This window comes from Algibacter pacificus, assembly GCF_008033385.1.
GTDB classification, from domain to species: Bacteria; Bacteroidota; Bacteroidia; order Flavobacteriales; family Flavobacteriaceae; genus Algibacter; species Algibacter pacificus.
On sequence record NZ_VOGY01000013.1, the window covers coordinates 1 to 115,343 of the forward strand.

Annotated in this window: 92 protein-coding genes and 1 tRNA gene (1 of these 93 running past the window's edge); 51 read left to right on the top strand and 42 right to left on the bottom strand. The window is 33.3% G+C overall.

Annotated elements, in window-relative coordinates:
* The 5 genes from FQU21_RS14950 to FQU21_RS14970 form a co-directional block, all read right to left on the bottom strand.
* On the bottom strand, window positions 1-1,463 hold a 1,463-nt coding region (locus FQU21_RS14950), incomplete at its 3' end, for an Ig-like domain-containing protein (RefSeq protein ID WP_147678818.1).
* A gap of 238 nt (window positions 1,464-1,701) precedes the next feature.
* Window positions 1,702-3,174 carry a DUF11 domain-containing protein gene (locus tag FQU21_RS14955; protein ID WP_147678819.1) on the bottom strand — a complete coding sequence of 491 codons (1,473 nt, stop codon included), beginning with the start codon at window positions 3,172-3,174 and terminating at the stop codon, window positions 1,702-1,704.
* 805 nt (window positions 3,175-3,979) lie between these two features.
* On the bottom strand, window positions 3,980-6,172 hold the full coding sequence (locus tag FQU21_RS14960; RefSeq protein ID WP_147678820.1) for a DUF7933 domain-containing protein: 2,193 nt from the start codon (window positions 6,170-6,172) through the stop codon (window positions 3,980-3,982).
* A gap of 899 nt (window positions 6,173-7,071) precedes the next feature.
* Entirely contained in the window at window positions 7,072-8,913 is a 1,842-nt protein-coding gene (locus FQU21_RS14965) for a DUF11 domain-containing protein (RefSeq protein WP_147678821.1), read from the bottom strand.
* Between the two features lie 811 nt (window positions 8,914-9,724).
* Window positions 9,725-12,235, bottom strand: coding sequence for an Ig-like domain-containing protein (locus FQU21_RS14970; protein WP_147678822.1), 2,511 nt, complete (start codon window positions 12,233-12,235; stop codon window positions 9,725-9,727).
* 497 nt (window positions 12,236-12,732) lie between these two features.
* Between FQU21_RS14970 and FQU21_RS14975 the strand changes: the two genes are divergently transcribed.
* The 3 genes from FQU21_RS14975 to FQU21_RS14985 all read left to right on the top strand — a co-directional run bounded on the left by FQU21_RS14975 (window position 12,733) and on the right by FQU21_RS14985 (window position 16,254).
* The gene (locus FQU21_RS14975) at window positions 12,733-13,296 is read left to right on the top strand and encodes a hypothetical protein (RefSeq protein WP_147678823.1); all 564 of its coding nucleotides are present in this window, start codon (window positions 12,733-12,735) and stop codon (window positions 13,294-13,296) included.
* Between the two features lie 215 nt (window positions 13,297-13,511).
* Window positions 13,512-13,781 (top strand): 30S ribosomal protein S15, encoded by a 270-nt coding sequence (gene rpsO / locus FQU21_RS14980; RefSeq protein ID WP_147678913.1) that lies wholly within the window; start codon window positions 13,512-13,514, stop codon window positions 13,779-13,781.
* 223 nt (window positions 13,782-14,004) lie between these two features.
* Complete coding sequence (locus tag FQU21_RS14985) at window positions 14,005-16,254, top strand: polyribonucleotide nucleotidyltransferase (protein ID WP_147678824.1); 2,250 nt, start codon at window positions 14,005-14,007, stop codon at window positions 16,252-16,254.
* 154 nt (window positions 16,255-16,408) lie between these two features.
* Here the strand turns inward: FQU21_RS14985 and FQU21_RS14990 are convergent, their stop codons facing one another.
* On the bottom strand, window positions 16,409-17,614 hold the full coding sequence (locus tag FQU21_RS14990) for a multidrug effflux MFS transporter (RefSeq protein WP_147678825.1): 1,206 nt from the start codon (window positions 17,612-17,614) through the stop codon (window positions 16,409-16,411).
* Between the two features lie 99 nt (window positions 17,615-17,713).
* Between FQU21_RS14990 and FQU21_RS14995 the strand changes: the two genes are divergently transcribed.
* The 3 genes from FQU21_RS14995 to FQU21_RS15005 all read left to right on the top strand — a co-directional run bounded on the left by FQU21_RS14995 (window position 17,714) and on the right by FQU21_RS15005 (window position 19,767).
* Entirely contained in the window at window positions 17,714-18,298 is a 585-nt protein-coding gene (locus FQU21_RS14995) for a Crp/Fnr family transcriptional regulator (RefSeq protein WP_147678826.1), read from the top strand.
* A gap of 155 nt (window positions 18,299-18,453) precedes the next feature.
* The gene (locus FQU21_RS15000) at window positions 18,454-19,032 is read left to right on the top strand and encodes a YceI family protein (protein WP_147678827.1); all 579 of its coding nucleotides are present in this window, start codon (window positions 18,454-18,456) and stop codon (window positions 19,030-19,032) included.
* A gap of 129 nt (window positions 19,033-19,161) precedes the next feature.
* Window positions 19,162-19,767, top strand: a complete 606-nt coding sequence (locus tag FQU21_RS15005) for a DEAD/DEAH box helicase (RefSeq protein ID WP_147678828.1) — start codon at window positions 19,162-19,164, stop codon at window positions 19,765-19,767.
* A 79-nt stretch (window positions 19,768-19,846) separates the two neighbouring features.
* On the opposite strand, the gene FQU21_RS15010 is transcribed toward FQU21_RS15005, so the two are convergent.
* The 3 genes from FQU21_RS15010 to FQU21_RS15020 form a co-directional block, all read right to left on the bottom strand.
* Window positions 19,847-20,527, bottom strand: coding sequence for a PrsW family intramembrane metalloprotease (locus FQU21_RS15010; protein ID WP_147678829.1), 681 nt, complete (start codon window positions 20,525-20,527; stop codon window positions 19,847-19,849).
* A 22-nt stretch (window positions 20,528-20,549) separates the two neighbouring features.
* Window positions 20,550-21,113, bottom strand: a complete 564-nt coding sequence (locus FQU21_RS15015; protein ID WP_147678830.1) for an NUDIX hydrolase — start codon at window positions 21,111-21,113, stop codon at window positions 20,550-20,552.
* A 63-nt stretch (window positions 21,114-21,176) separates the two neighbouring features.
* On the bottom strand, window positions 21,177-22,265 hold the full coding sequence (locus tag FQU21_RS15020; protein WP_147678831.1) for a M42 family metallopeptidase: 1,089 nt from the start codon (window positions 22,263-22,265) through the stop codon (window positions 21,177-21,179).
* A gap of 102 nt (window positions 22,266-22,367) precedes the next feature.
* Between FQU21_RS15020 and FQU21_RS15025 the strand changes: the two genes are divergently transcribed.
* Genes FQU21_RS15025 through FQU21_RS15035 form a run of 3 tightly spaced genes read left to right on the top strand, consistent with a single transcriptional unit; the run spans window position 22,368 to window position 24,163 of the window.
* Complete coding sequence (locus FQU21_RS15025; protein ID WP_147678832.1) at window positions 22,368-23,045, top strand: DUF4294 domain-containing protein; 678 nt, start codon at window positions 22,368-22,370, stop codon at window positions 23,043-23,045.
* 3 nt (window positions 23,046-23,048) lie between these two features.
* On the top strand, window positions 23,049-23,675 hold the full coding sequence (gene trhA / locus FQU21_RS15030; RefSeq protein ID WP_147678833.1) for a PAQR family membrane homeostasis protein TrhA: 627 nt from the start codon (window positions 23,049-23,051) through the stop codon (window positions 23,673-23,675).
* Complete coding sequence (locus FQU21_RS15035; RefSeq protein ID WP_147678834.1) at window positions 23,672-24,163, top strand: GNAT family N-acetyltransferase; 492 nt, start codon at window positions 23,672-23,674, stop codon at window positions 24,161-24,163. The genes trhA and FQU21_RS15035 overlap by 4 nt, the downstream gene beginning before the upstream one ends.
* A 30-nt stretch (window positions 24,164-24,193) precedes the next feature.
* Here the strand turns inward: FQU21_RS15035 and FQU21_RS15040 are convergent, their stop codons facing one another.
* The 6 genes from FQU21_RS15040 to kynU all read right to left on the bottom strand — a co-directional run bounded on the left by FQU21_RS15040 (window position 24,194) and on the right by kynU (window position 29,808).
* Window positions 24,194-24,622, bottom strand: coding sequence for a DUF4268 domain-containing protein (locus FQU21_RS15040; RefSeq protein ID WP_147678835.1), 429 nt, complete (start codon window positions 24,620-24,622; stop codon window positions 24,194-24,196).
* A 60-nt stretch (window positions 24,623-24,682) separates the two neighbouring features.
* Window positions 24,683-25,324, bottom strand: a complete 642-nt coding sequence (locus FQU21_RS15045) for an O-methyltransferase (protein WP_147678836.1) — start codon at window positions 25,322-25,324, stop codon at window positions 24,683-24,685.
* An 89-nt stretch (window positions 25,325-25,413) separates the two neighbouring features.
* Window positions 25,414-26,496 carry an amidohydrolase family protein gene (locus FQU21_RS15050; RefSeq protein WP_147678837.1) on the bottom strand — a complete coding sequence of 361 codons (1,083 nt, stop codon included), beginning with the start codon at window positions 26,494-26,496 and terminating at the stop codon, window positions 25,414-25,416.
* A 67-nt stretch (window positions 26,497-26,563) separates the two neighbouring features.
* Window positions 26,564-27,097 carry a 3-hydroxyanthranilate 3,4-dioxygenase gene (locus FQU21_RS15055; RefSeq protein WP_147678838.1) on the bottom strand — a complete coding sequence of 178 codons (534 nt, stop codon included), beginning with the start codon at window positions 27,095-27,097 and terminating at the stop codon, window positions 26,564-26,566.
* Between the two features lie 58 nt (window positions 27,098-27,155).
* On the bottom strand, window positions 27,156-28,544 hold the full coding sequence (locus FQU21_RS15060; protein WP_147678839.1) for an FAD-dependent oxidoreductase: 1,389 nt from the start codon (window positions 28,542-28,544) through the stop codon (window positions 27,156-27,158).
* Window positions 28,537-29,808 (bottom strand): kynureninase, encoded by a 1,272-nt coding sequence (gene kynU, locus FQU21_RS15065; protein WP_147678914.1) that lies wholly within the window; start codon window positions 29,806-29,808, stop codon window positions 28,537-28,539. Before kynU ends, FQU21_RS15060 begins: the two co-directional genes overlap by 8 nt.
* A 129-nt stretch (window positions 29,809-29,937) precedes the next feature.
* Here kynU and FQU21_RS15070 point away from each other — a divergent pair, with 129 nt between their 5' ends.
* The 4 genes from FQU21_RS15070 (at window position 29,938) to gatB/aspS (ending at window position 36,701) form a co-directional block, all read left to right on the top strand.
* Window positions 29,938-31,314: a sensor histidine kinase gene (locus tag FQU21_RS15070; RefSeq protein ID WP_147678840.1), complete on the top strand. Its 1,377-nt coding sequence runs from the start codon at window positions 29,938-29,940 to the stop codon at window positions 31,312-31,314.
* Between the two features lie 376 nt (window positions 31,315-31,690).
* A complete protein-coding gene (locus FQU21_RS15075; RefSeq protein ID WP_187269397.1) occupies window positions 31,691-31,960 on the top strand; it encodes an Asp-tRNA(Asn)/Glu-tRNA(Gln) amidotransferase subunit GatC in 270 nt (89 codons plus the stop codon).
* Between the two features lie 2 nt (window positions 31,961-31,962).
* Window positions 31,963-33,363, top strand: coding sequence for an amidase family protein (locus tag FQU21_RS15080; RefSeq protein ID WP_147678842.1), 1,401 nt, complete (start codon window positions 31,963-31,965; stop codon window positions 33,361-33,363).
* A complete protein-coding gene (gatB/aspS, locus tag FQU21_RS15085) occupies window positions 33,363-36,701 on the top strand; it encodes a bifunctional amidotransferase subunit GatB/aspartate--tRNA ligase AspS (RefSeq protein ID WP_147678843.1) in 3,339 nt (1,112 codons plus the stop codon). The genes FQU21_RS15080 and gatB/aspS overlap by 1 nt, the downstream gene beginning before the upstream one ends.
* Window positions 36,702-36,877: 176 nt before the next feature.
* Here gatB/aspS and FQU21_RS15090 read toward each other — a convergent pair whose 3' ends face one another.
* Entirely contained in the window at window positions 36,878-37,180 is a 303-nt protein-coding gene (locus FQU21_RS15090) for a DUF202 domain-containing protein (RefSeq protein ID WP_147678844.1), read from the bottom strand.
* Window positions 37,181-37,356: 176 nt separating this feature from the next.
* Here FQU21_RS15090 and FQU21_RS15095 point away from each other — a divergent pair, with 176 nt between their 5' ends.
* The 11 genes from FQU21_RS15095 (at window position 37,357) to FQU21_RS15145 (ending at window position 51,241) form a co-directional block, all read left to right on the top strand.
* The gene (locus FQU21_RS15095) at window positions 37,357-37,899 is read left to right on the top strand and encodes a DUF2911 domain-containing protein (protein ID WP_147678845.1); all 543 of its coding nucleotides are present in this window, start codon (window positions 37,357-37,359) and stop codon (window positions 37,897-37,899) included.
* A gap of 376 nt (window positions 37,900-38,275) precedes the next feature.
* On the top strand, window positions 38,276-39,577 hold the full coding sequence (locus FQU21_RS15100; RefSeq protein WP_147678846.1) for a tyrosine-type recombinase/integrase: 1,302 nt from the start codon (window positions 38,276-38,278) through the stop codon (window positions 39,575-39,577).
* Between the two features lie 22 nt (window positions 39,578-39,599).
* Window positions 39,600-40,880, top strand: a complete 1,281-nt coding sequence (locus FQU21_RS15105) for a hypothetical protein (RefSeq protein ID WP_147678847.1) — start codon at window positions 39,600-39,602, stop codon at window positions 40,878-40,880.
* An 81-nt stretch (window positions 40,881-40,961) separates the two neighbouring features.
* Window positions 40,962-41,258 carry a helix-turn-helix domain-containing protein gene (locus FQU21_RS15110; RefSeq protein ID WP_147678848.1) on the top strand — a complete coding sequence of 99 codons (297 nt, stop codon included), beginning with the start codon at window positions 40,962-40,964 and terminating at the stop codon, window positions 41,256-41,258.
* 2 nt (window positions 41,259-41,260) lie between these two features.
* Window positions 41,261-41,545 carry a MerR family transcriptional regulator gene (locus FQU21_RS15115; protein WP_147678849.1) on the top strand — a complete coding sequence of 95 codons (285 nt, stop codon included), beginning with the start codon at window positions 41,261-41,263 and terminating at the stop codon, window positions 41,543-41,545.
* Between the two features lie 32 nt (window positions 41,546-41,577).
* Window positions 41,578-42,300, top strand: a complete 723-nt coding sequence (locus tag FQU21_RS15120; protein WP_147678850.1) for a hypothetical protein — start codon at window positions 41,578-41,580, stop codon at window positions 42,298-42,300.
* 185 nt (window positions 42,301-42,485) lie between these two features.
* Window positions 42,486-45,554: a type I restriction endonuclease subunit R gene (locus tag FQU21_RS15125; RefSeq protein ID WP_147678851.1), complete on the top strand. Its 3,069-nt coding sequence runs from the start codon at window positions 42,486-42,488 to the stop codon at window positions 45,552-45,554.
* Between the two features lie 10 nt (window positions 45,555-45,564).
* Entirely contained in the window at window positions 45,565-47,193 is a 1,629-nt protein-coding gene (locus FQU21_RS15130) for an HsdM family class I SAM-dependent methyltransferase (protein ID WP_147678852.1), read from the top strand.
* Entirely contained in the window at window positions 47,186-48,532 is a 1,347-nt protein-coding gene (locus tag FQU21_RS15135; protein WP_147678853.1) for a restriction endonuclease subunit S, read from the top strand. Before FQU21_RS15130 ends, FQU21_RS15135 begins: the two co-directional genes overlap by 8 nt.
* A 14-nt stretch (window positions 48,533-48,546) precedes the next feature.
* Complete coding sequence (locus FQU21_RS15140; RefSeq protein ID WP_147678854.1) at window positions 48,547-49,452, top strand: DUF5655 domain-containing protein; 906 nt, start codon at window positions 48,547-48,549, stop codon at window positions 49,450-49,452.
* 193 nt (window positions 49,453-49,645) lie between these two features.
* Window positions 49,646-51,241, top strand: coding sequence for a hypothetical protein (locus tag FQU21_RS15145; protein ID WP_147678855.1), 1,596 nt, complete (start codon window positions 49,646-49,648; stop codon window positions 51,239-51,241).
* Window positions 51,242-51,507: 266 nt separating this feature from the next.
* Here the strand turns inward: FQU21_RS15145 and FQU21_RS15150 are convergent, their stop codons facing one another.
* Both FQU21_RS15150 and FQU21_RS15155 read right to left on the bottom strand, forming a co-directional pair.
* Complete coding sequence (locus FQU21_RS15150; RefSeq protein ID WP_147678856.1) at window positions 51,508-51,705, bottom strand: hypothetical protein; 198 nt, start codon at window positions 51,703-51,705, stop codon at window positions 51,508-51,510.
* 5 nt (window positions 51,706-51,710) lie between these two features.
* Window positions 51,711-53,174, bottom strand: a complete 1,464-nt coding sequence (locus FQU21_RS15155) for a hypothetical protein (protein WP_147678857.1) — start codon at window positions 53,172-53,174, stop codon at window positions 51,711-51,713.
* A gap of 1,021 nt (window positions 53,175-54,195) precedes the next feature.
* Here FQU21_RS15155 and FQU21_RS15160 point away from each other — a divergent pair.
* The 4 genes from FQU21_RS15160 to FQU21_RS15175 all read left to right on the top strand — a co-directional run bounded on the left by FQU21_RS15160 (window position 54,196) and on the right by FQU21_RS15175 (window position 56,752).
* Complete coding sequence (locus FQU21_RS15160) at window positions 54,196-54,627, top strand: hypothetical protein (protein WP_147678858.1); 432 nt, start codon at window positions 54,196-54,198, stop codon at window positions 54,625-54,627.
* Between the two features lie 3 nt (window positions 54,628-54,630).
* Window positions 54,631-55,254 (top strand): hypothetical protein, encoded by a 624-nt coding sequence (locus FQU21_RS15165; RefSeq protein WP_147678859.1) that lies wholly within the window; start codon window positions 54,631-54,633, stop codon window positions 55,252-55,254.
* A gap of 267 nt (window positions 55,255-55,521) precedes the next feature.
* A complete protein-coding gene (locus FQU21_RS15170; protein WP_147678860.1) occupies window positions 55,522-55,953 on the top strand; it encodes a DUF6943 family protein in 432 nt (143 codons plus the stop codon).
* A gap of 157 nt (window positions 55,954-56,110) precedes the next feature.
* Window positions 56,111-56,752 (top strand): DUF6266 family protein, encoded by a 642-nt coding sequence (locus FQU21_RS15175; protein ID WP_147678861.1) that lies wholly within the window; start codon window positions 56,111-56,113, stop codon window positions 56,750-56,752.
* 125 nt (window positions 56,753-56,877) lie between these two features.
* Here the strand turns inward: FQU21_RS15175 and FQU21_RS15180 are convergent.
* Window positions 56,878-56,953 (bottom strand) — tRNA-Phe (locus FQU21_RS15180).
* Window positions 56,954-57,135: 182 nt separating this feature from the next.
* On the opposite strand from FQU21_RS15180, the gene FQU21_RS15185 reads away from it, so the two are divergent.
* The 6 genes from FQU21_RS15185 to FQU21_RS15215 all read left to right on the top strand — a co-directional run bounded on the left by FQU21_RS15185 (window position 57,136) and on the right by FQU21_RS15215 (window position 65,119).
* Window positions 57,136-57,864 carry a type III pantothenate kinase gene (locus FQU21_RS15185; protein WP_147678862.1) on the top strand — a complete coding sequence of 243 codons (729 nt, stop codon included), beginning with the start codon at window positions 57,136-57,138 and terminating at the stop codon, window positions 57,862-57,864.
* Window positions 57,864-59,156, top strand: coding sequence for a BamG family beta-barrel-assembly machinery protein (locus FQU21_RS15190; RefSeq protein WP_147678863.1), 1,293 nt, complete (start codon window positions 57,864-57,866; stop codon window positions 59,154-59,156). Before FQU21_RS15185 ends, FQU21_RS15190 begins: the two co-directional genes overlap by 1 nt.
* A gap of 18 nt (window positions 59,157-59,174) precedes the next feature.
* Window positions 59,175-60,557 (top strand): tetratricopeptide repeat protein, encoded by a 1,383-nt coding sequence (locus FQU21_RS15195; RefSeq protein WP_147678864.1) that lies wholly within the window; start codon window positions 59,175-59,177, stop codon window positions 60,555-60,557.
* A complete protein-coding gene (gene lptC, locus FQU21_RS15200; protein WP_246124849.1) occupies window positions 60,557-61,114 on the top strand; it encodes an LPS export ABC transporter periplasmic protein LptC in 558 nt (185 codons plus the stop codon). The genes FQU21_RS15195 and lptC overlap by 1 nt, the downstream gene beginning before the upstream one ends.
* A gap of 323 nt (window positions 61,115-61,437) precedes the next feature.
* Entirely contained in the window at window positions 61,438-62,724 is a 1,287-nt protein-coding gene (locus FQU21_RS15210; RefSeq protein WP_147678866.1) for a hemolysin family protein, read from the top strand.
* Between the two features lie 265 nt (window positions 62,725-62,989).
* Window positions 62,990-65,119: a peptidylprolyl isomerase gene (locus tag FQU21_RS15215; protein WP_147678867.1), complete on the top strand. Its 2,130-nt coding sequence runs from the start codon at window positions 62,990-62,992 to the stop codon at window positions 65,117-65,119.
* Between the two features lie 115 nt (window positions 65,120-65,234).
* Here FQU21_RS15215 and FQU21_RS15220 read toward each other — a convergent pair whose 3' ends face one another.
* From FQU21_RS15220 to FQU21_RS15230, 3 genes are all read right to left on the bottom strand, one after another.
* Window positions 65,235-66,140 carry a GYDIA family GHMP kinase gene (locus tag FQU21_RS15220; protein WP_147678868.1) on the bottom strand — a complete coding sequence of 302 codons (906 nt, stop codon included), beginning with the start codon at window positions 66,138-66,140 and terminating at the stop codon, window positions 65,235-65,237.
* Between the two features lie 18 nt (window positions 66,141-66,158).
* Window positions 66,159-67,136: a YitT family protein gene (locus FQU21_RS15225; RefSeq protein WP_147678869.1), complete on the bottom strand. Its 978-nt coding sequence runs from the start codon at window positions 67,134-67,136 to the stop codon at window positions 66,159-66,161.
* A 98-nt stretch (window positions 67,137-67,234) separates the two neighbouring features.
* A complete protein-coding gene (locus FQU21_RS15230) occupies window positions 67,235-68,773 on the bottom strand; it encodes a helicase HerA-like domain-containing protein (protein WP_147678870.1) in 1,539 nt (512 codons plus the stop codon).
* A 173-nt stretch (window positions 68,774-68,946) separates the two neighbouring features.
* Here FQU21_RS15230 and FQU21_RS15235 point away from each other — a divergent pair, with 173 nt between their 5' ends.
* The 9 genes from FQU21_RS15235 (at window position 68,947) to FQU21_RS15275 (ending at window position 82,836) form a co-directional block, all read left to right on the top strand.
* Window positions 68,947-69,576 carry a 7-carboxy-7-deazaguanine synthase QueE gene (locus FQU21_RS15235; protein ID WP_147678871.1) on the top strand — a complete coding sequence of 210 codons (630 nt, stop codon included), beginning with the start codon at window positions 68,947-68,949 and terminating at the stop codon, window positions 69,574-69,576.
* A gap of 383 nt (window positions 69,577-69,959) precedes the next feature.
* Complete coding sequence (locus FQU21_RS15240; RefSeq protein WP_147678872.1) at window positions 69,960-70,532, top strand: dioxygenase family protein; 573 nt, start codon at window positions 69,960-69,962, stop codon at window positions 70,530-70,532.
* Window positions 70,533-70,536: 4 nt separating this feature from the next.
* Window positions 70,537-71,082 (top strand): phage tail protein, encoded by a 546-nt coding sequence (locus FQU21_RS15245; protein ID WP_147678873.1) that lies wholly within the window; start codon window positions 70,537-70,539, stop codon window positions 71,080-71,082.
* Between the two features lie 9 nt (window positions 71,083-71,091).
* Window positions 71,092-72,231, top strand: coding sequence for an ABC transporter substrate-binding protein (locus tag FQU21_RS15250; RefSeq protein WP_147678874.1), 1,140 nt, complete (start codon window positions 71,092-71,094; stop codon window positions 72,229-72,231).
* 100 nt (window positions 72,232-72,331) lie between these two features.
* Window positions 72,332-76,234, top strand: a complete 3,903-nt coding sequence (locus FQU21_RS15255; protein ID WP_147678875.1) for a T9SS type A sorting domain-containing protein — start codon at window positions 72,332-72,334, stop codon at window positions 76,232-76,234.
* Between the two features lie 219 nt (window positions 76,235-76,453).
* Complete coding sequence (locus tag FQU21_RS15260; protein ID WP_147678876.1) at window positions 76,454-76,882, top strand: hypothetical protein; 429 nt, start codon at window positions 76,454-76,456, stop codon at window positions 76,880-76,882.
* Window positions 76,883-77,033: 151 nt separating this feature from the next.
* On the top strand, window positions 77,034-78,116 hold the full coding sequence (locus tag FQU21_RS15265; RefSeq protein WP_147678877.1) for an efflux RND transporter periplasmic adaptor subunit: 1,083 nt from the start codon (window positions 77,034-77,036) through the stop codon (window positions 78,114-78,116).
* 27 nt (window positions 78,117-78,143) lie between these two features.
* Window positions 78,144-81,395 carry an efflux RND transporter permease subunit gene (locus FQU21_RS15270; RefSeq protein ID WP_147678878.1) on the top strand — a complete coding sequence of 1,084 codons (3,252 nt, stop codon included), beginning with the start codon at window positions 78,144-78,146 and terminating at the stop codon, window positions 81,393-81,395.
* Window positions 81,385-82,836, top strand: coding sequence for a TolC family protein (locus FQU21_RS15275; protein ID WP_147678879.1), 1,452 nt, complete (start codon window positions 81,385-81,387; stop codon window positions 82,834-82,836). The genes FQU21_RS15270 and FQU21_RS15275 overlap by 11 nt, the downstream gene beginning before the upstream one ends.
* Window positions 82,837-83,050: 214 nt before the next feature.
* On the opposite strand, the gene FQU21_RS15280 is transcribed toward FQU21_RS15275, so the two are convergent.
* The 4 genes from FQU21_RS15280 to FQU21_RS15295 form a co-directional block, all read right to left on the bottom strand.
* A complete protein-coding gene (locus FQU21_RS15280; protein WP_034041378.1) occupies window positions 83,051-83,914 on the bottom strand; it encodes a sigma-70 family RNA polymerase sigma factor in 864 nt (287 codons plus the stop codon).
* Window positions 83,915-84,191: 277 nt separating this feature from the next.
* Window positions 84,192-84,857, bottom strand: a complete 666-nt coding sequence (locus tag FQU21_RS15285) for a hypothetical protein (RefSeq protein WP_147678880.1) — start codon at window positions 84,855-84,857, stop codon at window positions 84,192-84,194.
* Between the two features lie 258 nt (window positions 84,858-85,115).
* A complete protein-coding gene (gene msrA, locus FQU21_RS15290) occupies window positions 85,116-85,772 on the bottom strand; it encodes a peptide-methionine (S)-S-oxide reductase MsrA (RefSeq protein WP_147678881.1) in 657 nt (218 codons plus the stop codon).
* Between the two features lie 320 nt (window positions 85,773-86,092).
* On the bottom strand, window positions 86,093-87,433 hold the full coding sequence (locus FQU21_RS15295; protein WP_147678882.1) for a deoxyguanosinetriphosphate triphosphohydrolase: 1,341 nt from the start codon (window positions 87,431-87,433) through the stop codon (window positions 86,093-86,095).
* Window positions 87,434-87,599: 166 nt separating this feature from the next.
* On the opposite strand from FQU21_RS15295, the gene FQU21_RS15300 reads away from it, so the two are divergent.
* The 3 genes from FQU21_RS15300 to FQU21_RS15310 all read left to right on the top strand — a co-directional run bounded on the left by FQU21_RS15300 (window position 87,600) and on the right by FQU21_RS15310 (window position 92,556).
* Window positions 87,600-87,992 (top strand): carboxypeptidase-like regulatory domain-containing protein, encoded by a 393-nt coding sequence (locus FQU21_RS15300; protein ID WP_187269398.1) that lies wholly within the window; start codon window positions 87,600-87,602, stop codon window positions 87,990-87,992.
* 300 nt (window positions 87,993-88,292) lie between these two features.
* Window positions 88,293-89,597, top strand: coding sequence for a hypothetical protein (locus tag FQU21_RS15305; protein WP_147678884.1), 1,305 nt, complete (start codon window positions 88,293-88,295; stop codon window positions 89,595-89,597).
* 70 nt (window positions 89,598-89,667) lie between these two features.
* Window positions 89,668-92,556: a TonB-dependent receptor gene (locus FQU21_RS15310; protein ID WP_147678885.1), complete on the top strand. Its 2,889-nt coding sequence runs from the start codon at window positions 89,668-89,670 to the stop codon at window positions 92,554-92,556.
* A gap of 83 nt (window positions 92,557-92,639) precedes the next feature.
* Here FQU21_RS15310 and FQU21_RS15315 read toward each other — a convergent pair whose 3' ends face one another.
* Entirely contained in the window at window positions 92,640-92,954 is a 315-nt protein-coding gene (locus FQU21_RS15315; RefSeq protein WP_147678886.1) for a toxin-antitoxin system YwqK family antitoxin, read from the bottom strand.
* 385 nt (window positions 92,955-93,339) lie between these two features.
* Here FQU21_RS15315 and FQU21_RS15320 point away from each other — a divergent pair, with 385 nt between their 5' ends.
* From FQU21_RS15320 to ppnP, 3 genes are all read left to right on the top strand, one after another.
* Entirely contained in the window at window positions 93,340-94,530 is a 1,191-nt protein-coding gene (locus tag FQU21_RS15320; protein WP_147678887.1) for a porin, read from the top strand.
* A 72-nt stretch (window positions 94,531-94,602) separates the two neighbouring features.
* Window positions 94,603-96,909, top strand: coding sequence for an inorganic phosphate transporter (locus FQU21_RS15325; RefSeq protein WP_147678916.1), 2,307 nt, complete (start codon window positions 94,603-94,605; stop codon window positions 96,907-96,909).
* Between the two features lie 84 nt (window positions 96,910-96,993).
* Window positions 96,994-97,275, top strand: a complete 282-nt coding sequence (ppnP, locus tag FQU21_RS15330) for a pyrimidine/purine nucleoside phosphorylase (RefSeq protein ID WP_147678888.1) — start codon at window positions 96,994-96,996, stop codon at window positions 97,273-97,275.
* Between the two features lie 118 nt (window positions 97,276-97,393).
* Here the strand turns inward: ppnP and FQU21_RS15335 are convergent, their stop codons facing one another.
* From FQU21_RS15335 to FQU21_RS15355, 5 genes are all read right to left on the bottom strand, one after another.
* Window positions 97,394-98,329: a hypothetical protein gene (locus FQU21_RS15335; protein ID WP_147678889.1), complete on the bottom strand. Its 936-nt coding sequence runs from the start codon at window positions 98,327-98,329 to the stop codon at window positions 97,394-97,396.
* 459 nt (window positions 98,330-98,788) lie between these two features.
* Window positions 98,789-100,585 carry a ribonucleoside-diphosphate reductase subunit alpha gene (locus FQU21_RS15340; protein ID WP_187269399.1) on the bottom strand — a complete coding sequence of 599 codons (1,797 nt, stop codon included), beginning with the start codon at window positions 100,583-100,585 and terminating at the stop codon, window positions 98,789-98,791.
* Between the two features lies 1 nt (window position 100,586).
* The gene (locus FQU21_RS15345) at window positions 100,587-101,861 is read right to left on the bottom strand and encodes a ribonucleotide-diphosphate reductase subunit beta (protein WP_147678890.1); all 1,275 of its coding nucleotides are present in this window, start codon (window positions 101,859-101,861) and stop codon (window positions 100,587-100,589) included.
* Window positions 101,862-102,507: 646 nt separating this feature from the next.
* Window positions 102,508-103,023 carry a gamma carbonic anhydrase family protein gene (locus tag FQU21_RS15350; RefSeq protein WP_147678891.1) on the bottom strand — a complete coding sequence of 172 codons (516 nt, stop codon included), beginning with the start codon at window positions 103,021-103,023 and terminating at the stop codon, window positions 102,508-102,510.
* Window positions 103,024-103,327: 304 nt separating this feature from the next.
* Window positions 103,328-104,332 carry a PorP/SprF family type IX secretion system membrane protein gene (locus FQU21_RS15355; protein WP_147678892.1) on the bottom strand — a complete coding sequence of 335 codons (1,005 nt, stop codon included), beginning with the start codon at window positions 104,330-104,332 and terminating at the stop codon, window positions 103,328-103,330.
* 171 nt (window positions 104,333-104,503) lie between these two features.
* Between FQU21_RS15355 and FQU21_RS15360 the strand changes: the two genes are divergently transcribed.
* Both FQU21_RS15360 and FQU21_RS15365 read left to right on the top strand, forming a co-directional pair.
* The gene (locus FQU21_RS15360; RefSeq protein WP_147678893.1) at window positions 104,504-105,406 is read left to right on the top strand and encodes a NifU family protein; all 903 of its coding nucleotides are present in this window, start codon (window positions 104,504-104,506) and stop codon (window positions 105,404-105,406) included.
* Between the two features lie 506 nt (window positions 105,407-105,912).
* Window positions 105,913-106,728, top strand: coding sequence for a mechanosensitive ion channel family protein (locus tag FQU21_RS15365; protein WP_147678894.1), 816 nt, complete (start codon window positions 105,913-105,915; stop codon window positions 106,726-106,728).
* A 91-nt stretch (window positions 106,729-106,819) separates the two neighbouring features.
* On the opposite strand, the gene tsaB is transcribed toward FQU21_RS15365, so the two are convergent.
* The 10 genes from tsaB to FQU21_RS15415 all read right to left on the bottom strand — a co-directional run.
* A complete protein-coding gene (tsaB, locus tag FQU21_RS15370) occupies window positions 106,820-107,503 on the bottom strand; it encodes a tRNA (adenosine(37)-N6)-threonylcarbamoyltransferase complex dimerization subunit type 1 TsaB (RefSeq protein ID WP_147678895.1) in 684 nt (227 codons plus the stop codon).
* 127 nt (window positions 107,504-107,630) lie between these two features.
* Window positions 107,631-108,986, bottom strand: coding sequence for a TolC family protein (locus FQU21_RS15375; protein WP_187269400.1), 1,356 nt, complete (start codon window positions 108,984-108,986; stop codon window positions 107,631-107,633).
* On the bottom strand, window positions 108,967-110,088 hold the full coding sequence (locus tag FQU21_RS15380; RefSeq protein WP_147678897.1) for an efflux RND transporter periplasmic adaptor subunit: 1,122 nt from the start codon (window positions 110,086-110,088) through the stop codon (window positions 108,967-108,969). The genes FQU21_RS15375 and FQU21_RS15380 overlap by 20 nt, the downstream gene beginning before the upstream one ends.
* Window positions 110,089-110,101: 13 nt before the next feature.
* A complete protein-coding gene (locus tag FQU21_RS15385) occupies window positions 110,102-111,346 on the bottom strand; it encodes an ABC transporter permease (protein ID WP_147678898.1) in 1,245 nt (414 codons plus the stop codon).
* Window positions 111,347-111,348: 2 nt separating this feature from the next.
* Window positions 111,349-112,578: an ABC transporter permease gene (locus FQU21_RS15390; protein ID WP_147678899.1), complete on the bottom strand. Its 1,230-nt coding sequence runs from the start codon at window positions 112,576-112,578 to the stop codon at window positions 111,349-111,351.
* The gene (locus FQU21_RS15395; RefSeq protein WP_147678918.1) at window positions 112,571-113,272 is read right to left on the bottom strand and encodes an ABC transporter ATP-binding protein; all 702 of its coding nucleotides are present in this window, start codon (window positions 113,270-113,272) and stop codon (window positions 112,571-112,573) included. Before FQU21_RS15395 ends, FQU21_RS15390 begins: the two co-directional genes overlap by 8 nt.
* Before the next feature lie 157 nt (window positions 113,273-113,429).
* Window positions 113,430-113,648: a hypothetical protein gene (locus FQU21_RS15400; RefSeq protein ID WP_147678900.1), complete on the bottom strand. Its 219-nt coding sequence runs from the start codon at window positions 113,646-113,648 to the stop codon at window positions 113,430-113,432.
* A 23-nt stretch (window positions 113,649-113,671) separates the two neighbouring features.
* A complete protein-coding gene (locus FQU21_RS15405; RefSeq protein ID WP_147678901.1) occupies window positions 113,672-114,202 on the bottom strand; it encodes a DUF420 domain-containing protein in 531 nt (176 codons plus the stop codon).
* Window positions 114,195-114,938 carry an SCO family protein gene (locus FQU21_RS15410; protein WP_147678902.1) on the bottom strand — a complete coding sequence of 248 codons (744 nt, stop codon included), beginning with the start codon at window positions 114,936-114,938 and terminating at the stop codon, window positions 114,195-114,197. Before FQU21_RS15410 ends, FQU21_RS15405 begins: the two co-directional genes overlap by 8 nt.
* 8 nt (window positions 114,939-114,946) lie before the next feature.
* On the bottom strand, window positions 114,947-115,343 hold the 3' portion of the coding sequence (locus FQU21_RS15415) for a hypothetical protein (RefSeq protein ID WP_147678903.1). Its footprint extends 320 nt past the window's final position; the window shows 397 of its 717 coding nt (coding positions 321-717); its start codon lies off the right edge, out of view; the stop codon is at window positions 114,947-114,949.

Below are 115,343 nucleotides of genomic sequence, written 5' to 3' on the forward strand. Positions count from 1 at the left end.
GTTCCTGCTGCATTCTCACAGGTTGCTGTGCCTGTTACAGTTACATAATACGTTGTTGTTGCTGTTAATGCTGGTGTTGTAAAGTTTGCTCCTGACCCTACTTCTGTAGTTAAAGCTGAATCGCTATACCATTTGAATGTTGCGCCTGCTACTGTACTACTTGCTGATAAATCTGCGGTTTCGTCTGTACAAATTGTTGTATCCGCGGCTGTAATATCTGATGCGCTATTCTTTGGATTTACTGTTACAATAACTTCTTTTCCTGTTCCTGCTGCATTCTCACAGGTTGCTGTGCCAGTTACGGTTACATAATACGTTGTTGTTGCTGTTAATGCTGGTGTTGTAAAGTTTGCTCCTGATCCTACTTCTGTAGTTAAAGCTGAATCGCTATACCATTTGAATGTTGCGCCTGCTACTGTACTACTTGCTGATAAATCTGCGGTTTCATCTGTACAAATTGTTGTATCCGCGGCTGTAATATCTGATGCGCTTGCGTTTGGATTTACCGTAATATCTACTTCTGTTGCTAAACTTTCACAACCATCTTCCGTTGTCGTTACATAGTATTTTCCTGAAGATAAAGCCGTTGTTCCATCTGTAATTTCTGTAGTCAATCCTGCATCACTATACCATTTAATTGCTGCATTGGATAATGCTGGCATTAAACTAGCTACCGTTGGATTATCTCCACTACAAAAAGATTGCGCACTAGCTGTTGGCTCATCTGGTGTAGTTTTTACAGTAACAGCCACTTCTGTTGCTAAACTTTCACAACCATCTACAGTTGTCGTTACGTAGTAACTCCCTGTTGCTAACGCAGCTGTTCCATCTGTAATTTCTGTAGTCAATCCTGCATCACTATACCATTTAATTGCTGCATCTGATAATGCTGGTAATAAATTAGCTGCTGTTGGATTATCTCCACTACAAAAAGATTGCGCACTAGCTACAGGTGCATCTGGCGTACAATCATAAGATTTTATATTTGCCGTAGCATAATCATCTTCATGGATAGATTCGGTATCTGTAAAGGTAACTCCTGTAGAAAGCTCTGTACCATTAAATTGAAAGGTATTATTAAAATTCTCATTAGAAACATCCGTACCTGTAATAGTATATGGAGTATTATAGGTCCATGTTTCAAAAGCATCTAAAACACCATTACCATTATCCCCTGTTGACAAAGTCAGCGTAGTGGTGCCATTTAAAGTCATAACTGGATTATTAATTGGCACTGCACTAATATTACGTACAGTCACCTCATAATTTATAACATTACCAGCTACATTTGTCCCACTATTGTTTACGAACGTAGGTGTTACAGATGTTTGATTTGCTACAACGATAACTTCTTGCGAAAAAGTTTTTTGTATTGTAAATAAAAAAGCGAAAACAATAAGCGCTACACTTATTATCTTATTTGCCTGTTTTGTTACGTTTTTGTTATTGTAAATCTTTCCCATGCTTTACTATAATAGGGTTAACCTTAATTATTATTATTCAAAATAGATTTTTTAAAATCTATTGTTATTCATTTTAATAGCGTTAAACTATTGATTTATCTATAAAACATTCTAAAAACATAAGAATATCCTATATTATGACTCCTAAAAATTAAAAAGTCACTTATATTACTATATTTAAGCGCTAAAAACACGCTTTTTTTTATTTAAAATCATAAACCACCTTATTCTCAACCTCTTAGTATCCACTATTAGGAGAAGAATCTACATCCTCCTGATCGGACTCTGTTATTTCTGCTGTATTTTTTATTAGTCCAGTATTATCAACTGTAGCTGTTAACTGCAATGTTTTAGTACTACCAACATTCAAATTATTAACTGTCCAAAGATTTGTTCCAGAACTATAAGTACCTGCCCCTGTTTCACTAACAAAAGACAAGCCTACTGGTAAAGCATCAACGACTTTAATCCCTGTTGCTTTTACAGGGCCGTTATTACTTAATTCTAGTGTGTAAACTATAGTTGCTCCTTTTTTAGGGACCGCTTCACTCACTATTTTAGTTAAACTTAAATCTGCTGAACAGGCTAAATGATTTGAGCTATCGGTTACCGCAGATGTTGTTGCTTGTCCTACCGTTTCTGCTCCACCTGTTGTTCCCAATGGTAATGGAATACCTTTAGTATTTGAAGCGGTACCCAAATTATTAGAGCTACCACCGTTACTACCATTTGCCAATTCTGTAAGATCGCTAGGCTGAATAGATCCAGTGGCTTCAACGGCATCTGGACATCCATCATTATCACTATCTGTATCTAAATAATCGTCTATACCATCACCATCAGTATCGGTATTGGTACAACTTTGTATTACCATTTCAACACCATCAGATCCTGTTCCTTCGACACCTATACCTGTAACACTAAAGGTTAATGAGGTAACCGCACCAACAAACTCTATACTACCCGAAGCCATTGCTTTATTACCATTCGAACCACTTTTTGCTTCTACCCCAGGATAACTAGATCCTAAATTGACAAAAGGCTCTCTATAAAACTTATTTCCACTCACCTTAAAGGCACTATTACCTGATAAACGCGATAAGGTTACACCTGGTGTAGTTAAAGTAAACTCTGCAGAACCAGAAATATAGTCATTGCCATAGACAGATGCCGTGTTTAAACCACTCCCCCCTAACCTATCAATATGAATAACAGGATTAATAAGTGTTTTAGAAAATGAAATAGTCACTGTAGCTGTACCAGCATCATTATCTGCCCTATCTGTTTCAATTTCAGGATTCCTATCCCATGCTATTTCAAATTGCAAAGAGGTATCACCAGCAACAGAAGCGTCTGACCAAAAATTTGTTGTATTTAAGTTTCCATCTGAATAATAAGTAACTTGAGTTCTACTATCATTAACAACAGAAAATGTAATATCGACCGTTCCGGCATTACCTGTAGCTGTAGTAGCGGACTTAGACCATGTTCCAGATTGCACATCGGTAGAACAAATACCTTCATCTATATCTAATATCCCGTCATTATCATCGTCTAAATCAGATAAATTTACAACACCATCCTGATCGCAATCTGCTTCGGCACCCGTACATTGAGAAAAAGCCGTATTATTAAAAGAAATAAACAAAAGCAATAAGAACACTACTTTTAAACCAAACCTGTGTCTAAACAAATTATTAAATACTTCCATTTTACATTGTTATCTTCGAAATGTTAATAAAATAATATACCACGCTTTTCATTCTAACTGTATGAAGTTATAAACTTTCACATCAGCAAATAATGGCAACATTTTATATAAAAACACCACTAAATTAGACGTACTAAAATCTTCATACTCGACACAAATCTACTATACTTTGCTATACAACGTATATATAATTAAACAATTCTTGGCATAATTCGATAAGAAGCAAAAATAGTCGTTTAATCCTCCTCACTGAACTCATTCTTATAAAATACAGCTACAGAATCGGTTACTTAGAAACAACACAACAAGCCTAAACACCTGTTAGAACGCACACAAACACTTCATATTATGATAACTAAAAAATGTAAATAATAACAATCAAAACCTATAGTTTTTTTTATAATCTTTATTAGTACTTGATTACAAACAAAACACTAGATGTTTTCAAAAACGAACTCTAAACAAAGAAACACCCTGTTATATTCATTTTTTTATAAAACTCAGGTTTTATTAAGACATATAAACACAAATGATGAAAAAAAAAAAAACGCTTTAAAATGTTTTAAATCATTTTAAAGCGTTTTAAGACCATTTCTATAAAAAAAAGATAACTAGTATAGCTTATTTATTTTTACCTGTAAAAAACACCTAGAATTCAATCGATTTCACATCAATAATAATAAAAAACTATTAAAAATACTATTTGCATAACAAAAATAAATACTACGCGTTTTTTCTATAAGTATGCCATATACGTTTACTCACTTGATTGAAAGTAAATCTTACTATTTTTAAAAACTATACTCTATTTATTATTAGCAGGTGTGGAATCTATATCTTCTTGATCGGTTGCTGTTACTTCTGCTTTATTGGTTAACAACCCTACTGCATTTACCGTTGCTTGTATTTGCAAGGTTTCTTCTTGATCTTTAGCCAATGCTCCAACAGTCCATACGCCTGTTCCTGAATTATACGTGCCTTGAGACGCATTTGCCGTACCTGAATAAGTTAAACCTGTAGGTAAAACATCAGTAACATTAACATTTGTAGCCTCTAGAGGTCCAGCGTTTTTAACAGTAAAGGTATACGTTACTACGCTTCCTAACTTTACAACTTTAGTATTTACCGTTTTTGTTAAACTTAAATCTACTGTACAGGCTACATTATCATTTTCATCTCTAACAGCAGCTGTGGTGTCTTGGGTATAACCACTTGAATCTGTAGGCAACAATTTAGGACTTCCATTATCATCTGAATCCATACCTAAATGCCCTAAACTACCACCATTACTACCTCCAGTTAAATCTGTTAATTGAGACGGAACAATAGCACCATTACCTTCTAAGGCATCTGGACAACCATCGTTATCGCTATCGGTATCTAAGTTATCTATTACTCCATCACCATCAGTATCACAATATAAAAATATACCGAAAGCTACACCTTGCCTTTGTGTATTTCCAGAACTTACAGAAACATCAATTGACGTTGCATCCTTAGAATAATAAAGACTGTTACCTTTGTCAGCCCCCTCAAATGTATCTACAACTGTTAATTGTTGATGATTTACAACAAATTCTCCAGGACCGGTTCCAGAACCATTAATCCCTTCCAAAAACGTCCATTCTCCTCCATTAGAAGTAAAACTTATAGATTCTGCAAGGCCTGATGATGTTCCATCCGTTGTACTTTCAGCATCTATGGCAATAATATCTAAAGGATAAGGACTTCCATTTTTTGTTGCAGTAAAACTAACAGTAAATAAAAAAGATTGAGTTGCAGCGTCACCATACAAGGCTTCTTGCCCACCAGAAGTATTGTATAAATCTCCAATTAGTGCGTCACTCCATGTTTTTAATTCTGAAGGGCTTACCGTACCTCCAGTTATAACAACGTTAGAAAAAGTAGCTGTTATTACTAAATCATTAACTGTAAATGTTTGTGTATCCCCGTTCTCTAATGATCCTCCAATATTAGACCAATTAAATATATATAATTGATCTTGAAAAGCACCAGATCCAGAATTAGAATTTGCATAACTGGGCTGATCGCACCTTTCCTCTACTACGTCTAAAAGGCCATCATTATCATCATCTTCATCACAAATATTATTTATACCGTCACCATCAGGGTCTTTTGCTGTAGACATGCCTTCTGTAGCACCATAAACACATGGATCTATAGGGGTTATTTCAGAGTCAGTAAAAGGTATGTTCGATTCCCAAATATACCCCGTTACAGCACTTCTTGTATTTAAACTAAATTGAAAGGAAGATACCAACCCGAGATTTGTTCCCACCCAAGAATCTTGTTCATCAAGCCCTATAAAATATTGGGTTCCCGAAAACACTATAAAATTACCAGCCGTAACACCATCAATAGACGTTGTTTGATCTTGATCAACAGCTACTGCCGTAGGTGGACTTGCTGATAACTCATAACTCACAATATCACTTTGGCGGTACTCCACTTTTTCAGTACCATTACCCGTACCAGGAAAAGCAGTAACATCATCGATATCACTAAACCCCCAGTTAACAAGTACTTCAATGGGCGTACCTCCTGTTTTTACTGGAGATTGCGACTCTAAAAATTCAATTTTAAAATCTACCACAGTATCTTCGTGGTTAGCGCTAGCTGTCCCATTTACCCAAGTTGGCGAAAGCGCATTAGGTTGATTAAGTAAAACTTGATATAGCCTACCCGTACTTAAACTCCCACCAACATCTATAGGAACAGTAGCGTTAAGGTTTCCGTTTAAAGTGGCGTTAAGAACAGTAATACGCATATCAAAAGACACACCTCCATAGGTCCCTACATTCTCATAATACCCAACGTCTCCAATATCAGAACCCGGATTAGTTCCATTAAGAACTGTAGGCGTATTAAAAGTCATTGGTGTACCCGTTTGCGCAGTAACATTATTAAATAAAAAAATAAAACAGACTACAACAAATAGACTGTTTTTTAAAAATAGAAATGGAGATGTTTTTTTCATATTGAATTTATTAAATATTACAACCTTTTCTCACAAGCTAATTTATTTATAGAATAAGACACTTAATAAAGGTTTAAAAAACACAAGTTAATTTTACCTAAACTTACTTTATATGCATATTATAATTCCCTAAAGATAGCTTAAAAAATTATTTTAACTTTTTTTTTAACACCTTAAAAAACCAAATATAAATCTAACTGCGTTTTAAAAAAATAATTTAATGCTTTTTTTAAACCTCATACTTTATTATTTATTTGAGCTATATTCCATTTGAATTAAACCCAAAAAATAAATAAACCGCCATATATTACGATTAAGTGTACGTTTATTGTTTTGAAACGAATTAGTATATATGTAATTTTACTTACAAATAATGACCTTAAACATCTTTTAGACCCATATTTTTTTAAGAGTCACATTAATTTTTGAAAAATATCATAATTCTTATTAAACATTTGATTACGAATTACTTTAAAATCAAAAATTCATTATAGCTGTTTACATTAAACACAGGCACACTAAACATCGACAAAAACCTTAATATTTAGATTTTCATTAGCAAATTACAAGAAAAAACTGATAAAACAAAAAAAACCACACCTGATTATTCTATTTTAAAAATGAAAACAAACTCATGATTTATTTATTACTCTTATTTAAACCACTTATGCAAATCAATAATAACACATAAAATTAAAGCTATTTAAGAGTGCTTTTTTATAGAACCACTACTTAAAAAAAGAATGTAATTACTATTAAGTATGAAGATTACTAGTTTTTAATCAAAAAAAGCAATTTTGTATTAACAAAATTGCTTTTTTTTAAATATTCTTCTAAAAATCTCTTTATAAGTATACCCAAGAGCTGTTAAAAACATTAACATCCCCCTTAAGGTTTATCTACTTACCGTTGTTAGGAATAGAGTCTATATCGGCTTGGCTTGTAGCCGTTACCTCGGCGGTGTTTTTTATAACCCCTTCTGCTGTTACTGTGGCTGTTATTTTCAAGCTTATGGAGGCGCCTACATTTAAATTTCCTATATTCCAAACATTACCCACGTATGATGTTCCAGTACTTCCAGAATCATCGGATACGAATGATAGCCCAGAGCTTGGCAACACATCTGTTACTTGCACGCCTGTAGCATCTAGCACACCATTATTAGCAACCGTTAAGGTATAAACAATAATATCTCCCACTTTTGGAGCAGCCACATCTACTGTTTTAATTAAATTTAAATCTGTGGTACATGCCACACTATTAGAGGCATCTAATGCTGCATTTGTATCATCTTGTGCATACCCTGTACCGTTCACTATAGCTCTACCTTGGGCATCGCTATTTGTTCCTAAATTATCTGAACTCCCACCATTACTTCCTCCTGACAAAGTGGTTAATTGAGATGGAATAATGTTACCAGAAGCCTCTACAGCATCTGGACACCCATCATTATCACTATCGGTATCCAAATGATTTGGGATTCCATCACCATCGGTATCCTCGGAAACTGGGGGGTAAAGATCATAATTATCAACAGGAACACAAGGATCTAAAGTTATTGAATGGTATGAAGGCTCATTTGGAAGCCCGCCTCCAAACCTAATACTTACCGAAGACACAAACGCATAATTAGCAAATACTTGATAATTTGATGTGGCATTATCAATGCCTATAACAAAATCACCATCACCAGAGTACCCATAAGTAAAACCATTCGAATTGGCCGGCTGGCCAATATAAGGCAACTCTCTTGTATTACTATCTACATAAAGGTCTCCGGTATACCCATCTTTAAAGGTTACAAACTCATAGTAATCGTTATCTATCACAGATAAAACATAATCTTTAGGAGGCGCTGGAGTAGTAGTGTTCGCAGTTACAAAATCTATTCTAAACTCCGTATAAGACCTCTCATCACGATGCTCAATATAAGGTTGAAAATTTTCCCCCACCCCTGTAGAGGTAGCATCAAGTTCTATAATACCATTATCGTTTGAGAACACAATGGTGATAATAGCATCCACACCAGAGTAAACATTTCTATATAAAAACTGATCACCAACACTTGGATTATTAACATTTGACCCGTTATAACTAAAAGGCCCTTTACTTGAATCAAATTTAGGTGCTGCTTTAATGTCGCACCCAACGGCTCCTAACTCATTGGCATCTAATATACCATCGTTATCATCGTCTAAATCTTCTGCGTTTCCTATACCATCATTATCGGTATCGGCATCACAAATTTCTTGAGAAGAAACCGCTCTAACAAGGCTAATATTTAAAAATTCAACACTTGCATTTTCAATACGCATATACTGCCAATTAATAGGGGAAGTAAATTCAAAATCTAGCTGTCCGTTGGTAGCTACTCGTGTCCATGTGGTAGCAGCAATAGAACCATTATAGTTAGCAGAAACCCAAAGATCCACGTCGTCACCATCATTACCAAATACAGTAACAGCATCACCGTTATTTATAGTTTGCGTCATTTTCACAACCATCTTGTCATTACTCTGAGCAAAATTTGCTGTAGCAATAGAACTTCCTAAAATATTATAATCATTATCCACACCGTTATTCAATACAACGTCACCAACATACACATTTAATGGGACGGTTATTTGTGCCTCCCCTGGAGGACATTGTGCATAAGCACGGTTATTATTTATAAAAAGCATAACACAAAGCAATACAGCAAGAAAACACCGATTACAAGTTATTTTAAATATGTTCTTCATTTTACTTATATCTCAAAAAAAATTAATAATTACTAAAAAAACACAATCCAAAACACCCTTTTCCTATAATGAAATAGGCTAATTAAACAAACAGAAAGTAGTAATTTATACGCAAAAATAATCCGTAAATCCAACAATAAAACTTTAGTCTATTTTTTTTCGTTAAAGCACAAAATATATCGCCAAAACACAACCATTAATCACTACTCTTTATTTTTTTATGAATACCCACTATAGATTATAACCCTGTGATATTAGCAATAACAAGCCTATCGAAAAATTAATCTCCAAAACATATACGATTTAGTTTATAGACCAATTCATTGAGGCCTCATTGAAGGTATTTCCCTTTAATTTTATGATAGTTACCCCATAAATTCTTTTAGTAATACTATTAGGATATACAAGCCTAGTTGAAAGTTTTTTATTTCATTTTTCCCTAACATACAACTCGACAAAGCTAGTAATACAAACATAAAACGTGTTTTTATCTACAAAAACTATCCAGCTTTCATCAATATTATCTCCATCAGTTTTATTGATTTCTTTAGCATTATAACTATTTAAAACCTTGCTTTAAATTTTGAGATTACCTTTCTGTTTCCCCTGTTTAAAATTGTGATGCCACACAGATATTCAAAAAACTTATACCTAAATATTCTTCTTTACAAAAAACCAAGAAACGCTACGCACAAACTAATGCTTAAAAAATATATTTCCATAATTAATATTAAACACATCTTACCACAAAAAAACACCTCTAAGCCAAATAGCTAAGAGGTGAATTAAAAAATAAATTTATAAAGTTTTTCTACTTTCCGTTATTAGGAACAGAATCTATATCGGCTTGGTTAGCAGCTGTTACCTCGGCAATATTTTTTATTGCTCTTTCATCTGTTATTGTAGCTGTTATTTCTAACACTATAGAGTCTCCTAGATTTAGATTACCTATTACCCAAACGTTACTAGAATACGTGGTCCCTGTAGTTGCAGCATTGCTTGACACATACAACAATCCTTCTGTTGGCAACACATCTGTTACTTGTACACCTGTAGCATCTTCCGGACCACTATTAGTAACTGTTAAGGTATAAATAATGTTGTCTCCTATTTTTGGAATAGCATTATTTACTGTTTTAGTTAAACTTAAATCTGCCGAGCAAGCTAGATTCATGGTCTCGTCTGTAACAGCTGCTGGTGATGTTTGTGGCGTATTAATAATACCCCCATTTGCATCTTGTATTGGCACACCATAATTTGAACTTGACGGATCTGTATTTACAGTTGTACCAAAATTTAAAGAGCTACCTGGCACTTTACTTCCGCCTTCTAAGGTGGTAAGTTGAGACATCATAAAACTACCACTACCTTCTATAGCATCTGGACAGCCATCGTTATCAGAATCGGTATCTAGATAATCTGGAATACCATCCTCGTCTGTATCACACACCTGCACAACTAAAATATCATCTATAGCAACATCATTACCATTATCTCCAGCCGTATTATTTCTAATAATAACTGTAACAGGATCTGCAGTTAGTGCTTTTAACGGTGCTAGTGTTGCATATTTTTTCCAAGCATTTTCATTACCAATCTTCTGTCTTTCAATATCCCCAGTATTTACTTCGGGCCCCAATATATTACCATTTTGCCAAAGTTCTATCTGAATATTTGGTTTATATCTTCCTAAAGTTGCGGTATCCGTTTTATAAACATCCATATTAAGTACCCAAAAAGATACATCTATCAACGCCCCTGCCGAAACACCTGGTATGTCTTTTTGATAAATAACATCTTGCGTTGTTCCGGCATTAACCATAAGCATTCTACCTTTTGTAGGCGCATCCCCTCCATTGGTATGATCTCCAATAGTTTGCCAAACATCAGGCGCCCAATATGCTGAATTTTGAATATTATTAAAAATAGTATAATGATTATCTTCCACATCCGTTCCATTATAAGGATTACCAACCTGCTTATACCCAAAAGCAGTAGATACCCCAGGAAATGCTGAAAAAGAAACACCTGTACTATTATTTAGATTATTAATCTCTCCAAAATTCTCAAAAAACAATTCTCTATTAGGAATCCCACAAGCCTCATTTTCTACAGTATCCAAAATACCATCATTATCATCATCTAAATCCTCAATATCTGGTATCCCATCTTGATCGGTATCGGCAACCACGGTAATAGTAACTGTTGCAATATCACAGATTCCATCGTTTGGCTCTGGTAAACAAACCTTATACTCAAAACTATCAATACCCGCAAAATTAAGGTTTGGTGTATACTGAAAGCTACCATCTGCATTAAAGTTTAATGTTCCATTTGAAGGTCCTGCCCCAAGAACACTAAAAGAAGACCCAACAGGAACCGCATCATTAACAGATGCATCACCATTTATTAAGGTTGAATTCCAAAACATTTCTATATCGTCGTTAGCAGCATAAGATTGAAGTATAAAAAACTTCCCATCACCATGATCTCGTGTAGATGCAGATATTTGAACCCTAGTAATACTTGAACCCACAGGCGCTATCTCACTTAAATAAAACAAAGCAATACCAATAGTTCCTCCAGTATCTACAACGCGATCTGACAACCAATAATCGGTACCTGAATTCGGCGGCCGAGTTGTACCGTCTGTAGAACTACTTCCTCCTGGTCCAAATTCCGCACTACTATTATTAATCACAAAAGTTTCACCTAAAGATTTTACCACAGTTCCACCAGGTTTAGTACCAAACACCTCTATATGAAAACAGTTATTCGCATTTCGCTCAGTAATCGCGACGATACCGCCTTCATTTGAAGGAATTGCAGGATCATACAACAAGCTTTGCCTCTGGATTGGAGTAGAATTTTCAGCATTAAAGTCATCACAAACAGGTCGTCCATTATCATTTGACTCAAAATAATGATTGAGATTTTTATCTTGAAAAGCCGATAAAGCTAAGACATTCCAAGCAGAACTTCCGTAAGGATCTCCTGTTTGCCAACCAACTGGAGTTGGACCACTTCCTGCAGATGTATGCAGAGGATTCCCATTTTCCCGAATATGATTTAAGTCATGACCATCTGGACCAAGCTCGGTTAACTCATAACCAGACGGAACTACAAATGAACTATAGACCTTACCATCAATTGAAATACTTTCTATAGTGGCCGGACTTTCATCTGTAGGTTGCGTAGTCTCTACCCATTTAAAACTTGCTCCGGTTTTAATACTTGTTGCATTCGATTGTGCACGAGCACCTAAATTGAAAGATAAAATAAATAAAACTAATAATACTTCGAGTGAAATTCTAAATTTCACAGCGTATACAAACTTTAGGTTTAAAAACATAATTATTATTAGGAGAGAAGCACCATTCTTTTATAACTCTTATAGAAAAAAGATACTGTAACCATGCGAAGATAAAAATTCGAACAACCACTCTAGCAATAAAACGCTAAACAACCATTATATTAGATAAGCACTACCTTTATATTTCAATTTGTAAAAAAAAAGTCATTAAACTATCGAACAAACACTATAATAAATAAAAAAATATAAATTTCGTTACTATTTACTCCTGCTATTTTTACTCGAATAATTAAGTTTGAAATCAACCTTAGTTATTAATAGTATTACCCCAAAATAATAAATAACCACATCACGTTTACGCCAACCTTAGTTCTCTATTTCATTTTTCAATAAGGAATGAGAAGACAGACAAGCTCAAAAACAAATTTAATTAGTATATTTAACCGCTATTAACATATTAATCAATTAATAAATAAAACGTTAACATTAACTAAAACTTATTTTTTATGAAACTGAGAACAAACCTAACACTATTACTACTTGTTGCTATAACTATTTTTAGCTGTGATGAAATTGACAAATTAACAGAATTTAAAGTTGAACAAGATTTTGATACCACACTAAATATTGATACTGCAGTAACAAAAGAAGCCAAACCACAAGCCAAATCTACAGCAGAAGGCTCTTGGAGTGAAGAAGTTACTATAGACCTAAAAGACAACGACGATGTTAGCGAAAATTTAGATCTAATAGAAGAAGTCGCTATTAATGGTTTAACATACGAAATTATAAACTATAATGGCCCAGACGACGTTGCTATTACTAATACACAAATAGATTTTGGAGGTACTGTAATTACTATTGAAGACACCAACCTTAAAACAGCAGATGATAATGGTACTCTATTTACTATTGATGATGCAGCAAAACTTGGAACTATTGCAAACAAATTAAAAACAGACAAAACCATGACTATTACTGCCAGTGGCGACGTAGCTGGAGAAACAACATCGGTAACATTTGGTATTAAATTACACATGGAAACCACAATCACTATAGATGTGATATAATCATTTACAACAATAAATTATAAAAAAAGCCTTTGGATTATAAATTCAAAGGCTTTTTATATTTATGAAATAATAACACTTCAAAAATACATTTTCACCCATTTACCCGTTAGAAATTAAACATAATAACGTTTCAGAATATAATTTTTATTATATTTGCAGCCTTGAAAGAAAAACTTTCAGGATACATAACAATCATTTACAACAATATTAGCATGTACTTATCAAAAGAAGCAAAACAAGAAATGTTTGCAAAACACGGTAAAGGAAAAAACGATACCGGTTCAGCTGAAGGGCAAATTGCCTTATTCACGCAGAGAATTAATCACTTAACAGAACACTTAAAAAATAATCGTAAAGATTACAATACAGAGCGTTCACTAGTAAAATTAGTAGGTAAAAGAAGAAGCTTACTTGATTATTTAGTCAAGAAAGACATCTTAAGATATCGTGCTATAGTACAAGAATTAGGATTAAGAAAATAATCTCAATACAAAAACCACGCTTTTTCAGCGTGGTTTTTCATTATAAATCAACGCGCTTTGAACGCGTATAACTTTCAAATTAAAAGAAGCTAAATCCCAAAACGAGTTTGGGATAAAAAGTTTTTCATTGGTCCAAACATACAACAACTACACACAACAACACAACGACCATTGTTTAACATAATTTGAGTATATTGTATGCTCGAATTACAAGAAAAAATTTATGATTCCAAAAGTTTTTAAAGAGGTTATAGACCTTGGAGACGGTAGAGAAATCTCTATTGAAACCGGAAAATTAGCAAAACAGGCTCATGGTTCTGTTGTTGTTAAATCAGGAAACTGTATGTTACTATGTACCGTAGTTTCTAATTACAAACAAGCCGATGTAGACTTTTTACCATTAACGGTAGATTACAGAGAAAAGTTTGCCGCTGCAGGACGTTACCCAGGTGGTTTCTTTAAAAGAGAAGCAAGACCAAGTGACGGTGAAGTATTAACGATGCGTTTAGTAGATCGTGTTTTACGTCCATTATTCCCAAAAGATTACCATTCTGAAACTCAGGTAATGATACAATTAATGTCTCACGACCCTGATGTTATGCCAGATGCTATGGCTGGTTTAGCCGCTTCGGCAGCTATTCAATTATCCGATTTTCCTTTTGAATGCCCAATCTCTGAAGCTAGAGTTGGTCGTGTAAATGGTGAATTCATTATTAACCCAACACGTGCACAATTAGAAGAATCTGACATCGATATGATGATTGGAGCCTCTGCTGATTCTGTAATGATGGTGGAAGGTGAAATGGATGAAATTTCTGAAGAAGAAATGACAGAAGCTATCAAATTTGCACACGAAGCCATTAAAGTACAATGTGCAGCACAAGTAGCATTAGCGGAAGCTTTTGGAAAAAAAGAAACTCGTGAATACGAACCAGAAAGAACGGATGACGAGTTAGCAAAGAAAATTCACGATATGGCATACGATAAAGTATATGCCGTAGCTAGAGCTGCTTCTTCTAAACATGAAAGAGGTGCTGCCTTTGCAGAAATTAAAGAAGACATTAAAGCCACTTTTTCTGAAGAAGAATTAGCAGACTTTGGTGGATTAATTTCTAAATACTACAGTAAAGCCGAAAAAACTGCGGTTAGAGATTTAACATTAAACGAAGGTTTACGTTTAGACGGACGTAAAACCAACGAAATTAGACCTATTTGGTGTGAGGTAGATTATTTACCTTCAACACATGGATCTTCAATATTTACACGTGGGGAAACTCAAGCTTTAGCTACCGTTACTTTAGGAACAAGTAGAGAAGCGAACCAAATAGATATGCCATCTTACGAAGGTGAAGAGCGTTTTTATTTACACTATAATTTCCCTCCATTTTCTACTGGTGAAGCGAGACCTATTCGTGGAACATCTCGTCGTGAGGTAGGACATGGTAACTTAGCACAACGCGCCTTAAAAGGCATGGTTCCAAATGATTGCCCATACACTGTACGTGTAGTTTCTGAGATTTTAGAATCAAACGGTTCTTCGTCTATGGCAACAGTTTGTGCAGGTACAATGGCCTTAATGGATGCTGGTGTGCAATTAAAGAAACCCGTTTCTGGAATTGCCATGGGACTTATTACAGATGTAGAATCTGGAAAATATGCTGTATTATCCGATATTTTAGGTGATGAAGATCACTTAGGAGATATGGATTTTAAAGTTACAGGGACTGCAGATGGTATTACCGCTTGCCAAATGGATATTAAAGTAAAAGGGTTGTCTTACGAAATTCTTGTAAAAGCTTTAAAACAAGCTCGTGAAGGTCGTTTACATATTTTAGGTAAAATTACCGAAACTATAGCCACTCCAAATGCCGATGTAAAAGAGCACTCTCCAAAAATGATTTCTCGCAGAATTCCTAACGAATTTATTGGTGCTTTAATTGGACCAGGAGGAAAAGTTATTCAAGAAATGCAAAAAGAAACTGGAACAACTATCGTTATTAACGAAGATCCAGTAACAGAAGAAGGTATTGTTGAAATATTAGGCGTTGGTAATGCAGGCATTGATGCTGTTATAGCAAAAATAGACTCTTTATTATTTAAACCAGAAGTTGGTAAAGTTTACCAAGTAAAAGTTATTAAAATGCTTGATTTTGGTGCCGTTGTAGAATATACAGACGCTCCAGGAAACGAAGTTTTATTGCACGTAAGTGAATTAGCTTGGGAACGTACCGAAAACGTATCGGATGTTGTTAATATGGGTGATGTTTTTGATGTGAAGTATTTTGGACAGGATCCAAGAACACGCAAAGAAAAAGTATCTCGTAAAGCTATTTTACCAAAACCAGAAGGTTATGTTGCAAGACCACCAAGAGATGATAAACGTTCTGGTGGACGTGATAACCGAGGTAGAGATAATCGTGGCCGTGATAATCGTCGTGATGACAGAAAACCAAGAGAAGATAAAAAAGATTAATTCTTTATAAATTCCAAGTAAAAACCCCAAATAGAGTACATCTATTTGGGTTTTTTTATATCTCTATTTTTATAAAAACCTTAACTTCTAGTTACCTAATACCAGTTATTAATTGAAATTACTGTAATTTCAAATGGTAAATAATATAAAAACATTAGGCGGTAAGCAACTTACCTCTTCGCTTTACAAGTAGAAAAACAGACAAGGATAATATTCCAAAAAATGAAAACCCCATAAAAAGCGGCAGCACCGATGTTTTTACAAACCCACCGATAAAATGCGCTATTGGCACAGCTAAAACTGTAGATAAAAACCCATTAATAGCGGCTCCAATTCCTGCAATATGCCCCAATGGCTGCATAGCTAAAGCCCGTAAATTGCCAAATAAAAATCCGACTGCAAAAAACTGCAACGCTAAAAAACTAACCAATGCATAGATACTCGGGTTTTCTCCATTATGAAACAAAATAACATACATAACAGAAACCACGGCATAAGCCATTGTAGAATAGAACGCCATATTCATCATTCCAAATTTTTCTACAAGCTGACTATTTAAAAAAGTAGCAAAACCTATAGAAATAGCCAGGCTAGCAAAAATGTAAGGAAACCATTCTCCTAAATGATATTGCTCTTGAAAAATTTGTTGAGCTGTACTTAAATACACCATAAAAGATCCCGTAATAAACCCAGAAACCAACGTAAACGCAACAGCTTCCTTTTGCTTAAAAAATTCCTTGGCGCCACTTATAAATAAAAATGAAGTAAACTTAATACGCTTGTGTTTAGGTAAGGTTTCGCGCTGTCTAAACAGAAACCAAATCATGATTAGTAATCCAAAAATAAGATTGAAATAAAAAATAGCCTTCCAATTAAATAAATGCATTAAAAACTGTCCGAGCAATGGCGCTATTACGGGTACCAAAATAAAAAACATCACCACGAAAGATAATATCTTAGCCATATAATCGCCACTAAATTCATCGCGAATCATAGAAGCCGTTAAACTCCTTGGTGAAGAAAGTCCAATCCCTTGCAGAATACGACCAAAAAGCATCATTTCATAATCTTGGGTTGTAACACAAATAATACTGGCTATAATAAAAACTACAAAACCAACATAAACAATAGGTTTTCTACCAAAACTATCCGAAAGCGGACCAAAAACAAGCTGCCCACAGCCAATTCCTAAAAATATCATGGTAATTAAAAGCTGATTTTCACTCAAAGTCGTTGTACCAATAGACGCTCCAATTTCTGGTAAAGCAGGTAAAAGCGCATCTATAGTAAGCGCTACAAGCGACATTAAAGATGCCATTAATGCCACGAATTCAAATTTTACTTTTTTTATGTGTTCCATCGGGCAAAGGTAAAATATTATCAACCGACAAATATTCTATTCAACAATTATTAACGTTATATTATTATCTTTAAATTTAATTTCAACAAACAACCAATAATGAACATACAACCTCTTTTTGATTATATAAAACCGCTCATGGATTTAACCGCAGAGGAAGAGGCGCTTTTAGCATCCAAGGTAACTTACCGAAAATACTTAAAAGGCCAATATGTCGTGCAACAAGGTGACATTTGTAAGTATGAATGTTTTGTTATTTCTGGCTGTACCAAAACATTTTACTTAGATACCGAAGGCCAAGAGCATGTTATTATGTTTGCCATAGAAAATTGGTGGACCGCAGACATGGGCAGTTTTATATCGCAAACTCCTGCCGATTACAATGTACAATGTTTAGAAAACACAGAACTTATTTTGTTTTCTTACGAAAATCTAGAACTTTTGTACAAAAAAATCCCGAAGTTAGAACGCTTATTTAGGCAAATTGTAGAACGCGCTTTTGTTGCTTCACAAAAACGTATTGTTAGAAACTTTAGCCTTTCAGCAAAAGATCGCTATTTATATTTTAAAAACCAATACCCACAAATAGAAGAACGCATTCCGCAGTATTTGGTTGCTTCTTTTCTTGGAATTACCAAAGAGTTTTTAAGTAAAATTAAAAGCCAGTTGGCTACAGAAAACTAAGCCTATTTTTATTTATAACACGGCAGGTCTTCACCATTAAAAACATCATGTTAAACTAGATTAACATCATTTAATAAACTACTTCAATTTTTAATAACTAAAAGCTTGGCATCTTTGTAGTATAACAATTAACATGATAAATAAATTATATTAAAATGAAAACATCGATTAAAAATTTAGCATTAATTGCATTCGTTGCGTTATTTACACTTGCTTTTACAGCGATTGAAAAAGAACAAAAAACCATTAAAACAGAAAGTAGCAAAGTGGTTTGGAAGGGCTATAAAGTAACCGGTTCTCACGAAGGAACCATAGATATTAAATCCGGTTCTTTAACATTTGAAGGCGATAAATTATCTGGTGGGACTATCACTATCGACATGACCTCTTTGGCATCAACCGATTTAGAAGGCGAGTACAAAGGAAAGCTTGAAGGCCATTTAAAATCTGATGATTTTTTTGCCGTAACAACACACAGCACCGCCACTTTAGAGTTTACAAACGTAGAAGCAATAAGTAAAAATGCGTATAACATTACAGGCGATTTAACCATAAAAGGAAACACAAACCCTGTAAATTTCACCCTTTCAATTTACGGAAATAAAGCAACAGCAAATTTAAAAGTTGACAGAACTCAATATGGTGTAAAATATGGTTCGGCAAGCTTTTTCGATAACTTAAAAGATAAAGCTATTTACGATGAATTCGATTTAATTGCCGATTTAGAATTTTAATAACCACTCATTTTTAAGTTTTAACGAGAGACGATCAGCAATGAACGTCTCTTTTTTTTTGTTTTTCAGGTTTCTATTTTACACATTGAAAAGCCTATCTTTGAAAACTCTTAAAAGAAACTTCATTTTATGCCATTTAAAAAATTAATCGAGCCCTTAAAAAACACACTTGAACACAAAGGATTTGAAAGCCCTTTACCGCTGCAAAAGAAAATTTTATCCAAAATCAAAGGAGGCTCCAGCTTATATGTTTACGCGCCAAAAAATTCGGGGAAAACATCGAGCATTATGATAAGTGTGGTACAAAAACTAAAAAAGGCTTTTGAAGATGCGCCAAGAGCTTTAATTTTTGTAAAAGACAAACAAACCGCACTAGATTTAGAACTCGAATTTAAGAGCTACACACGAGGTACCGATTTAAGAATTTACTGTGCTTACGACGAAAAATCTATAGACGACCAAAAAGATGAAATTTATTACGGTACCGATATTATTATTGCAACTCCAAAACGTTTAAACCGATTATTTTATTTAAACGGGGTTAATTTAAACAGACTTCAAATGTGCATTGTAGACGATGCCGATTTTTTATTTAGAAACAATGGTTTTGCCGAAGTAACACGAACTCCCGAAAGTATTGGTAAATGCCAATATTTAGTATTTGCAGAAAAACACGACCCTCGTTTTGACCGATGGGAAGACACCTTTATGTATCACGCTCAAGTAATAAAATGATAACTTTTATCCTCTTAAGTTATTTTACCAAATTTGCAAACACCTGTTTAGCGTAAAGCAAAATATCTGTTTTAAAACATTATAATTCATTTTTAAAACGCGAATTTTCTTGATGGTGCTTTATCGCTTGTCTAGACAATAAAACGCCTATAAAAAGGGAAAGAAAAGCGCCAATCCAAATGCCCGGAATAGAATCGATGAATAAGAAGAAATCGTATGCGCCATGAAAAACAATCGCTAAAACTAAACCCGAGAGGTTTAAAACAACTTTGTTATTCGAGAACTTTGCTTTCCCCATAAAATACCCCATTAAAACACCAAAAGTGGCATGCGCAGGAATGGCCGTAATAGCACGTAAAAAAGCCGTTTCAAAACCACTTTCAAACACATAAAATATATTTTCGGTTGCAGCAAAACCCATAGAAACCATTACGGCATAAACAATACCATCAAAAGCTTCGTTAAACGCTTTTCTATTTTGTGCAAAATAACGAACAATAACGTATTTGCTAAACTCTTCGGTTAAACCAACCACGAAAAAAGCTTTTATAAATTGCTGCACCACATCCGAACGATCTTTAAGCGGTAAAAACCAATCGAAAACATAATACATAATTGAGGTGATAATAATACTAATAACAGCACCTAAAACGAAAGCAATAAGCATTAATTGCTTAGGTTCTTTTTCGTATTTATCTTTCAAATAAACATAAATAATAATAAAAAATACAGGAGCAAGTGCAGCAAGCAGTAAAGCCATGAGGGTGGTTTTATATAGGGTTTCAATCTATAGATGAAATACGCGCTTTTATTTTATCGAGCACAAATTCGTAATACCCTTTGTTCGATGCTATAAAGTGATTATTAGTTGCACTTTGTTCTAAAAGCATTGTAAAGTCATTTAAAGTCACCAATTTTATAGCTTCCACTTCCTCCTCTTGTACAGTAAGTTCGGTAATGTCCACTTTTAATTCAGCAATAAAAACATGATGAAATTCATTATCTAAAATGGTATCATTGGCATAAGCCGTTTTATGCTTATTAACCCCAATTTTTATTAAATCGGTTGGTTTTAAGAGCAAGCCCAACTCTTCGTGAGTCTCACGAATAGCAGCCGTTTCAAAAGATTCGCCAGCATCAATATGTCCCGCAGCCGATACATCCCAAAGTAGAGGATAAATGGCTTTTTTATGCGAGCGTTGCTGAAGTAAAACGTCACCTTTAGCAGTAAACAACCATAAATGAATGGTGTTATGAAACCAGCCGTTTTTATGAGCCTCAGATTTTAAAACCACCTCTCCTGTTGGTTGGCCCGTTTCGGTTACCCTATCAATATATTCGTCCATAATCTTAGGATTAAAAAAGCCCCAAATACATGAGGCTTTTATGTTTTATTTTTTCTAATTTAATTAGTCGAAATAACTAAACGTATCGCCATCTTTTATATTCAATAGCGTTTCGTAAATCATTTTAATGACGTTTTCAACATCATCGCGGTGTACCATTTCTACCGTAGTATGCATGTAGCGTAATGGTAAAGAAATTAATGCAGACGCCACACCACCATTGCTATAAGCAAAAGCATCGGTATCTGTTCCTGTTGCTCTCGAAAGCGCAGAACGTTGAAAAGGAATTCCTTTTGCTTCGGCCGTTTCCGTAATTAAATCGCGTAATTTTTGTTGTACTGCTGGTGCGTATGCAATAACAGGACCACTACCTAATTGAAGATCACCTTGAGTTTTCTTTTCAATCATTGGTGTGGTGGTATCGTGCGTTACATCGGTAACAATAGCCGCATTTGGCTTAATAGTTTGGGTAATCATTTCGGCACCACGCAATCCAATTTCTTCTTGTACAGAATTGGTAATATATAATCCAAAAGGTAATTCTTTTTTATTCTCTTTTAGTAAACGCGCTACCTCAGCAATCATAAAACCACCCATACGGTTATCTAATGCGCGACACACAAATTTATCGCCATTTAAAATATGAAATTCATCGGGATACGTAATCACACACCCCACATGAACACCAAGTGCTTCAACTTCTTCTTTGGTTTTACAACCACAATCTATAAAAATATTATCTGGTTTTGGTGCTTCTTCATTTGTTCTACTACGTGTATGGATTGCTGGCCATCCAAAAACACCTTTTACAATACCGTTTTTTGTATGAATATTTACAATTTTACTCGGTGCTATTTGGTGGTCACTCCCACCATTTCTAATCACGTATATTAATCCATCGTCCGAAATAAAATTCACATACCACGAAATTTCATCGGCATGCCCTTCAATAACCACTTTATATTTTGCGTCGGGATTAATAACCCCCACTGCTGTACCGTAAGTATCGGTAATAAATGTATCCACATACGGTTTTAAATAATCCATCCAAATTTTCTGCCCTTCCCATTCGTAGCCCGTTGGCGCTGCATTATTTAAATATTTTTCAAGAAAGTCCATCGACTTTTCATTCAGTATACTCTTATTTGCCATGTTATTAAGTTTTGCACTAAAATAATAATATAAATAGAAAAAAAATGTTTTACAGAGTGTAAATTAGTAATTTTGGGATACAAAATATTTTGTGGTTTTTAGATGAAGTTTTTCAATTACATATTCTTACTATTTCCATGGTTACTCATCGCTCAAATAGATGAAGTCGCTCAGGATTCTATAGACCAAAAATACCTGATTATAAAAGGCGATTCTATCCCACGAACTTCGATAGATTTAGAGCCAGTGATGATTTTACATCGACTTAAATTCAAAAACAGAGAAGAACGCATACGTTATCTTATTTTACGTCGGAAAACTCTAAAAGTCTATCCCTATGCTAAAATGGCGGCCGACCGTTTAGATTCGCTAACCAAACATTTGGCAACGCTAACTAAAAACAGAGACAAGAGACGATACACGAAAAAAATACAAAAATATATTGAAGGTGAATTTTCGGCGGAATTAAAAAAAATGAGTCGTACCGAAGGGCAGATTCTTGTAAAATTAATTCACCGACAAACTGGAAGAACAGCCTTCGATTTAGTAAAAGAATTACGTAACGGCTGGCGTGCCTTTTGGTATAATACCACGGCGAGCATGTTCGATATTTCATTAAAACGAGAATTCGATCCCGAAAATGAAATGGAAGATTATTTAATTGAAGATATCCTGCAACGCAACTTTCAAAGTGGAAGATTAGAACGCCAAGAATCTGTTATTCCATTCGATTTTTACAGTTTAGTTGATAAGTGGAGACATGAGCCCAAAAAACCATAAATTATGCGAATTCAAAGCCCTTTTGAAGAAAAAATGAATGCGTTAACCCATGGTATTGGCGCTGCTTTAGGTATTGCAGCCTTGGTTTTGCTCATTGTTTTTAATAGCCATAAAACGCCTTGGAGTTTATTTAGCGTTATCGTTTACGGCATTTCGATTATTGTACTATTTACGGCTTCTACCCTCTACCATTCGGTAAAAAAAGAGAAGCAAAAACATATATTCCGCATTATAGATCACATTAGTATTTACATCTTAATTGCGGGAACTTACACGCCAGTATGCTTAATTACTCTTGAACAAAGTTTAGGTTGTCCCTTATTTTGGACGGTTTGGGGTATCGCTATTTTTGGCGTGATTTTAAAATTGTTTTTTACGGGCCGTTTCGAAATATTTTCCACCTTACTTTATTTAGTAATGGGCTGGCTTATTGTTTTCGATTTTTCTTATTTATCTGAAAACATCGGGAGCAACGGCATTCTATTTTTATTTGCCGGCGGCTTATCTTATACCATCGGCATTCTATTTTATGCCATTCAAAAAATACCGTTTAATCATGTTATTTGGCACCTTTTTGTTTTAGCTGGTGCCATTTTTCATTTTTTTATGACTTTTTATTTTGTGATATGATTGAAATAAAAGCAGCAACGACCAATTCAGAATTTAAAATTATTGAAGATTTAGCCCATCAAATTTGGCATCAGCATTATCCTGATATTATTGGGATAGCCCAAGTTGAATATATGCTGAACAAGTACAATTCCGCGAAAGCGATAACAGCCGATGTAAAAACAGGCACACAATTTTATTATTTAACCTTTGATGAAATTCCCGTGGGTTACACCGCAATTAAAGCAGAAAACGATATTTTATTCTTGAGTAAATTATATGTTTCCCAAGCATTTAGAGGCAAAGGCATTGGCAAATGCGCTTTAAATTTTATAGATGAAGAAGCAAAAAAACAGCAACTTTCTGCAATTAGATTAAAAGTAAATAAATACAATACCGCATCTATTTCGGCCTATGAAAAATTAGGATTTAAAACCATAAAAGCCTCCGTTACCGATATTGGAAACGGCTTTATCATGGACGATTTCGATATGGAAAAAAGCCTTTAGTTTTAAGTTGCAACAATATGCAGTTGAGCCCTACCCTTCAATCACTTCTTTATATGCTTCAAAAAAAGCTTCAAATAAATTCATATTTACATTAAAGAATTCCATAACATCACGCCAAGTATTTTTGTTGTGGATGGATACTTTTTGCTCCAAAGGCACATAAATTCTGGAAATTTCTTTTTCGTTATCTAAAAAATACGCTTCGTTGTAAATAGCATCGGGTAAATATTCGTCTAATAAAATAGATTTTAAAGCCACGAGTTTTTCCCAATGATTAATTCGGTGTTCCAAATCGTCTTCGAGGTCTAAAGCGATTAATGCCGATTTATTATCAAAATGAAATTTAAAACTTAAACCTTTCAATTTGGTATTGTATAATAACCACTTTCGTGGGAAAGATTTTCCGAAACTAGTCCAGAATTCTTCTCGCATTTTTCTTGATTCTTCTTTACTAAACATTTAAAATATATGTTTTTCTATTTCCGCGAAGGCGGAAATCTCATTAATTTACAGTCCTAATTACAATTTTCTACTCACCGTCAACCCATCGCGAATAGGCAAAACCACAGTTTCTATTCTTGGGTCTTCTTTTAAAAGGGTGTTGTAATCTAAAACCGCTTTAGTCGATTTATCTTTAGGATCCAGCGGCTCGATCACTTTACCATGCCACAACACATTATCGGAAATAATGATACCACCAGGATTTAGCTTATCAATAATTAAATGAAAATAATTAACGTAGTTGGGCTTATCGGCATCAATAAAAATTAAATCGAAGGTTTTATCGAGCTTTGGGATAATATCAATGGCATTCCCAAGATGCTGAAAAATTTGGTTTCCATATTCCGATTTATCGAAATATTTACGTTGAAAATCATACAATTCTTCATTCACATCAATGGTGTGTAACTCACCATCTTTCTGTAAACCTTCAGCTAAACATAAAGACGCATAACCTGTAAAAGTGCCGAGTTCCAAAATATTTTTCGGGTTTTTAAGTTTAGAAATCATGCTTAAAACACGCCCTTGGTATGGACCACTTAGCATAATGGGCTGTAAAATTTTCTGATAGGTTTCGCGCGTAAGCTGCTGTAATAATGAAGGTTCGTCTTCAGAATGGTTTACAACGTAGGCGTCTAATTCTTCGGGTAAAAAGTGCATTGAGAATTTGTTCTTTCGTAATGAATAAAAGGCAAAAGTATTACTTTTTTATAATCTTTGGTCTTCTGAGAATTAAAAACGAGTTTGGGCTATCCTAAAATCCTTTTTACTAATTTTTCTTTAGCAACATCATCATCGCCACAAAGCCATTGTATCACGTTGTTTTCCCAAATATCATCGTATTCCGTTTTGGTTATAATCTCACGGTCTACGGCTAAATCCAATATTTTCCCGGGGTATGACGATTGCTGATCACTTTCCATTTCCCCCAAAGGATACGGATCATCAAGCCCCATAATCACCTGTTTTGAGCCGTGATTTTTAATCAGCAATTCTAAACCTCCAGTATCGTGCACCAACGTATCGAAGAAAATATTTTTATGTCCTACGGCTTTTCTTGGGTGGTGTTTACCTTCGAATAAATCGGGTCTACCATCGAAACCTTGAATACGTCTACCCAAGTTTATTTGTGCTAATTGTCCGCCATGCGCAAAACAAGTCCGCATGTTTGGGTATTTTTCTTGATACCCATTTAAGGTTAAAAAATGGTAGGCATCGCCACATTGTGCCAACATCCAAATAAGATGAAAACGCCAAGATGTGTTTTCTAATTTTATAAACTTTTCACCATCGTATGGATGAATTTCAACCGCTAAATTGTATTTGTTCGCCAGCTCGAAAATAGGCTCATTTTCTTCATCAAAAATACAACGCCATGTGCCAATAGTGTCCATATAGTGGGTTGGCAAACACAATAATTGCATGCCATGGGTTTCCACACAACGTTCAATTTCCCAACAGGCACTGCGCACAAAACCGGGATGCACCACAAAACCACAAGTAAATTTACTTGGGTGCTCGCGCTGAATTCGGGCATTAAAATCGTTTTGAAACCGTAAGGCTTTTTTCATTTCTTCAACGCGAAGTCCGTTTCCATAAAGTTGCGATAAATTTAAAACAACGGCATGGTCGAGCTTATTGCGTTCCATCCATTCTAGCTTTTCGTCTAGAAAAAAACTAGAATCGGTAACGGGGCGTTTCCAATCTTTTTGAAGCATAAATTTCCGATCCTTATCCACCCAAAAAATGCCTTTTTCCTGCATAAAATCTGGTATTTCTTCTGGATAAGGAAGTAAGTGCGAATGCCCGTTAATTCTGAGTTTACGTTTCATGGGTTATATTTCAGCGAAAGCGGAACACGTTTTTTGGTTATACTTATAAATCGAATGCTTTGAACACTCAATCAATTTTAACTTTCGTAGGTGGCTGCATCACTTCGCCGCAATTTGGACAAGTGCGCTTAGCTTGGTCACTGTAATAATTATCGAAAATCTTAGGCATATCGGTTTCAATATTTCCAAGCGTAAAATCTTCTTCGTAAAGTTTAGTCACGCAATTTTCGCAAAACCAAAGAAGCGCATCCCTCATCCCTTCTGGGCGTTTGTACTCAATAACTAAACCAACCGTATTAGCGCCACGCTGCGGAGAATGTGGCACTTTTGGAGGTAATAAATAAATATCGCCTTCTTTAATATGCACATCTTTTGGCGTACCATTATCTATTATTTTCAGAATAATATCACCTTCCACTTGGTAGAAAAATTCTGGAGTTTCATTGTAATGATAGTCTTTACGGTTATTGGGTCCACCAACAACCATCACAATAAAATCGCCATCTTTCCAAACCACTTTATTTCCAACGGGAGGTTTTAAAAGGTGTCTATTTTCTTCAATCCAAGCTTTAAAATTTAAAGGAGAAACTAATTTGCTCATTTTTTTATGTTTTGAATAAGGGCATTTTGCTCTATAAATTTACGATTTATAAACCGATTTAAAACCCCGTATTTAATTTTAAAATATTTTCGGTTTCTTGCTGTACTTTTTCTAAAATAAAAGTTAAATCGTCGGATACTGTTATCGTTTTATTCGTTAACAGACGAAGTATAGCGCGGTCTTGTGCACGCCCCACTAACATAGCTTCTCGATAGCCAATGTATTCATTAAAAGTAACTAAACTATACTTTGAAGAATACTCGGTAGGAAATTCTTTTTCCAAAGCCATTTCAATTTTTCGTTTTTCTTGAAAAATAGGATGTGCTACGTGATCGCGCATTTCAATAAAATTATCGAGGGCTAAATCGGCAATAGCATCGGTATCTTTTTTACGTTGCTTTTCGTAGTTTTTAAATACGGTTTCCCAATTCCCTTCATAATCATTTAAAGCAATATCAAATTCAACAACATCCTCAAAAGCCGCATTCATCCCTTGTCCGTAAAATGGTACGATAGCATGAGCCGCATCGCCCATTAAAAGCGTGTTTCCTTTGTAATGCCAAGGCGAACATTTTACAGTACCTAAAGCCGCGGTTGGGTTTTCAAAGAAGTCTTTGGTTAAATTCGGCATCAATTCTAAAGCATCAGGAAATTCTTTTTTGAAAAAGGTTTCTACCATTTCGGGAGTCGTTAAATTATCGAAATTGTATTCCCCTTCGTTATAACTTAAAAATAATGTTACGGTGAAACTTCCATCTAAATTAGGTAAAGCAATCAACATAAAATCGCCTCGTGGCCAAATATGCAATGCGTTTTTATGTGTTTTGTAACCGCCTTTATCGGTTGGTAAAATACTTAACTCTTTGTAACCGTGAGATAAATAATCTTGCGAAAAGCTAAACAGAAATTTTTTACCTAAAAAATAACTTTTGCGCAATGCAGAACCTGCACCATCGGTGGCTATAATAACATCGGCAGTTTCAGTAAATTCCAAATCGGTTTCGTAATCTTTAAATAATGCTGATGTATTTTCAAAATCTACCGATTTACATTTTTTATTGAAATTAATGTTCACATTTTCATGCTGTTCTGCTTCATTTAAAAGTAATGCATTTAAATCGCCACGAGAAATGGAATTAATATATTCATGATCCCTTCCGCTGTAATTAGATTGAAAGGTGTTGCCTTGTTCATCATGAATCATACGGCCATGCATAGGAATGGACAACGCTTTCACTTTATCTTCCAAGCCTACCAATTTCATAGCTTTATTACCACGATCGGAAAAAGCAAGGTTTATAGATCGGCCGGCACTAATATCTACTTTTCGTAAATCCGGACGCATTTCGTAAACAGAAACACGATAACCGCGTTGCCCTAAACGTAACGCTAACAAACTTCCGCAAAGTCCTGCGCCAATAACGATAATATGCTGTTGCTTACTCATTTAAAATGGCTTTTAATTTTTCAACTAATCGATAAACATCTTCAAAAGAATTGTATAATGGAACCGGCGCACAACGAATAACATCGGGTTCGCGCCAATCGCTAATAACACCAGCTTCGGTGAGTTTATTATGTAATGCTTTATTGGCATTTTTAACTTGAATGGAAAGTTGACAACCGCGTTCTTCTGGATTTGACGGCGTAATAATTCTAATGGTATCTTCGCCCAAATCTTTAAGTAAAAACTCGAAATAACTGGTGAGTTTTTTAGATTTTTCAACCAATTTACCCATCCCAACATCTTCGAACATATCCAATGATGCTTTAATGGCTGCCATTGACAACACGGGAGCGTTACTTAATTGCCAACCTTCGGCACCTGGAAGCTGATCGAATTCACCACGCATATTAAAACGTGTTTTTTTATTATGGCTCCACCAGCCCGTAAACCGATTGAGTTCTTTATTATTAGCGTGACGCTCGTGCACAAAACAGCCACCCAAACTTCCGGGACCGGCGTTTAAATATTTATAAGTACACCAAACGGCAAAATCGGCCCCAGAATCGTGCAAATTTAATGCTACATTTCCTGCGCCGTGTGCACAGTCGAATCCCACATGGCAGCCGTATTTATGGCCGAGTGTGGCTATGCGTTTTAAATCGAAAAACTGACCCGTGTAATAATTAATACCACCAATCATGATGAGCGCAATCTCTTCACCTTGGGTTTTTAAAATAGTTTCTAAATCCTCATAATTTAGAAGCTCCTCTCCTTTTCTCGGTTTCCAAAGGATTACGCCTTCTTTATCATTATACCCATGGTGGCGTAATTGCGATTCTACAGCATATTTATCTGAAGGAAACGCATCACTTTCAATTAAAATTTTATAGCGTTTTTTGGTGGGTTTATAGAAAGACACCATCATAAAATGCAGGTTGGCTGTTAGTGTGTTCATAACAACAACCTCAATAGGTTTTGCTCCAACCACATTAGCCATACTTTTTGTTAAAAACTCATGATAGTTTACCCATGGATTTTTAGCTTCAAAATGACCTTCGACACCTAAATTCGCCCAATCTTCAAGCTCTTGGTTAATATATTTTTTTGTAGTTTTTGGTTGCAATCCAAGAGAATTACCGGTCATATAAATAAGCGTCTCTCCTTTTTTATTTTTAGGCAAAAAAAACTTATCGCGATACGATTTTAGCGCGTCGTTTTGGCCTTGCTGTTTAGCAAATTCTAAACCCCGTTTAAATTTAGACAAAGTGTATAGTTTTTCTGTTTCTAGCAAAAATAAAACAATTAAATCAAATAAAAACTTAGCATTATTTTAAGTTTTCTTGTGAGAATTGTTTAGCTTTAATGTTTTTTAACTGATAATAATCTACGGTTTATGCTGAGCAAAATTTGGGAGTCTTATTTGCAATGGTATATTCAGTATAGTCGATTTTCAGAACGAGAAGAAAAAGAGAACCTAGCCTATTACCGAGATAAACTCTTCATCTCGATTATGCTTTTAACTTTAATTTTTGGAGTAATTTCATATATACCAAGTGCATATCTTGCCTACACAAAAAACGAACACCTGATTCTTATTGCCGACACCATAGCTTTAACCGTCATTATTGCGACGATGTTAAATAAGTCCATGAGTTTAAACACAAAAAAAACAATATTTTTAATATCATTTTTTCTTTTAGCTTTTGTACTTACGTTGGCTCTTGGTTTTAAAGGTAATGGTGCCATTTTGCTTTATACCCTATCAGTTATTACTACACTCATTGGTGGACGTAAACCTGGGTTACTTGCTATACTCATTATAGCCATATTTTACTCCCTATTAATTTTAAACAAATACTTTAGTATTATTATAATTCCAGTATACAACAATTTCGATATTAAAGTTTTAACTGTGGTTGTTATGAACAACTTAATATTCAATTTATTAATAGTCTTTTCTGTTTCATTTTTAATAAACCAACTACATGCAGCCTTAATGAAAGAAAATAAATTACAACTGGAACTATCTGAAAAACATAATAATGTTTTAGAAGCTAAAATTAAAGTGGAAAAATCAGATAAATTAAAATCGACTTTTTTGGCGAATATGAGTCATGAAATTAGAACCCCGATGTACGGTATTTTAGGATGTGCTCAATTTTTAAAAGATTACCAGGTAGATGATGAAGATTACCATGAATATCTAAATATTATTGAAACTAGTGGTGAACAATTACTAGAGGTTATGTCCGACATTATTAATATTTCAATTATAGAATCGAATTTAATGTTAACGAACATTAGCATGTTTGATATTTCAGATAATATAAATACGGTTTACCATGCTTATTTATCTGAAGCTAAAAATAAAAACTTAGAATTTATTCTAAAAAATAACATTGCCGTTCATGAAGGCTATATAAAGTCTGACACACACAAAATAACCTCGGTATTAAAACATTTAATTAAAAATGCCATAAAATTCACCAATAAAGGAAGTATTGAACTTGTATGCGAACGTCAAGATGAAAAACATATCGCCTTTTGTTTAAGCGACACCGGTATTGGAATTGACAAAATTAATCATGAATATATTTTTGATACGTTCTATCAAGTAGATTCGGAAAACAAAAATGCGTTACACGGCTCAGGCATTGGACTAACCATAGCTAAAGCTTATATCGAAATGTTAGGAGGAGAAATTTCTATAGAAAGTGAAGTAGGCATAGGCACTTCATTTTTATTTACAATTAAAGTTAATTTAACCTAAAATATTAACGCTTCATTGGTTACTAACAATCAATATAAAGGCTTCAAAACACCAATAAATTTTCCTCTTTTTATTTTCCAATTCATTTCAATTAATGATTTTTTTTATCGATTAAAAACGTAAAACACCCGATATAAAAAACTTTTTTTCACACTTTAAGTTTATAACAAAAAAATAAGCGCTTTCATATTTTTCAGTAATACCATTTTTCAGTATAAATTTATTACTTATTTCCTAAACAACACACAATAATCAAAAGCATACAACCATTACAAAAAGGCATATTAACTTTACATTACATAAGCTTCCACGACAATAAAAACTTTCGTAATTTTGCTAGCTTATAAGTTTCACTTAGTAACTAAAAAATTAAGACATGAGTAAAATTATGACCGTCGACATTTTGTCGAGTATTAAAGGTGCACAACCCTCCCAGGCTGTCAACAAATTATTTGATGTGATAAAGAATGCACAGCCAACAAATAATAACACCTCTAATAATAATCATAATAATTCTGTCTCAATAAACGATTTAAGAGACGATGTTGTTATTGAAAGTTCTGCGATTGAAAAACAAATCATCATCGAAAACTTTCCAAAGGAAAAAAACGGATATTTAGTAGTTTCTAAAGTGATAGAAGAATAAATATGGATTCTCAAATACATAAAATCCACCAACAATTAGTGGATAAAACAATAACTTGTACTGCTTTAGTACAAGAGAAATTAGCCCAACTAGAACAAAACACGCACAACACGGTTAACGCCATGTTAAATACTATGGCGCTAGATTTAGCGGCAAAAGTAGATGCTAAAATTGCCAACGGCGAAACCATTGGTTTACTCGAAGGTATCCCTTTTGGAATTAAGGATGTTTACATGCTGCAAGGTACCTTGGCAACGGCAAGTTCCAATTTGTTAAAAAATTATAAATCTGCATATACGGCAACAGCAATTCAAAATTTATTGAATGCAGGAGCTATACCATTAGTAAAAGAAAACTGCGATAGTTTTGGACACGGTTCATCGAGTGAAAACACCATATTTGGCGCTGTAAAAAATGCTATAAACCCTAATTTAGTTGGTGGTGGTTCCAGTGGTGGATCGGCAGTAAATGTCGCTAAAGACTATACCGTTTTTTCTATCGGTGGCGATACTGGAGGTTCTATTCGTCAGCCAGCTGGTTACAATAACATCTATGGATTAAAACCAAGTTACGGACGCATTTCGCGCTACGGCTTAATGGCCTACGCCTCGTCTACCGACTGTGTTGGACCTATTGCAAAATCTATCGAGGATATTCGCATTGTGCTAAATGTTATGAGCGGTAAAGATATTAAAGATCAAACCTCTTACGCTTCCGCGGAAATAACACAGGCACAAATTTCAAATTCCGAAGACATTAAAACCGTTGGCTATTTTAAAAACTTTATTGAAAGTCCAGCGATTGACGCAAACATAAAAACGGATTTTTTACAAGCTATTGAAAAAATAAAAGCCAAAGGTATCGAAGTAAAAGCTTTAGATTTCTTTGAATCTGAAACTTTAGTATCTACATATTATACCTTGGCTATGGCCGAAACTGCTTCCAACTTATCACGTTTAGACGGTACCAATTACGGGAACAGAATTGAAGGAGATGCTTTAAAAGAAACCTATTCGGTAACACGTTCCGAGAATTTTTCCGAAGAAACAAAACGTCGTATTGTAGGTGGAAATCAAGTATTATCTCAAGGATTTTCAGATGAAATTTATTTAAAAGGTTTAGCCCTTCGCGACACCATTTCTGCTAATTTCGAAGACGATTTTAAAAATGTAGATATTATTCTTTCGCCTGTAACTCCAAATACACCACCAAAAATTGGCGACAGTTTAAAAGACCCGCATGCCATGTATTTATCCGATGCTTATACCGTTGGTTTCAGTTTAGGACAATTACCAACTTTAACCGTTCCGCAAGGGACAGCAACTGGTTTACAAATTACGGCAGCAAAACAAAATGACGAACTCGTTCTGAAGTTTGCTAACTTCTTAAAAGATACGATATAATGGAACTAGAGCAATTAAACGACCTGCTTAAAAAGCACGAATTAGAGTTAGTAATCGGACTAGAAACACACGTGCGATTAAATACAAAAACAAAATTATTTTGTTCTTGTCCAAACGAAGAAATCGATACACCAAACCAAAATATTTGTTCCGTTTGTACAGGCCAAATGGGAGTTTTACCTGCTATAAATAAAGAAGCCATTACCAAGGCTATTTATTTTGGAAAAGCGGTAAAATCTACTTTTGAAAACGAAGTAATTTCTTGGGATAGAAAACATTATGAATACCCAGACAACCCGAAAAACATACAAATTACACAATTTCATAACCCGGTAATTCCAGATGGGCAAGTGTCTTGTTTTAGAAATGACGGTACGCAATTTACCGTGAATTTAACACAAGTTCATATTGAGGAAGATGCCGCAAAATTAGTACACGAAAAGAAAGTATCCTTAGTCGATTTTAATAAAGCTGGCGTACCGCTTATTGAGATTGTTACCGAACCTTGTATTCGCCATATTGAAGATGCTTCAACCTATGCACAGTACATTCAACGTATTGTTCAGAATTTAAAAATAAGTGAAGCTAACCTTGAAAAAGGGGAATTTAAATCGGATGTTTCGGTATCGCTTCGTAAAAAACAGAGCTACGAACTAAACCCAAGAACAGAGATTAAAAACTTGAACTCGTTTAAGTTTATGGTGGACGCTTTAAAGGAAGAAGTTGAAAAACAACTTACTTATTACATAGAAAATAAAGCGTTTAGACCCGACCAAACTACCGTGCTTTGGGATGCCGATTTAAAGCAAACTAAAACCATGCGTAAAAAGGAATTTGAGGCGGATTACCGTTTTATCTCGGAGCCCGATTTACCTTTTGTAAGCATAAAAAATGTTGTAGAATCTATTGATGTCGATTTAAGCACCTTACCTTTTGCTGTAGAATCTATTTTGATAAAAGGGGGTGTTTTACCACAAGATGCAAAATTCTTTACAGCCGATTCTTTACGTTCGGAAACCTTTGTTGCGATTAATAATGAATTGAAAGACCCATTATTCGTTGCAAAAACGTTAACCAATAATATTAAAGCCGAAGACTATACAACTATTGAAAATATTTCAGACTTTATCGAAATTTTCAGTTTATTTAAAAATGAAAAAATAACACCTGTTTTAGCCCAAAATGCTATTAAGTCGTTGTTAGAAAATTCAAAATTCGACTACAAAACATATTTTGAAGCCAATACTATTTCCGAAGAAAAAATCCATGATGCTATTGCAAAAGTGATTTCAGAAAATGAAGCCGTTGCCAATGACATCAAATCTGGAAATCAAGGTAAAGCGGGTATTTTAGTTGGAAAAGTAATTGCTATTATTGGCAAAGGAGCTTCAGGAAAAGTGATTCGCGAAGGTATTTTAAGTCACGTTCAAGATTCTGGAGAAACCTCACTAGAACAAACTGTAACCAATAACGAGGAACCAACCACTAAAAATCAACAACCAACAAGCAAACAGGAAGAAGTTTTACCAGAAATTCCTTTAATTATAAAAGACGAATACCGTACACATGTCATTTCGGAAATTTCAGAAGATAACATTTCGGAAAAAGTAACATTTGCCGGATGGGTTTCTAGTGTTCGTGATCACGGGGAATTGATATTTATTGATTTACGCGATTCGAGTACTCAAATTTTTCAGGTGCGTTTAAGTCGCGAATCGTTTGCTAATTTAGACGAGCTTGTTAAACTAAAACCAGAATCGGTAATTACCGTAACCGGAACTATTGTTCAACGTAAAGAAGATGATTATAATGCGGCTTTAAAAACAGGAACTATAGAACTGGAGGCAACAGATTTAGATATTTTAAATCTATCTAAAACGCTTCCTTTTGAAATAAAACGCGCTATAAAAACGAATGAAAATGTTCGTTTTCAATATAAATATTTAGACCACAGAAATGATGATGTGCGCCGTGTTATTGTGAATCGCCATAAAGTGATTAAGATGATGCGCGACATTTTGGACGATGCCGATTTCTTAGAAATTGAAACGCCTATTTTAAGTGCCGGAACGGATGAAGGTGCCCGTGAATTTATTGTACCAACCCGTAAACAATCTGGAGCTTTTTACACGCTACCGCAAGCCCCGCAGCAATTTAAACAAATGTTGATGGTGAGTGGTTACGAGAAATATTTCCAAATAGCGCGTTGTTTTAGAGATGAAGATTCTCGTGGCGATCGCCAGCCAGAATTTACACAACTCGATATAGAAATGGCTTATGCGAGTATGCAACAAATTATCGATTTAAACACCAAAATGTTTAATGCGATTGTAAAGAAAATTTACGGTAAAAAATGGATTTTACATCCATTTGAAGTGATTACCTATAAAGAAGCTATGGATTTTTACGGTTGCGACCGTCCAGATTTACGTTTCGGATTAAAATTACAAGACATTACAGAAATTGTAAAAGACACCAGTTTCCAAGTATTTAGTAAACCTATTGAAGAAGGCGGTATTGTAAAATGTATCAAAGTTTCAGCTGCAGAACAAGGTAAAAAACGTCTATCTAAAGGGCAAATTGAAAAACTTACTGGCATTGCACAACAGCATGGTTTGGGTGGTTTAGCTTATATTATTGTTAATGAAAATGATTTACAATCGCCAATTATTAAATTTTTAGGTGAGGATATTGCGTCTGGAATTATAACAACCACCAATGCTCAAGTTGGTGATATTGTGTTTTTCTCGGCTGCCGATTATGAAACAGCAAATAAAGCTTTAGATGCGGTGCGCCAAGAATTAGGACGCATGTTACGCCTTATTAATCCAAAAGAATTACGCCCTGCGTGGGTTGTAGATTTCCCAATGTTTGAAAAAACAGATGAGGGCCGATGGACCTTTACCCACAACCCTTTCTCAATGCCTGCGATTTACGATATTGACAAGCACATGAATGGCAACGAAGATGAAATTGGAAGTATTATTGCGCAACAATACGATTTAATTCTGAATGGTTACGAAATTGGTGGAGGCTCTGTACGTGCCCACAAACCAGAAATTTTGGAAGCCACTTATAAAAACATGGGATACAACAAGGAAGAGATGCTAAAAAGTGTTGGCACCATGTATAAAGCCTTCCATTACGGTGCGCCACCACACGGCGGTATTGCTTGGGGTGTAGACCGATTAATGATGATTTTAGAGAAAAAAGCTTCGATTAGAGAGGTAATGGCTTTCCCTAAAACAGGAACTAGTGAAGATTTACTTTTTGGTGCACCTTCATTATTATCTGATAAAAAAGTAGAAGAAATGAATGTTAAAGTGATGCGTAAGTAAACTTTAATTTTCTATTCAAATAAAATGAAAAGCTTCAGTTAAATCTGGAGCTTTTTTTTTGTTCGAATCAAGAATCAAGAAAATAGAGGGTAGACAAATGATATTAGATTGAAGAATAAAACACATAAACTATTGCTATTACCTAGCAACTAACAAACATTAACCACCTCCAACATCTATTTCTCTTTCGAAACATAATACAGACGTTTTAAACTTCTTTTAAGCATATAAAACCTATAAACCCCAATAATAAAGAATAAAGCACTACAAACCAAGCCAATTACGGTAAGATGCTTAAAATCTCGAAAGCTATTTAATTCATATAGAGCAAGACTTCCTATAAGTAAATAAAGTGATGATCGCACATAGGATAACAGCGTACGCTCATTAGCCAAACGTGTACGCTCGATGGATAGATAATCTCTTAAAATAATATCCTGATCAGGTTTAAAATCAGGACCAAAAGGCAAACGTTTCATTTTTATTTATTTGCATATAAAAATACATTTTTTGATACAAAATGGAGTCTATATATTGGTTTCCTTGTAAAAAAATAAATTTTTGTAAACTTTAACAACTACAACCGACTTTTAATTGATAGATTAATATTTTTAATCTTAACTTTAAACCTTTAAAAATAAAAGAAAACTCAATTATGAACAAAAGAACTCTATTTACAACAATCACATTTGCATTTGTCATGCTTTTATCAACGAGTATTAATGCTCAAAATTTCAGCAAATTAGATAAAAGTCCGATGGATGCTGCTGCGTTTCCTTCATCTTACAAAGAAGCCAATAAATTAATTAAGATTATTTACAGTCGCCCACAATTAAAAGGAAGAGAATTAAGTACGCTAGCTCCAAACGGAAAAGTATGGCGTGTTGGTGCTAATGAAGCTGCCGAACTTACCTTATTTACCGACATGAAATTTGGAGACACTACTGTTAAAGCGGGTACCTATACATTTTTCGTAATTCCTAATGAAAACGAATGGACCGCTATTATAAGCACAGATACCAACGTTTGGGGCGCTTATTCTTATAATGAAGCCAACGATGTTGCAAGAGTATCTGTTCCTGTAACAACAGGAGATAACCTAGAAGCCTTCTCTATAGCTTTTGATGAAGCTGATGGAGCTATACAAATGTATTTAGGCTGGGGAACTACCAGAATTGCCGTACCTTTCGTAAAATAATAAAACTCTTTTTTAAAACAAAAATCCCGTTAACCTAAGTTTTCGGGATTTTTTTATAATGACACTTTTAACTAAAAAGCATATCTAAAACACAATAATTGCGAATGGCCCCCTTTTGGACTTGATCCCATCTAACTATAAAACCAAAAAACCCGATTCAAACGAATCGGGTTTTTAGTGGTGGTGCCTCCAGCACCAAATTAAACCTTTCTTAAACATTGTAAATCTTATTAAAACCTTTTGAAACACCTATTAAATAAGGGTTTTTATGTATTTTGTGTTCTGTATTTATTAAGGAAGTCTTAAACAAAAAAACCTTAAAAAGCACACAAATTAGCACACAATTTTGTATCTTTAAGTCAAACAAATCAACGTTATGACTGCTATTTCACGTTCTAAAGGTACAGCTCGTTTCGCATTTAGGGAATCGAATTCAAAATTACAAAATTCAAAACAAAAGCAGAGTTTAATTATTTTAAACTTTGCTTATGGTACTACTCGTTTTAGATACTCAACCGGTTATAAAAGTTGTTATGACGATTGGGATTTTAAAAAACAAAGGGTTAAAAACAAAGCATCTATCTCAAACAAAGACGAAGTAAACGACTATTTAAGTGGTTTAGAAAAGTTTATTAATAAAAAGTATTCAGAGCTAACTAAAGAGCAAGGAGAAGTCTCTAAAGATGTCTTAAAGTATCATTTAGACGTGTTTACTAAAAAGATAACCCCTAACATTGAATTTAATAAAAACCTAACATTCTTCGAGGTTATTCAGCAATTTATTGATTTAAAAGATGGTCAAATTTCAAATATTACGCTGCGCTCATATAAGCAGACACAAAAACGACTACAAGAGTATGAGAAGCATTATAATACAAGGTTGATATTTCAAGCTATTGATATGAGCTTTTATAACAAGTTTGTTAAGTTTATGGAAGCTAATAACTACTCGTTAAATACTATCGGAAAGCATATAAAAACCTTAAAGACGTTTTTAAATTATGCAGTTTCTGAAGGTTATTCTGCCAATCAAAAATTTAAGAGTAATGATTTTAAAGTTAAGAAAGAAATTACAACCGAAATCTACTTAACTGATGATGAAATACAACAAATGTTTGAAAAGGATTTATCGAAATATCCAGAGTTAGAACATGCGAGAGATGTCTTTTTGATGGGATGCTATACAGGTCAGCGTATAAGTGACTATAACGGATTGAAAGAAGAAGATATTATTACAATTGATGGCGTGCAATTCTTTGAAATCAAACAAAAGAAAAACCGTAAATACGGTAGAGTTGTGCATTGTCCTATTACCAAAGAAATGAAATCTATAATGAATGCGAGGTATAACGGAAAACCACCTAAAAAAATACACGAGCAAGATTTAAACGAAAACATCAAACAAGTTGGTCAAATGTTAGAATGGGATGAGTTAATCAAGTGTGAGTACACCAAAGGCGGTAAGCTTAATATAGAAATGATTCCAAAATACGACTTAATCAAATCGCATACTGCAAGAAGAAGTTTCTGCACCAACAAATATAAAGCAGGAATGAGTGTGTTTGATATAATGCTATTTTCAGGCCATACAACTGAAAAAGAATTTTATAAGTATATTAGAATCAAAAATCAAGAAAGAGCATCACATATTGTCAAAGGAGGTTTTTTTAACGTTTAATCATATTTAAAAATTAGTATAAATGGAAGATACTTATTCTTTTGATAAATTTTGTGAGTTGCTAAGCGATGAAGATATTTTAAGAACCTCTACAGCTTTTGGTGTTGCTAAAAAATTTCAAACTTTAATATTAGATATAAAGTCTCAGGTCTTAAAAGAATTAATGAACAGAACTGAAAATCAAGATGTTTATTTAGATTTTCTAGTGAATGAAATTGAGAAGCAGGACTATGTAAAAGATGCTGGTATTAATTACATAAATAGTTGGCTTAAAGAATATAGTATTTCCATAGATGCGATTTTAGAAGATGAAGACCATAAAGAACCAATTTTTGCAGTATTGGATAGGCATTATAACGATATGGAACCTTTTTCAGCAGAAAAAGATAAAGCTTTACTCTTACAAACAGACTTCTTAAATTATTTCTGTTGTAAATATGCAAATCAGCTCATAGAATTTTTAAAGTCTAAAATGCCAAAAGCCAAGCCTCAAGAACCTGCACAAATACCAATTGTAAATAACAAACCCTTCAAAGATGAATATTTAACAGTCTTTTGCAAAGAAATAAGTGATGAAAGAGCTGTTAGGGAAACATCATTTATGCAATTATATGATTGTGGGCTTACACATTACACACCTTATTTAGAATCTGAAATTACAGAAAACCTATTAATTCTAGATAACGATAAAAAGGAGGATTACTTAAGTTATGTATTAGATAAAGTGACTAAAACGCCTTTCGCTAGCATTTCAAACGATTTTATAGATAAATATATTCAAGAGTATGATGTTGATATAAATGATTTTCCAAACTTTAAAAATAAAGAACTAAATGATGCATTAGAAACCTATTATCAAGGAATGCATTATACAACGCATCAAGAACAACATAAACTGCTATGTATACAAATCGATTTCTATTGTTACGCCAGTATGTTAGAGGTTAAAAAAATAATAGCGTTTATTGAAACCAAGTCAGAAAAAACAAACACAAATATTAATCTAATGAAAGAGGAAATATCAGAACCAATATCAAAATTAAAATGGCTTGGAAAAACATCGCAATTAGGATTTATTATTTCTTCTTTAACTGATTTAGGTTACATAGAAGCACCATTAAGACAAAACGGAGATATTAACTATACTCAATTTGCAAAACTGGTTAAACAAACTTTTGATATTGATACTACAGAAAGTACATTATCTAAATATCTTAATACGGACTCAGAAAAAGGTCAAGAACCAATGAGGAAGTTTGAGCAAAACGGTTTTAATATACCTCACAAAAATATAGTAAGCTAGTACCGTTCGAGTACCTTCTGGTACGCTTATCAAAGTACATCTTATTTAATTTTATCCCATCAAACAATAAAACCCATAACGATGGAACAAAGTAAAGTAACACATGTATTTGGTATCTCGCCAAACGAATTAAAAGAGAACATCCTAAACGATGTCAGAACAGAATTAAAAGCTTTAGTAGAGCATTTTCAACCTGTAAAACCAGCTGAATATATCACCAGAAAAGAAGCTGCCAAAATTTTAAAAGTTTCATTAGTAACCTTATCAGATTGGAATAAAAAAGGTATTCTAAAACCTTACAGATTAGGAAACCTTATCAGGTATAAACGTACCGAATTAGACCAGGCATTAATTAGTATTAACTCTAAAAACAACTAATTATGGCAGAATTCAAACACCCAATAAACGATAGTCTTAAAAAGATAAACGACAGGTTAGAATATTTAATAAAGCAACAAGCATTAGCTAATAAGCAATTGCCAGAATATACAATCTTAGACAATGCTGATATATTGCAACTCTTTAAAATAACAGCTAAAACAGCTAGTACGTGGCGTAATGAAGGTATTTTACCTTATTTACAAGTCAAAACTAAGATTTTCTATAAACTCTCAGACATTCATAGTGTAATTGATGCTAATTACAATCCGAGTAAAAAAAAATAGTAAATATTTCAAAAGTTAATATTCCATTGCAAATGTGTAATTGGGTAGTGCAAAATAATTCAGAAAACCCTTTTAGGTTGTATGTTTATTTAAAATTAAGCTACCCTTCAGGAAAGATTCATTGGGATAATTACAACATAGATTGTGCAAGTTTAACGCTATGTAAAACAACCAAAACGGTAAAGTCTAATTTCAGTAGGCTTGAAAAGTTAGAGTGGTTACATTACGATGAAGATTATCAGTTCTATAGATTGATGTCTTTAGAAAAAATAAGGCAAAAATACGATTGGGTATCACGTAGAGCATATCCTTTTACGTATAAGGATGTAACACATATTAGGGCAACATTAGGTGCAATTATATACACACAACCGTACAAAATATATTGCAGGAAACATTTTAAACGTAGTAGCAACGTGCTAAAAAGTAGAAGCGCCGATGAGACTATTACGTTTTCCTGTGATACCAAAAAATATGCGGAAGTATCTGTGTTAAGCATCAAGGAATTTTTCGGAATCACAATTAATAAAGCGGTCAGGCTAAAACAAGCAGCTGAAAGATGGGGTTTAATTGAAGTGAAAAAACAATATCTAAAACTTCAAAAAAATCAAGTATATGCAGCTAAAAAAGGAAACGAATATAGAGATGAAAGTCAAAATATTGTCTTTTTAAATGGAAGCTACTATATTCAGCAAATTGATAAGATTTACACCGAATTATACTTTAAAAGAAGGAAAAAAATAGAAACATTATAAGTAGATATATAATACAACAATAGCATTATCTATATCAATAAGCAATATTAAACAAACAACGATAGCGACATGCCTATAGTGTTTTAAGTTAAAGATTATTGCTTAATGGGAAATACCGTAATGTTATACCAATTTATATTTATATTTTTATAGTCTGCATTCAGATCAATCAATCAAAAAACTAAATGAAATTCAACGAAGATTCAAGAGTCAAAATACCATCAATATTACATCTTACACGTTTAGGATATAAATATTTATCATTAAAGGGAGCAGTTTGGAATGAAGAAACGAACATTTTTACAGATATATTTATTGAAAGCGTTCAAAAGATAAACAATGATTTAGAAGTAGATGAAGCTAAAAGGTTATTAAGTGATGTATCATTACTATTAGATAATGAAGATTTAGGAAAAGCATTCTACGAGAGATTAAGTCAAAAAACGGGACATAAGATTATTGATTTTGAAAACTTTGAAAACAATACATTTAATGTTGTTACAGAGCTAACTTATAAAAATGGTGATGAAGAATTTAGACCAGATATAATTCTTTTAGTTAATGGTTTACCATTAGTTTTTATAGAGGTTAAGAAACCTAATAACAGAGAAGGGATTATTGCAGAGCGTAACAGAATTAATAAACGTTTCCAAAATAAAAAATTTAGACGCTTTGTAAATATTACACAGTTAATGGTATTCTCAAATAATATGGAATACGATAGTAGTGACATGGATACTATACAAGGTGTATTTTATGCATCGCCATCTTATCACAAACCAATATTTAATTATTTCAGAGAAGAAGAAACGCTTGATTTAAATAGTCTTCTATTATCTGAAAATGATACTACAGAAAATGAAGTCCTAAAAGATAATAACTTAGTTATTATTAAGCACTCACCAGAGTTTTTAACTAATAAAGATTCCAATACACCAACAAACAGAGTGTCTACCTCTTTGTTTTCTAAACATAGGCTATCTTTTATTCTACAATATGCAATTGCATACGTAAATGAAAGCTCAGCCTTACAAAAACATATAATGCGTTATCCTCAATTATTTGCAACCAAAGCAATAGAGAATAAACTAAATGAGGGTATAAGAAAAGGTATTATATGGCATACACAAGGAAGTGGTAAAACAGCATTAACGTATTACAATGTTAAGTTTCTAACAGACTATTATCAAAAACAAAATGTAATACCAAAATTCTATTTTATAGTAGATAGATTAGATTTATTAATTCAAGCTAAAAGAGAATTTACAAGCAGAGGTTTAACGGTGCATATTGTTAATTCAAGAAATGAATTTGTTGCAGATATAAAATCTAAAGCAGCATTACATAACGAAAGAGGAAACGCAGAAATTACAGTAGTAAATATTCAAAAGTTTTCAGATGATGCTAAAATAGTAACAGAACAAGATTATGATATTAATATTCAACGTGTTTATTTCTTAGATGAAGTACATCGTAGTTATAATCCAGAAGGTAGTTTTTTAGCAAATTTAGAGCAGTCAGATAAAAATGCTATTAAAATTGGATTAACCGGTACACCTTTATTGGGTACAGAGTATAATTCTAAAACCTTGTTTGGCGATTATATTCATAAATACTATTACAATGCATCTATTGCAGATGGTTACACATTAAAACTAATTAGAGAAGAAATAGCATCTAATTATAAAATGGTTTTAGAGCAAGCCTTAAAAGAAATTAAAGTATTACAAGGTGATGTTCCTAAAAAGAAAATCTATGCAGATGCACGTTTTGCAGAACCAATGTTAGATTACATTGTTGAAGATTTTGAAAGTTTTAGATTAATGAATAACGATGCATCAGTTGGTGCAATGGTAGTATGTGATAGTTCAGATCAAGCTAAAATGTTATTTGAAATATTCAATAACAAATATAGAGATAGCAATGTTGTTGTTTTAGACAAAGTTGCAGAAGAAAGAGAATCTTATGGAGATAAAAAAAGAGAAAGCTATAAAGTAAAAAAAGCAGCTTTAATTCTTCACGACATAGGTACTAAAGAAGAACGTAAACAAGAAGTAGAAGATTTTAAAGATGGTAAAATAGATTTTCTTTTTGTTTACAATATGCTATTAACTGGTTTCGATGCTAAAAGACTAAAGAAACTATACATAGGTCGTTTAATTAAAAAGCATAATCTATTACAAACATTAACCAGAGTAAATAGAACATATAAAGATTATAAATATGGTTTTGTAGTTGATTTCGCAGACATTAAAGCAGAGTTTGATAAAACTAATAAAGATTACTTTGAAGAGCTTCAAGAGGTTTTAGGTGATGAAATGGAACATTATTCTAACATCTTTAAATCTAAAGAAGAAATTCAAGAGGAAATAGCAGATATAAAAGAGATATTATTTCATTATGATACTTTAAATGCTGAAAACTTCTCACAGCAAATTTCTCAAATATCAGATCGTAAAAAAATGTTAGGTATAGTAAAGGCTTTAGGTAATGCTAAAAGTCTGTACAATCTAATTCGTTTGTTTGGGCATTATGAGTTGTTAGAAAAAGTAGATTTTAAAAAGCTTTCAGTATTATATAGAGAAGCAAATAATCACTTGCAATTGCTAAACCAAAAGGAAGCATTAGAAAACAATATAGATACTACTAATCTATTAAATGTAGCGTTAGAAGATGTAGTCTTTATGTTTAATAAGGTTGGAGAGGAAGAACTAATTTTAGCAGATCAATTAAAAGATACACTTCGCAAAACAAGAGAAGAATTAGCAAGTAATTTTGATAAAAAAGACCCTGAATTTGTAAGTTTGTACGATGAATTAGAGCGTCTGTTTAAGAAGAAGAAATTAAACGAAGTAACGCAAGAGGATATGAAAGCTAATATTGGAGCGTTAAAAGAAATTCACGCAAAAATATTAGAGTTAAACAGACAAAATAAACTACTTCAAGCTAAATATGATAACGACCCTAAATACTGTCGTATTCATAAGCGATTGGTAGAAAAAGGTGGTTTAACAAAAAGAGAAAGCCAATTATTTGAAGCTTTACAATCGGTTAAAAGTGAAGCAGATCTACAAGTAATACAAAATAGTAGGTTATTACAAAATGAAGGCTATTTAGATAAGATGATGATTAAATTGGTGATTAATCAGTTTGTCAAGCAAAATAATATTAAACTAAATCCAGAGACTTCTAAATTCATAAATAATTTAGTAGTTCAAGAATATACTAACGAATTTCACGGGCGTACAGCTTAGATAAAAATAAATGACAACAACAGTACAATTTCAAACAGAAGTAAAAAACCTAATAGATAGCCTTAAAGGAATTTGTTCTAATTATGGTTTGGGTAATGATGGAGACGAATATAAAATCATAACACAAGTATTTCTATATAAGTTTTTAAACGACAAATTTGCTTATGAGGTAAAACAATTAAATCCCGAATTAGCGAAAGCAGAAAAATGGCAAAAAGCTATTGAAGCATTACCTGATGAAGATTATGAAATGCTAACCTTACAGTTAAATGCAGACACAGCAGTATTGCAACCGCAACATTTTATTTCACATTTGTTCGATATACAAAACACACCAGATTTTGCTAAAACGTTTGATGATACCTTAATGGATATTGCCATTCAAAATAATGACATCTTCTCAGTAAAAACAACAGGTGGTTCTAAAGAACCTTTATTTGAGCGTATTAGTGAAATTGTAGAAACAGCAGAGCGTAATGCGTTTTGTAAGGCAATTGTAAACCAATTAGTAGATTTCAGTTTCGAACATATTTTTAATGAAAAATACGATTTCTATGCTACTATTTTTGAGTACTTAATAAAAGACTATAATAACGATAGTGGTGGTACGTATGCAGAATATTACACACCACACGCAGTAGCTAAAATTATGGCTTCTATAATGGTAACAGAAGACAATATTCAAGATGTTACTTGTTATGATCCAAGTGCGGGATCGGGAACGCTTTTAATGAATTTAGCTCACGCTATTGGCGAAGATAAATGTACTATTTACTCACAAGATGTTTCTAAAAAATCATCTAAACTATTGCGTTTAAACCTAATACTAAACAATTTAGTACACTCATTACAAAATGTAGTACGTGGTAACACTATTTTATCACCTTATCATAAAGATGATAATAACGAATTACAGAAGTTTGACTATATCGTATCAAACCCACCTTTTAAATTAGATTTTAGCGAGTATAGAGACGATTTAGATAGTAAAGAGAATAACGAACGCTTTTTTGCGGGAATCCCAAATATTCCAAAAAGTAAAAAAAGTAGTATGTCTATCTATAGCTTGTTTTTACAACATATTATGTATAGTTTAACCAAAACAGGTAAAGCAGCTATTGTAGTACCTACTGGTTTTATTACTGCACAAACGGGTATAGATAAAAAAATTAGAGAGAAAATGGTTGAAAGTAAAATATTGGCAGGTGTTGTAAGTATGCCAGGTAATATTTTTGCAAATACGCCTACAAGTGTTTCGATTATCTTTTTAGATAAAAGTAATACAGAGGATGTTGTTCTTCTTGATGCGTCGAACTTAGGGACAAAAGTTAAGGAGGGCAAAAATCAAAAAATAGTTTTATCAGAAGATGAAGAAAATAGAATTATTGATGCATTTAATTCTAAAACAAAAGTTGATGATTTTTCAGTTGTTTTAAAATATAATGATATAAAAATTAGAAATTATTCTTTAAGTGCAGGTCAATATTTTGATGTTAAAATTGAACATATAGATATTTCAAATAACGATTATGAAAATAAACTAAAGTCATCTAAAGAGAATTTAAAAAGTCTTTTTGAAGAAAGTAAATTTTTAGAGTTAGAGATTCTCAATAATATTAATGATTTGGGATATGAATAATGAAACAGGAATAAATAAAATAGCAGTATTAAATGATTCTACTTATGGTAAAAATAATTTACCAAAAAATATTAATTATTTAGATACTGGTAATTTAACAAGAAACAATATTGATTCATTAAAGAGTCTAAATACTCAATTAGATAAAATACCTAGTAGGGCTCAAAGAAAAACAAAATTAAATACAATTTTATATTCTACTGTTAGACCAAACCAAGAACATTATGGTATTTTAGAAGAAGAAATTGAAAATTTAATAGTGTCAACAGGTTTCACTACCATTGATGTTGTTGATGATGAAATTTTACCCAAATACTTATATTATTTATTAACTCAAAATCATATAACAAATTACTTACATACCTTAGCTCAGAATAGCGTTTCGTCTTATCCATCAATATTGCCTGATGATATAGGGGCTTTAAAATTTATATTTCCAAATCTCGATATACAAAAACAGATAGCTAAAGTTTTATCTGATTTAGATTCAAAAATAGATGTCAATAACAAAATAAATACTGAATTAGAAGCATTGACAAAAACCATTTATGACTATTGGTTTGTGCAGTTTGATTTTCCAAATGCTAACGGTAAACCATATAAAGCATCAGCTGGTAAAATGGTGTATAATAAAACCCTTAAAAAAGAAATACCTGAAGGTTGGCAAGATAAAACCATTGCAGATTGGATAGAAAAAGATAAAAGTGGAGATTGGGGTAAAGAATCTAAGCAGGGTAATTATACAGAACAAGTATCTTGTATTCGTGGTGCAGATATTAATGGTTTAAATGGTAATGGAGAAGTAAAAGCACCAGAGCGTTTTATTTTAGAAAAAAACACTCATAAACTATTAGAAGAAGGAGATTTAATAATTGAAATATCTGGTGGTAGTCCAACACAATCTACAGGTAGAATGGCTTTTGTAACACAAGAAACTTTAGAGCGTTTCGAGAATCCATTAATCTGTTCTAACTTTTGTAAAGCAGTCACTTTAAAAGACGAAACCTATTTGTATAATTTCGTTTACCAATGGAATAGGTTATATGATGCAGGAGTATTATTTGGTTGGGAAGGAAAAACAAGCGGTATTAAAAACTTATTGTTCGAAAGCTTTGTAACCAATTATAAAACGGTCTTTCCTAAAAAAGACATCGTAGAAAAGTTTTACCAAAAAATAAAACCTATACACGCAAAAAAGCAAAAAAACCTAAGAGAAAATCAAAAATTAGCAGATTTAAGAGATTGGTTATTACCAATGCTAATGAATGGTCAAGTAACGGTTAAAGAAGCACAAGGGCATATTAATCAAGCAGCAGAACCACAAGAGAATTATAGTTAAAGAACATTCATACAATGCATTTATATAACTTAAAATCAAAAGAATCTATTAGTATATTAAAAGAGAAGCCATTTAAATTAGAAAGAGAAATACAGTCACTTTTTGAAAATAATTTAAATGAGTTAATGGATTTGCAATTAGTGAAATCTGAGTTCTCTATTAAAAATAAACGTATAGATACTTTAGCTTACGATACACAATCAAAAGCTTTTATAATTATTGAATATAAGCGAAGTAAAAATATAAGTGTTGTAGACCAGGGGTTTACTTATTTGAGTTTAATGCTCGAAAACAAAGCAGATTTTATTGTAGAGTATAATGAAACACTAAAACAAAATTTACAGCGTACAGATGTAGATTGGAGTCAAACAAGAGTTGTGTTTGTTTCAACAGGTTTTACAGAAAACCAAAAAACAGCTACAAACTTTAAAGATATAGCTATTGAGTTGTGGGAAGTAAAACGTTATGAGAACAATTTAATTAGTGTAAATCAAATAAAGAAAAGTAAATCGGCAGAAAGTATTAAACCAATTACATCGAGTAATACACAGTTAGATAATATCACTAAAGAAATTAAAGTTTATTCAGAAGAAGACCATACATTAAATAAGTCTGATAGTGCAATAGAGTTGTATGAAACTTTTAGAGATTCTATATTAAATTTCAAAGAAGACATAGAAATAATACCTCGTAAGAAAAGAATTGCTTTTAAAGGCAATCGTATCATCTGTGATATTTTAATTCAAAAAAGTGGTATAAAGCTATGGGTAAACTTAAAAAGTGGTGAACTCGATGACCCTAAAAACTTAATGCGTGATGTGTCTAACATAGGTCATTGGGGAAATGGTGATTATGAATTAGTCATTAAAAATACCAATGATTTAGAATATATTATGAGTTTAATCAAACAAGCTATTTGATTATCCTATTTTAATATGTTTGTGACAAATAAAGATATTTAACTACGCTTTTTCAATTATAAATAAGTAATTTTTAAAAAATAAATAGCTGACAATCAAATATATAGAAATAAAAACAATTATTATATTTAAAATTCAAAGAGCGCTTAAAAAGTATTAATTAAATAATATAAGTGCAGTGTGACATTTACTTATGGCCAACTTAAATAAATATGAATCTTTTATTTTACAAAATCTTCAAGATAAGAAGATAAAAGTGAGTAGTGAATTATGCCAACTTCTTGAAGAGACATTTCAAGTAACAAATAGTTATGCCCGTAAATTATTAGAACGCGCAACTAAAAAAGAATTAATAAAATCTTCAGCACCTTTAACTTTTGGTAAAGGTCAATATGCTTATTGTAAACCTACAACTAGTTTTACAAAGGACAGAATAAAAGTAATATCTAAAAGGCATAGGCCAGTATTGTATCGGCTGCTTGTTGCTTTAGATATAAATGATGGTATTATATCTTATTATGAAGCATTAAAAATCACTGCTTCACCGCTAGTTAATGGTGTATCAAAGGTTGATTATCTAGATGATTTAATCGAATTATTGTTGAAGTTTGAGATTGTATATCAAAAAGTAGATAAGAATTTAGTTAAGTATATAATCTTAAAAAATAGGAGGGAAGATGAAGAAAACCTGATGCACATTCATTTTACTAAAATGTCTACCGATACAGCCTTTATTAAGGATATTATTGATTGGATAATTAAATCTAACCTGATCGATAATAAGAATATTGTTTATAGAAATAAAAATAATCCATCCAAAGGTGCTAAACATAATAATTTAGTTTGGGATGCTTTCGGTTATACAAAAACAACAGGTATAAATCCATCTCTCGCTAAAGATTCTAATATTCCAGAAAAGCAGACGTTAGTAGTTTTAGACGTTTTAATTAGCAGAGATTATGAGCAAATTGATTTAGACGGTTTTTTAAACCGCATACAAATTAATCTTAATTCAGTTTCTATAGGTAAGCGTAAAGTTGTACCAATAATTGTATACAAGAATTGTACAGGTTTAATTTTAAACAAGATTAAAAAGTTAGGCTTTCTAAGCTATGATATTGGTTCAATTTATGGCTCAAATATTTTTAGTGTTTTAGAGAACATATCAAAACTTCAAATCAACAAAAAGTTGTTAGAAGAAGATGATTTTGAAAAGATTATTGAAGATACGCTAACAACGATTGATGTTTCTGGTCAAGGAGACCAATTAAAAGCTATTAAAGGAACTCTCTTTGAGGTTATTATGTATCAGGTATTAAAGCATCAATATCCAAATGCAGAGATAAAACCTAATTTCTATTTCTCTAAAAATATTACTAATAAAAAAGATAATACCACTTCTACGGAAGGTTATGAATATGATTATGTCATTAAGTCTTCAAATCCTAAAGAGATTATTGTAGTTGAATTAAAGGGATACAAATCAACTTACGCAATACCATTAGGTGATTATAAAACAAAAAATACAATTGGTTGGTTTTTTAAAAGGACTCTTCCGTTTATTAAACAAAAGTTTAAAACAGATATTAGCGAGGGTTACGTTTTTAAAGGTTGTTATATTACATCAAGTGAATATACCAAAGATGCTATTGAAGATTTAGATAAATTAAAAGGAGGTAGTTTAAAGCCAAAGAAATTAGATATTTATTATAATAGGCAAAAACTGTTTGATTTTCTAATTGAAAATGAGTTTAAGAATTTGAAAAGTATAATTGAGAAATTTTATTAAAACTAATTTCCCCAAAACCCAGTTTGGATATGTAAATTAAACTCTGTCCTTAGTCTTGTGCTGTTCACTAGCCGCAATCATCAACTTAAAAGAAGTGAATACTGGAATAGTTGAAGTTGAAAAAAAATAAAAGCTAGTAGAGAGCATAATTCCTGTTTAAACGAATTTGGGCTAAATATTATATAAATCCGTAAAACTTATAAATTTTAAGCAATAAAAAAACCAATAATTCATATTGGCTTTTCTTTATGTGCTAGTAATATATTTTATGAAGTAAGAACCACGGTTGCTATTTCTTGTTGTGACTCTCTTATCTTTTTTTGATTTTCAAATCGATATTCATCAAGTTCTTCTGCAACTTTATCCATTATCTCATCTTTATCTTCTTCATTAATAACTGTTACTTTCCCTTCTTCATTAAGTCTTTCCAACACAAGCTCAAATTTACTTTTTAAATCTGCCATAGTGTTTAATTTAAATTATTATTATATGCTGTAAATGGCTGCAAAGGTATAGATATTTTATTAAAAATAGCCATATCATTAGCAATATAAGTATTTTCTATTAAAGCAGCAATAATTCCAAGTCTTTTTGGCTCAGTTGCATCCATAATTACCATTCCACTTATTAGATTGTTTATTATTAAGTCTTTATCACTTATTTCCATAATCCAGATAAACTTCGGCATACTAGTAGCTAATAATAGTTCCTTTGCGTCTTCATTTAGTTTTTCATTAAGAGCAATAGCATTTTTAAATGATCGACTAGAAGCTAAAAATGTCTTTACAACTATGTCTTTATCCTTGATTAGTTTTAGCTGTTCAATAACAGTGAAGGCAATTTTTTTTGCTTCACCAGCTTCAAGATAAATTTTAGGATAGAGTGGTACAATTATATTAGTGATTTCACATCCTTTCCATTTTGGATTGGTGTAATATGATGCAGGATCTTTTAATTTTGTTAATTGGTAAGGAGGATAATTATCGTCTACAAAACAATAGTCTATATCAAGCTCTTCAAATTCATATACGTTTACATTGTTATCTATTGTCTTCGCCATACTTAAATGGTTAATAGAGTCTTTAGTTATATTAGCGCGTCCTATTATATTTAAAGCATGCCCTATCCCATTGGTGTTTTGAATCAAGCCGACAATAGGTATACCAGATTCTACATAAACTCTTATTATTTTTTCAAATTCATTCCCATAAGACTTTCTTGAGTATATTTTAACACCGAATCCAAATTCCTTTAGGGCATAAGCTATTTGTCCAGCAGTAAGACCATTTGAAGGTATTAGTCTCTCGGTAGAATATTTGCCTAAAACATCATTTATTTTTGAAGGGAGCATGGGTTTATACTCAGGGTATTTAAAACCAAAATATTCTAATAATCCCCATACTGTAGTTTCTGCACAAGATATTGTTTCAGAATCTTGAGAAGAATGAGGAAAACCTATTACTTTTAATTTTATACTATTTACTGTTGTATTATAAACTACACCACTGGTAATATAATCAGTTCTTTTAAGACAGTCTTTTCTTAGCACAGTTCGTCCAATTATCTGAGGAAAAGTTGGTCTTAATACCATGAAACCTAAATAAGAATCTTCTAGATTTTCTAATTTTTTTAATTCCCTAAAGTCTTTATCTTCTACTTGTTCATTAAAAAATGATAATCTGATGGTGTCTCTAGAAAATGTATCTCTTTTTGAAGCGAAGTACTTATAATAACTATCTCTGTAAGTTTTATCAACATAAGGATGTTCAACATTAACATATATATCTTCATTAAACTCATCAATTGTTCTTTTTAAGATGCTTAAGCTGTTTTTAATTTCAAATTGCTTCAAATCATATCTTTTTTCATATATTTTTTGAACTTCAATAATAAGGTTTTCAATTTTGACAATGTTATTATATATACTAATCATTTTTTGTTTTTTTGTCTTGTAGTCGAAGATAGTAATACTTTATTAATGAAACATTATTTTTCCCCACAACCCAAAACCCAGTTTTTTCGTACCTCAAAATCCTCTGTCTTTTGTGTTGTTCCGCGCGCCACCGCATAGTTGGTTTTATGTCACAATAGTTGTAGCCAACGCTATAATAGCACATTGCTTGTTTTGTCTAAAAGTATCTATTTTAATAAATTGGTACAATAAAAAAGCAAAGAGCTATTGCCAACGCTTAAAACAACTATTCCGCCACAAAACCAACCCAAAGCTAAGTTACATAATGCGTAGTTATAGGAGCAAAAATCTTTTCAATGGTTGCCTACGGCGTTTTATTATATTTTCGTACCTATAACTGTCATTATGTAAAATATCCGCTCATCCAACGCTCACTTCCGAACATATAACCACATTTTGAACAAACATTAAACAATCGAACAATTAAAGGATTAAGATAATTGAAAATAATATTCGTTATCTCATTCAACTGCACAAAACCATCATTAAGTCCAAGTATTCCTTAACTCAAGTCTTTGTTTGTTTCATTTCACTAACAAATATTAAAGACCACTTTTCCCCACCACCCAAGAAATAGGATATAAAAAAATAGGTTTAAGAAAATTAGTACTACGCCATAGCATATTGCTTTTTCTCGTTCCTCAAAAAAACAAAAAGCTATCGTCTAAAAGTCCTGTATAAGTATTAATTTAAATGCTGTTTTATCAAACAACTATTTAACCCAATACCCATACAAGCGCTTCATCCAACGCTCAAAAACGAACTATAACCTATTTTTTTAAGTGTTATTTCCCCAGAAAAGTTGAATTTATTGTTCCATGTAATATATATAATTAAGTCCAATCCATACATAATTTTTTACTAATAAAACATACATTTTTTAAAATATATCAAAAAATATAAACCAAACAAATTGACATTTTTTTTATAAAAAAGTTTGTTATATTGTTGTAATAACCACCTCAAAAACAATTAATTAGTCATGAAAATAAATAAGCCACCGAAAGTATTTTTAGGTCATTTATATTTAGAATATACAGGTAATAATCTAGTATACATAAATACCAATGACGTAAGTGCTTTTCAAGATATTCATTTTTTGGAGTTTTTTCTAGTTAATTCAGAAATACGTGTTGTTTGCTGTTTTAAAATTGATTTGTTAGGTGTAAAGTGCCTCATTGATTTTGCTACACTATCTATATATAAATATGATAATGCTACAAAAGAGTATAAATATGATGACTACTCGCTCATATCGGAATATTTCCCTCATACAAATAGAGACATCACTATGATAGCAGGTAAATTACAACTATACAATCCTATTAGCGCAACAGATGGTAGAAACGAAACCTTTAATTTTAATCTAGTTTTCGATAAAAAAGAAGAAATAATTAACCTCTTTAAATATTAACTTATGGACTTAAAAATCATTGAAAAAGAAATAAATAAAATTTGGTCTTCGCTAGAAGTGGCCTTAAATCAAAGTGTAATTACGATTTCATCAGAAAAAACGTTAGTCTTTAAATTTGCATGGTCATTAGCTTCTAATCGTGTTTTAAACGTAACAAATATTGATTTTGAGAAAGACCTTTTTAAAGCCAATTTTAAAGATGGTAAGTTTCTTGATTTGTACTTTGAGATTGTCGATAAAAATAAAGTATATCGTATAGGTATTGAGTTTAAATTCCCACACAAAAAGGAAAGTAATTCTGGAGGTAAACAAATAAGAATGAAAATTATAAATGATTTAAAGAAAATAGATAATCTTATACAAAGTAATTCAGTTGATTTAGGTGTTTTTTTATGTGCAACAAATGAAGATTACTATCTGAATTTAGACAAAAAAGTCAGAACAGAAAATGAATTTGCTACTTGTCATGGTAAAACTTATAATACTGAATCTTATTATCCTACAACTGCTGGTTATTCACATATAATTAGACCGAGTAATAATATTGTTTTTAATTGGCGTAATATCCATTTAATATCGCCGACATATTTTTCATTTTTAAATCCTATCTTTATTAAAACACCATAAAATAGATAGTTATTAAAAAAAAAAGGAAGCAAATATATGTGGCTATCTCAGCCAGCCGCACAAGGCTATAAAGTTCAAGCCCTAAAGGGTTTTGAATAAAACTTTTTTCAAGCAATTTTATTTTTCATTTAAACATTATAACTCAAAAAACTTTTATCCAAAAAACTTGACAGCCTTACCCACGCCACAACAACTGTAGCTATCTTTTTTTTCTTTTCAAAAAAATAATGTAGCGAAGCGTAGCGAGCAATTTTAAATTGGATAGCTATGTCAACTTTTGAACTAAAAACACACCGTACAGGAAAAACTTACTCAAACCCTCATTTTTTCATCCTAAATAAAGGTCTAAACAGCGGAAAACCCCTCTCAAATCCTTGTCCTAATTGTTTTGTAGTGCAAACTTCAACCGAAAAAGAAAAAAACACGCTGTTTCATTTATCTATGATGCTACAAATAGGCGGTTTTTACGCTTATTATTTAAAAGGAAGTGTTATTCCGTTTATCTCAATAGATGATTGTAGAAACACGCTTAAAAAAGGTGTTAAATTCAATAAGAGTAGTGGTTTTGAGTTTCAAAAGAGCATTAAAGTTGTGGCTAGTATTAGTAAAAAACAACAAGAACTTAAAGAAACAATAATTAAGCTCGAAAATCTAAAATTATCATTTGCAAACTCTTTAATTCAGCTAGGTTTTAAGTAGTCGATAGTAATTTAGTGTAGATGGTAGTAATCTATTGTATATCGGTATTTTAACTCGTTGTATTTTATTATATGACCGTATATTAGTTAGAGTTTTAAAGTCTATATCATGTCCGTACCAAATCCGAATGTATGTTAATTTTAAATATTTTATAAGTATGGGGAAGATAGCCCAAGGTATTTTAGGAGGTTTCTCTGGTAAAGTAGGAACCGTAGTAGGTGGAAGATGGAAAAACATTGATTACATCAGAGCAAAACCAGTAAGTGTAGCCAATCCACGAACAGAAGGACAGGTAAATCAACGTAATAAGTTTTCAGCTACGTTGGAATACCTTCAGCCAAATTTAAGTTTTATTCGAAAAGGATATAAATCTTATGCTGTAGGTAAAACAGAATTCAATGCAGCGATGTCTTATGTGTTGAATAATGCAATTTCGGGTACTGCACCCAACTTTACGGTTGATTATTCTTTAGCTCTATTAAGTAGGGGTAATTTAGCAGGTGTGGTTAATGGTACAACAGATTTAACTGTAGCAGGACAAGTTGCTTTTGGTTGGGATGATAACTCAACAGGAGGAAATGCTAATGCAACAGATAAAGCGATGTTGTTAGTTTACAATCCAAGTAAAAAAGAATCAATTTCAATACTTGATGGTGCAGATAGAACGGTAGGAACAGAAGTTGTAACTATTCCAAATGCTTATGCAGGTGATACAGTAGAGCTTTTTATGGCGTTTATTACTGATGATGGAGGTCAAGTTTCTAACAGTGTATATTTAGGCTCTGGTACGGCTTCATAGATTTGTTTTTTAAATATACATTGTTTAAAACCGTTACATAAATTGTAGCGGTTTTTTTTATTAGCACACAAATCAGCACACAAAATTCAAAAACCCTTACAAACACACGGTTTATAAGGGTTTTTTGGTGGTGCCTCCAGGAATCGAACCAGGGACACAAGGATTTTCAGTCCTTTGCTCTACCAACTGAGCTAAGGCACCATTGCTTTGCTAAGCGGTTGCAAATATATACTCCTTTTTGATATCTGCCAAAACATTTTTGAAAAAAAAATAAAATAAATTGTATTTAACTGATGTCCTTAGTTTTAGAAATAAAAATATTTTTATAATATCAATCTGTTAGATTAAAGTCGCTTTTGTAATTTTACATTTTTATTAAACTTATGTATTTAATTATCGATATAGGAAATTCCTTTGTAAAACTTGCTGTTTTTGAAGAAGACTTACTTAAAAGCAAACAAGTAGTAGATTTAAATAATTTCCTAAAAGAAGTTAGAACACTGAAAAACAAATATTTAAACATAAAAAAAGCAATAATCTCATCCGTTGGAAATTTAACCAATAGTGATACCAATGCTTTAAGTAAATTATTCGATTTAACCATTTTAAATAGCGCGACAAAGCTTCCCTTCTCCAATTTATACAAAACCCCAGCAACACTTGGTGTAGACCGAATAGCTTTAGTTTGTGCTTCAATAAAACAATTTCCACATAAAAATGCGTTAATAATCGATGCCGGTACTTGCATAACCTACGATTTTATAACCGCCAACAATGATTATTTAGGTGGGGCTATTTCTCCAGGATTACGTATGCGATATGCCTCGTTAAATAATTTAACAGCAAATTTACCGTTATTAAATACAGAAATACCAAAATCTATTATAGGAAACTCTACTAAATCAGCGATACATTCCGGAGTAGTCTATGGCGTTTTAAACGAAATTGAAGGAAATATTGCTACATATAAAGAAAAATATTCAGATTTAACAATTATTTTAACAGGAGGAGATAGTAATTTCTTGTCTAAACAATTAAAAAGTAGCATATTTGTCAACTCTAATTTCCTTTTAGAAGGACTTTACTATATTTTAAAATACAACTCAAATTAATGATAAAAAAACTTGTAATCGTTTTTATTGCTCTTATCGCAATACAAAGTTACGGACAAGAAGGAACGGCGTCTCCGTACTCTTTTTACGGTATTGGAAGCCTGAAATTTAAAGGAACAGTAGAAAACCGAAGCATGGGTGGCTTAAGCATCTATACAGATAGCATCCATGTTAACCTGAGAAATCCTGCATCTTACGCCGGAAAAAATTTAGATGTTTTAAACCACGAAAGTAGACCAGTAAAATTTACTGTTGGAGGAACATATGCAAATATTAACTTAAAAAGTAATACAAGTGAAGATAATGCAGCTGCTTCAACTTTTGATTATTTAGCGATCTCTATCCCAATGGGAGATTTTGGTTTTGGTTTTGGCCTTATGCCATACACTGCTGTAGGTTATAAACTTGAAGCCTATAATGACGAACAAATATCAAATCGATTTAAAGGAAAAGGCGGCTTAAATAAGGCGTTTTTAGGCTTTGGTTACCAAGCTACAAATACATTAAGTTTAGGTATCGATTTCCAATATAACTTTGGAAATATTCAAAACAGTACTATTGAATATATCTACGATAGTGATGGTAATCCTGCACAATATCAAGCTAGGGAAAACAATAGATCTGATTTAAGCGGATTAAACATTAACCTTGGAACTACTTACAAAGTCATGATAACTGAAAAGTTAGAACTTATTGGTAGTGTAACCTATAGGCCAGAGAGCAATTTAACCTCAAAAAACGAACGTTCTTTTTCAACCATTGCAACAAACAGCTCTAATGTGGAATTTGCCATAAACACTATAGAAGGTGACCTAGGAAATTTGGCAGAAACAGAATTGGTTTTACCCTCTAGATTATCTTATGGTTTAGGAATTGGACAACCTTACAAATGGTTTATTGGTGTTGAATCAGAATATTTAAAAACAAGTAACTTTAAAAACGCACTCTATAGTAACGGTGTTACCTATGAAGACCAAACAGCATTTAAATTAGGTGGTTTTTATATCCCTCAGTACAATTCATTCTCTAGCTATTTAAAACGTGTAGTGTACAGAGCAGGTTTACACTTTGAAAACACAGGTTTAGAAATAAAAAATGAATCGATAAAAGAGTTTGGCATGTCTTTTGGTCTAGGATTACCAGTTGGAACTTTTTTCTCTAACGCTAATTTAGGTGTTGAAGTTGGTAAACGCGGTACCACAAACAGTAATTTAATACAAGAGAATTTTGTTAATTTCCAATTAAGTTTATCTTTGAACGATAGATGGTTTAATAAAAGAAAATTTGACTAACAGCATAAAATTAATATCATGAAAACGAAAATTACATTACTACTTACCCTTTTATTCATTGGAGTAAATGTTGGTTTTGCGCAACAAGATGAAGAGTGTATGGCAAAACTATCTATATTCCATGAGTATGTAAAATCTAAAAATTACGATGCCGCCTACGAACCTTGGATGGCTGTAAGAAATAAATGTCCTAAATTTAATAACGCCATATATATTGACGGAGAAAAAATTTTAAAATCCAAAATAGATAAAGTAGAAGGCACTGAGAAAGCAACCTTAATCAACGATTTATTAAAACTTTGGGAACAACGCTTAGAATACTTTCCTAGCAAAACACCAAAAGGAAAATATATGGCTATGGCTTGCCAATTAATGTATAAAAATAAATCTATATTAAACAAAACGGATGAAGAACTGTATGAAGGTTTTGATGCAGCTTACAATACCGATAAGGCATCCTTTACAGATGCACAAAGCTTATATACTTACTTTTCTTTAATGGTTGATTTATACGATGCTCAAAAAAAATCTGCAGCAGATTTATTTAACAAATACGATGATGTTGTTGAGAAAGTTGAAGACGAAGTAAAATCTTCTTCCGAAAAATTAAACGTATTAATAGCAAAAGAAGAAGCTGGTACAGCATTAACTAAAAAAGAAGGACAATATAAAAGATATTACGGTCAATTACTACTCGCATACGACCAAATTTCTTCTGGTATCGATCAAAAATTAGGAGAACGTGCTAACTGTGAAAACCTAATTCCTTTATACGAAAAAGGTTTCGAAGCAAATAAAACTAATGCTATTTGGTTACAAAGAGCAGCCGGAAAAATGTCTGAAAAAGAATGTACAGACGACCCTTTATTCTTTAAGTTAGTAAATGCTTATCATGAAATTTCGCCATCGGCTAATTCGGCATACTATTTAGGTATCTTAAAAGATAAAGAAGGAAAAAACAGCGAAGCTATTACCTTTTACAAACAAGCTATTGACTTAGAAACCGATAATTTTAAGAAAGCTAAATTAAATAATAAAATTGGACTTAAACTAAAAGCCAGAGGAAGCTACGGACAAGCCAGAACATATTTTAGACAATCGCTAGCCCTTAACCCTTCTAACGGTCGTCCCCACTTATCAATTGCAGCCATGTATGCGGCAAGTGCGAATAACTGTGGAGATACAACATTTAACAAAAGAGCTGTATATTGGCTGGCTGCAGACGAAGCTAGTAAGGCTGCACGTGTAGATCCAACTTTAAAAAAGGCTGCCGCTGCATCAGTAGCAAACTACGCTGCTAAAGCTCCTCAAAAAGCAGATATTTTTAGCTGCTCTTGTTCTGGGCAAAGTATTAAAATTGGATGTTGGATTGGTGCTACCGTTACAGTACCAGGAATTTAATGAATACAACAAAAACATATCATATTTTAAACATAGTCATGCTGAGTTGCATGGCTATGTTTTTTTCATGTAACAACAGTTTAAAAGAGGTTCAAAAATTTGGAATTTCCGATAATGAACCCATTGGTGTTGCTGAAAATATAAATGCAAAAAAAACCGATTCTGGACGTGTTACCGTAAACCTGATAAGTAGTAAAATGCTAGATTTCTCTAATCGAGATTTTCCTTACACCGAATTTATCGATAATTTTACCTTATACATATATGATGATAATGAGGACAAAAAAACAACCATTGTTGCCAACTATGCCATTATATATGACCAAACCGGATTAAATGATTTACGCGGTAACGTTATTATTACATCAGCTGAAGGTGAAGTACTAAAATCTGAACAACTTTATTACGATCAAAAAAAAGAATGGTTATTCACCAATAATCCAGTAACTTTCAAAACAAAAACCGATGAAATTCATGGTAATGGATTCGATTCAGACACTAAACTACAACATGCCGAAGTACTGGAGGTTACAGGTCTTATCACTTTAAAAGATTAAAGTTAACACTTCCATACAACGCCTTCACTTCTCTTATTTTTAGTACCTAACTAATCTATCCATTCTAAAAGAGTATTATAAATAAAACTATCCATTTGTTATTTTAATTATCTTTGTATCCTGTTAAAAAATTTCTAATGAACTATTTAAAATTTTCAAAATATTTATACTTGGCTTTTGCCCTTTTTCTTATTTACGATATTGTTAAAACTTGGAATATCGATAAAAGTCGTGCATACTTAAGCATATTCCTATTGGCCATAGCTATTTTTATGTTCTTTTTTAGACGTCGATTTGAAAACAAAAGCAACAATTCCAAATAAATGGGCATTTATGTTACTATAATTGTATCATTACTACTTTCTGCCTTTTTTTCGGGAATGGAGATAGCCTATATATCTTCAAATAAAATCCATATAGAAATAGAAAAAAAACAAGAAGGATTTCTTGCAAAAATACTGAGTAAACTTACCATAAAACCTTCTAAGTTTATTACAACAATGCTTATTGGAAACAATATTGCACTCGTAGTATATGGTTTTTTTATGGGCGATTTACTTGTAGATTGGTTTCGTTCCATGCTACCAACCCCCTACGCATCGATCAATTATTTAATTAACAATTTAAGCTTATTAACACAAACCGTAATATCCACGCTTGTCATTTTAATAACCGCAGAATTTTTACCCAAAGTATTCTTTCAAATCTATGCTAACACACTAATAAAAGCACTTGCTATACCAGCCTATTTTTTTTATATCTTGTTTAGCTTTGTTTCAGATTTTGTTATTTGGATCTCTGATATTATACTAAAAGTTTTTTTTAAAACTGAAGGAGATCAAATTCAACTAGCTTTTACCAAAGTAGAACTTGGAAATTATATTAGTGAACAAATGGAATCTGTAGAAGAGCATGATGAAGTAGATTCCGAAATTCAAATCTTTCAAAACGCCTTAGAATTTTCCGAAGTCAAAGCTCGTGAAGTTATGGTACCAAGAACCGAAATTATTGCGGTTGAAATTAATGAATCCATAAAAACCTTAAACGCACTTTTTACAGAAACCGGTTGTACAAAAATTCTAGTTTATAAAGATACCATAGACGACATTTTGGGTTATGCACATTCTTTCGAACTCTTCAAAAAACCCAAAACCATTAAAGCCATGATGCTGCCAGTGGAATTTGTTCCAGAAACGGTTTTAATTAAAGATGTCCTAGCTGTACTAACCAAAAAGCACAAAAGTATTGCTGTCGTTTTAGATGAATATGGTGGCACATCGGGAATTATGAGCGTTGAAGATATTGTTGAAGAACTTTTTGGTGAAATTGAAGACGAACATGATACCGTGGATTTAATTGAAGAAAAAATAAACGATGATACCTTTAATTTTTCGGCACGTTTGGAAGTAGATTATATTAATGAAACCTACAAAATTAATCTACCAGAAAGTGAAAATTATGAAACTTTAGGAGGCCTAATAGTAAACTACACACAACAAATACCCGAACAAAACGAAATTCTTAAAATAGAAAATTTTCAATTTACCATTTTAGAAGTTTCAAATACTAAAATTGATTTGGTAGAACTTAAACGCATAGAAGGTCATTAAACGTTAATTTTAAAAACTGCCTTTCTATTTTACATCATAATTCCCTAATATTCTTGTAAATCAAAGACAAATACGCATTAAATATTGGCGTTAATATTAACTCCATAGCCCCACAATGTACAAAACACAAAATAACCCTTTCATTATTAAATAGAAAATGGTATTTTCGCGCACGATATTTTCATCAATTTAGTCGTAAATTGACAATCAATTTTAACAAGTTAAATCCAAAAATCGGGTTTATTATAAAACATTTTAATTACAGATGGCAGTTTTAAATAAAATCAGACAGCGTTCATTATTCTTAATCTTGATAATAGCGTTAGCGTTATTTTCCTTTGTATTAGCAGATTTATTTAAAAATAGTGATGCACTATCAGCAAAATCACAACATATTGTTGGTACGGTTAACGGTAAAGATATTTCTAGGGAAACTTTTCTTGAAAAAGTAGAAGTTGCACAACGCCAAGCAGGAGCAAGCGCAACAAACACTCAGGTTATGAACCGTGTTTGGGAACAAGAAGTTCGCGAAGCTGTAATGGCAGAGCAATTTGAAGCATTAGGAATTTCTGTAGAGAAAGACCAGATGAAAGATTTATTAAAAACAGCCCTAGCCTCTAGCCCAGAATTTTTAAACGAAGCTGGATTGTTTGACGAAGCAAAACTTAACGAATATATTGCCAATTTAAAAGAAACATCACCGGCTGGATACGCTAGTTGGGTTAATTACGAAAAACAATTAGCAAACAATGCCTTACAGCAAAACTATTTTAACTTAGTTAAAGCTGGCTTAACAGGAACACTAGCAGAAGGAGAACTAGAATACAAATTAGAAAGTAATAAAGTAGATATTAAATATGTACAAATACCATATTCTTCAATTGCAGACAGCTTAGTAAAAGTTTCTAAATCTGATATTTCTAGCTACATTAGTAAAAATGCTAAAAAATATGAAGTTGAAGAATCTCGTGATATTCGTTTTGTTCAATTTAATGAAGTTGCTAGCGTAGAAGATGAAAACGCCATCAAGGAAGATTTAAAAAAGTTATTATTCGATCGTGTTGAATATAATGAAGGTATTAAAGCCAACGAAAACATAACCGGTTTTTTAAACACCAAAGACAACGAAGGATTTATTAATTCTAATTCTGATATTAAATTTGATAACCGTTTTGTTTTTAAATCAAACTTACCATCATCTGTTGCAGATTCCCTTTACAATTTAAACGAAGGCGAAGTGTACGGGCCTTACAAAGACAACGGGTACTATAAAATATCTAAGGTAATTGCTGTTAAACAAATTCCAGATTCGGCCAAAGTACGTCACATCTTAATTCCTTTTATTGGAACAAGAAGTTCTGGTGCTCAAGCAACTCAAACCGAAGCACAAGCAAAAGCTACTGCCGATAGTTTATTAACTATTTTAAAATCTAATCGTTCTAAATTCCCTGATTTTGTTACTGAATTCTCTACAGACCAAGGAAGTGTTGAAAACGGTGGTCGTTACGATTGGCATGCATATAATACCATGGTACCAGAATTTAATGATTTTGAATTTGAAGGTAAAGTTGGTGATTTAGGTATTGTAAAAACCATGTTTGGTTTTCATATTATTGAAATTGAAGGACAGAAAAACAAATCGAAAGCTATAAAAATTGGAACTTTAGCAAGAGAAATTCAACCATCAGACGCTACAGTAGATAAAATTTTTAGAGATGCTTCTAGCTTTGAAATAGCCGCTGCAGATAAAGATTTCGAAACCTTAGCTAAAGAAAAAAATTATACCGTACGTCCAGTAAACGGTATTAAAGTATTAGATGAAAACATTCCTGGTGTCGGAAATCAAAGACCAATAGTACGTTGGGCCTTTGAAGCAGATGCAGAAGTAGGCGATTTAAAACGTTTTAACATTACAAATGGTTATTTAATCGCTCAATTAGTAGCGAAACACGACGCAGGATTAATGTCTGTCGATGATGCCACAGTAACCGTATTACCTATAATAAGAAAAGAGAAAAAAGCAGAAATGCTTAGAGATCAAATAAAAGCAACTACATTAGAAGATTTATCTACTGAACAAAAGAAAAGCATACGTACAGCATCGGCTATTAATATGAAAAACCCAACCATTTCTGGTGCGGGAAGAGAACCTTTTGTGGTTGGTACAGCGTTTGGATTAGAGGAAGGTGAAACTTCTAAATTAATTGATGGCACAAATGGTGTTTATATGATTGAAGTTACTAAAATAACGCCAGCTACACCATTAGATAACTACCAAGCATTTGCCAATAGAGTAGCCCAACAAAAATCTAATGTTGTAAATTCTAAATTATATACAGCGTTAAAAGAAGCTTCGGAAATTGAAGATAACAGAGCTAAAATACAAGTTCAATAAAATGAACTCCATTTTTAAATGATAAAAAAAGCCTCATTAATTTGAGGCTTTTTTTATACATTATATTTTCAGAATCATTTGTTCTAAAATTCTATTAAAAACAATAAAACATTTATTAAAGCACCATATCTTGGTAAGGAATAACCGTGTGAAAACCTTTAGCTTTAAAATAGGCCAGAACATCATCATTAGAAGCCGCTAAAACAAAATCGCCTCCCCAAGCACCAAGACTCTTTATAGCGCCTTTAAAATCACTAAAAAGTCTTTCTTTTACAGGTATTTGCTTTGTTATTTTAGCAATAATAGCTTCATGCCTTTCCATTAATTTTTGAAAAACTTCCAAAGATTCACAGGTTAGCATATCTTGAGTAATCTTATTAATTTCATTGATAGAAGATATTAAATCACCTTTATGCTCACGGTAATGTTTAATGCCGTCTCGACTATTTTGTTTTTTATTTAAATGAACAAAATATAAATTTTCTTTAAACTTAGGATTAAAATTTACAGGAATAACTGCCTTCAAATCTCCTTTTAACTGATAGGTAATAGCATTATTATTTTGAGCGCAAGCAATATCATAACCACTTCCACCAAAGGTTTGTTCTAAAAGCACGTAAGCATCAACTTGTGCCCAACTAGCCATATTATTTATTAAGGTGGACGAGGTGCCCAATCCCCAGTTTTTCGGAAAATCTAACTTGGTTGTAATTTTATAACCCAATTCCTCTTTTAAAAAATGAGGATTAAGGGCTTTGGCTGCAATTAATATATCTCGAAGTCTGTTCGAAACCTCATCATTATTAGAGTTTAAAATGGTGTTATTCTTTAATTCGAACACACTTTCAAACCAAACCGTTCCTTTTTCATCTAAGCTTTTCCAAATAATTTTTGGTTCATCAATAGGCTCGATCCTTAGAGATTGTCCGTATTTAGTAGGTACCGCCAAAGAAACAGCTTCATCTAATACCACATATTCGCCAGAAATTAATAATTTTCCGTTGCTAAAAAACTGCTTCACTTTTCTTTATTAAGTTAATTATTTTAATGGCTTACGCTTAATCATACCGCCTTTTAAATCTTTTACAAGCCCCATAATAATAAAAGCCTTTTTGTCAATTTTATCAATTTCTGTATGTAGTTTGGCAAGTTCCAATCGGGTAACTATGGTGTAAATAATATCTTTATCATAACTATCTCCATTAGTTCCATACCCGCCTTTTCCAGCGTAAATAGTACAAGCACGACGTAAATTTTCAGTAATCATAATTCTTATCGCTTCATGTTTATTCGAAATAATGGTAACCCCCACATATTCCTCTACCCCATCGACAACAAAATCGACTGTTTTTGCAGCAGATAAATAAGTTAATATGGCGTATAGAGCGGTTTCAATCGATAATACATAGGCACCAACCGAAAAAATAATTATATTAATAATCAGTAATACATCGCCAATAGTTAAGGACAACTTCCTACCTAAATAAATAGCCAAAACCTCTGTACCGTCAATAACACTGCCACCACGCATAGCCAAACCAATCCCTAAACCAAGAAAGAAACCACCAAAAACAGCAATTAAAAGTTTGTCTTCTGTAATTATCGGATAGTCGATAAAATGCACTACAAAAGCTAAAAACATAATAGCGATAATACTTTTAATAGCAAATTTATTTCCTATGGTTCGCGATGCCAAAATTATAAATGGTAGGTTTACTAAAACTAACAATACCCCTAGTTGCAGAGAAGTTACATGCTCTAGCAATAACGAAATTCCTGTAGCCCCTCCGTCGATAAAATGGTTAGGTAATAAAAATCCTTTTAAACCAAAACCTGCCGAAAACACCCCTATAATTATAAAAACAAATTCTTTAATGGTATGTGATAATTCTACCTGAAAATTTCTAACCAAAGGAACAATTAACCGTTTAGCAATTGGACCATCATTATTGGTTTGTTTTTTTTTGAGTTGCTTGCGAGCTACATCAACTAATATTTTAGATAAAAATGGGTTCATTCAATCGTTTTTAATACTTTCTTATTTCAAATTGAGACCAATATTAACACACAAAAAAATCTATGTAATTAATAGTGAAACTTGAATTAATAGTCCTATTACTTTTTCAGCACTTTAGTTAAAATACCAAATACCGAACGAATAAAAGTTGCACTGGTAAGCACCTTAACTATGGGGTTCATAGCGGTACTTCTGCGGGTTGTTGTTGTTTTTCGTTTAGACGCTGCTTTTTCTAGTGCTGCTTTTTCTTTTTTAGCTTTTTCCTTAGCTTCCTCGGCTTCGGCTTCTTTTATTTTTTCGTTAAGCATTTCGTAAGCACTTTCCCTATCTATAGTATCGTTGTATTTTTTAACCATTTTAGAATTAGCAAGTAAGGCGCTAAGTTCATTATCGGTTAATACATCCATTCTACTCATAGGTGCACGCATCATTGTTGCTGCCAATGGTGTTGGGCGCCCTTTTTCATCTAAGGCAGACACTAAAGCTTCCCCTATTCCTAAAGAGGTTAATACTTCGGTAGTATTATAATATTCAGAATCTGGATAGTTCTGAGCTGTTAGTTTTATGGCTTTTCGATCTTTAGCGGTAAAGGCTCTTAAAGCATGCTGAATTTTCAAGCCTAACTGTCCTAAAACGGCTTCGGGAACATCCGTAGGATTTTGAGTTACAAAATATAATCCCACGCCTTTACTTCGTATTAATTTTACAATACTTTCAATTTGATTTAACAAAGCTTTTGATGCTTCATTAAAAATTAAATGCGCTTCATCTATAAACAAAATAAGTTCTGGTCGATCACTATCTCCTTGTTCTGGAAATGTTGAATAAATTTCGGCCAATAAACTCAACATAAAGGTTGAAAATAATTTTGGTTTATCTTGAATATCGGTTAATCTTAAAATATTAATATAGCCTCTCCCGTTTTCATCTACACGAAGTAAATCTTGTGTATCGAAAGATTTTTCACCAAAAAACAACTCGGCACCTTGCTGTTCCAATTCCACCACTTTTCGAAGAATAGCTCCTGTAGATGCTGTTGAAATTCGTCCGTAAGCCTCTGTAAATTCAGCTTTACCCTCTTGAGTAGCATATTGCAGAATTTTTTTAAAATCTTTTAAATCTAATAAAGGTAATTTATTATCATCGCAATACTGAAAAATAACAGAAACAATCCCAGATTGTGTTTCCGACAAATCTAAAACTCGCGACAATAAAACCGGTCCAAATTCGCTAACCGTAGCACGTAAACGCACGCCATTTTGTTCGGAAAGTGTTAACAATTCTACAGGAAATCCTTTAGCTTCAAAAGGTAAACCTATTTTTTCATGGCGCTCGTTAATTTTTTCGTGCCCCGGACTTGGTTGTGCCAATCCACTCAAATCGCCTTTAATATCCATTAATAAAACAGGCACGCCTTTATCGCTTAAATTTTCAGCTAAAACCTGAAGCGATTTTGTTTTTCCTGTACCCGTCGCTCCAGCTATTAACCCATGACGATTCATGGTTTTTAATGGAATTTTAACATGAGCACCCGTAACGGTTTCTCCATCTAACATAGCAGCACCAACGGCAATAAAATCACCTTTTGTGCTATTTCCTTCAGTTATATATTTAAAAAAATTATCTGTGTTGCTCATACTGTATATTTTGCATAAAAATACAGTAATTTAAATCAAGAAAAAAATGTGATTTTTACTGGGCATGAATATATTTAATCTTCATTTCCCTAAATGTTCCTAAATATTTCATTCCGAGTAGAATTGAAGTTAATGATGCATAAAACTAATGGAATCCGTATCTTTGCAGACTTATGAAAAAAGAGATACAGCAATTAGTTGATAAAGGTGAAATGCTTCCGCTAATGGAGGAATTTTACACCATACAAGGTGAGGGATTTCACAAAGGTACGGCCGCTTATTTTATTCGCGTTGGTGGTTGCGATGTAGGCTGCCATTGGTGCGATGTAAAAGAAAGTTGGAATGCTAATTTACACCCCCCAACCTTAACAACTAAAATTGTTGAAAACGCAAAAAAACACAGTGATACTATAGTAATTACTGGTGGTGAGCCATTAACTTGGGATATGACCCCTTTAACAACACAGCTTAAAGCTGAAGGGTTACAGGTACATATTGAAACCTCTGGAGCTTATAAATTAACAGGCATTTGGGATTGGATTTGTTTGTCTCCAAAAAAAATGAAACTTCCTACTAAAGAAGTTTACGACAATGCCCATGAGCTAAAAGTGATTATTTATAATAAAGATGATTTTCGCTTCGCGGAAGAACAAGCCGCTCAGGTAAACAAAGATTGTATTCTATATTTACAACCCGAATGGAGCAAACGCGATAAAGTAGTTCCTGAAATTGTAGACTATGTAATGAAAAACCCGAAATGGAAAGTATCCTTACAAACCCATAAATATTTAAATATTCCTTAAAAAAGAGGGTTAAAAATAATTTCTTAAGAATTTACACTTTCAAAAATTTAACAGAACATCTTGATTATCTGCAAAATAAATTTTGTAAATTTACATACAAATGTATAGCAAGCATTTTTTATAGATTATATAATTTATAATTTAAACACACTTCTTCTCCCTAAGTAAATAATAGTATGAGATTACATGGACTATAAAATCTATGGTAATCCTTTTTATTAATGAATTAAAAATACGTATCGATTATTATTTCGATTATAAGCATTGGTTTAACTGTTTTAGATATTAATTATCTAAAAACAAAATTATATAGTTCGTCTTAATGAATAACTATTAAAATATCTTTATAGAATATACTAACCTTTAACTAAAAACCAACAACCATGACAAAAAACTCCTCTCGACGATTATTTTTACGTAAGACAGCTATGGCCACAACAGGAATAGCCCTTGCATCTACGTCCTCCTTATTAAACGGATTAACTAAAGACGACAGTCCATTTAATGGCTACAACCCTTATACCGAACAAAAAACAGATCTTCGAACTTCTCTAATTGGAAAAGAAGTCATTGTAACAGGAACTCTTTATGATGCAACAGGAAACAAACCTGTTTCCAATGCAAAAATTGAAGTTTGGCATCTTTCACCAAACTCCCAAAAGTACAATCACCGCGGTAAAATGTACACCGATAAAAATGGACACTATAAATTTATAAGCGATTGGCCTAACCAAGAACAAGGCAAACAACCACGTATTTATTTTAAGGTATCCCAAAATGATACGGTATATTTTACAGAACTCATATTTAACAATTTAGGCGCACATATTTCTTGCAAACACTGGGAAAAACAACATGTTTTGGGAGAAGAAAAACTTTTTCCAACCATGAAAACCAGCCTAAACACATCAAAAATTAATTTCAATTTATCAATAAATACTAACCAATACATTTAATATTATGGAATTTTTATTAGGACAAATTATCCTCTTTGCTGGCAACTTCCCCATTCGCTCTTTAGCATATTGCAATGGGCAACTATTACCAATCTCACAGAACACTGCGCTATTCTCCATACTAGGCACCACTTATGGTGGTGATGGCCGAACCACATTTGCTTTACCAGATTTACGTGGGCGAGTAGTTGTGCACTCAGGCGGTGGCTCTTCTGGACCAGGACTTACACCAAGAGCATTAGGATCTAGAGGAGGGCTTGAAAGAGTAACCTTACAACAATCGGAAATGCCAACCCATAATCATGTTGCAACTACCAATACTTCAATAGCGGTTAATACACAGCCAGGAGATGAAAGTTCGCCAAATGGGCTACATATTGCAGGACAGAATCAAGCTTTTAGTGAAGATGCAACTGGAACCCTTGCAGGACCAAGCTCTTCTACAACCATTCAAAATACTGGCGGTAACCAATCACACATCAATATGCAACCTTATCTTGCTTTAAATTACGAAATTGCTCTTTACGGTATATTTCCTTCAAGAAACTAATTTGAAACAATGAAATTAAAAATTGGAATAATGCTCCCAAAGTCGGATATGTATCCCACATTGGCTATGGATTTTTTAAATGGACTAAAACTTGCGTTAAAAAAACACATACCTTTTACCATGAAATTCAAATACATTATTGAAAACATTGGGCATGCCGCAGATGATTTACCGCTTAAAACTGCAGAGAAATTGTTACTTCAAGAAAACGTTGATGTAACCATTTCATTCTGTAGTATTTTTAGGTTAAAAGAATTGGTAACCCTTTTTGACGGTTATAAAAAACCATTAATTCATATCGATTTAGGAGCAAATATTCTAAAAAAGGAACATTATAGTCCTTACGTACTACATCATACACTTAACCTATGGCAATCTGCATATACCACGGGAGTCTATGCAGCCAATAAAATAGGTAAAAAAGCTGTTTTCGCATCCTCTTTTTATGATGGAGGCTACCAACATACTTATGCGTTAGCTAAAGCATTTGAAAATGAAGGCGGCACCATTCTAAAATATTATGTAGCGCCAAGCGATTATAAAAATGAAACTTTTGATAGCCTTATAGATACCATTAATACTTTGGAACCCGATGTTATCTTTACTCTTTTCAGTTATAATGAAGGAAAAAAAGTATTCAACGCCTTGGCAAATTCTAAAATAAATGGGGCCATTCCCATATTAGCATTTCCCGCCATGACCGATGAAACTATAAACACCGAAGATTATAATATTGAAAATGTACAATCTATTGCCTCTTGGGCTTTTGATGCGCCTTTAGAAAACACGAAAACCTTCTTGAAAAAATACAATAAAAAATATAAAGAAGTCCCAAATGTTTTTAGTCTTATGGGGTATGAGGTTGGAATTACATTGGCTAATTGTATATCTCCTAAAGGAAAAGTTAACGCTAATTTCACAGAACAACTTCATCTAAAAAAAATTATGACGCCTAGAGGTGCTATTCAATATAATGAGTTGAACGAATCTGAACCCGAAAACTTTAAACTTAGAACATTTCAATTTAATAAAACCGAATATCAAAATATACTCATTGAAACTATAGAGCCCTCTAGTTTAGACGAACTGAATAAAGAATTTTCAAACATAAATTATACGGGTTGGCAAAACCCATACTTATGTACCTAACATGCTTAAACTAAACAATAAATACATAGCTTATTTAAAATTTTAGACATAACGTCATTTTTTAATAAACTCTAATTATTAACCGATCAAAAACATAGTTATGAAAAAAATTACTTTTTTATCCATAATATTATCAACCCTTTTAACCTTCAGCGCTAGTTACGCTCAAAAAGTTGTAATTATAGGTATGAATCATGTATCAAACGGTCCCGCTAACGATGGGTTTACATTTGTTGCTACTGAAAACATTCCTGCCGGCGAAGTAATTTACTTTACTGACATAGAATACGCTTCAGGAAGCAATAACTTTCCAACTTATCCAGGAGAAGCCGTTATAAAATATACTGTAGGTGCAGGAGGACTTAACAAAGGTATTGTTGTTTACATGCGAGAAATTAGCTCAAACACATTCTCAATAGCGTGTACATCGGGAAACTGTGGAAGCTACACCTTTTCAAGTGGAAGTTTTAATTTAGCTACCAATGGCGATGGATTATATGCTTATTCAGATACCGATGACAATCCAGGCAACGGTATTACTCAAATTTATTCTGTTATGTTTACCGGGTCTGGAGAAACTTCTCAAAATGGAGGCAATATTCCCACGGCTGAAAACCCTCTTAGCGATTTCCCTAATGCAATAGTGGTAGATGGATTTACGGACGACGCGAATGTATATAATGGTCCCGACAAAGTAGAGTTTAAATTCTCGCCTACAACCTTAAGAGACGGTATAAGCCAAACAGCTTTAGAAAACCCAGCAAACTACTTACAATATACACCCAATGCCGATTTATCTGTTGTAGAATTCACAAATCTTAATCTCGCAGGGGCAAACCCAGTATTAACTGTTTCCGCAAGCCCAACTTCTGTAAATGAAAATAGCGGAAGTAGTATGGTTTATACCTTCACTTTAGATACTCCAGCAGCAGGTAATATTGTTGCTAATTTTTCAGTTGAAGGCACTGCTACTTATTCCTCAGACTATGCTGTCACAGGAGCTACAACATTTTCTGCTAGCACAGGTACAGTAACCATTGCAAATGGTACCTCCTCAAAAACAGTAACTATTACTCCAAACGGAGATACTACCTTGGAACCAGACGAAACCATAACACTTACCATTACTCCAGGCACTGGATATGATGGCGGAAGCCCAAGTGCGGCAACGGTAACCCTACTTAATGACGATACACAAGCAGTTACCCCAATGGTAGCAATAACAGGAACAAATAGCCAAACTGCCGATGGGTTCTCTTTTGTAGCCTTAGATGATATTCCTGCGAATACGACTATTTATTTTACAGACCAATCGTTTAACAACAGCACCCTTCAGTTTGAAGATTCTAGTGAAGGTGTTTATACTTGGACCTCTCCTGGGAGTATAGTTCCTCGTGGCGAAGTTATTGTTGCTACAGAATCGTCTGCAAACACATTCATAACAACTTGTGATAGTGGTAACTGTGGAACCGTAGCGGTTACTTCGGGAGTATTCTCATTAGCTACCGAAGGCGAAAGCTTTTACGCATATAGTGATTCCGATGCAGATCCTACAAATGGTATTACAGAAATATATGCCGTATTACATACCGGTGATAATGTTACTGGAGGTGGAAATATTCCAGTTATAAACAATCCTACAAGCGTATATCCTGGCAGTGTACTTGTAGATGGTTTTCCTGCCACCAGCCCTAATAGAACCGAATACAAATTTACAGGAGGTGACCGTGGTATTGATGTCGATCAAGCTAATTTTCAAAACACTACAAACTGGTTATATGGACAAGCAAACCAAACTTTATCAGCTATTCCTTTTAATAATATTATCATATCAACAGGAAGTGCAAACCCTATAGCCACGGTTAATATTTCACCAAGTAGTGCTGCAGAAGATAGCGGTACAGGAATGGTTTATACCTTTTCACTATCTTCTCCTGCAACTAGCGATGTTGATATCAACTTTTCCATCTCAGGCACAGCAACATTAACCAGTGATTATACGCAAACAGGAGCTACGGCTTATACTAGTACCACAGGAACAGTAACCATTCCTAACGGAAGTAGTAGCGCCACAGTAACCCTAACACCAGTTGTAGATACCACTGTAGAACCTATAGAAACCATTACCCTAGCTTTAGCTTCGGGTACAGGATATAACGGAGGTTCTCCAAACGATGCTACAGGAAGCATTACAAATGATGATACTAGTAACTCCGATCCTTTAGTAGCTATAACAGGTATGTCTCACCTAACTACAGATGGATTTTCTTTTGTAGCTATTGAAGATATTCCTGCAAATACAGTCATCTATTTTACAGAAGATGAATTTGATAATACCACCCTACTTTTTTCTTCGGGAGAAGCTCTTATTCAATGGACATCTCCAGCTACAGGAAGCATAAGCAAAGGTGATGTAATTGTTATTACAGAAACAGGAAGCGACACCTTTACCCCGAGTTGTACTGATACATCTGGAGAAGGCTGCGGAACTTTAGTTGTACTTAATGGAAATTCAAACCTAGCAACTACTGGAGATGGATTATATGCGTATCAAGACAACGATACAGATCCTACAAATGGCGTTACAGATATATATGCGGTAATGTACACAGGAGGTTCTGGGGTGCCAGGAGGAAATATTCCCACTAGTCAAGACCCTTCTGGAATTTACTTAAGCGCCTTAGTTGTTGATGGTTTCCCTGCGGTAAACCCAGACCGAACTGAATATGACGAAACAAAACGTAACCTTCCTGTAGGTAATGCCGATTTCGTGAATATTGCCAATTGGGTACATGGAGAAACTCCAGCTGCTTTATCAACAACACCTTTCTCAGATTTAGCCATTGGAAACCAACCACCTACTGCTATTTGCCAAAATATCACACTGCCTCTAGATGCCATGGGTAATGCCATCCTAACACCTTCTTTGCTTGACAACGGATCCTCAGATGATGGAGGTACTGTATTTTTAGCTTTTGAAACCACGAGTTTTAACGGAGAAACAACTTCTGCAAGCCCTCAAGATCAATACTTCCCCAGTTCAGGAAGTACTTATTATTATAATCAAACCGCTTTTACTGTTCCGGTAACTGGCAACTATACTTTTGGTATGAGTGGCACAAGCTCTGACACTAGCGGCTTGGTCTTGGTTGTTTTTAATGACACACCCGTACCAAATAGCGGTAACCTATTTAGTAGACCTGAGTATTTAACCCATGGCATCTATAACGATAGTGGTGTAAATGCTGGAGGCACACCTACCATACCACTAGATGCGGGAACTACATATTATATGCATACCACGGCATTAACACCTTCAGAAACTGCTAGCTTTACAGTAACCATAGACCAGCCAATTAGAACTACCGCAGCAAGCGAAACTTATAATTGTACTCATAATGGTTTTATGGTTCCCAAAACCCTATACACCTTTGATCCACAAGGAAACACCTCTAGTTGTATGAGTACAGCAACTGTATTTGATACCATAAAGCCCGTAATCACATGTCCCGCAGATCAAACTCAAGACTCAGCGCCATATACCGTTCCAGATTATTTTGGAACTGGCGAAGTCACAGCAACAGATAATTGCTCCTCACCAGTAACCAGAACAACACAATCTCCCACAGCAGGATCTATACTTACTCCAGGAGTATATACTGTAACACTTACAGCAAAAGATGCATCTGGCAATACTAGCACATGCGATTTTCAGTTAACAGTAACCAATACACTTGGGCTCGACGAAAACCAGTTAGGATTAGATTCTGTTACTGTATACCCTAACCCAGTTCAAAACTTAGTTTACTTAAACAACCCTAAATCTCTAAATTTAACAGAAGCTAACTTATACGATATGAGAGGCAGACTTATACAAACTTTAGACTTAAAAGATATGGGTGCAAACTATTCATTTAATGTATCAAAACTAGCAAGTGCTACTTATATCATGGTTATAAAATCCGATCAAGGACAAATTACAAAACGTCTAATGAAAGAATAAAATATCAAGATATTTAAATACCGAAACCCCTTCATCTAAATTTAGAATTGAAGGGGTTTATTATTTTTAACCTAAAATCACCACCCCCTCCTTAAATGTTAAAAACACTTAATATTTCAACCTAAACGTTAATTTTTTTATAAACTAAAGAAGCTGGTTTTATTTTTAACAAAATTTCCTTTGGTAATATTATTCAATTAATATAGATTTACGCACCAAATGAACAACGCTTTCAAGAAATATTTGCTTTTATTAAACATCCTGCTATTATCAGGATTGGCAAACTTGTACGCAAACTCGATTATTGACTATACACCTTTTACTCAGGAAAAGAATAATTTCGAGGGTTCTATTTCCCTTCAAACACAAACAGATTATCGAGTATTAGATCTTTCTTCAGAAAATAACAGAGGAAAAAAAACCTATAAAGAATTTATAGATTCTGAAACCTTTGAAGAAAACAATGAAGATAAATTAGATATCGATTTTAAATCATTATCATATGGTAGCCACTTAGCTACCATTTTTTATGCGCAATTATTAGATAGTTTAAACTGCGAACTTCAAGAAACTAAGCAACGCTATATTTTTAATTACAGCAAAATATCTTTACGCTTACACGCTAAATTTCAAGTTTTCATAATTTGATTACGCCATAAAACAGACCATCTTTCTAAGGTTTGTTTTTCTATTAAATTTTAAGAATTTCAATTAAATTATGAGATAACTCATCTAACCAACGATGCATTTATCTTAACGAATCATTTTATCTAACCATTTATTTTAAACAAGTAAAATCATGAAGAAAACCTTCATTTACATCGGTGCGTTCGTATTTTTGTTAAATACCAGCTGTGAAAAAAAACACGAAAAAAAAGCCGAAGAAGTTAAGTTCCTAGTCACCAACCCTATTAAAAAAGACACATCAATTGTAAAAGATTATGTATGTCAAATTCATGCGTATCAACACATCGAATTACGTGCCTTAGAAAAAGGATACCTAAAACAAATATTTGTGGACGAAGGTGAGCATGTTAAAAAAGGGCAACACATGTTTCAAATTTCGCCAAACGTGTATAAAGCCGAATTACAAAAATCAACTGCAGAAGAGCATACTGCTGAAATAGAACTTAAAAACACACAATTTTTAGCCGATAACAATGTGGTTTCCGCTAACGAATTAGCATTAGCACAAGCCAACTTAGAAAAAGCTAAAGCCGAAGTATTATTAGCAAAAACACATTTAGGTTTCACCGATATTAGCGCACCTTTCGATGGTATTATGGACCATTTAGAAGCTCGACAAGGTAGCTTACTAGACGAAGGTGAATTGCTAACAACTCTTTCCGACAACAGTAAAATGTGGGTCTATTTCAACGTGCCTGAGTCTGAATATTTAGACTACATTATGAGTACGGATAAAGGCGACAAAAAAGAAGTAGGACTCCACTTAGCAAATAACAAAACATTTAACCAAGTTGGTATTGTAGAAACCATTGAAGGTGAATTTAACAACGAAACTGGAAACATTGCTTTTAGAGCTACCTTCCCTAATCCCGATGGTATTTTACGCCATGGCCAAACGGGTAATGTCTTGCTAACTGTACCTTTTAAACAAGCCATTATTATTCCCCAAAAAGCAACCTTCGAAATTTTAGACAAAAAATATGTTTTTGTTATTGATAAAAACAATGTTGTTAAACAACGTGAAATTTCGGTTGAAGCTGAATTACCTCACTTGTTTGTTGTAAGCAAAGGGCTTTCAGTAAACGATAAAATACTCCTCGAAGGCATTAGAATGGTAAAAGATCAAGAAAAAATTGCCACAGAATTTGTAAAACCTAACGAAGTTTTAGAAAACTTAGAGCTTTATGCTGAGTAATTTTCACTAATAAATCTCAAAAAAATTATGTTTAAAAAATTCATACAAAGACCGGTTTTGGCCATCGTCATCTCGGTCATTATCGTATTTACGGGTTTGCTTGCTATCAACCAACTGCCCATTTCGCAGTTTCCGCAAATTGCACCAACAACCGTTAATATATTTATTGCCTATCCAGGTTCCAGTTCCGATGTATTGGTAAACTCGACATTAATCCCTCTAGAAACCGCTATTAACGGGGTACAAGGAATGCGCTATATTGCTTCTGATGCGACATCGGCGGGAGAAGGAACGTTACGTATTATTTTCGAACCAGGAACCGACCCCAACCAAGCCGTAGTACGTGTAAAAACAAGGGTCGATCAAGTAATGCCTTTGTTACCAGAATTGGTACAACGTGAAGGTGTTGTAATTACCCCTGTACAGCCAAGTATGCTAATGTATGTCAATCTTTTTAGTAAGAAAAAAGACAACGACGAGAAATTCCTATTTAACTACGCATACACCAAAGTTATTCCAGAAATTCAACGTATTAATGGTATTGCGTCTGCTAAAATTTTAGGAAGTAGAAAATATGCCATGCGTGTTTGGTTAAAACCAGATAGAATGCGGGCTTATAATATTTCTGCCGAAGAAGTTTTGGAAGCCATGGAAGACCAAAGTATTTTGGCAAGACCAGGGAGAATTGGTCGTAGTTCTGGTAAAACAGCACAATCTTTAGAATATGTTTTAACTTATGAAAACCGATACAGCGAACCCGATCAATACAAAGAAATCATTATTCGTGCCAATGAAGAAGGTGAAACTATCAGACTTTCAGATATTGCCGACGTTAATCTGGGAAGTGAATTCTTCGATATTTATTCTAATTTAGATGGCCAACCATCTGCTTCCATTGTCTTAAAACAAACCTTTGGAAGTAACGGTAGCGACGTTATTGCATCTGTTAAAGAAAAACTAGATGAGCTAAAAAAAGATTTACCTCCAGGAATGGATTTCCAAATTAGTTACGATGTCTCAAATTTCTTAGACGCGTCCATCGAACAAGTACTACACACACTACGCGATGCCTTTATTCTTGTTGCAATTGTTGTATTCTTATTCCTAGGAGATTGGCGTTCCACTATAATCCCTATTATTGCCGTACCTGTATCCTTAATTGGTGCCTTTTTCGTGATGCAAATGTTTGGGCTCTCCATAAACTTAATTACCTTATTTGCACTGGTGCTTGCCATTGGTATTGTGGTCGATAACGCCATTGTCGTCGTCGAAGCCGTCCATGTTAAAATGGAAGAGGAACACTTATCGCCATACAAAGCCTCTTCTGCTGTTTTAAGCGAAATTGGAGGAGCCATTATCGCCATTACTTTAGTTATGGTTTCGGTGTTTATCCCAACATCATTTATGTCTGGTCCGGTTGGGGTTTTCTACCGTCAATTCTCCATTACTATGGCTGGTTCTATTGTAATTTCGGCTATTGTGGCCTTAACCCTTACCCCCGTGCTTTGTGCCATGCTGTTAAAAAATAATCATGGTAAAAAGAAAAAATCTGTAATAGATAAATTTATCGATTGGTTTAACCGTGGTTTCGAAAAACTCACAGGGCGCTACGTAAATATTTTAACAAAAATTGCCGCACGACGCATTGTTACGTTCGGAATATTAGCTGTTTTTTGTGCTGGTATTTATTTTACCAATGAAATATTGCCAGCAGGATTTATCCCTAATGAAGATCAAGGAATGATATATGCTATCATTCAAACCCCTCCCGGTGCTACTTTAGAACGTACAAATGAAGTTGCAAAAAAACTTCAAAAAATATGTAAAGAAACAGAAGGTGTAGAATCTGTATCCTCTTTAGCTGGTTATGAAATTATGACGGAAGGTCGTGGATCTAATGCAGGGACCTGTTTAATTAACCTGAAATCATGGGGCGATCGTAAACACACCGTTCATGAAATTATGGAAGAATTGGAAGAAGAAACGAGAGATTTAGGTGCGGTAATTGAATATTTCGAACCACCTGCAGTTCCTGGTTTTGGTTCGTCTGGTGGTTTTGCCATGCGTTTGTTAGACAAAACAAATTCTACCGATTATCATAATTTTGAAAAAATCAACAAAGAATTTATGGAAGCCTTATCTAAACGTAAGGAAATAACAGGATTATTCACGTTCTTCTCTGCAAATTACCCGCAGTATAAGTTGAAAATTGACAACAAAAAAGCCATGCAAAAAGGGGTAACTATAGGCAAAGCTATGGAAAACCTTAATATATTAATTGGTAGTACTTACGAACAAGGTTTTATACGTTTTGGCCGATTTTTCAAAGTCTATACACAAGCTGCTCCAGAATACCGTGGATTACCTTCAGATTTGGAAAAACTTTACGTAAAAAATGAATCGGGAGAAATGGTTCCATACTCAGCATTTATGACGATGGAAAAATCTTTAGGTCCTAATGAAATTACACGTTACAACCTTTACAATTCGGCTGCCATTCGTGGGTTACCAGCACCAAGCTATACCAGTGCCGATGCCATAAACGCTATTAAAGAAGTAGCTAAAGAGCAATTACCAAGAGGTTATGATATTGGTTGGGAAGGTTTAACCTATGATGAAGCCAGACGTGGTAACGAATCCATTTATATTTTCGCCATTGTATTAATATTTGTGTATTTCGTGTTAGCCGCACAATACGAAAGTTTCTTATTGCCATTTGCGGTAATTTTATCACTCCCCGTAGGTGTTTTCGGTTCATTCTTTATGCTGAAAGCTATGGGACTCGCCAACGATGTTTATGCCCAAATTGGAGTCATTATGCTCGTCGGGCTGCTGGGTAAGAATGCCGTGTTAATTGTAGAATTTGCCGTGCAGAAACGAAAACAGGGTGCCACGATTTTAGAAGCCGCCATTGAAGGATCTAGAGCACGTTTCCGTCCTATTTTAATGACCTCTTTCGCCTTTGTGGCTGGTTTAGTTCCGTTAGTTATGGCTTCTGGAGCCGGAGCTATTGGTAACAGAACTATTGGTGGTTCTGCCATGGGAGGTATGCTTATAGGAACCATTTTTGGGGTTATTCTTATTCCAGGCCTTTATTATTTCTTCGGAAAACTAGCCGATGGCAAAGGACTTATTAAAGATGAAGCTTCAACAACCGTTACTGATGAAATTATGCATAGAAGTGAAAGTGAACATCAAAGTGAAGTGAATGCAGATAACATTAGCAAGATTAATAAATTATTGAAAAAACTCCTTAAAAAAAGAAACAATGACGAATAAAATAAATAACAAATTAAAACGCAGCCCTTTAGTATTGGCCTGCGTTTTAATACTAGTTTCGCTATTCTCATGTGCACCCACAAAAGCTGTAAGAGCAGTGAACAAAACTACACCGGAGGCTTATAAAAATCAGTCTTCCGATACGTTGAATACGGCGAGCATGGATTGGAAAAGTTATTTTACCGACCCTAATTTAACCGCACTAATTGATACTGCTTTAGCGAACAATCAAGAGCTTAATATTATGTTACAGCAAATTGATATGGCTAAAAATGAAATTAAAGCCCGAAAAGGCGAGTATTTACCTTTTGTAAATGCGTACGCTGGTGCGGAAGTTGAAAAAGTGGGCGAATATACTAGAAATGGTGCCGTTGAAAAAAACTTAAACGTTCATGAAGAAGATGCTTTTCCTGAACCTTTACAAGATTATTCCATCGGACTTTCTGCTTCTTGGGAACTTGATATTTGGAAAAAATTAAGAAATGGTAAAAAAGCAGCTGTTCTAGAGTATTTATCATCTATTGAAGGTAAAAATTTCATGGTTACTAATTTAGTATCAGAAATTGCCAATTCTTATTATGAATTAATGGCTTTGGATAGTCAACTCGCTATAATCAACAAAAATTTAGAGCTTCAACAAAATGCTTTAAAAATGGTTAAAATTCAAAAACAAGCTGCCCGAGCCACAGAGTTAGCAGTTCGTAGATTTGAAGCTGAAGTTTTAAAAAATCAAAGTAATCGATTCGAAATTAAACAGCATATTATAGAAGTGGAAAATACCATCAACTTTTTAGTTGGTCGTTATCCGCAGCATATTGAACGTCATTCGGATACGTTTATCACTCAAGACATTCCTATGATTAATGCCGGAATACCATCGCAATTATTAGAAAATCGCACCGATATTCGTCAAGCAGAATTAGAACTTTCAGCAGCAAAATTAAACACGAAAGTAGCAAAAGCTAATTTCTATCCATCGGTTGGTATATCTGCCGGTGTAGGACTACAAGCTTTTAAGCCTAAGTTTTTAACAGAAACTCCAGAGTCGCTTGTTTATTCTTTAGTTGGCGATGTTGTTGGCCCATTAATTAACAGAAATGCGATTAAAGCAGAATACGCCAGCGCTAATGCAAAACAATTACAAGCCGTTTACGAGTATGAAAAAACCGTTTTAAATGCTTTTGTTGAAGTTTCAAACGCGCTTTCTAATGTTGAAAATCTTAATAAAAGTTACGAATTAAGAGACCAACAAGTAAAAGCATTAAACGAGTCTATTGATATTGCTATGAAACTTTTTAAATCTGCTAGAGCAGAATACACCGAGGTTTTATTAACCCAACGTGAAGCTTTAGATTCTCAAATAGAAATTATTGAAACCAAAAAAGAACAACTTTTAGCTCATGTAAATATTTACAAAGCTTTAGGTGGTGGTTGGAAGTAAAATTAATAGTTAGTAGTGTTTTCAGTTGAAAAAAAGTCGTTTTACATCATGTAAAGCGGCTTTTTTATTTACACTTTAACAACGACAGTAGCATGAATAAACTCTAAAAAATAAACCCGCGGTAATCAGCCGCGGGTTCTTTCATCAATCAAAAAACGAACAGTTATTTTGTAACTGTTTGTAATTATTATTTAGTCGTAAAAAATGTATTTTACTAACCTAAATAGGTTTTAAGTATTTTACTTCTAGACGTATGTTTTAATCTACGAATAGCTTTTTCTTTAATTTGACGTACACGTTCACGTGTTAAATCGAAAGTTTCTCCAATTTCTTCTAAAGTCATTGGGTGTTGGTTTCCTAAACCAAAGTATAAACGAATAACATCGGCTTCACGCGGTGTTAATGTTTCTAAAGCACGTTCAATTTCTGTACGTAAAGATTCGTGTAATAACTCACGATCTGGATTTGGCGATTCACCAGAATTTAATACATCATATAAATTAGAATCTTCGCCCTCTACTAAAGGCGCATCCATACTGACGTGACGTCCAGAGTTTTTCATAGATTCCTTAACGTCATTAATAGTCATATCCAATTCTTTTGCAATTTCTTCTGCAGAAGGTGGACGCTCATGACTTTGCTCTAAGAAAGCAAATGTTTTATTAATTTTATTAATAGAACCAATTTTATTCAATGGTAAACGCACAATACGTGATTGCTCTGCTAATGCTTGAAGAATAGATTGACGAATCCACCAAACCGCATAAGAAATAAATTTAAAACCACGAGTTTCATCAAAACGTTGTGCCGCCTTAATTAAACCTAAATTTCCTTCATTAATTAAATCGGGTAATGTTAGTCCTTGGTTTTGGTATTGCTTAGCCACCGATACAACGAAACGTAAATTAGCTTTTGTTAACTTCTCTAAAGCGATTTGATCACCAGCTTTAATACGTTGCGCTAATTCAACTTCTTCATCTGCAGTAATTAAGTCAACCTTTCCAATTTCTTGAAGATATTTATCCAACGAAGCGGTTTCTCTATTGGTAACCTGCTTGGTAATTTTAAGTTGTCTCATTTATAAAATATGTTGTTTTTAGGATTTTTCCTTTTATGTATTCATTAGTTATACGTACAAACATTGATAAATGTTACAGTAAACTTAAAAAATATTTTTATATTATTATTTTTAGACTCGATAGAGAATAAAAAGTCACATCGACATATGTCAAGTGTTTTAAGCAAATTTTTATAATGTATCCAAAGGATTAGGTATTTAATAATACAACAAGGAGCAAGAAACCCGTAGGTTTAATTACAGGTTTGCCTTGCTCCGTGAAATTTGTGGCTTATCCTTATTTTGTTATGCTAACATTTGTAAAATATAAGTTCCAATTTCCTCTTCGTTTTTTATGTTCCAAGGCTAGTGTTATACCGTTAAAATCCTGATAGTTTTCGAAAGTAGTGGTCATACTTGGTTTAGGCCTGTTTCCTTTTCTATAAATCCATTCTTTAATTAAAAAATTATCATCATAGAAAATGTCATAGGCATCACCTGGAGTGTATCCACCGTTTTTAGAATAAATTAAAGTAATTTTGTTTAAAACCTCATGACTAATTTCTGTTTTGGTTTTAATAGGTTTCAAAATAGTGGTTCCTGTATCCCAAACTAATTGAAACGGAATAAGTAACCAAAATTTATCGTTAATAAAATTCCGATCAATAATCATACTCACAGAATCTAGTTTAGAGCGATTGTAGCTAATGGTATCGGTTTCCGACATAAAAGTGACATCGTTTGTTTTAGGCTTCCAAACCCAATGCCTTTCAAAGTGCTTATTATTTTTATCAACATTAAAAGTATAAGCAATTTCTGAAACATTTTTCCATTGTTCAAAACCATGAGCATTTGCTATTTGTTCTGCTGTAAGTAAAGGAATTGGTATATTTGGTAACACTTCTTTTTTCTTGCAAGCCGTCATTAATGAGATTAGAATAAGGGGGTAGATAATATTTTTCATAAGCTGGTTGGTTTGGGTAAAGATACTTTTTTAGATTACAAAAAAAACATTATTTTCAAAAAAAACAAAACCAATTTTCGAATTAAAAACAACAATATCAATACATTACAACACATAAAATTGTTTATTATTTTATTTACAATAAAATAACTAAATAATATAAGCTATTACCTACATTGCAATATTATAAAAGATTCATCTCTGTTTGAAATTATTCAATTAGGAGATTTATAGAACAAACTACCGCAACTAAAGGGCTTAATGTTTATGTTTAATTAAGTTAGGAAATTTAGACTTAAATCTATTTAGCCTTGGCACGGATACATTTTTAATATATGGATGGTCGGGATGCAAGCGCTCGTAATTTTGATGATAATCTTCGGCTTTCCAAAATTTTTGAAATGGGTATACTTCGGCGGCAATTTTTACACCTAATTTTTTAGCTAAAGCCGATTTCTTTTTTAAAACAATCTGTTTTTGTGTTTCATTCTGATAGAAAATGATAGATCGATATTGAGAGCCACGATCGTTACCTTGTCCATTAACTTGTGTTACGTTCTGCGAACCAAAATACACATCTACTAAAGTATCAAAGGTTATAATGTTTGGATCGTATATGACCTCTACAGCTTCGGCATGTCCTGTTTTTCCAGTATTACTTGCTTCATAAGTTGGATTTTTAGTATGTCCACCAGAATAGCCAGAAATGGACTCCTCTACCCCTATTACACTTTCAAAAATAGCCTCTACACACCAAAAACAACCACTTGCAAAATAAGCACGAGCTTTACCGTTTTTAATAGGAACCTCTACTGGTTTAAGCGTTTCTATCTGCTTTTTTGTTTTTTTAGTTTGGGCTGTGTTTTGACAACTAAATAACAATGCGACGGCTAGTATTGGAATAATATGTTTCATAAATTGGATTTATTTTTTGGATTAGACGTAATAAAACTAAAAACCTTAGGTTCTAATTATAAATTAATAACAGCTACAAAAATACAGTTTAAACGATATTTCTCTAAAAACATGAATTTTATTAAAACGAACTCCTTCAAAAAACAACAATAACAGTTTATGTTAAAGCCTAAACCATTTAAAACAAAACTGTTTTTTGCCCTAAACTGTAAATTAGCAAACATGTGCGTTAGGGATTGAACGGCCTGTTTGAGCTCCCGACCCAAGGAGGAGCGAGTAGTGAAAGCCCGACCCTTTTCGGGTAACGCCCAAATAACAGTTTAAAACCCGATGCCTTTTATTTTTTTGTATTCTAAAATGGCTTTACTATCGGATAGCAGCGATACGTAATAACACACGCTGGATAGGCGTTTGTAAAGGCTGCTGCTGGTACCGTTTATGTTTTTTGGCAGGCTCTTTAATATCAATTTATCGTAATTAGATGCGGTGTTGTTAAATCCGTTATTTACAGCTGTAGCGTAGGTGTTTAACAGGGTGTTTATGACGCCGTAACCTGCAATTTCTTTATCGATAACTTCGGTGGATTGATAAATATTATCGATACTTATTTTTATAATGTCTTTTATTTGAGCGTCGTATTGGCTTTTATCGAGCAACCCCGTACTAAAAGTACCGTTTAAAATGGCGTCTTCGTTTTCCATAAAAATGTTTACAGCTTCGTTTATTAACGAGCCAATGGCCAGTGCGCGCAGGTAACCTATGCGATCTTCTTTGGTGGACAGTGCGTAATAATTTTCGGGTTTTATGTTATGACGAATAATTTTTGAAAGGTACTCGAGCGCATATTCTTCTTGAATAAGGCCGAGGTTTATGCCGTCTTCAAAATCGATAATGGTGTAACAAATATCATCGGCTGCTTCTACTAAAAAGGCTAATGGGTGACGTGAATAACTTAGATCGGTTTCGCTTCGTTTTAGCAAACCTAGCTCGCTGGCAATATCTTGAAAGGCTTCTTTTTCACTTTGAAAAAAGCCGTATTTTTTATCGGCTATATGCTTTGATGGCTTTTTGGGTAAGGATTCTTTTGGGTATTTCATAAAAGCGCCAAGGGTGGCGTAACATAAACGAAGTCCACCTAAACGCCCAACACGATCTTCGGTTAAAATTCTGAATCCGTTAGCGTTACCTTCAAAATCGCAAAGATCTTGGTATTCTTTATCGGTTAACTGGTTTTTGAAATTTTTACCTGGGCCTGTTATAAAAAATTCGCCTATGGCTTTTTCTCCCGAATGTCCAAATGGTGGATTTCCAATATCGTGCGCCAAGGCTGCGGCCGCTACAATAGCTCCAAAATCGTTAGCTTGATAACCTAGTACACTTTGTAAATGCGGGTGTTTTTCTAATAGTTTTTTACCAACCGAACGGCCAAGCGATCGGCCCACAACACTAACTTCTAAACTATGGGTGAGTCGGGTGTGTACAAAATCGGTTTTGGATAATGGAATAACTTGTGTTTTATCTTGTAAGCTTCTAAATTCTGATGAAAAAATAATGCGGTCGTAATCGACTTCGAATCCTAAACGGGTTTCGTCTTGTTCTTTTCTAATGCGTTTATTGGTATCGCCAAAGCGTTTTAAGGATAGTAATTGTTCCCAGTTCATGGTAAAATTTTATATGCAGGCAAGATAACATTTCCTAATAAAAAATAAATAAAAATTCGCTTAACATTAAGGTAACCTTTTAATTACTGTTGTTTAATAATTACATAACCTTCCAGTTATGTTAATGCCTTTATTTTGCAGAGCAAAATATTTTTATCGAAACGCAATGAAACACTTTTTTTTAATTACCGCTTTTTTAATGTCTGCAATTTCTTTTGCTCAAGACAACACATCTATTAAAGGAAATATATTGGATTTAGACGCTAATAACACCCCCTTAGAACTGGCTCGTATTTCTATAAAAGAAACCGGTGACAAAACCATAACAGACGAAAACGGTAACTTTAAATTTGAAGGCTTAAATCCTGGCACTTACACCGTATCTGTTAGCTTTTCGGGTTACGAAACCAAAACAATAAAAGTTAGTGTTACTGCTAATCGCCTATCGAAAATAAACGAAACTCTTAGCCCAGAATCATTATCTTTAAATGATTTAATGCTAACCTTTGCTAACGTAGATGCACAAGAAAAACAAACAAATACAGCTTCTAACAACTAAAGTGTTTTTTTAATAAAAACATTATAAAACAGCCTTCTTAAAACGGAGGCTGTTTTTTTTATGCGCTTTAGTTTCGCTTTACCTAGCCCAACTTAAACACTCTAAAAAAAACCTTCAAAAAACATCACATTTCCCAATGTTAACTAATTGTAACTAACTACAATTCTAAAGAAACACTTACATAACATTTATATAACACTTTTGTTACAGTTGTTTAAACTTGAATTAACACCCTATTAAGAATGTCGTGGTTTCTTTGCCGAAAGAAATAAAACAAAAATTTATCAAAATTAAAAACTCATGAAAAAAATAATCTTACCTCTTTTAATGGTATCAACTTTAGTATTTACAGGTTGTTTACAAGATGATGACACGCCTATTATAATTGAAGAAACGACTATTACTAACAACTACACTAATGATGGTGATAATGACGGTGCTGGATATGAAACCATTACTATATCAGGTGGTATAGCACTTGATACTAGATGGACGGCAGATAACGTATATGTATTAGATAGAAAAGTAGTTGTACAAGAAGGTGTTACACTTACCATTGACCCAGGAACCATAATTAAAGGTACGGCTGGTACAGGATCTTTATCTTCTGCATTAATTGTTGCTCGTGGTGCAAAATTAAACGCAATTGGTACGGCTTCTGCTCCAATTATCTTTACTTCTGCAAGTGATAACATCGAGCCAGGTCAAACTGCTGGAACAAACTTAGACTCTAATAACAGAGGACTTTGGGGTGGACTTATCATGTTGGGTAGAGCTACAATCTCTGTTTCTGGAGATACAGGTCTTGCTAACATAGAAGGTATTCCTGCTGATGATACATTCGGTTTATACGGTGTAGACTTAGAAGAAGGAGAAACCTTTGATGATGAAGATAACTCTGGTACTTTACAATATGTTTCTATCCGTCACGGTGGTGCTTTATTAGGTGAAGGAAACGAAATTAACGGATTAACACTAGGTGGTGTTGGTAGAGGTACAACAATTGACAACATTGAAGTTGTTGCTAACGTTGATGATGGTATTGAGTTCTTTGGTGGAACTGTAAATGCTAGCAACATCTTTATTTGGGCGCAAGGTGATGATGCCTTAGATATTGACCAAGCTTACTCTGGAACTATTACAAACGCTGTTGTAGCCTTAGGAGAAGCATCAGATCACGGTTTAGAAATAGATGGTCCTGAAGGATCTATTAATGGTGAATTTACTATTAACAATTTAACCTTAATAGGAAATACAACTACAGCTAATGGTGAGTATGCCGATTTTAGAAGTAACGCTCAAGGACACGTAAAGAACGTATACGCTTACGGATTTAAAGCTTCATCTGATGTTGAGTTAGATAACGATGGTGTTGCAGAAAACTATAATGCTGGTAAAATAAGCTTAGGCACTTGGGAAATTGTTTTACCTACAGGTGTTACAGATGTAAAAAGCATCTTTAAAAATGACGCAGACGTAGAGGTTTCTGGTTTTGGAGATTCAGCATCAGCTGTAACTCTAGGAGGTAACTCAACTGGAGTTGGAGCAAATACTTCAGCGCTTAGCTGGACGTATGCTAATACTGCTGGAGGTTTCGGCTTCTAATCTTAAACTTATTTAACCAAAAATAATACTACTGCTCACTAGGTGAGCAGTAGTCTATTAAATCTCATATATGAAAAATATTTTAATAGTTCTTTTTCTGTTAGCATTTGGATTATTTAATATTGCCAACGCACAAACCGGAATTTTAGCCGGTAATGTTATTGACGGCGATTATAATAATGAGCCTATGGCATTTGCCAATATATTAATTAAAGGAACTACAACTGGTACTACTTCAGATTTTGATGGTAAATATCAACTCGATTTAGATCCTGGAACGTATACTGTAATTTTTTCTTTCGTAGGCTATGAAACTAAAGAAATTAGTGGTGTCGTTATTAATAGTGGGCAAACAACAGATTTAGATATTTCATTAGCGTCGAATTCGCTAGACGAAATAGTAATAACAACAAGTGTTAGAAAAAACACCGAAAATGCTGTATTACAATTACAGAAAAAGTCGGTAACATTAATGGATGCCATGTCGGCTCAAGGGATTAAAAAAACAGGGGCTGGTGATGTTGCTAGCGCCGTAAAAAGTGTTCCTGGAGTTTCGGTTCAAGGTGGTAAATACGTTTATGTAAGAGGTCTAGGAGACCGATACTCAAAATCTATTTTAAATGGTGTAGATATCCCAGGGTTAGACCCAGACAGAAACACCGTGCAAATGGATGTATTCCCAACCAATATTATAGATAATATTATTGTGGTTAAATCGGCTGCTGCCGAATACCCTGCAGATTTTACAGGAGGTATTGTGGATATTATTACAAAAGACTTCCCAACAAAAGCAGAATACTCGATATCTTTAGGTGCGGCATACAATCCTGATATGCATTTTAACGATAATGCACTGACTTATGATGGCAGCGATACCGATAAGTTTGGTTTTGATGATGGCACAAGAGATTTACCAATTAACCGTTACCAAAAAATACCTGGTACGTTTGAAAATAAACTCTTATTACATTCTTTAACAGACCGATTTGAAAAACAATTAAAAGCAGACACCTTTACAAATGGTGCTAATTTTGATTTTGGTTTTACATTAGGAAATCAATATACCTTAGAAAACGATAACAAAATAGGTTACCAAGCAGCAGTATCATACAAAAACGACGTTACTTTTTATAACGAAAGAATTGATGGTCGCTATACAAGACGTGTGACTTCTGGAGCAAATGACATCTATGAATTGGATGCATCAAGAACAAGTGTTGGCTCGGAAAGTATTAACAATGTATTATTAACGGGATTAGCTGGTATTACATACAAAACCAACCGTTCTAAATTTAAAGTAAACATATTACACATTCAAAACGGAGAGTCTACATCAAACTTTTTAACGCAACAAAGTAATACCAGTGGTGGTGTTGGTGCTTTTGAACCCCTTGTAAAAGACGGTTTATTATATACCCAACGCTCTATTACAAACTTATTAGTTGCGGGTTCTCATAACTGGGGCGCAGATAATGATTGGGATTTCGACTGGAAATTTTCGCCAACCTTTACAGGTGTTTACGATAAAGACCATAGAATTACACCATTTCAAATTAGTGACGATGGCGACTACTTTATCTCACCAAGTGCTTCAAGTTACCCATTACAATTATGGAGAAACTTAACCGAAGAAAACTGGTCCGGTAAAGCCGATTTTAGCAAGAAAATCACCGTATTTGATAGACCTGGCAAAATTAAGTTTGGAGGATCGCACAATTACAAGTTTAGAGATTTTAATGTAGATCAATACTCATTCACTTCTACTAACGTAATTGTACCAAACGGAGATTCAAACTTACTATTATCAGAAGGCAACCTTTGGACACCTGAAACTGGAGAAGGCACTTACTTAAATGTTGAAAATGCTTTTGAGCCTTCAAATTCATACGAAGGTGAGCAACAAGTTAGTGCAACTTACTTTTCTATAGAACTTAATTTATCAGAAAAGTTAAAAACCATTTTAGGTATTCGTACAGAAAATTATATTCAATACTATACGGGTGAAGAAAATGACGGAACAGCTTACAAGAGAGCAAAGATTTTAGATAAGTTCGATGCGTTTCCTTCTGCTAACTTAATTTATGCTTTATCTGAAGATTCTAATTTAAGAACATCGTATTCTAGAACCACAGCAAGACCTTCTTTTAAAGAAGCTTCTAGTGCGCAAATCTACGATCCTGTTACAAATGATACCTTTTTAGGAAATGCATTTGGTAAGTTTGACTCTAATGGCGAATTAATTTACGATCCTATTAGCCCAACGTATATTAATAACTTCGATTTAAGATATGAAATCTTTAGAGAAGAAGGACAAATGATTGCGTTTAGTGCATTCTATAAATCGTTTACCGACCCTATAGAAATTGTATTTATGCCAAACACCAGTTCGTCATCTCCGCAGTTAACTGTTGCTAATTTAGGGGATTCTAAAATGTATGGTGCAGAGTTTGAATTTCGTCAAAACTTTGGTTTTTTAACTGAAACTTTAAGACGATTAACATTTAATGCAAATGCATCTTACACAAAATCTGAACTTCAAATGTCGGATTTTGAATACCAATTACGTACCGCCGCTGGTGTAATAAGAACAGGCGAAACCGTTGATAGAACTCGTGATTTACAAGGCATGTCACCATTCTTAATTAATGGTGGGTTTAATTACGATTTTGAAAACACCGATATTAGAGCAGGTATATTTTACAATGTTCAAGGAAAAACTTTAGAAATTGTTGGTAATGGCTTCTTTCCAGATGTATATACTAAACCATTTCACAGTTTAAACCTAACGTCTAATTTTAAATTAGGAGAAAAGAAAAGATCTGCAATAAGTTTTAAAGTAAACAATCTTTTAGGAGAAGAAAGAGAAAGTGCTTTCCAATCATTTAAAGCACAAGATCAAATATTCTCATTAAGACAACCTGGAACAGAGTTTTCACTTGGATACTCTTATAAGTTTTAATTAAAGACAAACATCTTAATAAAAGCAAAAACGCCTAAAACATAATGTTTTAGGCGTTTTTTATACACTAAAAAGTTTGCCATTTATAAAGTAGCAACGTTATTTTCATAACTAACAACTTTTTTCTTTCCATCAATAAAGTGAATCCATTTACCAACCTTTTTACCTTCTTTATAATAGGCTACAGTTGTTTTTTCTCCTGCTTCATCAAAGCTAACCCATTTTCCATCCAATTTTCCATCTGCAGTAAAAGACCCTATTTGGCTAACTTCTCCATTATCATGGTAATATACAGCATCTACTTTATTCGTTTCTTTATTTAAAGTTAACGATTTTTCTTTCTGAGCAAAAGTCATTGATGTAAACAATGCTATTGCAATAATTAATATATTTTTCATTTTATACGGTGTTTTTGTTAATACTTCCTATGCAAATATACAACATAATTTACATTTACACAACATTTACATAACATTAATTTAACATTGGAACAATATATAACTGATAAACAGTCTTTTATACACATATAAATTCATAACATTATTAATAATTACTTAATATTAGCGTTACATTAAAATTACCTTAATACAAGATATTTGTAGATGTCCTTGGACAATTATTAGCAATTCATTTAATCTATTAGTTTTTGTCGACTACATTATAATGATTTCTAATAGGACTGCCTTAAATTAAGGCAGTCTTTTTTGTTTAAATTTAACGATAAGGAAACATTAACTTAACATTAGTATCAGTTCTTTGCAGCGACAAAAACTAATACTACATATGAATTGCAAACTTACCCTTCTTGGGGTATTGTTTTTTGCAATAACCTCGCTACAATCTCAAGAGATTAACTCGGGGGAATTTGGCAAAGGACTATTCAACATTGTTGGAAAAGATAGCTCTTGGACTATGAAAATAGGATTACGAGTACAATTACAAGGTGCCTCAATTTGGGCAAAAGACCAAAAAAACGAGACTACTTTTTTAATTAGACGATCAAGATTAAAATTTAAAGGCTTTACTTTTAGCCCAAAACTTAAGTACAAAATTGAATTAGGCTTATCCAACCGAGACCAATCTGGAGCTTCGGTATTTACCGGTAATGCACCTCGTTATATTTTAGATGCCGTATTAATATGGAATTTTTACCAAAACTTCGAACTTTGGGTTGGGCAAACAAAACTTCCTGGTAATAGGGAACGTATAATTTCTTCAGGCAATTTACAGCAAGTAGATCGCTCATTACTTAATAGCCGTTTTAATATCGATCGGGATTTTGGCGTACAATTACAACATCGTTTTAATATTACAGACCAATTTATAATAAAAGAAATAATTTCCTTAGCTCAAGGTGAAGGCAGAAATGTAACTACCGGAAACTTAGGCGGGCATCAATACACAGGCCGCTTAGAACTCTTACCTTTTGGTGATTTTTCGAACAAAGGCGATTATAAAGGTGCCGATTTAAAACGCGAAAAAACACCCAAATTAGCCTTAGCTGCTAGTTACGACTATAATAACAATGCTGTAAAAACAAGAAGCAACCAAGGTTCCTATATGGAAACTGACACTGGTTTTTTTGAAACTAACATTACAACATTATTTATAGATGCCATGTTTAAATATAAAGGGTTCTCTTTTATGGCGGAATATGCTGATAGAACTGCCGACAATCCCTTTGCCAGCAACTCCGATGGTACTTTAACAGGAGATATTCTTCAAATTGGTAAAGGAATTAATCTGCAATCGGGCTACTTACTTAAAAGTAATTGGGAATTTTCGGGCCGATATACTAACGTAACCTTAGATAAAACCGTCACCAATATTAATTCAGAAAAGCAATACACGCTTGGAGTTTCAAAATATATTGTTGGCCAAAAATTAAAAATTCAAAGCGATTTAAGTTATTTAAACATAGCAAACACTAACAACAAAGTAGTATATCGAATACAATGTGACATACACTTTTAAAGAAATAACATTAACATAACACATTAAATCTATATAGTCATGATATTTGCAACCTTATTTCAACCAAACACTATGGATAACATCTATTTATACATGATTATAGCCCTAGCCATTCTTGCTATAGCAGATTTGGTAATTGGCGTTAGTAACGATGCCGTAAACTTTTTAAATTCTGCTATTGGTTCCAAGGCTGTTTCTTTTAAAACAATCATGATTGTTGCTAGTTTAGGGGTAGCTATAGGCGCCGTATTTTCTAGCGGAATGATGGAGGTTGCCAGAAAAGGGATTTTTAATCCTGGTGAATTTATGTTTAATGAAATCATGATCATATTTATGGCCGTGATGATTACAGACATACTACTTCTTGATTTTTTTAATTCGGTAGGCATGCCAACATCTACAACAGTATCTATTGTGTTCGAATTGCTTGGTGCTGCAGTAGCTATTGCCTTAATAAAAATTGGTCATGACGGAGGTACTTTTAGTGATGTGGTACACTATATTAACACCTCAAAAGCTACCGAAATTATATTTGGAATTTTACTCTCCGTAGTTGTCGCATTCTCTGTGGGAGCCTTTGTACAATGGGTTTCCAGATTACTTTTATCGTATAATTTCGAAAATAAAGCACCATGGGTTGGGGCCTTATTTGGTGGCTTCGCTTTAACGGCCATTACCTATTTTATTTTTATGAAAGGGTTAAAAGGAACATCCTACGCTAAACAATCATTTGATATTCTAGACGGGCACACTATGAGTGATTTTTTGGAGTCGCAAGTTGTTCTTATTGTATTAGTGAGCTTTGTTTTATGGTCACTATTATCATTAACCGTTACCACGTTACTTAAAGCCAATATATACAAACTTATTATTGTAGTAGGAACTTTTGCACTGGCTTTAGCCTTTGCAGGAAACGATTTAGTTAACTTTATAGGGGTACCTATTGCGGCTTACAATGCTTATTTAGAATGGACTACTTCTGGTATTTTAGCGACCGAATTTCCTATGGACGTTTTGGCCGAAAAAGTACCAACCAATAACTGGCTATTATTTATTGCTGGGATGGTTATGATTTTAACCTTATGGTTTTCATCAAAAGCAAAAAATGTGGTAAAAACATCATTAGATTTAGCGAGTCAAGGTGAAACAAAAGAACGCTTTGAACCTAACTTTTTATCCAGAGGTTTTGTTCGAGGTGCCGTATTAATGTCTCAATTATCCTCATATTTATTACCAAACAGTATTCAAGCTAAAATAGATAAACAGTTTGAAGTTCCAGTAATCACCGTATCGAAAAACAAAACCATAGAGTTGCCAGCATTCGATTTAGTTCGTGCCGCTGTAAACTTAATGATTGCAGCCGTTTTAATTTCAATTGCAACCTCCTATAAACTACCACTTTCTACAACTTACGTTACGTTTATGGTAGCCATGGGATCTTCACTCGCCGATCGAGCTTGGGGAGCAGAAAGCGCAGTTTATCGTGTTGCTGGAGTAATAAACGTTATTGGCGGATGGTTTTTTACTGCCTTTAGCGCTTTTTCTGCCGCAGCCTTAGTTGCCTACCTATTAAACTTGAACATCGCTGTAATGTTCCCAATATTGCTACTAGCGGCTCTTGTTTTACTTATTAGAAGTTCACTACTTCATAGTAAAAAATCTAAAGAAGTAAGAGCTGAAGATAGCTTAATAAAAGCCGAAAGCAGCTCTGTACAAGGCGTTATTCACGAAAGCGCAGGTAATATAGCCAACGTAGTTAATCGTGGAAATAAAATTTACACAAACGCCATTAATGGTTTAGCTAAACAGGATTTAATATCGCTTAAAAAGAACAAAAAACAAGTCGATAAACTATCGGTAGAAGTTGAAGATTTAAGAAATAATATATTCTACTTTATTAAAAATTTGGATGAATCTAGTCTTGGAGCTAGCAATTTCTATATCAATATTTTAGGGTATTTACAGGATATGACACAATCGCTAGAATACATTTCTAAAGCGAGTTATAAGCACATTAATAACAACCATAAGAAATTAAAATTTAATCAAATTAAAGAATTAAAAGAAGTTGATACCTCTCTAGAAATTTTATTCAACAATACCACAACAGCATTTAATTCTCGTTCGTTTGAGCAAATAGGAAACATTTTAAGCAAAAAAGATGAAATCTTTAATTTGCTATCCGAAAAAATTCAAAAGCAAGTAGACCGCACAAGAACCGAAGAATCGAGTCCTAAAAACACTACGCTTTATTTTGGTGTATTATTAGAAACTAAAGATTTACTAAAGGCTACCATGAGTTTGTTAGAAGAATACCATAACGCCCATGATGCGTCTGTAAAACCGGCAACCATTTCTCATCCTGAGGAAGAGGAATAACAAAAACCAATAATTATTATACCGAAAAAGCATCTATATTCTAGGTGCTTTTTTATTTTTACAATGAATTGAAAATTAAAATTTATGATATCGACAAATGAATATTTTGATGGCAACGTTAAATCTTTAGCCTACAGCTCTGCAACAGGGAAATCGACTATTGGTGTTATGGAAGCCGGAACCTACGAATTTGGCACCTCTACACACGAAACTATGGTGGTTATTGAAGGTGAAATGAATGTTAAACTCCCAAACGCTTCCGAATGGAAAATTTATAAAGCAGGAGAATCGTATACTATTGATGCGAATGAAAAATTCCAAGTAACCGTAAACGAACAAACGGCTTACTTGTGTCAATATAAGTAAGATTGAAAAATTAAATACATACGTAAAAAGGTCGACTAAAAATTACTCTTTAGACGACCTCTTTTTTAGATCTATACTAATAACTATTAATCTGTTTTAGTAAGACCTAATACAAAATTTAAGCGGCAATATCTATTCCTAGAGAATCAACTCCTAATATTTCATCAATCAAGTTTAAAGATGCTTTTACCATAGAATTATATGTTGGATTACCATCAGCATACATCAACTGATTAGAAACATCTATAATAGCCCTCATACGACTACGATCTTTCATATAAAAAGTTTTGGATTCTCCGTTATAATTGATTAAAAAGGATATATCATCAACTTCATATTGATTAATGAAACACAGCTTATCATATTTATTCAAACTAGAAAAAAACATTTGAAATAGCTCTTTTTTAACCATTGCTATTTCACTAGCCGACTTCTTCTTAAAATTAAGTTCTCTTACTTCATTATCGCTACAAATGGTGAGAACCTCATCCCATAATGCTAATTGAATATCCTTCTTAAGAATATTATCAATTAAACGCACTTTCTTAAGAACTCCGTTATTAATAAAGTTAGACAAATAATTATAATTTAAAGCTGGCGTCATTACTACCTTATAATCTTCGTAACCTGATACTTTAAAAAAAGCTTGAAAACCTCTTTCAAAAATTACTTTAGCACCATGATTGGCTTTGTTTTCAAAAACAATATATCCGTACTTTGAATTTTTAGGAATATGGCATAAAGAAAACAACGATCTAGTTTGAAGTTCATCTGTTTTAACCTTGTGAAGTAGCCTACTGGTTACAGCGTTTCTTACATCAAACTCATCTCCCGTATAAGCAGAGTTAAATTTGGTAACCAAGACCCTGTCCGTTCTTAAGAAATCTATACTCGCATTAAGAGAAAAAACCCTTTTACTACCCTGGTTGTCAAAATATTCAATCTTATTATTTTTTAATGAATAGTAAAATCGATTACACACATCTAACAAATCGTTTTCTCCATTAAAACGACTTAATATTTGTTCATCATTGGCTTTGTTAACGAGCGCCACTCGATAAAATGATAACTTCATTTTGATTTTGAAATTATAGCTCTTGTATTATTTATTAACAAGAGCCGTTAATAATTTAATTATTCATGAAAACCCTTACTAACATTAAGGTTTCACGAATATTCTTTTTTTGTAGAAATCATTAACTTGTCGGGATGAAACTAATTTTGTTTCTTTGAAGAAGAAAGTAAGAGATTTTAATCTCATATTATTTTTTACAAAATAGGCGTAGGAACCAATTATTGTTTAAAACATGCCAAGAGGGATATTTCACGATGTCCCTTTTTCAGTACTTATCTTCAGCATTCAAATACACTACATAAATTTATTTATTTTTTTAAAAATCACACTTATACCACTGTATATCAACAGCTTATACTTACTTATTTTTCTTAAATTAAGAACTAAAAAAAGCACCTTATTTTAATAAGGTACTTTCAATATATATGTAGTCACTAATTACCCTTCGCAACTTTTACATTCTTTCTTTTGTTTAAATTTTTGTGCCGCATTCATACTGTGTTGGTAATAAAGCGATTTAACACCCAATTGCCAAGCCGTAACATATATTTTATTAATATCCTTAACAGGCATATCTGGATGCACCATAATGTTTAAGGATTGTGCTTGATCTATATGGTTTTGTCTGTTTGCCGCCTGGTAAATAATCGTCATTTGGTCGATTTCAGAATAGGTTTTAAAAACGTCTCTTTCGTGCTCTGTAAGCTCTTCTTCTAAATGCTGAACAGAACCATCATTATCACGAATTGATTTCCAAATATCATTCGTATTTAATCCTTTTTCTTCTAAAAGTTCTAGTAAAAACGGATTTTTAATAGTCGTTTTAATTTTAGCAATATCTTTTACATAACTATTAGACCAAATAGGCTCGATACCTTGAGAAACTTGTCCTAAAATAAATGCTGAAGATGTTGTTGGTGCAACGGCATTAAGCGTTGTGTTACGTCGGCCATAGCCTTTTAAAACTTCCGGCTCACCGAATAACCCTGCTAATTCTTCAGATGCTTTAACCGATTTTTCTTTAATAGTTCTAAATATTTCACTATTTAAATCGAAGGCTTCCTGACTATCGAAACTCATCATTTTAGATTGTAATAAAGAGTGCCATCCTAAAGCGCCCATACCTAAAGCTCTATTTTCTTTAGCAAAATTATAAGCCTTTTCCATAAATAGGAAGGTTTGTTTATCATCTCTATTTTCAGAATCTCTATACGCTTCAAGTTTCGTAATAAACTCTTCTAATACCGCATCTAAAAAGTAGACCATCGTTTCTACAGCATCGGTATCTTTCCATTTATCGTAATGCAATAAATTTATAGAAGATAGCACACAAACAAAAGACCAACGATCGTTTGTAGGTAGCATAATTTCAGAACACAAGTTACTGGCGTAAATCTCATGATTTTTATCTTTATAAACATCTGGTGCATTATTATTTGCATTGTCTCTAAAGAAAATATAAGGATATCCTATTTCCCCTCTACGTTGCAATACTTTTGCCCAAATAGCACGTTTATCTGTATCACCATCAATCATTTCTTGCATCCATTGGTTACTTACTGTAACACCATGGGTTAATTCTTGAATTGGATTACCCTCTGTTCCTATTTCTAAAAACTCGTGAATATCTTGATGCTCGATTGGTAAATAAGGTGAAAAACGTCCACGACGTACAGAACCTTGACTCACGACATCGACCATTTTTTCGAAAAGTTGCATGATGTGAACGGCTCCTGAAGACTCGCCGTTATTTTTAACAGGCGCCCCTCTATGGCGTAATTTCCCGAAATACCCCGATGTACCACCACCAAGTTTAGACATCATTCCAACTTCCGATTGTGTATAAAGTATATCTCCCATATCATCAGAAATATGAGACCCAAAGCAGCTAATTGGTAAGCCACGACGCTTGCCAAAGTTAGACCATACCGGTGAAGCTAAAGAGAAGTATCCCTCTGCCATATAACCATAAAATTTATCGGCAAAGCCATCAATTTTTAAAATTTGTTCGGCTCTATCGGCTATTTCTCTAATTCTACTTTCAGGAGTTGCACCTTCCGTAAGGTATCCAGATCCTAAAAATTTACGACTATTTTCGGTTAACCATTTTATTTCTGGTTGCTTTCCTATTTCTTTCCTAGCCTCTTTTCTAGCTTTAATTAAATCATCATAATTAGATGATTTAGCGTCATTATTCAAATTTACTGCTGCTTGGTCTTTGGTCTGTTTGTTCATATTAAAATAGGTCGTCGCTGGTTATACTTTTTGTTCTTTTACTATAGTTTATAGAGCGTTTCACAAAGAAATCGCCATGTTTGGTTCCAATAATTTCGTCGTCAAACCATTCGGTTTTTTGTATTAATTCTTCATTAATTTCGAATACTTTTTCTATACCAATACTTTCTAAGGAGTTGTTAAATCTGTTTTTAATAAACTCGTTAACCACATTCTTTGGTAAGAAATCTAATTCCCCATCCTCAAAAATCCAGTCTACAATATCACTTTCCGAATTGAAAGCTTCTCTACATAAGGTTCGAATGAGTTCTTCATGGTCATTATCAAACCATGTTGGGTTTTCTTCTTTTATTATCTTGATAAGATCGATACCAAAATCACCGTGAATCTGTTCTTCCTTCGAAGTGGCTTCAACCACATTTGAAACGCCTTTAAGCATATTTTTATGCTTATTAAATGCCATGATTATTAAAAACTGAGAAAACAAAGACACATGTTCTATAAATAAAGAAAAAAGTAAAACAGATTCTGCATAATCCTTATTATCTTCACTTTTAGCGTTTTTTAAAGCCGTTTCTAAATAATGAACCCGTCTCATTATAACTGGTTTTTTCTTTAGGTTTTTAAACTCATTATTAAGTCCTAAAATTTCTAATAAATGAGAATAAGCATCTTGATGGCGTACTTCGCTTTCAGCAAAAGTAGCACCTACCGATCCTATTTCTGGTTTCGGCATTTTATTATAAATATCTCCCCAAAACGTTTTTACAGCAACTTCTATTTGAGAAATAGCCAACATGGTATTTTTTATGGCATTTTGCTCAATTGGTGTTAATCTTGTTTTAAAATCTTGAATATCACTAGTAAAATTAAACTCGGAATGAATCCAATAGGAATGACGAATAGCATCTACATAATCGTTAAGTGCTGGATATTCATAAGGTTTTAAATTAATTCGCTTTTCAAAAATATTAGTTTTTCTACTTCTTGCTTGCTCATTTCTGTATAAAATGTATGCTTTTGCTACATCATGAAAGGCACTTTCCATTAATTTATCTTCAACAAGATCCTGGACTTGTTCTACATTAGGTAAATAATCGATATCCTTTTCTTTTCTCTCTAAAAGCGCTTTTAAAACTTTTACCGCAATAATTTCAGCGTCTTCTTTACTTCCATTTCCAACCGAAATCATCGCTTTTTCAACGGCATTAGAAATTTTACTTAAAACAAAAGGGCTTGTTTCGTAATCTCTTTTTATAATTTGAGTAATCTCCATAATAATCTTTTGTTAATAGCTGAATAGTCATTTGAATAATATTACTAATCCAAAATTCTATTAATAAATCTGTAAAATCGTGTTATATTTTTCTATTAGAGAAATAAAAAAAGGCATGTTTTGCACCATTTAACTCAATACATAAAGTATAAATATTTTTGCTTTTTTTGCCGAGAACAAAGATTGACATTTGTTGCTTAAAATGAAAGTGTATTTTATAAACATTGTCAACAAGTTTTTAACAATTTCATATTCCTTCAAAAAACAACTGGTTTTTTTACACCATTCTTATTTTACTGAATGTCAAACCATTATAAATATAAAAAAACAAAATTTAGCACATAAAATCATCTTGTAAATTTCACGTTAAACCCCTTATTTTACACTTGCTAATACTGAATTTCAACCATTAATTTACAGGTGAATTTGACTGTTTTTTTTAAGCTTAAAATTTAAGTTTACCATTTTAAATTTTATTAAAAACAAAATATTTAAGCTACTTTTTTTATTTTTTATTCGGAAATTATTTTCCTAAGTAAATTTCATTTTAACAAAATTTACTTTGCTTTTTTTGAACACGAAAAAGGTTGCTTTCAAAAAAAAGCAACCTCCGCATACATATAATTTTAATATGTTAAATAAAAAATTATTCTTTAAGCCAACTTGAATATTTAATATAATTATCGGCAATACGATTAATTTCGCCCGAAATTAATTCTTCACTAATATCTTTCACTTTTTTAGCAGGAACACCCGCATAAATACTACCCGATTCTACATGCGTATTTTTGGTTACTACCGCACCTGCTGCAATAATACTGTTGCTTTCTACAACACAATCGTCCATAATAATACTCCCCATACCCACTAAAACATTGTCTTGAATAGTACAACCATGCACAATAGCGTTATGCCCAATAGACACGTTATTACCAATGTTGGTAGGCGATTTAAGATATGTAGCATGTATTACAGCGCCGTCTTGTACATTCACTTTGTTGCCCATTTTTATATAATGCACATCGCCACGAATTACAGCACTAAACCAAATACTGCACTGTGTTCCTACAGTAACATCGCCAACAACTACGGCGTTTTCGGCTAAATAGCAATCGCTTGAGATTTGTGGTGATTTTCCGTTAATAGTTTTTATTATAGCCATAATATTTGTTTTTTATGTTATTTTTTTGAAGAAATTCCTTGCTAATTTATTTAAAAAAAGACAATAATTGCACTTTTCTGGAAGCAGAAACCATAATTTATTTCCCATGACTAAGTAATACACTTCCGCCTTTACCTTTTAGATATATTTCAGTATAATTATCATTCGCTTTGCTATTTAAAATTTCAAAATTAACATCGCGAACCTAAAGTGACGGCGCCCACAAACCGACATACTTATAACAAATAAATCCCGCCAAATACTGGTGGGATCTATTTATATATTCTCTATTATATTTCTATTTTTAATTAACCGCTGGACAATTACAACTGTATCGTTCTTTTTTACAATTAAAATTGTAACCTAAAGTAAATTGATGAAATCCACCGTTAGTAAACACGAGGGAATTGGATTGATAGGTATACGTATATGCCACCATCAACTGGTTAAAATTAACACCTAAAAGTGGGGTTATTTGCTGTAGTTTTTGTTTTTTTTGCTCATTACTCCCTGTTAAATATTCGGCACCATCACTACTATTACGGAAAGAAACACCGCCCCATATTTTACCAAACTCCATGGTTTTATATACTTTTGCATTAATATCTATTCCGGCTTCTTTTGTTGCGTCGCGATACTTAAGCATTACAGAAGGCTCATAACTCCAAGAGCTACCATATTTACCAAACACACCCCCTATTGAGAGCAAGTAACGTCTTAAATTACTGGTAATATTTTGATCGCTATTTATACCTGCATTTTTAATTAAATTCTTTACGGTACCATGCGCGTAATAATCTAAAAACTGATATGAAAACCCAAAATCTAAATTAAGATTAGTTTCACTTTGTATTGTACCTGTAATTGATGGATCTGGACCATCGAATAGAAAGGATGTTTCGTCTAATTTATATTGAATCATACCTACACTCAAACCAAATGAAAGCATATTTAAATCGAGTTCCGAGCGCGAAAACATTAGATGATGTGCATAGGTAGCATAAACCCCCGTTTGAGAATGATATCCGTTTTGGTCGGTATATAGAATAGCTCCAACCGCAGATGGCGTATCTCCTACCCTACTGTTAATACTCATAGTGAGCAACTTTGGGGCATCCTCATGCCCAAACCACTGCTGTCTGGCGGTAAGCCTAAGTTTAGCACAGTTTGCAGCTCCGGCCATGGATGGATGAATTAAATAATAATTATCGGTTAAGTAGTCGGTATAAATTGGCAATCCTTCTTGAGAGGTTGCAACGTTGGAAAATAACATTGCCATAAGTACCATTAAAACATATTGTATTTTCATAATTTAAATTTGGGGCTATATCGTACAATATACACTTTTAATTATAACAATTTTGCTATAAAAATATATTTAAAATGTTAGTTAGGTTCACTTTTAGGTTAGGGCAACAAAACTCAAATATATGGATAACTAAAGTTTTCTTTTAGTATTTTTGTAAAAAAAAAGTTAATAATGAGTAATTTCAAGGTTTCTATTAAGGAAACATCTAACGATAATATTGTAAAATTTGAGTTAAATCAATTTATTACAAAGTACCAAAGTTTTGAATTTAACAACATTGACGAGGCTAAAACCTCACCTTTAGCCCAACAATTATTTTATTTACCCTTTGTAAAAAAAGTTTACATTTCTGGAAATTTTATTGCAGTAGAGCGCTATAGCATTGTAGACTGGAGCGATGTACAAGATGAAATGGCAGAACAAATTGAAGCCTATTTAAATGATGGTGGTATAGTTGTAGAGGAAAGTACTGCTCCAAAAAAAGTACCAGTTACTGTATACGCTGAAAGCACACCAAATCCTGCCGTTATAAAGTTTGTGGCTAACAAGAAAATAGTTGCTGCGCTTTTTGAATTCACGTCTATAGATGAAGCTAAACTATCACCATTAGCTACAGAGTTGTTTCATTTTCCTTTTGTAAAAAGTGTTTTTCTTGATGAAAATTATGTATCAATCACCAAATATGATATTGCTGAATGGGATAGTATAACATTAGAACTTCGTGAGTTTATTAGAAGTTATATTGAAGATGGAAAAGAAATCGTTTTACCAGAAGCTATAGAAACACTAAAAAAATCTACTGAACAAGTAGATACGCATTTTGACACACTTGATGACACTTCAAAAGAAATAATAAATATTATTGAAGAATACGTAAAACCTGCTGTAGCTAGTGATGGTGGAAATATTCAGTTTATTTCATACGACGAAAGCTCTAAAAACGTAAGCGTGCTTTTACAAGGCGCTTGTAGTGGTTGCCCTTCGTCTACTTACACTTTAAAAAGTGGTATTGAAAATATGTTAAAAGAAATGCTCCCTGGAAAAATTTCTATGGTAGAAGCTATTAATGGCTAAAATAAATTTAAAATAACATGTATAAAAAACGTTCTTACAAATAGAGCGTTTTTTTATCTCTAATATTAAAATTATAAATAAAACTCTTACGCTTATTTTTACAAATATCGTTGCCTTAGAACATTTTTATTTTTTAAAATTAAAAATGTTTTTTTAGACTAAACCAAGAACAGTAAAACCCTTTAAAATAAAAGGTAAAACCTTTGTTGAAGACACTAAAGCACATGAGGCAAACCAATGGTTTCAGAATAGTTTTATTGCTGTAATTATAGTGTTTGCTCTATTTAAATAAAACCAATATTTCATACTTTTATTTCTGATTTTTGTGACTATTTATGGTATTTATGGGTCTAACTCTACAAAGCGAATTAAACTTTTTTATGGCAATCTATTCCTGTAAATATTGCACTTATAATGAGTTTAATTTAATATTTTTTTATCATAAAATTTAAACAAACACATTATTAGTTTTTAATTTTGCAGAACAAATAAAATAAACAAAAATTATGAATTTAGAAAGTATTGACACAGAAAAATGGATTGATTTAGGTCTAGATTATGGTCTTAAAATAATAGGGGCTATACTTATTTGGATTATTGGCTCTTGGGTAATTAAAAAAATACTAAAAGCCGCAAAAAAAATAATGTCTAAAGGTAAATATGATGAGAGCCTTCAAAAATTCTTACTAAACCTTTGTGGCTGGGCTTTAAAAATTATTTTAATTATTGTAGTTTTAGGAACTGTTGGTGTAGCCACCACATCATTTGCAGCCATTATCGCCGCCGCAGGTTTAGCTGTTGGTATGGCACTTCAAGGGTCTTTAGGGAATTTTGCTGGAGGTGTTTTAATTATGATTTTTAAACCTATAAAAATAGGCGATTTAATAGAAGCCCAAGGTGAAATTGGTGTTGTTAAAGAAATTGAAATTTTCACAACCAAATTAACAGGTCTATCAAACAAAGAAATTATTATTCCTAACGGATCTTTATCTAACGGAAATATTATTAATTATTCTACTGAAGGAACTCGTCGTGTAGACTTAACATTTGGCGTAGGTTACGATTCTGATATTAAGAAAACCAAACAAGTATTAATGGATGTTTTAACATCACACCCAAAAGTATTGCAAACACCTACACCAACTGTAAATGTATCGGAATTAGCAGATAGCTCAATAAACTTTGCAGTTAGACCTTGGTGTAAAACAGCAGATTACTGGGATGTTTATTTTGATATTACTGAAAACGTAAAAGAAGCCCTAGATGCCGCTGGAATTGAAATTCCTTACCCACATCAAGTTGAAATACACAAAGAAGGATAAGCCTTTAGGTTTAACTTATTAATTGAAAAAGCCCAAATAGTTTTAATTACTATTTGGGCTTTTTTGTGTAAAAAGAGTATTGATTTTAGTGTTACTTTGTTTTTGGTTTCGGTTTTAATGCCACAAAATCTTTTAAATAATACGGTTCAAAATAGGCCACATCTTCAAAATCGTTATTATTAAATTTATGGAACGCAAGCACACTCATGTCATTTGCCGACGGTAATTTACCCTCAACAAAAATAGCATTCGGATGGTTTATGAGTGTCTTAGTTTTTTCAACACCATTGCCAATAAAATAGACGTTTCCGTTCTGTAAATTTTCCGCGAAAGCGTTTTCATCTAAAATTTGGGCTTGAGTTTCTCTAATTTCTTTATAATTTGAATCGTAAATGGCTGAATACACTTCCATACGTCGAGCATCCAACATCGAAATAACAATACCATGCTCTAATTTTACTTGATGCGCAAGCGCTTCTAAAGTAGGAACCGCAATTAATGGTTTATCTAAAGCAAAACAAAGCCCTTTTGCCGCCGAAACTCCAATACGCAAGCCCGTATAAGACCCTGGACCTTTACTAATGGCTATCGCGCTTAAATCTACACTCTTAATCCCTGCTTCTTTTAAGGCTTCGTCTATATAAACATGAAGTCTTTCGGCATGCGAATAACTTTTATCGTTATCCTCTTTTAAAACTACAGTTTTCCCATTTTTTGAAATGGAGACCGAACAATTAGTCGTTGCTGTTTCTATATTTAATATGAATATACTCATGGTGTCATTATCATTGGAAGTGCAAAAATATTGTTTTTATTATTAGAAAGATATCACGGCACTATAAAAAGTAAAAAGGCCATCATTTACTAAAAATGATAGCCTTAATTTATGATTTAAAATTAAACTAATCCATCAAGGATTTACCAATATAAAAATCTAATACTTTAGTTTTAAAAACGAAATCGTATTTCGCGTTTATTAACGACGACTCCGCATTTATAAGTTGCACACGAGCTTGTTCTAATTCAAAAGCCGTCATGACTCCAATATCAAAACGTTCTTTGGAATTATTAAAAGCTAAGGTTTGATATTCCAAAGATTTTTTGGCGGCCACATAAGCTTTTAACCCCGCCTGAGCATCGGTATAGGCGCGCTGAATATTGGACTCTAAATCAATTTTAGCTTGCTCTAAACGCAACTTAAAATTATCTTCTTGAATTTTTGCTTTGGCAACATTCGTTTTATTTTGAAATCTTGAAAAGATAGGAATACTAACTCCTAAATTAAAACTATGCCCTTTATTGTTATCCAACTGATCAAAAAAAGCAGCTTCATTATCCGATAAATTAGAATAAAACGCATTAGCACCAAAACCATAACTTAATGAAACCGACGGCAAGTAACCACCTTTCGATATCTCTGTATTTAACTCGGCACTTTCAATATTTTTTTCAGCTATTTTAATTTCATTTCTATTTTCTAAAGCATAATTTAAAACAGGATCTACACTATCATACATCACCGCTTCCGATGGCGTATTAACATCGATAATTTCAACATTAAAACCTTTGTAAGGCACTTGAAGCAATTGGGACAGTGATAATAAAGCCAAATTAAAATTATTTTCTGCCAAGGTAACTTGCTGTGCATCGCGACTTAACGTAGCCTCAGCATCATATACATTGGCTTTGGGTTGTGCTCCAGCATCCACTAAACTTTTAACCTGCTCTAGTTGTTTTTCACTAAACTGAAATTGTGCCTCGGCTGTTTCTAAATTTTCTTTATTAAAAAGCACATTTAAATAAGCGTTGACCACATTAAGTGAAATATCATCTTTAATACGATTAAGCTCTAACTCGTTAGTCTCACGATTTAAAAACGCCGATTTTTTATTGTTTAAATTTCTAAAACCATTAAAAACGGTTTGAGATACACTAAGCCCTAGATTTGTTGAATGACTCGTTCTATTTGCAAAAATACCTTCTGCAACTAAAGATGTCCCTAAACTTAAACCCTGAGATGCGCTTGCACTTAGCGATGGCAAAAACTGCCCCTTAGCCGCAATAATGTCTTGATTATTGGTAAGCAGGGTGTTTTCGGCTTGCTTAACCGTAATATTATGCTCCAAAGCATGGTTGACACAAGCTTCCAAAGTCCACAATTTTTCTTGTGAAAATGAGATTGCCGACCAACATAAAAACGCTAGAGATAGTATTTTTATAAAAATGCTTATCGAAGTATTATTCATTATCTTCTTCATCTTCATTATCTTTTGATGCTTTATTCCACACTTTAATGTTATCGCCCTCTTTAACGCCTTCAGTTATTTCAACATTTATCCCATCGGAAATCCCTAACTCTACATCGACTTTTTTGTATTTATTATCTCCTTCAGCTATTTCCACAAATGGTTTTTCGGTAATTCTATTATATTGCAATAAGGCTTCTCTAATCGCTAACACACTATCTTTAGATTCAATATCAATCTCGGCATTGGCACTATACCCCGCACGAATATTAGTGGTAGAATCTATCTCAACATCGGCTTTTATAGTAAACTGAACCGCGCCATTTTCTTCAATCCCTTTTGGAGCTACAAACGTTAATGTGGCTGGGAATTCTTTATTCGCGATAGCACCCAAAATCACTTTAATGACTTTACCTTCTTTTAATTTTCCAACTTCAGCTTCATCAACTTTACCTTCAAAAATCATTAAACTCATATCGGCAATCGTAGCAATAGTGGTTCCCGCGTTGAAATTATTACTTTGAATCACTTGATCGCCTTCACGTACAGGAATTTCTAAAATAGTTCCCGGAATTTGCGCCACAATATTGGTATTTGCTGAGCTTCCACCAGAAATAGATCCGCGTTTTATAATTTGATAATCGTTTTGCGCTTGTCTATACGTTTCATTGGCTTGATTATAGGACAATTCACTATTTTCAAAATCTTGTTTAGAAATCACCCCTTTATCAAAAAGGGCTTTATTTCTATTGTACAATACCTTGGCATTTTCAAAAGATAATTTGGTTGATGAAATCCGGCTTTTAGCACTCACCAAACTCTGCTCGTTTGGCACCACTCTAATGGTAGCAATTAAATCGCCTCTTTTTACCTTATCGCCTTCTTCTACTAAAATTTTATCGACAATACCTGGAATTTGAGGTTTTAACTCAATTTCCTCTTCGGGATTTAATTTTCCGGTAGCGACTGCTTTTGTATTAATGGAAGTGTAAAAAGGTGATTCTACCTTAAACTCTTCAATATCTTTAGAATTTGCATCCTTAAAATATTTTAACACAAAGGCTAATAGTAAAACAACTACTATTACTGCAATGATTTTTACTGTTTTATTCATTTTTTTTGATTGTTTATTCTTCTCTTAATGCTTCAATAGGTTTAATACTGGTTGCTTTGGTTGCAGGTATTAGTCCGATTAATGTTCCTAATATTACTAATATGATTAACGCGATAAATACCACGGCAATAGATACGGATGCGTTAACTAATGCGGCATCGGCACCTTGACCAAAAAGATGATCGAGTATAATTAAAATTAAACCGCCAGAAATAATACCAAACATTCCTGCCACCAAGGTTAGGAAAACAGCTTCTACTACAATTTGTCTTTTAATTTCAAATGGTGTTGCGCCTAGTGCGCGGCGTACTCCAATTTCTTTGGTACGCTCTTTTACGGTAATTAATAGAATATTCCCAATAGCAAACACACCGGCTATTAAAGTGGCAATACCCACAAACCAAGTTAAAAACTGCATACCTGTTAAAAAGCCTGTAACCTTTCCAAATTGTTTTCCGGCATTGGCACTTCCAAAAGCACGATTATCTTCGGGGTGAATTTTATTTAAATTTTTCAATAATAAAGTAGCATCCTCTTCAATTTGAACAATATCATATTCTGGTTTCCCAGTAATCATCATCCAGCCTATTTGATCCCCTTCATTATAAACCTGCTGAAATGTGGTAAAAGGAATATGAATATCAATGGATGGCCCCATACTTATATTAGGCACTTCAAACAGCCCTACGACTTTATAATTAATACTATTTATTTGAATATACTCACCGATAGCTTCTTCATCCTTTTGAAAAATTTGTTTATAAATTTCATCGGAAATAACAGCGACTTTCTTTCTGTCGTCAATATCACTTTGATTGATAAAACGCCCGTGAATTAATTTTTTCTTTTCAACTTGATCCAATAATGGATAATCGCCTGCAATACTAAAACTACCCGAAAGAAAATTTCTAACCACCAAGGATTGATTCTGATTTCTAGGCACCACAAATTCTACGCCGTCAACATTTTCCGCTACTTTTCTTGTATCACTTAACGACAACCTGACGCGTCGACCTTCTTGAAAACCTTTAAAAGGCATACCTGTTTTCTCTCCCCAAAGAAAAACACTATTGGTTGCAAAATCTCCAAATAATCTATTAAACGAATTCTCTAAACCACGAGCCGACCCTAATAAACCAATCAGTAACAAAATACCCCACCAAACACCAACCATGGTTAAAATAGACCGCAGTTTGTTTTTGCTTAAGCTATCGAAAACTTCTTGCCAAGTATCTCTTTCTAATAAAAATCTAAACATAGTTAATCGTCTCTTAAAGCTACAATAGGCTTAATTTGTGATGCTTTTTTTGCTGGTAAATATCCCGCAATGGCACCTGCTATTATTAATGTAATGGTAGCACCAGCAACTAAGCTATTACTTACACCGGGATCTTTTATAAAATAATCTTTTAAAACAGGAGTGGCTAACTCTAAAACGCCCATTCCAACCAGTAAACCTACATAACCCGCAATCGCTGTGATAATAATGGATTCTATTAAAATAATAGATACTATGGATCTTGGAGATGCTCCTAAGGCTTTACGAATTCCGATTTCTTTGGTACGTTCTTTTACAATAAAAATCATGATATTACTAATACCAACAATACCCGCGATTAGCGTTCCAAAACCAATAACCAGAATAATTACTGATAAACTAGCCGTCATCATATCTACTTTTTGAGTGCCTTGTGCCATATTCCGAATTCGAATAGCACGTTGATCACTACTTGCCACATCAAACCTTTCTTTTAATTTATTTTCTAACGACATTCCAAAAGCAAGGGCTTGGGCCGAACTCATCTCCGGATTAAAAGTTAAATGCATAAAATCCACCAGATCATTATTCCCATAAACACGCTGAATAGTCGATATAGGAATATAAATAATGCTTTCTTCACTATCCCCTTCATCATCTGTAAAAACCCCCACTACTTTATATTGAATACCACTAAGATTAATATATTTACCAATAGCAGTTTCCTTAAAAAATAATTCTTCTTCAACCTTTTTTCCAATAACAACAACCTTGGCTTTATTATTTATATCATTTTGATTAATATAACGCCCTTCCTTAACCACGTTATTTTCAATAAACATGAATTCTGGGTAAATTCCCCGAAGCTGATAATCATTCTTTTCACCTTTAAAAGAAGCTGTAACACTCTTATTAACTTTAGAAGTTATAAACTGAACTTTATCGCCGTAAGTGTCTTTTATAAACTCACGATCTTCATTTTTAAACTGAATACGTCTACCCACTTGCAAACCTTTATTGGCTTTAGTGGTTCGGCCAGGATAAATTATAATAGAGTTATTAGCATCGGTTCCAAATGCTTCTTGGAAAGTGTTTTGTAATCCATTGGCAATACCAAATAAAATAGCGAATAGCAAAATAGCAAATGCCACAGTAAACCCAGAGAGCAAACTACGGGTTCTATTCATATTAATACTTTGGAATATTTCTCGCCAGAGATCTAAATCAAACATAAAGTTGTGCTCTAACCTGTTCTACCATTTTATCTTCGATAATAATACCATCTCTAAGTCTAACGTTGCGCTTACACATGGCAGCAATATCTTCCTCGTGAGTCACCATTAAAATCGTTTTTCCTTCATCGTTTAAATGCTGAATAAACTCCATAATTTCATGGGAAGTTTTAGTATCTAAAGCACCCGTTGGCTCATCGGCAAGTAATAATTTGGGATCTGCCGCTAAAGCACGAGCAATAGCCACACGTTGTTTTTGTCCACCCGAAAGTTCTTTTGGTAAATGTTTAGCCCAATCGGCTAAGCCTACCTTCTCTAAATGAAACATAGCCAACTCTAAACGTTCCTTTCGTTTCATCCCTTGATAATATAACGGAAGCGCCACATTTTCTAGTGCGCTTTTATAATTTATTAAATTGAAGGATTGAAAAATAAAACCTAAAAATTTATTTCTATAAATAGCCGCTTTTTTTTCAGTTAGGTTTTTAATGGGTAGTCCATCTAGAATATAGTCACCTTGATCAGCTTCATCCAGCATACCGATTATATTTAGTAATGTGGATTTTCCAGAACCCGAGGATCCCATAATCGCTACCATTTCACCTTCTTTTACAGAAAGATCGATGCCTTTTAAAACATGTAAACTGGAATCTCCTATAGGATAGGATTTGTGTAATTGACGAATTTCTAACATATTTCTTGATTGATTAAGCATTCCTTTAGGTTAAAAACGAAAGCTTTTTAATATGACTAGTAAAGCAAAGAAATGTTACATCATTTGCTTAAAAAAAAATCATAAATTTTTTTTTAACAGTAACCAAACCCAATTACAAAAACTAAATATCAAATACCTAAGCTGTTTTTTTATTGTATTTATAATAAATAGCGAAAGCTATACCTGCAACAAGAATATATGGAATCGCCATTAAATACACAATACCATCATTAATACTTTTCGCTGTGCCTTGCCCTTCTTCACTTTCTAAAACGGCGCGACACATGGCGCATTGCGCATTAGTTTCTAAAAACATGAAACAGCTAAACACCAAGAATATGATTTTATTTTTCATAATAATAAAACTCTCAAAAGACATTAATAATACGGCGAAATCATAACATAAACAATCACTCCAGTAATAGCAACATAAAGCCATAATGGAAAAGTGATTTTTGCTATTTTTTTATGACGTTCAATATTATTGGTTATTCCTCTTACAAAAGTAATTAACACAAAAGGAATTACGACAATAGAAAGTAGAATATGCGTAATTAGTATAAAATAATAGAATACTTTAACCATACCCTCGCCTCCAAACTTAGTAGAATCGCTCGTCATATGATAGGCAACATATAATACTAAAAACAATGCAGATAACACTATGGCAAACTTCATCAATAATTCATGATTTTTCCGTTCCCCTTTTTTTATTTGAAATACTGCTAACAACAAAACTAATGCGGTTATCGCATTTATAGTAGCATAAATAGGTGGTAAAAACACAGGCAATTCCATATCTATTTTAACACCAAATAAAATAGCAACCACCACAGGGATCACAATAGAAAGCCCAATTATTAACTTGTTATACTTCTTTTCGTTTTGAAGATTATTTTGCTTATTCATTTAGTAACTTTTTTATATCTGCTTTTAAGGCACTTATCTCTTCTTTAATACCATCGTCGTCTACTTTTTCGCTTTCCGATGCAATACCACGGTAATAAATAATTGGGTTGCCGTAATCGTCTTTTCTAGAACGAATAAACCCATTTTTATCTATTAATGCAAAGTTTCCCGAGTGCTCAAAACCACCAGCGACATTTTCGGCTTCGGCAGCATATAAATTAAATCCTTCATTGGCCAATTTATAAATAGCCTCTTTTTCACCAGTCATTAAGTTCCAATTTGGGTTTGTAATCCCATAATTTTCAGCGTAAGTTTTTAAAACTTCTTGGGTGTCATGAGCTGGGTTTATGGTATATGACGCCACCCCAAAATCTTCAAAACCTTTAAAAGCATTCTGTATTTGAACTAAATTCTTGTTCATTCTTGGGCAAATAGTAGGGCATGTTGTAAAAAAGAATTCAATAATGTACACTTTACCTTCGTAATCTTTATTTGTAATTGTTTTACCATCTTGGTTAATAAAAGAAAACTCTGGCACTTTTTTAGCGACGCCATTAATTTCAACAAAGGCTAAGTCGGACATTTTTTTCACCTCTGGTTTTTCGTAACTCCGATCTGTTTGTCGAGAAACATCATCATTAGAAATTCTTTTCTCTATTTCCGGAATAACAATAATCCCAAAAACCAAAATAACAAAAGCGATACCAATGTATGAATAGTTGTTCTTTTTCTTCATCTTAAAATTTATTTTGATATTCCTTTTAAATCTCTTGCGCGTCTAATTTCTGAATTAAATTCCCCCTTACGTTTCTGTCTATATTCGGTAAAAACAATACGTAAATCGTCACTCATTTTGTTTTTAATCTCGGCAACTTCAACACAGTTATAACCGCTTAAACCATAAACGGCAGTTCCTTTTCCTAATTCATTATCGGTTCTATCATCGATACGTCCTCGCTGGTTTAAGTCTTTATCAATTATAAACACATCATGGCTGGACAAATCGGTATTTAGTTCGGTTCTACTTTTCAAACTAAAGTATATCCTTTTAATATCTGTTGGATTGCCATAAACAAAATGCCAGAACCTAATATCGTCATAGCTGTTCACTTCAGCTTTAAGCTTAGTTACTTCGGCCTCA

Excerpts from the sequence above, each read along its gene's own strand:
- FQU21_RS15025 (WP_147678832.1), top strand. The coding sequence starts at position 22,368 with ATGAAGTTTTTCAATTACATATTCTTACTATTTCCATGGTTACTCATC.
- FQU21_RS15235 (WP_147678871.1), top strand. The coding sequence starts at position 68,947 with ATGAAAAAAGAGATACAGCAATTAGTTGATAAAGGTGAAATGCTTCCG.
- FQU21_RS15300 (WP_187269398.1), top strand. The coding sequence starts at position 87,600 with ATGAAACACTTTTTTTTAATTACCGCTTTTTTAATGTCTGCAATTTCT.
- FQU21_RS15160 (WP_147678858.1), top strand. The coding sequence starts at position 54,196 with ATGAAAATAAATAAGCCACCGAAAGTATTTTTAGGTCATTTATATTTA.
- FQU21_RS15270 (WP_147678878.1), top strand. The coding sequence starts at position 78,144 with ATGTTTAAAAAATTCATACAAAGACCGGTTTTGGCCATCGTCATCTCG.
- ppnP (WP_147678888.1), top strand. The coding sequence starts at position 96,994 with ATGATATCGACAAATGAATATTTTGATGGCAACGTTAAATCTTTAGCC.
- FQU21_RS15175 (WP_147678861.1), top strand. The coding sequence starts at position 56,111 with ATGGGGAAGATAGCCCAAGGTATTTTAGGAGGTTTCTCTGGTAAAGTA.
- FQU21_RS15060 (WP_147678839.1), bottom strand. The coding sequence starts at position 28,544 with ATGAGTAAGCAACAGCATATTATCGTTATTGGCGCAGGACTTTGCGGA.
- FQU21_RS15355 (WP_147678892.1), bottom strand. The coding sequence starts at position 104,332 with ATGAAAATACAATATGTTTTAATGGTACTTATGGCAATGTTATTTTCC.
- FQU21_RS15140 (WP_147678854.1), top strand. The coding sequence starts at position 48,547 with ATGCATTTATATAACTTAAAATCAAAAGAATCTATTAGTATATTAAAA.
- FQU21_RS15020 (WP_147678831.1), bottom strand. The coding sequence starts at position 22,265 with ATGGCAAATAAGAGTATACTGAATGAAAAGTCGATGGACTTTCTTGAA.
- FQU21_RS15400 (WP_147678900.1), bottom strand. The coding sequence starts at position 113,648 with ATGAAAAATAAAATCATATTCTTGGTGTTTAGCTGTTTCATGTTTTTA.
- FQU21_RS15165 (WP_147678859.1), top strand. The coding sequence starts at position 54,631 with ATGGACTTAAAAATCATTGAAAAAGAAATAAATAAAATTTGGTCTTCG.
- FQU21_RS15410 (WP_147678902.1), bottom strand. The coding sequence starts at position 114,938 with ATGAAGAAAAAGAACAACTATTCATACATTGGTATCGCTTTTGTTATT.
- FQU21_RS15315 (WP_147678886.1), bottom strand. The coding sequence starts at position 92,954 with ATGAAAAATATATTAATTATTGCAATAGCATTGTTTACATCAATGACT.
- FQU21_RS15320 (WP_147678887.1), top strand. The coding sequence starts at position 93,340 with ATGAATTGCAAACTTACCCTTCTTGGGGTATTGTTTTTTGCAATAACC.
- tsaB (WP_147678895.1), bottom strand. The coding sequence starts at position 107,503 with ATGAGTATATTCATATTAAATATAGAAACAGCAACGACTAATTGTTCG.
- FQU21_RS15255 (WP_147678875.1), top strand. The coding sequence starts at position 72,332 with ATGAAAAAAATTACTTTTTTATCCATAATATTATCAACCCTTTTAACC.
- FQU21_RS15215 (WP_147678867.1), top strand. The coding sequence starts at position 62,990 with ATGGCAGTTTTAAATAAAATCAGACAGCGTTCATTATTCTTAATCTTG.
- FQU21_RS15155 (WP_147678857.1), bottom strand. The coding sequence starts at position 53,174 with ATGATTAGTATATATAATAACATTGTCAAAATTGAAAACCTTATTATT.
- FQU21_RS15115 (WP_147678849.1), top strand. The coding sequence starts at position 41,261 with ATGGCAGAATTCAAACACCCAATAAACGATAGTCTTAAAAAGATAAAC.
- FQU21_RS14995 (WP_147678826.1), top strand. The coding sequence starts at position 17,714 with ATGAACATACAACCTCTTTTTGATTATATAAAACCGCTCATGGATTTA.
- FQU21_RS15055 (WP_147678838.1), bottom strand. The coding sequence starts at position 27,097 with ATGAGCAAATTAGTTTCTCCTTTAAATTTTAAAGCTTGGATTGAAGAA.
- FQU21_RS15350 (WP_147678891.1), bottom strand. The coding sequence starts at position 103,023 with ATGGCTATAATAAAAACTATTAACGGAAAATCACCACAAATCTCAAGC.
- rpsO (WP_147678913.1), top strand. The coding sequence starts at position 13,512 with ATGTACTTATCAAAAGAAGCAAAACAAGAAATGTTTGCAAAACACGGT.
- FQU21_RS15040 (WP_147678835.1), bottom strand. The coding sequence starts at position 24,622 with ATGTTTAGTAAAGAAGAATCAAGAAAAATGCGAGAAGAATTCTGGACT.
- FQU21_RS15295 (WP_147678882.1), bottom strand. The coding sequence starts at position 87,433 with ATGAACTGGGAACAATTACTATCCTTAAAACGCTTTGGCGATACCAAT.
- FQU21_RS15260 (WP_147678876.1), top strand. The coding sequence starts at position 76,454 with ATGAACAACGCTTTCAAGAAATATTTGCTTTTATTAAACATCCTGCTA.
- gatB/aspS (WP_147678843.1), top strand. The coding sequence starts at position 33,363 with ATGGAACTAGAGCAATTAAACGACCTGCTTAAAAAGCACGAATTAGAG.
- FQU21_RS15110 (WP_147678848.1), top strand. The coding sequence starts at position 40,962 with ATGGAACAAAGTAAAGTAACACATGTATTTGGTATCTCGCCAAACGAA.
- FQU21_RS15380 (WP_147678897.1), bottom strand. The coding sequence starts at position 110,088 with ATGAATAAAACAGTAAAAATCATTGCAGTAATAGTAGTTGTTTTACTA.
- FQU21_RS15125 (WP_147678851.1), top strand. The coding sequence starts at position 42,486 with ATGAAATTCAACGAAGATTCAAGAGTCAAAATACCATCAATATTACAT.
- FQU21_RS15225 (WP_147678869.1), bottom strand. The coding sequence starts at position 67,136 with ATGAACCCATTTTTATCTAAAATATTAGTTGATGTAGCTCGCAAGCAA.
- FQU21_RS15325 (WP_147678916.1), top strand. The coding sequence starts at position 94,603 with ATGGATAACATCTATTTATACATGATTATAGCCCTAGCCATTCTTGCT.
- FQU21_RS15070 (WP_147678840.1), top strand. The coding sequence starts at position 29,938 with ATGCTGAGCAAAATTTGGGAGTCTTATTTGCAATGGTATATTCAGTAT.
- FQU21_RS14965 (WP_147678821.1), bottom strand. The coding sequence starts at position 8,913 with ATGAAGAACATATTTAAAATAACTTGTAATCGGTGTTTTCTTGCTGTA.
- lptC (WP_246124849.1), top strand. The coding sequence starts at position 60,557 with ATGAATACAACAAAAACATATCATATTTTAAACATAGTCATGCTGAGT.
- FQU21_RS15135 (WP_147678853.1), top strand. The coding sequence starts at position 47,186 with ATGAATAATGAAACAGGAATAAATAAAATAGCAGTATTAAATGATTCT.
- FQU21_RS15265 (WP_147678877.1), top strand. The coding sequence starts at position 77,034 with ATGAAGAAAACCTTCATTTACATCGGTGCGTTCGTATTTTTGTTAAAT.
- FQU21_RS15280 (WP_034041378.1), bottom strand. The coding sequence starts at position 83,914 with ATGAGACAACTTAAAATTACCAAGCAGGTTACCAATAGAGAAACCGCT.
- FQU21_RS15000 (WP_147678827.1), top strand. The coding sequence starts at position 18,454 with ATGAAAACATCGATTAAAAATTTAGCATTAATTGCATTCGTTGCGTTA.
- FQU21_RS15390 (WP_147678899.1), bottom strand. The coding sequence starts at position 112,578 with ATGTTTGATTTAGATCTCTGGCGAGAAATATTCCAAAGTATTAATATG.
- FQU21_RS15310 (WP_147678885.1), top strand. The coding sequence starts at position 89,668 with ATGAAAAATATTTTAATAGTTCTTTTTCTGTTAGCATTTGGATTATTT.
- FQU21_RS15250 (WP_147678874.1), top strand. The coding sequence starts at position 71,092 with ATGAAATTAAAAATTGGAATAATGCTCCCAAAGTCGGATATGTATCCC.
- FQU21_RS15105 (WP_147678847.1), top strand. The coding sequence starts at position 39,600 with ATGGAAGATACTTATTCTTTTGATAAATTTTGTGAGTTGCTAAGCGAT.
- FQU21_RS14955 (WP_147678819.1), bottom strand. The coding sequence starts at position 3,174 with ATGGAAGTATTTAATAATTTGTTTAGACACAGGTTTGGTTTAAAAGTA.
- FQU21_RS15075 (WP_187269397.1), top strand. The coding sequence starts at position 31,691 with ATGAGTAAAATTATGACCGTCGACATTTTGTCGAGTATTAAAGGTGCA.
- FQU21_RS15405 (WP_147678901.1), bottom strand. The coding sequence starts at position 114,202 with ATGAATAAGCAAAATAATCTTCAAAACGAAAAGAAGTATAACAAGTTA.
- FQU21_RS15195 (WP_147678864.1), top strand. The coding sequence starts at position 59,175 with ATGAAAACGAAAATTACATTACTACTTACCCTTTTATTCATTGGAGTA.
- FQU21_RS15345 (WP_147678890.1), bottom strand. The coding sequence starts at position 101,861 with ATGGAGATTACTCAAATTATAAAAAGAGATTACGAAACAAGCCCTTTT.
- FQU21_RS15080 (WP_147678842.1), top strand. The coding sequence starts at position 31,963 with ATGGATTCTCAAATACATAAAATCCACCAACAATTAGTGGATAAAACA.
- FQU21_RS14975 (WP_147678823.1), top strand. The coding sequence starts at position 12,733 with ATGAAACTGAGAACAAACCTAACACTATTACTACTTGTTGCTATAACT.
- FQU21_RS15375 (WP_187269400.1), bottom strand. The coding sequence starts at position 108,986 with ATGAAGAAGATAATGAATAATACTTCGATAAGCATTTTTATAAAAATA.
- msrA (WP_147678881.1), bottom strand. The coding sequence starts at position 85,772 with ATGAAACATATTATTCCAATACTAGCCGTCGCATTGTTATTTAGTTGT.
- FQU21_RS14985 (WP_147678824.1), top strand. The coding sequence starts at position 14,005 with ATGATTCCAAAAGTTTTTAAAGAGGTTATAGACCTTGGAGACGGTAGA.
- trhA (WP_147678833.1), top strand. The coding sequence starts at position 23,049 with ATGCGAATTCAAAGCCCTTTTGAAGAAAAAATGAATGCGTTAACCCAT.
- FQU21_RS15095 (WP_147678845.1), top strand. The coding sequence starts at position 37,357 with ATGAACAAAAGAACTCTATTTACAACAATCACATTTGCATTTGTCATG.
- FQU21_RS15385 (WP_147678898.1), bottom strand. The coding sequence starts at position 111,346 with ATGTTTAGATTTTTATTAGAAAGAGATACTTGGCAAGAAGTTTTCGAT.
- FQU21_RS15170 (WP_147678860.1), top strand. The coding sequence starts at position 55,522 with ATGTCAACTTTTGAACTAAAAACACACCGTACAGGAAAAACTTACTCA.
- FQU21_RS15150 (WP_147678856.1), bottom strand. The coding sequence starts at position 51,705 with ATGGCAGATTTAAAAAGTAAATTTGAGCTTGTGTTGGAAAGACTTAAT.
- FQU21_RS15120 (WP_147678850.1), top strand. The coding sequence starts at position 41,578 with ATGTGTAATTGGGTAGTGCAAAATAATTCAGAAAACCCTTTTAGGTTG.
- FQU21_RS15045 (WP_147678836.1), bottom strand. The coding sequence starts at position 25,324 with ATGCACTTTTTACCCGAAGAATTAGACGCCTACGTTGTAAACCATTCT.
- FQU21_RS15035 (WP_147678834.1), top strand. The coding sequence starts at position 23,672 with ATGATTGAAATAAAAGCAGCAACGACCAATTCAGAATTTAAAATTATT.
- FQU21_RS15190 (WP_147678863.1), top strand. The coding sequence starts at position 57,864 with ATGATAAAAAAACTTGTAATCGTTTTTATTGCTCTTATCGCAATACAA.
- FQU21_RS15210 (WP_147678866.1), top strand. The coding sequence starts at position 61,438 with ATGGGCATTTATGTTACTATAATTGTATCATTACTACTTTCTGCCTTT.
- FQU21_RS15285 (WP_147678880.1), bottom strand. The coding sequence starts at position 84,857 with ATGAAAAATATTATCTACCCCCTTATTCTAATCTCATTAATGACGGCT.
- FQU21_RS15365 (WP_147678894.1), top strand. The coding sequence starts at position 105,913 with ATGAATTTAGAAAGTATTGACACAGAAAAATGGATTGATTTAGGTCTA.
- FQU21_RS15395 (WP_147678918.1), bottom strand. The coding sequence starts at position 113,272 with ATGTTAGAAATTCGTCAATTACACAAATCCTATCCTATAGGAGATTCC.
- FQU21_RS14960 (WP_147678820.1), bottom strand. The coding sequence starts at position 6,172 with ATGAAAAAAACATCTCCATTTCTATTTTTAAAAAACAGTCTATTTGTT.
- FQU21_RS15240 (WP_147678872.1), top strand. The coding sequence starts at position 69,960 with ATGACAAAAAACTCCTCTCGACGATTATTTTTACGTAAGACAGCTATG.
- FQU21_RS15050 (WP_147678837.1), bottom strand. The coding sequence starts at position 26,496 with ATGAAACGTAAACTCAGAATTAACGGGCATTCGCACTTACTTCCTTAT.
- FQU21_RS15010 (WP_147678829.1), bottom strand. The coding sequence starts at position 20,527 with ATGGCTTTACTGCTTGCTGCACTTGCTCCTGTATTTTTTATTATTATT.
- FQU21_RS15145 (WP_147678855.1), top strand. The coding sequence starts at position 49,646 with ATGGCCAACTTAAATAAATATGAATCTTTTATTTTACAAAATCTTCAA.
- FQU21_RS15360 (WP_147678893.1), top strand. The coding sequence starts at position 104,504 with ATGAGTAATTTCAAGGTTTCTATTAAGGAAACATCTAACGATAATATT.
- FQU21_RS15185 (WP_147678862.1), top strand. The coding sequence starts at position 57,136 with ATGTATTTAATTATCGATATAGGAAATTCCTTTGTAAAACTTGCTGTT.
- FQU21_RS15005 (WP_147678828.1), top strand. The coding sequence starts at position 19,162 with ATGCCATTTAAAAAATTAATCGAGCCCTTAAAAAACACACTTGAACAC.
- FQU21_RS15340 (WP_187269399.1), bottom strand. The coding sequence starts at position 100,585 with ATGAACAAACAGACCAAAGACCAAGCAGCAGTAAATTTGAATAATGAC.
- FQU21_RS15230 (WP_147678870.1), bottom strand. The coding sequence starts at position 68,773 with ATGAGCAACACAGATAATTTTTTTAAATATATAACTGAAGGAAATAGC.
- FQU21_RS15130 (WP_147678852.1), top strand. The coding sequence starts at position 45,565 with ATGACAACAACAGTACAATTTCAAACAGAAGTAAAAAACCTAATAGAT.
- FQU21_RS15090 (WP_147678844.1), bottom strand. The coding sequence starts at position 37,180 with ATGAAACGTTTGCCTTTTGGTCCTGATTTTAAACCTGATCAGGATATT.
- FQU21_RS15015 (WP_147678830.1), bottom strand. The coding sequence starts at position 21,113 with ATGGACGAATATATTGATAGGGTAACCGAAACGGGCCAACCAACAGGA.
- FQU21_RS15100 (WP_147678846.1), top strand. The coding sequence starts at position 38,276 with ATGACTGCTATTTCACGTTCTAAAGGTACAGCTCGTTTCGCATTTAGG.
- FQU21_RS14990 (WP_147678825.1), bottom strand. The coding sequence starts at position 17,614 with ATGGAACACATAAAAAAAGTAAAATTTGAATTCGTGGCATTAATGGCA.
- FQU21_RS15245 (WP_147678873.1), top strand. The coding sequence starts at position 70,537 with ATGGAATTTTTATTAGGACAAATTATCCTCTTTGCTGGCAACTTCCCC.
- FQU21_RS15305 (WP_147678884.1), top strand. The coding sequence starts at position 88,293 with ATGAAAAAAATAATCTTACCTCTTTTAATGGTATCAACTTTAGTATTT.
- FQU21_RS15275 (WP_147678879.1), top strand. The coding sequence starts at position 81,385 with ATGACGAATAAAATAAATAACAAATTAAAACGCAGCCCTTTAGTATTG.